Source organism: Azonexus hydrophilus (assembly GCF_038368255.1).
In the GTDB taxonomy this organism is placed as follows: domain Bacteria; phylum Pseudomonadota; class Gammaproteobacteria; order Burkholderiales; family Rhodocyclaceae; genus Azonexus; species Azonexus hydrophilus.
On the sequence record NZ_CP151406.1, the window covers coordinates 2,540,610 to 2,653,334 of the forward strand.

The 112,725-nt window shown below is 62.6% G+C and carries 105 protein-coding genes and 9 tRNA genes (1 of these 114 cut by a window edge); 55 read left to right on the top strand and 59 right to left on the bottom strand.

Annotation, left to right across the window (positions count from 1 at the left end):
- Both AADV58_RS12215 and AADV58_RS12220 read right to left on the bottom strand, forming a co-directional pair.
- A protein-coding gene (locus tag AADV58_RS12215) for an alpha/beta fold hydrolase (RefSeq protein ID WP_028995431.1) crosses the window boundary here: on the bottom strand, nt 1-141 show its start. It extends 714 nt beyond the left edge of the window; the window shows 141 of its 855 coding nt (coding positions 1-141); it begins with the start codon at nt 139-141; its stop codon lies off the left edge, out of view.
- Between the two features lie 24 nt (nt 142-165).
- A complete protein-coding gene (locus tag AADV58_RS12220; protein WP_341743321.1) occupies nt 166-2,469 on the bottom strand; it encodes a DNA internalization-related competence protein ComEC/Rec2 in 2,304 nt (767 codons plus the stop codon).
- Between the two features lie 61 nt (nt 2,470-2,530).
- Between AADV58_RS12220 and AADV58_RS12225 the strand changes: the two genes are divergently transcribed.
- On the top strand, nt 2,531-3,067 hold the full coding sequence (locus AADV58_RS12225) for a DUF2062 domain-containing protein (protein ID WP_281981462.1): 537 nt from the start codon (nt 2,531-2,533) through the stop codon (nt 3,065-3,067).
- Here AADV58_RS12225 and AADV58_RS12230 read toward each other — a convergent pair.
- From AADV58_RS12230 to AADV58_RS12245, 4 genes are all read right to left on the bottom strand, one after another.
- On the bottom strand, nt 3,059-4,366 hold the full coding sequence (locus AADV58_RS12230) for a phenylacetate--CoA ligase family protein (protein WP_281981464.1): 1,308 nt from the start codon (nt 4,364-4,366) through the stop codon (nt 3,059-3,061). The genes AADV58_RS12225 and AADV58_RS12230 overlap by 9 nt on opposite strands.
- Before the next feature lie 84 nt (nt 4,367-4,450).
- Nucleotides 4,451-6,466, bottom strand: a complete 2,016-nt coding sequence (locus AADV58_RS12235) for a methyl-accepting chemotaxis protein (protein WP_341743322.1) — start codon at nt 6,464-6,466, stop codon at nt 4,451-4,453.
- A 66-nt stretch (nt 6,467-6,532) separates the two neighbouring features.
- Nucleotides 6,533-7,213, bottom strand: a complete 681-nt coding sequence (gene lolD, locus AADV58_RS12240) for a lipoprotein-releasing ABC transporter ATP-binding protein LolD (RefSeq protein WP_341743323.1) — start codon at nt 7,211-7,213, stop codon at nt 6,533-6,535.
- Nucleotides 7,206-8,447, bottom strand: a complete 1,242-nt coding sequence (locus tag AADV58_RS12245; RefSeq protein ID WP_245580552.1) for a lipoprotein-releasing ABC transporter permease subunit — start codon at nt 8,445-8,447, stop codon at nt 7,206-7,208. Before AADV58_RS12245 ends, lolD begins: the two co-directional genes overlap by 8 nt.
- A gap of 89 nt (nt 8,448-8,536) precedes the next feature.
- Here AADV58_RS12245 and AADV58_RS12250 point away from each other — a divergent pair, with 89 nt between their 5' ends.
- The 3 genes from AADV58_RS12250 to AADV58_RS12260 are packed head-to-tail and all read left to right on the top strand — an operon-like array spanning nt 8,537 to nt 10,187.
- The gene (locus AADV58_RS12250) at nt 8,537-8,851 is read left to right on the top strand and encodes a YbjQ family protein (protein WP_028995424.1); all 315 of its coding nucleotides are present in this window, start codon (nt 8,537-8,539) and stop codon (nt 8,849-8,851) included.
- A 4-nt stretch (nt 8,852-8,855) separates the two neighbouring features.
- Nucleotides 8,856-9,302, top strand: coding sequence for a YbjQ family protein (locus tag AADV58_RS12255; RefSeq protein ID WP_341743324.1), 447 nt, complete (start codon nt 8,856-8,858; stop codon nt 9,300-9,302).
- A gap of 3 nt (nt 9,303-9,305) precedes the next feature.
- Nucleotides 9,306-10,187, top strand: a complete 882-nt coding sequence (locus tag AADV58_RS12260) for a M48 family metallopeptidase (protein ID WP_028995422.1) — start codon at nt 9,306-9,308, stop codon at nt 10,185-10,187.
- A 42-nt stretch (nt 10,188-10,229) separates the two neighbouring features.
- Here AADV58_RS12260 and AADV58_RS12265 read toward each other — a convergent pair whose 3' ends face one another.
- Entirely contained in the window at nt 10,230-10,439 is a 210-nt protein-coding gene (locus AADV58_RS12265) for a DUF3460 family protein (protein ID WP_028995421.1), read from the bottom strand.
- A 219-nt stretch (nt 10,440-10,658) separates the two neighbouring features.
- On the opposite strand from AADV58_RS12265, the gene AADV58_RS12270 reads away from it, so the two are divergent.
- The gene (locus AADV58_RS12270) at nt 10,659-12,305 is read left to right on the top strand and encodes a tetrathionate reductase family octaheme c-type cytochrome (RefSeq protein WP_043421535.1); all 1,647 of its coding nucleotides are present in this window, start codon (nt 10,659-10,661) and stop codon (nt 12,303-12,305) included.
- Nucleotides 12,302-12,922, top strand: a complete 621-nt coding sequence (locus AADV58_RS12275; RefSeq protein WP_028995420.1) for a cytochrome b/b6 domain-containing protein — start codon at nt 12,302-12,304, stop codon at nt 12,920-12,922. The genes AADV58_RS12270 and AADV58_RS12275 overlap by 4 nt, the downstream gene beginning before the upstream one ends.
- Nucleotides 12,923-12,971: 49 nt before the next feature.
- On the opposite strand, the gene AADV58_RS12280 is transcribed toward AADV58_RS12275, so the two are convergent.
- The 3 genes from AADV58_RS12280 to AADV58_RS12290 all read right to left on the bottom strand — a co-directional run bounded on the left by AADV58_RS12280 (nt 12,972) and on the right by AADV58_RS12290 (nt 16,517).
- A complete protein-coding gene (locus AADV58_RS12280) occupies nt 12,972-13,445 on the bottom strand; it encodes a hypothetical protein (protein ID WP_028995419.1) in 474 nt (157 codons plus the stop codon).
- Between the two features lie 88 nt (nt 13,446-13,533).
- The gene (gene ahpF, locus AADV58_RS12285; protein ID WP_028995418.1) at nt 13,534-15,084 is read right to left on the bottom strand and encodes an alkyl hydroperoxide reductase subunit F; all 1,551 of its coding nucleotides are present in this window, start codon (nt 15,082-15,084) and stop codon (nt 13,534-13,536) included.
- A gap of 107 nt (nt 15,085-15,191) precedes the next feature.
- Complete coding sequence (locus tag AADV58_RS12290; RefSeq protein ID WP_341743325.1) at nt 15,192-16,517, bottom strand: sigma-54-dependent Fis family transcriptional regulator; 1,326 nt, start codon at nt 16,515-16,517, stop codon at nt 15,192-15,194.
- 189 nt (nt 16,518-16,706) lie between these two features.
- On the opposite strand from AADV58_RS12290, the gene cydP reads away from it, so the two are divergent.
- The 8 genes from cydP (at nt 16,707) to AADV58_RS12330 (ending at nt 21,521) form a co-directional block, all read left to right on the top strand.
- Nucleotides 16,707-16,883 carry a cytochrome oxidase putative small subunit CydP gene (cydP, locus tag AADV58_RS12295; RefSeq protein ID WP_169720498.1) on the top strand — a complete coding sequence of 59 codons (177 nt, stop codon included), beginning with the start codon at nt 16,707-16,709 and terminating at the stop codon, nt 16,881-16,883.
- A complete protein-coding gene (locus tag AADV58_RS12300; RefSeq protein WP_028995416.1) occupies nt 16,873-18,429 on the top strand; it encodes a cytochrome ubiquinol oxidase subunit I in 1,557 nt (518 codons plus the stop codon). The genes cydP and AADV58_RS12300 overlap by 11 nt, the downstream gene beginning before the upstream one ends.
- A 9-nt stretch (nt 18,430-18,438) precedes the next feature.
- Nucleotides 18,439-19,581 carry a cytochrome d ubiquinol oxidase subunit II gene (gene cydB, locus AADV58_RS12305; RefSeq protein WP_341743326.1) on the top strand — a complete coding sequence of 381 codons (1,143 nt, stop codon included), beginning with the start codon at nt 18,439-18,441 and terminating at the stop codon, nt 19,579-19,581.
- Nucleotides 19,582-19,592: 11 nt separating this feature from the next.
- Entirely contained in the window at nt 19,593-20,216 is a 624-nt protein-coding gene (petA, locus tag AADV58_RS12310) for a ubiquinol-cytochrome c reductase iron-sulfur subunit (RefSeq protein ID WP_341743327.1), read from the top strand.
- A 12-nt stretch (nt 20,217-20,228) separates the two neighbouring features.
- Nucleotides 20,229-20,330: a cytochrome bd-I oxidase subunit CydX gene (cydX, locus tag AADV58_RS12315; protein WP_028995413.1), complete on the top strand. Its 102-nt coding sequence runs from the start codon at nt 20,229-20,231 to the stop codon at nt 20,328-20,330.
- Complete coding sequence (locus AADV58_RS12320; RefSeq protein WP_341743328.1) at nt 20,320-20,631, top strand: cyd operon YbgE family protein; 312 nt, start codon at nt 20,320-20,322, stop codon at nt 20,629-20,631. Before cydX ends, AADV58_RS12320 begins: the two co-directional genes overlap by 11 nt.
- A gap of 8 nt (nt 20,632-20,639) precedes the next feature.
- The gene (locus AADV58_RS12325; protein WP_341743329.1) at nt 20,640-21,011 is read left to right on the top strand and encodes a NifB/NifX family molybdenum-iron cluster-binding protein; all 372 of its coding nucleotides are present in this window, start codon (nt 20,640-20,642) and stop codon (nt 21,009-21,011) included.
- Between the two features lie 120 nt (nt 21,012-21,131).
- Nucleotides 21,132-21,521 (top strand): DUF6858 family protein, encoded by a 390-nt coding sequence (locus AADV58_RS12330; RefSeq protein ID WP_028995411.1) that lies wholly within the window; start codon nt 21,132-21,134, stop codon nt 21,519-21,521.
- A 59-nt stretch (nt 21,522-21,580) separates the two neighbouring features.
- Here AADV58_RS12330 and AADV58_RS12335 read toward each other — a convergent pair whose 3' ends face one another.
- Nucleotides 21,581-22,549, bottom strand: coding sequence for an arsenic resistance protein (locus tag AADV58_RS12335; RefSeq protein ID WP_028995410.1), 969 nt, complete (start codon nt 22,547-22,549; stop codon nt 21,581-21,583).
- 165 nt (nt 22,550-22,714) lie between these two features.
- Here AADV58_RS12335 and AADV58_RS12340 point away from each other — a divergent pair, with 165 nt between their 5' ends.
- Together AADV58_RS12340 and AADV58_RS12345 are read left to right on the top strand one after the other, a co-directional pair.
- Nucleotides 22,715-22,885, top strand: coding sequence for a hypothetical protein (locus AADV58_RS12340; protein ID WP_169720497.1), 171 nt, complete (start codon nt 22,715-22,717; stop codon nt 22,883-22,885).
- A gap of 107 nt (nt 22,886-22,992) precedes the next feature.
- Nucleotides 22,993-23,322: a CZB domain-containing protein gene (locus AADV58_RS12345; RefSeq protein ID WP_028995409.1), complete on the top strand. Its 330-nt coding sequence runs from the start codon at nt 22,993-22,995 to the stop codon at nt 23,320-23,322.
- A gap of 1 nt (nt 23,323) precedes the next feature.
- Here AADV58_RS12345 and AADV58_RS12350 read toward each other — a convergent pair whose 3' ends face one another.
- The 11 genes from AADV58_RS12350 to acs all read right to left on the bottom strand — a co-directional run bounded on the left by AADV58_RS12350 (nt 23,324) and on the right by acs (nt 37,316).
- Nucleotides 23,324-23,596: a hypothetical protein gene (locus AADV58_RS12350; RefSeq protein WP_028995408.1), complete on the bottom strand. Its 273-nt coding sequence runs from the start codon at nt 23,594-23,596 to the stop codon at nt 23,324-23,326.
- A 3-nt stretch (nt 23,597-23,599) separates the two neighbouring features.
- Nucleotides 23,600-23,854, bottom strand: a complete 255-nt coding sequence (locus tag AADV58_RS12355; protein WP_028995407.1) for a DUF4212 domain-containing protein — start codon at nt 23,852-23,854, stop codon at nt 23,600-23,602.
- On the bottom strand, nt 23,851-25,893 hold the full coding sequence (locus tag AADV58_RS12360; protein WP_341743330.1) for a sodium:solute symporter family protein: 2,043 nt from the start codon (nt 25,891-25,893) through the stop codon (nt 23,851-23,853). The genes AADV58_RS12355 and AADV58_RS12360 overlap by 4 nt, the downstream gene beginning before the upstream one ends.
- A 5-nt stretch (nt 25,894-25,898) precedes the next feature.
- On the bottom strand, nt 25,899-26,558 hold the full coding sequence (locus tag AADV58_RS12365; protein WP_341743331.1) for a hypothetical protein: 660 nt from the start codon (nt 26,556-26,558) through the stop codon (nt 25,899-25,901).
- Nucleotides 26,559-26,560: 2 nt separating this feature from the next.
- Nucleotides 26,561-28,480: a DUF294 nucleotidyltransferase-like domain-containing protein gene (locus AADV58_RS12370; protein ID WP_341744552.1), complete on the bottom strand. Its 1,920-nt coding sequence runs from the start codon at nt 28,478-28,480 to the stop codon at nt 26,561-26,563.
- A gap of 83 nt (nt 28,481-28,563) precedes the next feature.
- Complete coding sequence (locus tag AADV58_RS12375) at nt 28,564-29,610, bottom strand: DUF294 nucleotidyltransferase-like domain-containing protein (protein WP_341743332.1); 1,047 nt, start codon at nt 29,608-29,610, stop codon at nt 28,564-28,566.
- Between the two features lies 1 nt (nt 29,611).
- Entirely contained in the window at nt 29,612-31,771 is a 2,160-nt protein-coding gene (locus AADV58_RS12380) for a 3'-5' exonuclease (protein WP_281983655.1), read from the bottom strand.
- 69 nt (nt 31,772-31,840) lie between these two features.
- Nucleotides 31,841-32,212: a response regulator transcription factor gene (locus AADV58_RS12385; RefSeq protein ID WP_341743333.1), complete on the bottom strand. Its 372-nt coding sequence runs from the start codon at nt 32,210-32,212 to the stop codon at nt 31,841-31,843.
- A gap of 19 nt (nt 32,213-32,231) precedes the next feature.
- Entirely contained in the window at nt 32,232-34,949 is a 2,718-nt protein-coding gene (locus AADV58_RS12390; protein WP_341744553.1) for a sensor histidine kinase, read from the bottom strand.
- Entirely contained in the window at nt 34,949-35,143 is a 195-nt protein-coding gene (locus AADV58_RS12395) for a hypothetical protein (protein WP_028995400.1), read from the bottom strand. The genes AADV58_RS12390 and AADV58_RS12395 overlap by 1 nt, the downstream gene beginning before the upstream one ends.
- Before the next feature lie 208 nt (nt 35,144-35,351).
- Nucleotides 35,352-37,316: an acetate--CoA ligase gene (gene acs, locus AADV58_RS12400; protein ID WP_341743334.1), complete on the bottom strand. Its 1,965-nt coding sequence runs from the start codon at nt 37,314-37,316 to the stop codon at nt 35,352-35,354.
- Between the two features lie 310 nt (nt 37,317-37,626).
- On the opposite strand from acs, the gene AADV58_RS12405 reads away from it, so the two are divergent.
- Together AADV58_RS12405 and AADV58_RS12410 are read left to right on the top strand one after the other, a co-directional pair.
- Nucleotides 37,627-39,159 (top strand): fumarate hydratase, encoded by a 1,533-nt coding sequence (locus AADV58_RS12405; RefSeq protein ID WP_341743335.1) that lies wholly within the window; start codon nt 37,627-37,629, stop codon nt 39,157-39,159.
- Nucleotides 39,160-39,313: 154 nt separating this feature from the next.
- Nucleotides 39,314-40,759 (top strand): Do family serine endopeptidase, encoded by a 1,446-nt coding sequence (locus tag AADV58_RS12410; RefSeq protein ID WP_341743336.1) that lies wholly within the window; start codon nt 39,314-39,316, stop codon nt 40,757-40,759.
- Nucleotides 40,760-40,810: 51 nt separating this feature from the next.
- Here the strand turns inward: AADV58_RS12410 and AADV58_RS12415 are convergent, their stop codons facing one another.
- From AADV58_RS12415 to AADV58_RS12430, 4 genes are all read right to left on the bottom strand, one after another.
- Nucleotides 40,811-41,506, bottom strand: coding sequence for a YecA family protein (locus AADV58_RS12415; RefSeq protein ID WP_043421531.1), 696 nt, complete (start codon nt 41,504-41,506; stop codon nt 40,811-40,813).
- Nucleotides 41,507-41,572: 66 nt separating this feature from the next.
- Complete coding sequence (locus AADV58_RS12420) at nt 41,573-43,234, bottom strand: ShlB/FhaC/HecB family hemolysin secretion/activation protein (RefSeq protein ID WP_028995395.1); 1,662 nt, start codon at nt 43,232-43,234, stop codon at nt 41,573-41,575.
- A 25-nt stretch (nt 43,235-43,259) separates the two neighbouring features.
- Nucleotides 43,260-46,028 carry a filamentous hemagglutinin N-terminal domain-containing protein gene (locus AADV58_RS12425; RefSeq protein WP_341743337.1) on the bottom strand — a complete coding sequence of 923 codons (2,769 nt, stop codon included), beginning with the start codon at nt 46,026-46,028 and terminating at the stop codon, nt 43,260-43,262.
- A gap of 124 nt (nt 46,029-46,152) precedes the next feature.
- Complete coding sequence (locus AADV58_RS12430; protein WP_341743338.1) at nt 46,153-48,147, bottom strand: sensor histidine kinase; 1,995 nt, start codon at nt 48,145-48,147, stop codon at nt 46,153-46,155.
- A 64-nt stretch (nt 48,148-48,211) separates the two neighbouring features.
- Here AADV58_RS12430 and AADV58_RS12435 point away from each other — a divergent pair, with 64 nt between their 5' ends.
- Nucleotides 48,212-48,946 carry a response regulator transcription factor gene (locus tag AADV58_RS12435; protein WP_051295448.1) on the top strand — a complete coding sequence of 245 codons (735 nt, stop codon included), beginning with the start codon at nt 48,212-48,214 and terminating at the stop codon, nt 48,944-48,946.
- Here the strand turns inward: AADV58_RS12435 and AADV58_RS12440 are convergent.
- Genes AADV58_RS12440 through AADV58_RS12450 form a run of 3 tightly spaced genes read right to left on the bottom strand, consistent with a single transcriptional unit; the run spans nt 48,943 to nt 52,183 of the window.
- Nucleotides 48,943-49,827: a radical SAM protein gene (locus AADV58_RS12440; RefSeq protein ID WP_341743339.1), complete on the bottom strand. Its 885-nt coding sequence runs from the start codon at nt 49,825-49,827 to the stop codon at nt 48,943-48,945. The two genes, AADV58_RS12435 and AADV58_RS12440, sit on opposite strands and share 4 nt — an antisense overlap.
- The gene (locus tag AADV58_RS12445) at nt 49,824-50,249 is read right to left on the bottom strand and encodes an acyl-CoA thioesterase (RefSeq protein WP_028995392.1); all 426 of its coding nucleotides are present in this window, start codon (nt 50,247-50,249) and stop codon (nt 49,824-49,826) included. Before AADV58_RS12445 ends, AADV58_RS12440 begins: the two co-directional genes overlap by 4 nt.
- A 44-nt stretch (nt 50,250-50,293) precedes the next feature.
- Nucleotides 50,294-52,183: an AsmA family protein gene (locus AADV58_RS12450; RefSeq protein ID WP_341743340.1), complete on the bottom strand. Its 1,890-nt coding sequence runs from the start codon at nt 52,181-52,183 to the stop codon at nt 50,294-50,296.
- A 115-nt stretch (nt 52,184-52,298) separates the two neighbouring features.
- On the opposite strand from AADV58_RS12450, the gene chrA reads away from it, so the two are divergent.
- Nucleotides 52,299-53,483 carry a chromate efflux transporter gene (gene chrA, locus AADV58_RS12455; protein WP_341743341.1) on the top strand — a complete coding sequence of 395 codons (1,185 nt, stop codon included), beginning with the start codon at nt 52,299-52,301 and terminating at the stop codon, nt 53,481-53,483.
- On the opposite strand, the gene AADV58_RS12460 is transcribed toward chrA, so the two are convergent.
- Nucleotides 53,480-54,517 carry a serine endopeptidase gene (locus AADV58_RS12460; protein ID WP_341743342.1) on the bottom strand — a complete coding sequence of 346 codons (1,038 nt, stop codon included), beginning with the start codon at nt 54,515-54,517 and terminating at the stop codon, nt 53,480-53,482. The genes chrA and AADV58_RS12460 overlap by 4 nt on opposite strands.
- An 88-nt stretch (nt 54,518-54,605) precedes the next feature.
- Between AADV58_RS12460 and AADV58_RS12465 the strand changes: the two genes are divergently transcribed.
- A complete protein-coding gene (locus AADV58_RS12465) occupies nt 54,606-55,118 on the top strand; it encodes a GNAT family N-acetyltransferase (protein ID WP_341743343.1) in 513 nt (170 codons plus the stop codon).
- 4 nt (nt 55,119-55,122) lie between these two features.
- On the opposite strand, the gene nfsB is transcribed toward AADV58_RS12465, so the two are convergent.
- Together nfsB and AADV58_RS12475 are read right to left on the bottom strand one after the other, a co-directional pair.
- Complete coding sequence (gene nfsB / locus AADV58_RS12470) at nt 55,123-55,776, bottom strand: oxygen-insensitive NAD(P)H nitroreductase (protein ID WP_281983091.1); 654 nt, start codon at nt 55,774-55,776, stop codon at nt 55,123-55,125.
- 69 nt (nt 55,777-55,845) lie between these two features.
- Nucleotides 55,846-57,474 (bottom strand): FapA family protein, encoded by a 1,629-nt coding sequence (locus AADV58_RS12475; protein WP_341743344.1) that lies wholly within the window; start codon nt 57,472-57,474, stop codon nt 55,846-55,848.
- Nucleotides 57,475-57,653: 179 nt separating this feature from the next.
- Here AADV58_RS12475 and parE point away from each other — a divergent pair, with 179 nt between their 5' ends.
- The 3 genes from parE (at nt 57,654) to AADV58_RS12490 (ending at nt 61,692) form a co-directional block, all read left to right on the top strand.
- Entirely contained in the window at nt 57,654-59,603 is a 1,950-nt protein-coding gene (gene parE / locus AADV58_RS12480) for a DNA topoisomerase IV subunit B (RefSeq protein WP_341743345.1), read from the top strand.
- An 83-nt stretch (nt 59,604-59,686) separates the two neighbouring features.
- Entirely contained in the window at nt 59,687-60,604 is a 918-nt protein-coding gene (locus tag AADV58_RS12485; protein WP_341743346.1) for a patatin-like phospholipase family protein, read from the top strand.
- Between the two features lie 50 nt (nt 60,605-60,654).
- Nucleotides 60,655-61,692: a patatin-like phospholipase family protein gene (locus tag AADV58_RS12490; RefSeq protein WP_341743347.1), complete on the top strand. Its 1,038-nt coding sequence runs from the start codon at nt 60,655-60,657 to the stop codon at nt 61,690-61,692.
- A 6-nt stretch (nt 61,693-61,698) separates the two neighbouring features.
- Here the strand turns inward: AADV58_RS12490 and AADV58_RS12495 are convergent, their stop codons facing one another.
- Together AADV58_RS12495 and dinB are read right to left on the bottom strand one after the other, a co-directional pair.
- Nucleotides 61,699-62,565 (bottom strand): EamA family transporter, encoded by an 867-nt coding sequence (locus AADV58_RS12495; protein WP_341743348.1) that lies wholly within the window; start codon nt 62,563-62,565, stop codon nt 61,699-61,701.
- Nucleotides 62,566-62,617: 52 nt separating this feature from the next.
- Nucleotides 62,618-63,766 carry a DNA polymerase IV gene (gene dinB, locus AADV58_RS12500; protein ID WP_341743349.1) on the bottom strand — a complete coding sequence of 383 codons (1,149 nt, stop codon included), beginning with the start codon at nt 63,764-63,766 and terminating at the stop codon, nt 62,618-62,620.
- Nucleotides 63,767-63,995: 229 nt separating this feature from the next.
- On the opposite strand from dinB, the gene AADV58_RS12505 reads away from it, so the two are divergent.
- The 3 genes from AADV58_RS12505 to AADV58_RS12515 all read left to right on the top strand — a co-directional run bounded on the left by AADV58_RS12505 (nt 63,996) and on the right by AADV58_RS12515 (nt 68,292).
- On the top strand, nt 63,996-64,652 hold the full coding sequence (locus AADV58_RS12505) for a hypothetical protein (protein WP_341743350.1): 657 nt from the start codon (nt 63,996-63,998) through the stop codon (nt 64,650-64,652).
- An 89-nt stretch (nt 64,653-64,741) separates the two neighbouring features.
- Entirely contained in the window at nt 64,742-66,658 is a 1,917-nt protein-coding gene (locus AADV58_RS12510; RefSeq protein WP_341743351.1) for a B12-binding domain-containing radical SAM protein, read from the top strand.
- A gap of 35 nt (nt 66,659-66,693) precedes the next feature.
- Nucleotides 66,694-68,292, top strand: a complete 1,599-nt coding sequence (locus tag AADV58_RS12515; protein ID WP_341743352.1) for a GGDEF domain-containing protein — start codon at nt 66,694-66,696, stop codon at nt 68,290-68,292.
- Here the strand turns inward: AADV58_RS12515 and AADV58_RS12520 are convergent.
- Nucleotides 68,289-69,644: a sodium-dependent transporter gene (locus tag AADV58_RS12520; protein ID WP_028995379.1), complete on the bottom strand. Its 1,356-nt coding sequence runs from the start codon at nt 69,642-69,644 to the stop codon at nt 68,289-68,291. The two genes, AADV58_RS12515 and AADV58_RS12520, sit on opposite strands and share 4 nt — an antisense overlap.
- A 116-nt stretch (nt 69,645-69,760) precedes the next feature.
- On the opposite strand from AADV58_RS12520, the gene AADV58_RS12525 reads away from it, so the two are divergent.
- Both AADV58_RS12525 and AADV58_RS12530 read left to right on the top strand, forming a co-directional pair.
- Nucleotides 69,761-71,515, top strand: a complete 1,755-nt coding sequence (locus AADV58_RS12525; protein ID WP_028995378.1) for a sensor histidine kinase — start codon at nt 69,761-69,763, stop codon at nt 71,513-71,515.
- Nucleotides 71,512-72,147: a response regulator transcription factor gene (locus AADV58_RS12530; RefSeq protein ID WP_028995377.1), complete on the top strand. Its 636-nt coding sequence runs from the start codon at nt 71,512-71,514 to the stop codon at nt 72,145-72,147. Before AADV58_RS12525 ends, AADV58_RS12530 begins: the two co-directional genes overlap by 4 nt.
- A 58-nt stretch (nt 72,148-72,205) precedes the next feature.
- Here AADV58_RS12530 and AADV58_RS12535 read toward each other — a convergent pair whose 3' ends face one another.
- The gene (locus tag AADV58_RS12535; RefSeq protein WP_043421525.1) at nt 72,206-73,195 is read right to left on the bottom strand and encodes a c-type cytochrome; all 990 of its coding nucleotides are present in this window, start codon (nt 73,193-73,195) and stop codon (nt 72,206-72,208) included.
- Between the two features lie 191 nt (nt 73,196-73,386).
- On the opposite strand from AADV58_RS12535, the gene parC reads away from it, so the two are divergent.
- Nucleotides 73,387-75,714: a DNA topoisomerase IV subunit A gene (gene parC / locus AADV58_RS12540; RefSeq protein ID WP_341743353.1), complete on the top strand. Its 2,328-nt coding sequence runs from the start codon at nt 73,387-73,389 to the stop codon at nt 75,712-75,714.
- 16 nt (nt 75,715-75,730) lie between these two features.
- Here the strand turns inward: parC and AADV58_RS12545 are convergent, their stop codons facing one another.
- The 3 genes from AADV58_RS12545 to AADV58_RS12555 form a co-directional block, all read right to left on the bottom strand.
- Nucleotides 75,731-76,855, bottom strand: a complete 1,125-nt coding sequence (locus AADV58_RS12545) for an AI-2E family transporter (protein ID WP_341743354.1) — start codon at nt 76,853-76,855, stop codon at nt 75,731-75,733.
- On the bottom strand, nt 76,852-77,328 hold the full coding sequence (locus AADV58_RS12550; RefSeq protein WP_081700233.1) for a cyclic nucleotide-binding domain-containing protein: 477 nt from the start codon (nt 77,326-77,328) through the stop codon (nt 76,852-76,854). The genes AADV58_RS12545 and AADV58_RS12550 overlap by 4 nt, the downstream gene beginning before the upstream one ends.
- Before the next feature lie 106 nt (nt 77,329-77,434).
- Nucleotides 77,435-77,989, bottom strand: a complete 555-nt coding sequence (locus AADV58_RS12555; RefSeq protein WP_028995373.1) for a phasin family protein — start codon at nt 77,987-77,989, stop codon at nt 77,435-77,437.
- A gap of 230 nt (nt 77,990-78,219) precedes the next feature.
- Between AADV58_RS12555 and AADV58_RS12560 the strand changes: the two genes are divergently transcribed.
- Nucleotides 78,220-79,128, top strand: coding sequence for a GIY-YIG nuclease family protein (locus AADV58_RS12560; RefSeq protein WP_341743355.1), 909 nt, complete (start codon nt 78,220-78,222; stop codon nt 79,126-79,128).
- A gap of 21 nt (nt 79,129-79,149) precedes the next feature.
- On the opposite strand, the gene AADV58_RS12565 is transcribed toward AADV58_RS12560, so the two are convergent.
- Together AADV58_RS12565 and AADV58_RS12570 are read right to left on the bottom strand one after the other, a co-directional pair.
- Nucleotides 79,150-79,365 (bottom strand): hypothetical protein, encoded by a 216-nt coding sequence (locus AADV58_RS12565; protein WP_341743356.1) that lies wholly within the window; start codon nt 79,363-79,365, stop codon nt 79,150-79,152.
- A gap of 141 nt (nt 79,366-79,506) precedes the next feature.
- Nucleotides 79,507-79,581 (bottom strand) — tRNA-Val (locus tag AADV58_RS12570).
- Nucleotides 79,582-79,667: 86 nt separating this feature from the next.
- On the opposite strand from AADV58_RS12570, the gene AADV58_RS12575 reads away from it, so the two are divergent.
- On the top strand, nt 79,668-80,648 hold the full coding sequence (locus AADV58_RS12575; RefSeq protein ID WP_341743357.1) for a site-specific integrase: 981 nt from the start codon (nt 79,668-79,670) through the stop codon (nt 80,646-80,648).
- A gap of 694 nt (nt 80,649-81,342) precedes the next feature.
- Here the strand turns inward: AADV58_RS12575 and AADV58_RS12580 are convergent.
- Both AADV58_RS12580 and AADV58_RS12585 read right to left on the bottom strand, forming a co-directional pair.
- Entirely contained in the window at nt 81,343-82,302 is a 960-nt protein-coding gene (locus AADV58_RS12580; RefSeq protein WP_341743358.1) for a putative phage abortive infection protein, read from the bottom strand.
- Between the two features lie 401 nt (nt 82,303-82,703).
- Complete coding sequence (locus tag AADV58_RS12585; RefSeq protein ID WP_341743359.1) at nt 82,704-83,732, bottom strand: IS110 family transposase; 1,029 nt, start codon at nt 83,730-83,732, stop codon at nt 82,704-82,706.
- A 57-nt stretch (nt 83,733-83,789) separates the two neighbouring features.
- Between AADV58_RS12585 and AADV58_RS12590 the strand changes: the two genes are divergently transcribed.
- The 6 genes from AADV58_RS12590 to AADV58_RS12615 all read left to right on the top strand — a co-directional run bounded on the left by AADV58_RS12590 (nt 83,790) and on the right by AADV58_RS12615 (nt 87,931).
- Nucleotides 83,790-84,197 (top strand): transposase, encoded by a 408-nt coding sequence (locus AADV58_RS12590; RefSeq protein ID WP_341743360.1) that lies wholly within the window; start codon nt 83,790-83,792, stop codon nt 84,195-84,197.
- A complete protein-coding gene (tnpB, locus tag AADV58_RS12595) occupies nt 84,194-84,523 on the top strand; it encodes an IS66 family insertion sequence element accessory protein TnpB (protein ID WP_341743361.1) in 330 nt (109 codons plus the stop codon). Before AADV58_RS12590 ends, tnpB begins: the two co-directional genes overlap by 4 nt.
- Before the next feature lie 62 nt (nt 84,524-84,585).
- Nucleotides 84,586-86,109, top strand: coding sequence for an IS66 family transposase (gene tnpC / locus AADV58_RS12600; RefSeq protein WP_341743362.1), 1,524 nt, complete (start codon nt 84,586-84,588; stop codon nt 86,107-86,109).
- A gap of 151 nt (nt 86,110-86,260) precedes the next feature.
- Nucleotides 86,261-86,638, top strand: a complete 378-nt coding sequence (locus AADV58_RS12605) for a KilA-N domain-containing protein (RefSeq protein ID WP_424243812.1) — start codon at nt 86,261-86,263, stop codon at nt 86,636-86,638.
- A gap of 367 nt (nt 86,639-87,005) precedes the next feature.
- Nucleotides 87,006-87,551: a BRO-N domain-containing protein gene (locus tag AADV58_RS12610; RefSeq protein WP_341743364.1), complete on the top strand. Its 546-nt coding sequence runs from the start codon at nt 87,006-87,008 to the stop codon at nt 87,549-87,551.
- Entirely contained in the window at nt 87,548-87,931 is a 384-nt protein-coding gene (locus AADV58_RS12615; RefSeq protein WP_028993571.1) for a hypothetical protein, read from the top strand. Before AADV58_RS12610 ends, AADV58_RS12615 begins: the two co-directional genes overlap by 4 nt.
- Before the next feature lie 738 nt (nt 87,932-88,669).
- Here AADV58_RS12615 and AADV58_RS12620 read toward each other — a convergent pair.
- Nucleotides 88,670-88,744, bottom strand: a tRNA-Val gene (locus AADV58_RS12620).
- Nucleotides 88,745-88,842: 98 nt separating this feature from the next.
- Here AADV58_RS12620 and gltX point away from each other — a divergent pair.
- The 7 genes from gltX to AADV58_RS12655 all read left to right on the top strand — a co-directional run bounded on the left by gltX (nt 88,843) and on the right by AADV58_RS12655 (nt 90,921).
- Entirely contained in the window at nt 88,843-90,237 is a 1,395-nt protein-coding gene (gene gltX / locus AADV58_RS12625) for a glutamate--tRNA ligase (RefSeq protein WP_341743365.1), read from the top strand.
- Between the two features lie 62 nt (nt 90,238-90,299).
- Nucleotides 90,300-90,375, top strand: a tRNA-Ala gene (locus AADV58_RS12630).
- Between the two features lie 23 nt (nt 90,376-90,398).
- Nucleotides 90,399-90,474, top strand: a tRNA-Glu gene (locus tag AADV58_RS12635).
- A gap of 13 nt (nt 90,475-90,487) precedes the next feature.
- Nucleotides 90,488-90,564: transfer RNA gene (locus AADV58_RS12640), tRNA-Asp, on the top strand.
- 86 nt (nt 90,565-90,650) lie between these two features.
- Nucleotides 90,651-90,726: transfer RNA gene (locus AADV58_RS12645), tRNA-Ala, on the top strand.
- A 31-nt stretch (nt 90,727-90,757) separates the two neighbouring features.
- Nucleotides 90,758-90,833, top strand: a tRNA-Glu gene (locus AADV58_RS12650).
- An 11-nt stretch (nt 90,834-90,844) separates the two neighbouring features.
- Nucleotides 90,845-90,921: transfer RNA gene (locus AADV58_RS12655), tRNA-Asp, on the top strand.
- Nucleotides 90,922-90,996: 75 nt separating this feature from the next.
- Here the strand turns inward: AADV58_RS12655 and AADV58_RS12660 are convergent.
- The gene (locus AADV58_RS12660; protein ID WP_341743366.1) at nt 90,997-91,920 is read right to left on the bottom strand and encodes a LysR substrate-binding domain-containing protein; all 924 of its coding nucleotides are present in this window, start codon (nt 91,918-91,920) and stop codon (nt 90,997-90,999) included.
- Between the two features lie 95 nt (nt 91,921-92,015).
- On the opposite strand from AADV58_RS12660, the gene AADV58_RS12665 reads away from it, so the two are divergent.
- Both AADV58_RS12665 and AADV58_RS12670 read left to right on the top strand, forming a co-directional pair.
- Nucleotides 92,016-92,792 (top strand): ferredoxin--NADP reductase, encoded by a 777-nt coding sequence (locus AADV58_RS12665; protein WP_028995271.1) that lies wholly within the window; start codon nt 92,016-92,018, stop codon nt 92,790-92,792.
- 122 nt (nt 92,793-92,914) lie between these two features.
- Nucleotides 92,915-93,226, top strand: a complete 312-nt coding sequence (locus AADV58_RS12670) for a hypothetical protein (protein ID WP_341743367.1) — start codon at nt 92,915-92,917, stop codon at nt 93,224-93,226.
- A gap of 40 nt (nt 93,227-93,266) precedes the next feature.
- Here AADV58_RS12670 and AADV58_RS12675 read toward each other — a convergent pair whose 3' ends face one another.
- Complete coding sequence (locus AADV58_RS12675; RefSeq protein WP_341743368.1) at nt 93,267-93,890, bottom strand: CBS domain-containing protein; 624 nt, start codon at nt 93,888-93,890, stop codon at nt 93,267-93,269.
- Between the two features lie 146 nt (nt 93,891-94,036).
- Here AADV58_RS12675 and AADV58_RS12680 point away from each other — a divergent pair, with 146 nt between their 5' ends.
- Together AADV58_RS12680 and AADV58_RS12685 are read left to right on the top strand one after the other, a co-directional pair.
- Nucleotides 94,037-94,870 carry a mechanosensitive ion channel family protein gene (locus AADV58_RS12680; protein ID WP_043421487.1) on the top strand — a complete coding sequence of 278 codons (834 nt, stop codon included), beginning with the start codon at nt 94,037-94,039 and terminating at the stop codon, nt 94,868-94,870.
- Nucleotides 94,871-94,976: 106 nt separating this feature from the next.
- Nucleotides 94,977-96,347, top strand: a complete 1,371-nt coding sequence (locus tag AADV58_RS12685) for a transglycosylase SLT domain-containing protein (protein WP_051295436.1) — start codon at nt 94,977-94,979, stop codon at nt 96,345-96,347.
- A 10-nt stretch (nt 96,348-96,357) separates the two neighbouring features.
- Here AADV58_RS12685 and AADV58_RS12690 read toward each other — a convergent pair whose 3' ends face one another.
- The 7 genes from AADV58_RS12690 to AADV58_RS12720 form a co-directional block, all read right to left on the bottom strand.
- Nucleotides 96,358-98,322 (bottom strand): ABC transporter ATP-binding protein, encoded by a 1,965-nt coding sequence (locus tag AADV58_RS12690; protein ID WP_341743369.1) that lies wholly within the window; start codon nt 98,320-98,322, stop codon nt 96,358-96,360.
- Entirely contained in the window at nt 98,322-99,698 is a 1,377-nt protein-coding gene (locus AADV58_RS12695) for an ABC transporter permease (protein ID WP_341743370.1), read from the bottom strand. The genes AADV58_RS12690 and AADV58_RS12695 overlap by 1 nt, the downstream gene beginning before the upstream one ends.
- The gene (locus AADV58_RS12700) at nt 99,695-100,672 is read right to left on the bottom strand and encodes an ABC transporter permease (RefSeq protein ID WP_028995275.1); all 978 of its coding nucleotides are present in this window, start codon (nt 100,670-100,672) and stop codon (nt 99,695-99,697) included. The genes AADV58_RS12695 and AADV58_RS12700 overlap by 4 nt, the downstream gene beginning before the upstream one ends.
- Before the next feature lie 39 nt (nt 100,673-100,711).
- A complete protein-coding gene (locus AADV58_RS12705) occupies nt 100,712-101,596 on the bottom strand; it encodes a bile acid:sodium symporter family protein (RefSeq protein ID WP_341743371.1) in 885 nt (294 codons plus the stop codon).
- Nucleotides 101,597-101,632: 36 nt separating this feature from the next.
- A complete protein-coding gene (locus AADV58_RS12710; RefSeq protein ID WP_341743372.1) occupies nt 101,633-102,100 on the bottom strand; it encodes a hypothetical protein in 468 nt (155 codons plus the stop codon).
- Nucleotides 102,097-102,402, bottom strand: a complete 306-nt coding sequence (locus AADV58_RS12715; protein ID WP_028995278.1) for a hypothetical protein — start codon at nt 102,400-102,402, stop codon at nt 102,097-102,099. The genes AADV58_RS12710 and AADV58_RS12715 overlap by 4 nt, the downstream gene beginning before the upstream one ends.
- 169 nt (nt 102,403-102,571) lie before the next feature.
- Nucleotides 102,572-102,659 (bottom strand) — tRNA-Ser (locus tag AADV58_RS12720).
- A gap of 69 nt (nt 102,660-102,728) precedes the next feature.
- Here AADV58_RS12720 and mltF point away from each other — a divergent pair.
- Nucleotides 102,729-104,066 (top strand): membrane-bound lytic murein transglycosylase MltF, encoded by a 1,338-nt coding sequence (gene mltF / locus AADV58_RS12725; RefSeq protein WP_341743373.1) that lies wholly within the window; start codon nt 102,729-102,731, stop codon nt 104,064-104,066.
- Here mltF and serS read toward each other — a convergent pair.
- Entirely contained in the window at nt 104,033-105,313 is a 1,281-nt protein-coding gene (gene serS, locus AADV58_RS12730; protein ID WP_028995280.1) for a serine--tRNA ligase, read from the bottom strand. The genes mltF and serS overlap by 34 nt on opposite strands.
- Nucleotides 105,314-105,433: 120 nt before the next feature.
- On the opposite strand from serS, the gene AADV58_RS12735 reads away from it, so the two are divergent.
- Entirely contained in the window at nt 105,434-106,375 is a 942-nt protein-coding gene (locus AADV58_RS12735; protein ID WP_081700217.1) for a M14 family zinc carboxypeptidase, read from the top strand.
- A 3-nt stretch (nt 106,376-106,378) separates the two neighbouring features.
- Here AADV58_RS12735 and AADV58_RS12740 read toward each other — a convergent pair whose 3' ends face one another.
- From AADV58_RS12740 to AADV58_RS12755, 4 genes are read right to left on the bottom strand one after another with little or no spacing between them, the layout of a single operon-like run.
- Nucleotides 106,379-107,692 carry a replication-associated recombination protein A gene (locus tag AADV58_RS12740; RefSeq protein ID WP_341743374.1) on the bottom strand — a complete coding sequence of 438 codons (1,314 nt, stop codon included), beginning with the start codon at nt 107,690-107,692 and terminating at the stop codon, nt 106,379-106,381.
- 4 nt (nt 107,693-107,696) lie between these two features.
- A complete protein-coding gene (locus tag AADV58_RS12745; protein ID WP_028995282.1) occupies nt 107,697-108,026 on the bottom strand; it encodes a CcdB family protein in 330 nt (109 codons plus the stop codon).
- Nucleotides 108,023-108,274 carry a type II toxin-antitoxin system CcdA family antitoxin gene (locus AADV58_RS12750; RefSeq protein ID WP_028995283.1) on the bottom strand — a complete coding sequence of 84 codons (252 nt, stop codon included), beginning with the start codon at nt 108,272-108,274 and terminating at the stop codon, nt 108,023-108,025. Before AADV58_RS12750 ends, AADV58_RS12745 begins: the two co-directional genes overlap by 4 nt.
- A gap of 49 nt (nt 108,275-108,323) precedes the next feature.
- Nucleotides 108,324-108,962, bottom strand: coding sequence for a phage integrase N-terminal SAM-like domain-containing protein (locus tag AADV58_RS12755; RefSeq protein WP_028995284.1), 639 nt, complete (start codon nt 108,960-108,962; stop codon nt 108,324-108,326).
- Between the two features lie 304 nt (nt 108,963-109,266).
- On the opposite strand from AADV58_RS12755, the gene AADV58_RS12760 reads away from it, so the two are divergent.
- From AADV58_RS12760 to AADV58_RS12770, 3 genes are all read left to right on the top strand, one after another.
- The gene (locus tag AADV58_RS12760; protein ID WP_157272505.1) at nt 109,267-109,545 is read left to right on the top strand and encodes a hypothetical protein; all 279 of its coding nucleotides are present in this window, start codon (nt 109,267-109,269) and stop codon (nt 109,543-109,545) included.
- 92 nt (nt 109,546-109,637) lie between these two features.
- A complete protein-coding gene (locus tag AADV58_RS12765; RefSeq protein WP_341743375.1) occupies nt 109,638-110,189 on the top strand; it encodes a hypothetical protein in 552 nt (183 codons plus the stop codon).
- A gap of 356 nt (nt 110,190-110,545) precedes the next feature.
- Complete coding sequence (locus AADV58_RS12770) at nt 110,546-110,941, top strand: hypothetical protein (protein ID WP_341743376.1); 396 nt, start codon at nt 110,546-110,548, stop codon at nt 110,939-110,941.
- A 45-nt stretch (nt 110,942-110,986) separates the two neighbouring features.
- Here the strand turns inward: AADV58_RS12770 and AADV58_RS12775 are convergent, their stop codons facing one another.
- A complete protein-coding gene (locus AADV58_RS12775; protein WP_341743058.1) occupies nt 110,987-112,183 on the bottom strand; it encodes an IS256 family transposase in 1,197 nt (398 codons plus the stop codon).
- A gap of 21 nt (nt 112,184-112,204) precedes the next feature.
- On the opposite strand from AADV58_RS12775, the gene AADV58_RS12780 reads away from it, so the two are divergent.
- On the top strand, nt 112,205-112,693 hold the full coding sequence (locus AADV58_RS12780; protein ID WP_341743377.1) for a hypothetical protein: 489 nt from the start codon (nt 112,205-112,207) through the stop codon (nt 112,691-112,693).
- The last annotated feature ends 32 nt before the right edge of the window (nt 112,694-112,725 follow it).

The following is a 112,725-nucleotide window of genomic DNA, read 5'->3' on the forward strand; positions in this document are numbered from 1 at the left end:
ATCGAAATCGCGCCCGTTGCGGGTCAGGCCATGCACGCAGACCAATACCCGCGGATTATCGCGGGCGCCCCATTCGTAATACGACATCCGGTGCAGGCCCGATGGGCTGAGACATTGGACGGTCTGTTGTTTTGCTGTCATCGCGCTCCTCCTGACTGAAATGTATCACCGACCGTGCCAGTAGCGGGCAGCTTGCCGGCGCGTCGCATCGATCGTCATGCCGGCCGGCGCCATCCGGATGCGCAGCGCGCCGTCGCGGTCGGTACGCCATTGCCGTGCCTGCGTCGCCGCGTAGCGGTCGACGACGTCGGCACGCGGGTGACCGAAGCGGTTGCGGTAACCGACCGAATAGATCACCTCGCCCGCCCCCACCGCTGCCACGAAAGCCGGCGTAGACGAACCACGGGCGCCGTGATGCGGCACCAGCAGCAGATCGGCGCGCAGCGCGGCGGCATCGCGCTCGACCATGGCGACCTCGTCGACCGCCTCGATATCGCCGGTCAACAACATGCGGCGCCCGCCCGCATCCACCGCCAGCACGCAGGACAGCGAATTGCGCCGGGTCGTCTGCAGGTAGGCCTGCGGCGCCGGATGCAGGATGCGGAAATCGACACCGTCCCAGCGCCAGCCCTGCCCGGCCGCGCACAGATCGCCTTCCAGTTCCGCCATCGACGACAACAGGCGCTCCGCCGGCACCGCCGCCAGCAGGGAAGCCAGCCCGCCGGCATGATCGGCGTCACCGTGGGTGACCAGCACTTTGTCGAGGCGACGCACGCCCAGCCAGCGCAGATAGGGAACGAGCACCCGCTGGCCGGCATCGGCATCGGCGTTGTAGCGCGGCCCGGGATCGTAGACCATGGCGTGCGCCTGGGTCCGGATCACCACCGCCTGCCCCTGGCCGACGTCGAGCACGTCGATCCACGCCTCGCCCGGCGGCGGCAGTTGTGCCGGCCAGAACACCGCCGGCACCATCAGCACCAGCCCCAGCCATTTGCCCGGCACCGCGCGCGGCAGCAGGCACAGCGCCACGCCGGCAGCAGCACCGACCGCCACCCAGGGCGGCGCCGCCGGCGCCTGCCACACCGGCCAGGCCGCACACCAGAACAGAAAGGCCATCAAAGCGTCGAGTATCCCGTGCGCCAGCAGCATCAACGGCGCCCAGGGCAGAAGCGCCGCCAGCAGCGCCAGCGGCGTGACGATGAAGCTGATCACCGGCACCGCCAGGGCATTGGCCAGCGGCGAAACCAGCGGAAACTGCTGGAACACCAGCATCAGTACCGGCAGCGATGCCATTGTCGCCGCCCATTGCACCACCCCCCAGCCGCGCAAGCGCTGGCGCCAACCGTCGCCGGTGCCGAGTACGGCGCTGCCGATATAGAGCAAAGCCGCCACCGCGCCAAAAGACAACCAGAACCCCGGTGCCAGGGGGCTCCAGGGATCGACGATCAGCACCAGCAGCAAGGCCAGCGCCAGTATCCGGCTGGGCGCGACGACGCGCCCGGACCCTAGCGCTGCCGCGGCGACCAGCAGCATGTACAGGGTGCGCTGCGCCGGCACCCCGAAGCCGGCCAGCAAGGCATAGGCAAAAGCCGCCAGCACTGCCCCGGCCAGGGCTGCGCGCTGCGCCGGACAACGCAGAGCCAGCGCCGGCACGCGGCGCCAGCCGAAGCCGACCAAACCGCCGACCAGCCCGGCCACCAGGGTGACATGGAGTCCGCTGATCGACATCAGATGGATGGTCCCGGTACGGTTGAAAACCACCCACAGATCGCTATCGACGGCTTTCTGGTCGCCCACTGCCAGCGCCGTCAGGATGCCCTGCCAGGGATAGTGCTCGGCTGGCAGCAGGCGCGCGAAATTCTGCCGGACGGTGGCGCGCAAGGCTTGCACGACGGTGGCCGGACGCCAGACGAAATCATCCACCTTGGTCGCCGCACCGGGACGGACGTAACCGGTCGCCCGGATGCCGCGTTCGAGCAGCCAGGCTTCGTAGTCGAAACCGCCCGGATTGGCGCCACCATGCGGACGTTTCAGGCGAACGGTGAACTGCCAGCGCTGTCCCGGCGCCACCGCCGGTGCCGCCTGCTTGCCGTGATACCAGGCCAGTTGTACCCGCGACGGCACGACGGCGCCGGGTGTCAGGCGCTGTTCGATGACGAATTCGAAACGCACGCCCCGGTCGAAGTCCTGCGGCAGACCGCTGACCACGCCGACCACTTCGACATCCTGGCCTTCCCAGGTGCTACCCAGTTCGTCGGCCAGTCGCCATTCGGCACGCCAGCCAGCCCAGGCAACGCCGATCAGGAAACAGCCGAGCAGCAACGCCAGACGGACCACCGGCCCGCGCCAGCGCAAGGCCGGCAGCATCAGCGCCGCTGCCGGCAGCAGCAGCAATGCGCCGGAAGGCAGTACGGCACGGGTCTGCAGGAACAGGACACCAAGCGCAAAGGAGATCACGGCCAGATTCATGCCAATATCATGACACGAACCGTCACAAACGGCGACCGGCGCATTTTGCGATAATCCGCCCATGCGCCGCTTCCTGAAGAATCTCCTGCCGGATCACGAAACGATACGCCGCAACCCCTGGTTGCGCCCGTTCGAGAACTCGCTGCTGCACCCCCGGCTATGGCATCTCAATCGCCGCTCGGCCGCCGGCGCCGTGGCCGTCGGCCTGTTCTGCGGCCTGATCCCGGGGCCGTTCCAGATGCCTGGCGCGGCGCTGTGCGCCATCCTGTTCCGCGTCAACCTGCCGCTGGCGCTGTTCGTGACGCTCTACACCAACCCCTTCACCATCGTTCCGCTCTACCTGCTGGCCTACCAGATCGGCCGGCTGTTGATCGGCGATACGGCCGGCTTCCTGGCGCCACCGGCCTTCGATTTCGATAGTTTTACGGCGTGGACTCAGGCCATGCAGGCGTGGATGCTGGCCGTCGCCCGACCACTCGCCGTCGGCCTGATCGTACTTGCCGACGGCCTGGCGCTGGCCGGCTACCTGCTGACGCGCGGCGCCTGGCGGCTCTACCTCGTCCGCCACTGGCACCGGCGCCGCCGGCGTTCAGCCTGACTTCTTGCGATGGTCGATGACGCGCACCGCCTTGCCCATCGAGCGCTCGATGGCGCCGGTCGGTTTGACATTGACCTGGCACGACACGCCGATGAAGTCCTTGATGTCCTTCTGCACCTTGGCGGCAATGCGCTCCATCGCTTCCTGCCCCTTGGCGAACAGCGGCGGGCTGGCTTCGACATTGACCGCCATCGAATCCATGAAGCCCTCGCGGAACACCTCGATCTGGTAGAACGGCGACAGCGTTTCGGTACGCATCAGCACCGCCTCGACCTGAGTCGGGAAGACATTCACCCCGCGGATGATCAGCATGTCGTCGGAACGCCCGGAGATGCGGCGGATGCGCGCATGGGTACGGCCGCACTTGCACGGTGAGCGGTCGATCACCGAAATGTCGCGGGTGCGGTAGCGCAGGATGGGGAAAGCTTCCTTGGTCAGCGAGGTGAACACGATCTCGCCCTCCTCGCCGTCCGCCACCGGTTGCCCGGTATTGACGTCGACGCATTCGACCAGGAAATGGTCTTCCCAGATGTGCAGGCCCTTCTTGGCCTCGATGCACTCGACGCCGACGCCCGGCCCCATGACTTCGGACAGGCCGTAGATGTCGATGGCTTCCAGACCCAGGCGCGCCTCGATCTCGTAGCGCATTTCCTCGGTCCACGGCTCGGCGCCGAAAATGCCGACGCGCAGCGGCAGCTTGCGCATGTCGACGCCGATGCTCTCGGCTTCCTCGGCGATGTTCAGGGAGTACGACGGCGTGCAGCACAGCGCGGTCGCCTGGAAATCCGACAGCAGCATGACCTGCTTCTGGGTCTGGCCGCCGGACATCGGCACGGTCAGCACGCCCAGTTCTTCGGCGCCGTAATGCAGCCCGAGGCCGCCGGTGAACAGGCCGTAACCGTAAGCATTGTGCAGGCGGTCACCGGGGCGCAGGCCGGCGGAAGCCAGGCTGCGGGCGACCAGTTGCGCCCAGTTGGCGATGTCGCGACGGGTGTAGCCGACCACGGTCGGCTTGCCGGTGGTGCCGGACGAAGCATGCACCCGGACGACCTGCTCGGTCGGCACGGCGAACATGCCGAAGGGATAGTTGTCGCGCAACTGCTCCTTCTTGGTGAAGGGCAGCAGACGGGCATCGGCCAGCGACTGGATGTGATGCGGCTTGACCTCCAGTTCGTCCATCGCCTCGCGATAGAACTTGACCGTTGCATAACAACGCTCGACGGTGCTGCGCAGGCGACGCAACTGTAAAGCCTCGAGATCCTCGCGCGGCAAGGTCTCGTTCTCGATATCGAAAATCATTTTGTCATCTCCCTGATGCTGTTTTTGTTCGAGGGAGAAATCATACGCCCGCCGAAGCGGGCGTGGGCACGGCAACCGTCAGATTCAGGTACGGAAGCGTCCGACTTCCTGATTCAGGGTTTCGGCCAACTGGCGCAGGCCGTCCGCCGTGTGTGCATTGCTGCCGGCCGCCGCGTTGTTCTCTTCGGCCATCTGGGCAATGCGCTCGACATTCTGAGCAATTTCCGTGCTCGCCGCCGCCTGCTCGCGCAAGGCCACGGTGATTTCGGAAACGGCGTCCATGACCCGGCGGGCATGCTGCTGGACTTCGCCGATGGTTTCGCCGGCGCGCTGTGCTTCGACGACGCCGACTGCCACCCGGTCGACACCCCGTTTCATGCTATCGACGGCGACTGCGGTTCCCGACTGGATGGCCGCAATCATGCCGGCGATTTCCTGCGTGGACTTGGCGGTCCGCTCAGCCAGCTTGCGTACCTCGTCGGCCACCACGGCGAAACCGCGGCCGGTCTCGCCGGCGCGCGCCGCTTCGATGGCGGCGTTCAGCGCCAGCAGATTGGTCTGGTCGGCGATGTCCTTGATCGTGCCGACAATCGCCGAAATCTCGTCGGACTGACGACCCAGCGCCTCGACCGTGCTCGCCGAATGATTGACCGTATCGGCAATGCCCTGGATCTCGATCACGACCTTGCCGACGATATCGCTGCCCTCGCCCGCGATGCGGTCCGATTCGCGCGAATAGGCCTCGGCATCCTGAGCGTTCTTGGCAATGTGATCGACGCCGACGGTCATTTCCTCGACCGACGCCGCCATGCTCGATGCGGCATCGCTCTGCGAACCGGCACTACCCGAAATCTGGTGGCTGGACGTCGACAGGTCGCCGGCTGCCACGCGCAGCTGGCCGACGTCGGCCTGGATGCGGGCGAGCAGTTCGCGGATCGAGGCGGCCATGTTGTTCAGATCGGAACCCGCCTCATGCAACTCGTCGGCCCCTTCGGAAGCAAAATGCACGGTCATGTCACCGTCCGCCATGCGCTTGGCACCCGCCGAGAAAACCCGAACCGTATCGGTCACCGAGTAATAGGCACCGATACCGAAGTAGCCCACCGCCAGCATCACCAGCGTCGCCAGCGCGGCCTGGAACAGGAGCACGCCCTCGGCTGCTGCCTTGCGCGCTTCAAGTTGCTGCTCGAACTGCGGCATCAGCGTTTCGAACATGATCTTGTAACCCAGGTCGATGGCCTGCGTGGTCAGCGCGAAATAATCCGCCGGCTTGGTTTCGAAACGCTCGCTCAGGATGTCCTGCTGGACCAGAGTGACGATGTCCTGAACCGCCTTGGTGAACGCCTGCGTCGGCTCGGCAAGCGTCGTGCGCAAAGCCGGCGAATAGCGCATTGCCTTCTCCAGATTGGAGTTCTGCGTGCGCAGGGTGCCGTTCATGCGCTCGATCAGTGCGGCGATCTCGCGACGGTTATCCAGCGTCAGTTCCTGGGCGCTGAGCACGCCGGTACCGCGCCCGCGCGTGATCGCCAGCGGCTCCAGCATCGCCGGCATCTTGCCGACAACGGTATCCATGAAATAGTAGGTATCGATCTGCGGGTCCAGCGTCAGCTCGGTTTCATCGGCCAGATCGACCATGAAGACCAGGACCTTGTTCACCATCTGGGTGTGGCGCTTGAAATTGTCCGGCGCCTGCCAGCTCAGGCCCTGCTTGCTGATTTCCGCCCAGTCGGCGCGGATTTCCTTCCAGGCGGTGCTGTCGCGCAGCACCGGCAGCAGGCTGGCATCAGTCTCGCCGATGGCCTTCTCGACTTCACGTTCGGCTGCCGCGCGCCGTTCCTTCATCGCCTCGTTGCCGTTGAGCACCCCGGATGACAGACCCCGGTGCTGCTGCATGAACTGCACCGCACGGTTCATCGGCTTGAGCATCTGCAAACCGTCGAGTTCGTGCTGGGCGGTACGGATATCCTTGCTCAGATTGATGAACAACGTGTACAGCAGGACCAGCAGCACGACGACCAGGGCGCTACCGAGAAAAACGAACTTGGCCCGGAAACGCATGCGATTCATCAGGGCAACTGCGGGTGCGAACAAGGTGCGCATATTCAACCTCCAAGGCCACGATCCGGCCATAAAATCATCAAAAGCGTCCGGATTCTATCGGATACATCAAGAAACGACTAATTTGCCATCGTCCAATTCGATTGTTCTATCGGTACGTTCTGCCAGACGACGGTCATGCGTGACCATGACCAGACTTCCCCCTTGAAGCTTTACCTGCGCCACCAGCAGGTCGAAGACGGCGCCAGCAGTGTGACTGTCGAGGTTGCCGGTTGGTTCATCGGCCAGGATGCAAGATGGCCGGCTGACCAGCGCCCGGGCGATGGCGGCGCGTTGGCGCTCGCCGCCCGACAGTTCGCCGGGCCGATGTTCCAGGCGATGACCGAGACCGACGGCACCGAGCATGTCGGCCGCTGCGGCCAGCGCCTGCTGACGCGGTTCGCGCCGGATCAGCAGGGGCATGGCGACGTTTTCCAGCGCCGAGAACTCGGGCAGCAAATGATGAAACTGGTACACAAAACCAAGATGACGGTTGCGCCAGTCGCCCCGGTCGACCTCGTTCATCGCCGAGAAATCGCGCCCCATCAATGCCACCGAACCGCTGCTCGGCGCATCGAGGCCGCCCAGCAGATGCAGCAAGGTGCTCTTGCCGGAACCGGAAGCACCGACGATGGCCAGCGTCTGGCCAGCCGCCAGATCGAGGTCGATGCCGTTGAGCACGGCCACCTCCAGGCCACCGCCACGAAATACTTTGCCCAGACTCCGGGCCTGCAGGATCAAATCACTCATAGCGCAGCGCCTCCGCCGGATTGACCCGCGCCGCCCGCCAACTCGGATACAGCGTCGCCAGCAGCGACAGCACGAAGGCGATGCCGGTCACACCCCAGACATCGCTCCACAGCAATTCGGACGGCAGGTCGGAAATGTAATAGACGTCCTTGGCCAGGAACTGGATGCCCAGCACACGTTCGATTGCCGGCACCACCACGTCGATGTTGAGCGCCAGCGCGACACCGCCGGCCACGCCGAGTCCCAGTCCGATGAAGCCGACCAGCGCGCCCTGGATCATGAACACCGCCATGATCGAACGCGGCCGGGCGCCGAGGGTGCGCAGGATGGCGATGTCGGCCTGCTTGTCGGTAACCGCCATGACCAGCGTGGACACCAGATTGAAGGCGGCAACCGCGACGATCAGCGAGAGGATGATGAACATCATCGTCTTCTCGATCTGCACCGCGCGGAAGAAATTGGCATGGCTCTTGGTCCAGTCGTGCAACCAGGCATCGGCGTTGATGTAGGCGACCAGTTCGCGGGCGATGCGCGGCGCCTTGAACAGGTCGTCGACCTTCAGGCGCACGCCAGTGACCGCGTCACCCATCTGGTACAGGCGCTGCGCATCCTGCAGGTGGATCAGCGCCAGTCCCGAGTCGTACTCGTACATGCCGACCTCGAAGATGCCGACCACGGTGAACGAGCGCACCCGTGGCACCACGCCGGCCGGCGTCACCGTGCCCTGCGGCGCGATCAGCGTCAGCTTGTCGCCGGTAAATACGCGCAGCGAACGCGCCAGATCGGCGCCGAGGACGACCCCGAACTCGCCCGGCTTGAGCGCATCCAGGCTGCCGCTCCGGATCGTCTGGCGGAAGTCGGCAACGCCGTCTTCCAGGTCGGGCAGGATGCCGCGCACGAGGACGCCCTTGACCTCGCCATCGACCGAGAACATGCCCTGCGATTGCACGAAGGGCGCCGTTTCGCGGACTTCCGGATGCTTTTTGGCCTGGGCCGAAATCGACGCCCAGTCGCGCAGCGCGCCGTCGATCGCGGTGATCTGGATATGCGAGGCGACGCCGAGGATGCGCGTGCGCAATTCCTTCTGGAAACCGTTCATGACCGACAGCACCACGATCAGTGCGGCAACACCGAGGCCGATGCCGGCCATCGAGATCAGCGAAATGAAGGAGATGAAATGGTTGCGCCGCTTGGCACGCGTGTAGCGCAAGCCGATCAGCAACTCGTAGGGCAATGACATCCGTATTCCCGCAATGCAACAAAAGCGCTATGGTACACCCACCCGGAAAAGCCGGCCCAATCAACCGTTCAGGAAATACCGCAATGATCGTCACCAATATCGAAACCGTCCCCGGCAAGCAGATCGTCAAGCATCTCGGGCTGGTCAGCGGCAACACCGTCCGTTCCAAACACGCCGGCCGCGACATCATGGCAGGCCTGAAAAACATCTTCGGCGGCGAACTCAAGGGCTATACCGAACTGCTCACCGAATCGCGCGAGGAAGCCACCGAGCGGATGATCGAGCAGGCCCGGGCCATCGGCGCCAACGCCGTGGTCAATGTCCGTTTCTCGACCTCGTCGGTTGCCGCCGGCGCTGCCGAACTGTTCGCCTACGGCACCGCTGTCGTCGTGGAATGACGCCATGTACGATCTGATCCTATTCCTGGTCTTGTTGCTGCTCGGCTATGTCTTCGGACAGCGCGCCGAAAAGCGGCATTTCAAATCCATCATCGAACGCGAGCAGACCCTGCGCGACATCCTGGTCTTCTCCGAACGCCGCATCCCCGACGAGGACCAGCTCGAAGGCATCCTGGTCAGCGGCAATGTCGTCATCTCGGTCGACTTCTTCAAGCGCTTCGTCGCCGGCCTACGCAACCTCGTCGGCGGCCGCGTCAGTTCCTACGAATCGCTGCTCGAACGCGCCCGCCGCGAAGCCATCCTGCGCATGAAGGACGCCGCCCGGCGCAAAGGTGCCACTGCCGTCTGGAACCTGCGCCTGGAAACCGCATCGATCTACAAGGGGGCGCAAAACGCTGTCGGCGCCGTTGAAGTCGTCGCCTACAGCACTGCCGTCCGCCAGCGCCGCTGAGTCATGGCCGAGTACGAAAACCCGCAGATTCCGGAAGGCATCAACGTCAGCACGACGCATCCGCTCAAGGATTTCGCGCTGCTGGTCGGCGGCATCAGCGCGCTGATCCTGGTGGCCGTACTGGCCCTGTCACTGCTCGCCGGGCAACTGGCCCGCCACGTTCCGTTTGAGCAAGAGCGCGCCCTGGCCGGCAGCCTAGGCCGCTGGCTACCGGAAACCCCGGCGCAGCCGGTGCACCGCGAGCGCCAGCAATACCTCCAGCAACTGGCCGACCGCCTGGGCGCGGCCATGGACCTGCCGCCGGAAATGACGCTGACCGTGCATTACTCGGCGTCGAACACGGTCAATGCCCTGGCCACGCTGGGCGGCCACATCGTCGTTTTCCAGGGGCTGATCGACACCCTGCCCAGCGAGAATGCGCTGGCCATGGTCATGGCCCACGAAATCGCCCATATCCGCCACCGCCACCCAATCGTCGCCATGGGCCGGGGTTTTGCCGTGATCTTCGCGCTCTCCAGCCTGGCTGGCATCGGCGACGGCGCCATGCAGCAATGGCTGACCGGCGTCGGCATGCTGCCCATCCTGTCGTTCAGCCGCAGCCAGGAAGAACAGGCCGACGCCGACGCATTGCAGGCCATGCTGCGCACCTACGGCCACGTCGGCGACGCGGCCGCCTTCTTCGAGCACATCGCCCGCCAGCAGACCAGCGGCGAACCGCTGGCCATCTTCAGCACCCATCCCGGCCATGAGGAACGCATCGAGCGCATCCGGCAATTCGCCCAAAGCCACGATAAACAGGAGGCAACGGCAACGACGCCATTGCCCGGCTTCATGAAGGAAAACGCTGAAAAAACAAAAGGAACCCCGAAGGATTCCTTGTCATGAGTCCTGATCTGGACTCTCGGCTCGGGCAAAAACCCGGCGGGTTTATTCGCCGAAGAAATTGACGTCGTAGGGATAAGGCTTCTGCGCGACCTTCGACTCGGCATTGCGCGCGGTCGACTCGGTTTCCTGCTTCTTGTCCCACCACAGCGCCCGACCGGCCTTCTGGTCTTCGACCCACTGCGGATTCTTTTCCAGCATTTCGTTCATCCAGCGCGTGTGATCAGACACATAGCCGGTATCGACAACACCCATTGTTCTACCCTCGGATGGAATTGGCACGGGCGGGATTCTAGCACGTTGGCGCGCCCCGGTTCGTCGGCGCGTCTTGCAACAATTACGCAAGAATTTGATCCTGATCACTTGCGCAACATCAGAATCTTCTTATAATCGCGCCCTTGTAAGCCTGCGATGGCGGGAAGTTCCGACTTGGGGAGGTCGGACTCTCGCGAAAATCAGAAACTTGGAGACCACATGAAGCCTCATGTGTCCTTGATCGCGGGTATCTTGCTGTCGCTTTGCGCAAGCTTTGCGCAAGCCGCCGACATCCCCGTATCGCCAGCCCAGGCCGCTGCCGCCAAAGCACCATCCGGATCGACCACCGACCACAGCCAGCTCGAAGCCCTCAAAGGCCCGTTCAAGACCGGCCCGGAAGTCACCAAGGCCTGCCTCAGTTGCCATAATCTGGCCTCTCATCAGGTCATGAAGAGCATTCACTGGACCTGGGAAGCCACCAGCAAGACCACCGGCAAGACGCTCGGCAAGAAATGGGCGGCCAACAATTTCTGTGGCTCGCCGCTTTCCAACGAAGCACGGTGCACCAGTTGCCATGCCGGCTACGGCTGGACCGACAAGAATTACGACTTCACGCAACAGGAAAATGTCGACTGCCTGGCCTGCCACGACACCACCGGCGGCTATCGCAAATTCAGCACCGATGCTGGCCACCCGCTGTACGAAGACCGTGAATTCGAGCCGATGGAAGGGCCGCCGGGCAAGAAACAGTTCAAGGCTCCCGACCTGACCAAGATCGCGCAACATGTCGGCAAGCCCGGTCGCAGCAACTGCGGCAACTGCCATTTCAATGGCGGCGGCGGTGATGCAGTCAAGCACGGCGACCTCGACACCTCGTTGAAGAATCCGTCGCGCGAACTCGACGTGCATATGGCCAAGGACGGCGCCAACATGGTCTGTTCCGACTGCCACACCTTCAACGCGCACCAGCCATCGGGCAGCCGTTACGCAGTCAACCCCAAGGACCAGCACGGCTTCGACCTGCCCAAGGACGATCACAACCGTGCCACCTGCGAATCCTGTCACAGCCAGGCACCGCACAAGCAGGCCAAGATCAACAACCACGCCAACAAGGTCGCCTGCCAGACCTGCCACATCCCGGAATTCGCCCGTGGCGGCGTCGCCACCAAGATGCTCTGGGACTGGTCCACGGCCGGCAAGATGGGGGCTGACGGCAAGCCGCTGTTCATCAAGGACGATCACGGTCACCTGAAGTACTCGGCCGCCAAGGGAGACTTCGAATATGGCGAGAATGTCCGGCCCGAGTACAAGTGGTACAACGGCACCGTCGAACAGGTTTCCATTGTCGACAAGCTGGACAAGTACATCGACGCCGACGGCGTCCTCGAACTGAACCGCATCCAGGGTTCGGCCAGCGACGAAAACGCCCGTATCTGGCCGTTCAAGGTCATGCGCGGCAAGCAGGCCTACGACCCGGTCAACAACACGCTGGTGGTCAACCACGTGTACGGCGACGACGATACGGCGTTCTGGAAAAACTACGACTACGCCAAGGCGATCCAGTCGGGCATGGAAACCGCCGGGCTGCCCTACAGCGGCAAGTTCGATTTCATCGAAACGCGGATGAACTGGTTCACCACCCACATGGTCGCGCCCAAGGAAAAAGCCGTGCCCTGCGCCGAATGCCATACCCGTGGCGAAACCGGCCGGCTGGCGGCGATCACCGACATCTACCTGCCCGGTCGTGACCGCAACCCCTGGGTCGACCTGCTCGGTGGTCTGGCCATCGTCGGCGCCATCGGCGGTGGCCTGATCCACGGCCTGGTCCGCATCATCACCCGTCGTCGCAAGGAGAATGAACAATGAGCGCCGAACGCATCTACATCTACAAGCGCTATGAGCGCTTCTGGCATTGGTCGCAAGCCCTGCTCATCATCACCATGATGATCACCGGTTTCGAAGTCCACGGCAGCTACGCGCTGCTCGGCTTCGAGCAGGCCGTGCATTTCCACACCCTGGCCGCCTGGAGCCTGCTGACCTTGTGGGCCTTCACCATCTTCTGGCAATTCACCACCGGCGAATGGAAGCAGTATCTTCCGTCACTGAAGAACGTGCTGGCGATGGTCAATTACTACCTGATCGGCATCTTCCGCGACGCACCGCACCCCTTCCGCAAGACCGTGGTGCAAAAGCACAATCCCCTGCAGCGCCTGGCCTACCTCGCCCTGCTCGCCTTCATCTCGCCGCTGATCTGGGTTTCCGGCCTGCTTTACCTGTTCTACGGCAACTGGCAGGAACTGGGCATCGCCCAATACCTGAACCTGGAATGGGTCGCCGTCGCCCATACGCTGGGCGCCTTCATGATCACCGCCTTCTTCTTCATCCACGTCTACCTGACCACCACCGGCCACACCGTCTTCGCCCACATCAAGGCGATGATCACCGGCTGGGAAGAGGTCGACGAGCACCACAAGAAGCACTAAGCGAATCGATTTACCTTGCGTGTTTGGGCGGGGAATTCCCCGCCTTTTTTTATTTGAGCGCTGCCTGCAGGGCCGACGCATCGCAAACGAATGCAGCCTCCCCGATCTTGCCGGCGTTAACCGGCAACAGGGTCACGCAATCCTTCTTGCGCGGCAGCATGGTCAGGTCGGCTTCCTCACGGCCGAGAACGATCTGGTAAGGCTTCTCGCGCAATTTCGGCAAGGCGAACATGCGCGTGATCAGGCCCGGCATTTTGTGGATATCGGCCAGGTAGATCCGCTTCGTCTGCTGCAACCAGTCTTTCGGCTGCGCATCCAGCCAGCCGGTGACCAGCCCCGCCCCGCCATTGTCGGCGGCAAAGATGACCTGGCGCAGATCGGCGGGAACGATCGCCGGTTTGTCATGCTGATCCTTCAGCACCAGCGTCGGCAGAGTATCGCCGGCACGCAGACTGTTTGCCTGAGCGTGAACCGTCAGCGCACAGGCAAACAACAACAGGGGAAGCAGGGATTTGGTTTTCATCAATGATCCTTCAGCAAGTAGAAATCGAAAAACCCCGACATCGCCGAAGCAATGACGGGGTAAGAATGGTTTGGAGCGGTGTAATCGATCAACTGCGGATCAAGTGATCAAACGCGCTGAGCGAAGCCGTTGCGCCGGCACCCATGGCGATGATGATCTGCTTGTACGGCACCGTCGTGCAGTCGCCGGCAGCAAACACGCCGGGGACCGAGGTGTGACCCTTGGCGTCGATGACGATCTCGCCGAACTTCGACAACTCGACCGTTTCCTTCAGCCAGTCAGTATTCGGCAACAGGCCGATCTGGACGAAGATGCCTTCGAGTTCGACGCGTTTTTCCTCACCGCTGACGCGATCCTTGTACACCAGCCCGTTGACCTTCTGGCCGTCGCCGGTGACTTCGGTGGTCTGCGCCGACTTGATCACGGTGACGTTGGCCAGGCTGTACAGCTTCTTCTGCAATACGGCGTCGGCGCGCAGCGCGTCGCCGAATTCGAGCAGGGTCACATGACCGACGATGCCGGCCAGGTCAATCGCCGCTTCAACGCCGGAATTGCCGCCGCCGATCACCGCTACACGCTTGCCCTTGAACAGCGGGCCGTCGCAGTGCGGGCAGAAGCAGACGCCCTTGGCTTTGTATTCCTTCTCGCCGGGCACGTTCATCTCGCGCCAGCGGGCGCCGGTGGCCAGGATCACCGACTTCGACTTGAGCGACGCGCCATTCTCCAGTTGCACTTCGACCAGACCGCCTTCTTCGGCCGCCGGGATCAGCTTGGCGGCGCGCTGCAGGTTCATCACGTCGACCTCGTAGGCCTTGACGTGCTGCTCCAGCGCGGCGACCAGCTTCGGTCCTTCGGTTTCCTTGACCGAGATGAAGTTTTCGATGCCCAGCGTATCCATCACCTGGCCGCCGAAACGCTCGGCCAGCACGCCGGTGCGGATGCCCTTGCGGGCGGCGTAGATGGCCGCGGCCGAACCAGCCGGACCACCACCGACGACGAGCACGTCGAAGGCTGCCTTGGCGGCCAGTTCTTCGGCGGCGCGGGCGGCGGCGCCGGTATCGACCTTGGCCAGGATTTCCTCGATCAGCATGCGCCCGGCACCGAATTCCTCGCCGTTCAGGTAGGTCGTCGGCACGGCCATGATCTGGCGGGCCTCGACTTCGCCCTGGAACAGCGCGCCGTCGATCATCGTGCTGCTGATGTTCGGGTTGAGCGCAGCCATCAGGTTGATCGCCTGAACGACGTCCGGGCAGTTGTGGCAGGACAGGGAAATGTAGGTCTCGAAATCGAGCCGGTCGCTCAGGTTCTTGACCTGATCGATGACCGCCTGCTCGACCTTGGGCGGATAGCCGCTGACCTGCAGGAGAGCCAGGACCAGCGAGGTGAATTCGTGGCCCATCGGCAGACCGGCAAAGCGGATGCGCGGCGTCTGCCCCGGCACGGTGACGCCGAACGAGGGAATGCGGGCGTGCGCTTCCTCGCGCAGGCTGACCTGCGGCGAGCAATCGAGGATGTCGTTGAGCAGCGCGCGCATTTCCTGCGACTTGTCGTCTTCGCCCAGCGCGGCGACCAGTTCGATCGGGCCTTGCAGGCGCTGCAGGTAAGCCTTGAGTTGTTCCTTGATGGTGCTGTCGAGCATGGTGTTCTCCCTGAATCAGTTGGTCTGGCAAATCGGTCAGGGGCCATATTAGGGAGGCCGCCTCTATTTATCCAATTGATTGAAACAATCCACTGGATACCTATTGGCTATTTCAGGCCAAGTGCCTTCAGGCGCCGGTACAGGGTGCGCTCCGACCAACCCAGATGCGCCGCCAGCGCCTTGCGGCTGCCCCGGAAACTGCGCAGCACCGCCGGCAGATCGACCTCGGCCGGTAACGCAGGCCGGGAGGCCGTCGCGCCGGCAAGATGGCTCGGGACAAGGTCCGGCCTACCCGCCTGCATGCCCACAGGCAGATGCTCGGGACGGATTTCGTCACCGTCGCACAGCAGGCAGGCGCGTTCGAGCAGGTTGCGCAATTCGCGCACATTGCCGGGATAGGCATAAGCCGACAGCCATGCCCTGGCGTCGGCAGAAATGCCCAGCGGCCGGCCGGCGGCAACCCGGGCGAGCAGCGCCTCGGCCAGCAGCAGCACGTCGTCGCCGCGCTCGCGCAGGGGCGGCAGGAAGATCGGGAAGATGTTCAGGCGGTAGAACAGATCCTGGCGAAAGCTGCCGGTCTCGACCATCTCGGCCAGCGGCCGGTGCGTCGCCGAAACGATGCGGACCTCGGCCTTGCGCAGTTCCGGCGAGCCGACCCGACGGTAAGTGCCGGTTTCGAGCAGGCGCAGCAGCTTGACCTGGATCGACAGCGGAATATCGCCGACCTCGTCGAGGAACAGCGTGCCGCCGGCCGCCGCCTCGACCAGCCCGGTCTTGCGTACGGTGGCGCCGGTGAAGGCGCCGCGCTCGTGGCCGAACAACTCGCTTTCGAACAGTGTTTCCGGCAAGCCCGAGCAGTCGACCGCAACAAAGGGCTGGTCGGCGCGCTTGCTGATCCGGTGGATGGCGCCGGCGACCAGTTCCTTGCCGGTGCCCGATTCACCCTGCAGGAGCACGGCGGCGTCGGAGGGCGCGACGCGGGCAACCATTTCCATCATCCGCACGAAGGCCGGCGAACGGCCGATCAAGCCCTGCGCATGGGCCTGGCTGCGAGCGCCGGGCAGCGGTTCAAGCTTCTCGATGTAATAGACGATCTCGCCGCTGGCATCGCGGATCGGCGACAGCTCGATGTTCTCGAAGCTCTCGCCCTGCGGCGTGTGGTGCAGGTGCAGCACGCGCTCGCGCTGGCCGGATCGCAAGCTGCGCTGCAGCGGACAGAACTCGCCGGCCTGGTCGCAAGGCACATCGTAGCGGTGCGAAACCTCGTAGCACTTGCGCCCGACGACTTCCTGCTGATCCAGCCAGTTGGCGCGATAAGCGTCGTTGGCAGCAATGATCCGGTAGTTGCGGTCGCACAGGATGTGCGGCTCGGGCAAGGTCTGCAGGAAGGAAACCAGTTCGCTGAGCTGGGGGCTACCGTTGTTATCTGCCATTTCTCCGCCAATCACTGCCATTGATCACTGCCACACTCTGCCATAACTGGCAGAAAAAGCCCAGAAAATCCCCCTGCGACGAAACGCCGCAGGTTTTCAAATCAATGACTTGCGGCGAATTTTCAGCCCCGCTCGGGCTGGCACGGCTCTTGATAAGCAAAGACTGTTATTCAACCACCGGAGCCCGCCATGGACCGACGCGACCGCCGACTCAGACGCGAACTGATCCTTCTCGTCATCGCCAAGCTGATCGTCCTGACGGCGATCTGGTGGCTGTTCATCCGCGACGTCCGGGTCGCCGTCGACGACACGACGGCCGCCCGTCATTTCACCACCGCCCCGCAAGGAGAAACCCATGCTCAGTGAAGAGCTTGTCGACCTGTCCCGGCTACAGTTCGCGATCACCGCGATGTACCACTTCCTGTTCGTGCCATTGACCATCGGCATGACCTGGATCCTGGTGATCATGGAATCCGCCTACGTGATGACCGGCAAGACCATCTACAAGGACATGACCCGCTTCTGGGGCAAGCTGTTCGGCATCAATTTCGCGCTCGGCGTGACCACCGGCATCACCATGGAGTTCCAGTTCGGCACCAACTGGGCCTACTACTCGCACTACGTCGGCGACATCTTCGGCGCGCCGCTGGCCATCGAAGGCCTGATGGCCTTCTTCCTCGAATCGACCTTCATCGGCCTGTTCTTCTTCGGCTGGGACCGTCTGTCGCGCAAGCAGCATCTGCTGGTGACCATCCTCATGGCGGTCGGCACCAACCTGTCGGCGCTGTGGATCCTGATTGCCAATGGCTGGATGCAGAATCCGGTCGGCGCCGAATTCAGCTACGTGACCATGCGCATGGAGATGGTCGATTTCTGGGCCGTGTTGTTCAACCCGGACGCCCAGGCCAAGTTCGTCCATACCGTCTCGGCCGGCTACGTCACCGGCGCCATGTTCGTCCTCTCTATCTCGGCCTTCTACCTGCTGCGCGGGCGCGACGTCGAGTTCGCCAAGAAGAGCTTCCGCATCGCCGCCGCCTTCGGCTTCGCCTCGATCTGCTCGGTCATCGTGCTCGGCGACGAATCCGGCTACACCGTCGGCGAAGCGCAGCAGACCAAGCTCGCCGCGATGGAAGCGATGTGGGAGACCGAACCGGCACCGGCCGGCTTCAACCTGATCGCGATTCCCAACGAAGCCGAAATGAAGAACGACTTTGCCATCGAGATTCCCTGGGTCATGGGCATCATCGGCACCCGCTCGCTCGACCAGCAGATTCCCGGCATCAAGGAAATCCGCGAGAAGAACCGCGAACGCATCCTGTCCGGCATGGAGGCCGTCGTCACCCTTGAAGCCTTGCGCAAGACCCCGAACGACGCCGCGCTCAGGGAAGAATTCGAGCAGCACAAGGCTGATCTCGGCTTCGGCCTGCTACTGAAGAAATACGTTGTCGACATGCGCGACGTCACCCCGGAAATCATCGACAAAGCCGTAGCCGACACCATCCCGCGCGTTGCCCCGCTGTTCTGGACCTTCCGCCTGATGGTTGCCTTCGGCTTCCTGATGCTGGCGCTGTTCGGCGCCGCCCTGTGGTACTCGATCAAGGGCAATTTCGCCGACAAGCCGTGGCTGCTGCGCGCCTCGCTGTGGATGCTGCCGGTGCCCTGGCTGTCCTGCGAGCTCGGCTGGTTCGTCGCCGAATACGGCCGCCAGCCCTGGACCATCTACGGCGTGCTGCCGACTCACATGTCGGTGTCGACGCTGTCGGTCGGCAGCCTGTATGGCTCGCTCGCCGGCTTCATCGGCTTCTACACACTGCTGCTGGCGGTCGAAATGTACCTGATGGTGCGCTTCGCCAAGCAGGGTCCGGGCAGCCTGGGTACCGGCCGCTACGACAATGAATACGCTCACGCCTGAGGAACAACCATGCTTTTCGATTACCCCACGCTGAAACTCATCTGGTGGCTACTGGTCGGCGTCCTGCTGGTCGGTTTCGCCATCATGGACGGCCACGACATGGGCGTCGGTACGCTGCTGCCCTTCGTCGGCAAGGACGACGTCGAACGGCGCATCGTCATCAACACCGTCGGCCCGCACTGGGACGGCAACCAGGTCTGGTTCATCACCGGCGGCGGCGCCATCTTCGCCGCCTGGCCGCTGGTCTACGCCACCGCCTTCTCCGGCTTCTACTGGGCGATGCTGGCCGTGCTCTGGGCGCTGTTCTTCCGCCCGGTCGGCTTCGACTACCGGAGCAAGATCAACAACCCGACCTGGCGCCAGACCTGGGACTGGGGCCTGTTCGTCGGCGGCGCCGTGCCGCCGCTGATCTTCGGCGTCGCTTTCGGCAACCTGTTCCAGGGCGTGCCCTTCCATTTCGCCGACAACCTGATGCCCTACTACACCGGCAGCTTCTGGGGTCTGCTCAACCCCTTCGCCCTGCTCTGCGGCGTGGTGTCGACGGCAATGATCACCTTCCACGGCGCGATCTACCTGATGCACCGCACCGAAGGCGCCGTCCAGCGGCGCACGCAGACGGCCATGCTGGTCTTCGGCAGCCTGCTGCTGCTCGGCTTCTCGGCTGCCGGTGTCTGGCTGTGGCAGGGCATCGACGGCTACGCCATCGTTTCGGCGGTCGATGCCGGCGCCTTACCCAATCCGCTCGACAAGGAAGTCATCCGCCAACCCGGCGCGTGGCTGGCCAATTACGATAAAGCCCCGCTGACCATGGTGCTGCCGGCTCTGGCTTACGCCGGCACGCTGGCGGCCATGCTGCTGGCGGTCAACCGCGCCACGCTGGCTGCCTTCGTCGCCTCGTCGCTGGCCATCGTCGGCGTCATCGGCACCGCCGGCGCCTCGCTGTTCCCCTTCGTGATGCCCTCGTCGACCGATCTGCGCTCCGGCCTCACCGTCTACGACAGCGTCTCCAGCCACCTGACGCTGAACATCATGCTCTGGGCGACGCTGATCTTCATGCCAATCATCATTGCCTACACCGGCTGGGCCTACAAGGTGATGGCCGGCAAGGTCACCGCCGCCTACATCCGTGAGAACGACCACGCCGCCTACTAAGGGAGAACGCCATGTCCGAATGCCTGTGTTCCGGTGAGTCCTTCACCGTCTGCGACAGCCCGGCCCGCCGCCAGTGGATCATGGCCACGGCCGGTGCCGGCGGCGCGCTGGCGCTGACTGCCATCGTGCCCTTCGTCAGCAGCCTGATGCCGTCCGAACGCGCGCTCGCCGCCGGTGCGCCGGTCGAGGTCGACATCGGCAAGCTGGCGCCGGGCGAGATGATGGTCGTCGAATGGCGCGGCAAGCCGGTGTGGATCCTCAACCGCACGCCGGAAATGCTCTCCGCGCTGAAAAAGGCCGAACCGATGCTGGCCGACCCGGCTTCGGCCGTCACCTCGCAGCAGCCCGCCTACGCGGCCAACGAAACCCGCTCGCCGGTGCCGGAAATGCTGGTCGCCGTCGGCATCTGCACCCACCTCGGCTGCTCGCCGTCGAACGCCTTCACCCCCGGCGACCCGGCGCTCGGCGCCGACTGGCCAGGCGGCTTTCTCTGCCCGTGCCACGGCTCGACCTTCGACTTCGCCGGCCGCGTGTTCAAGAACAAACCGGCCCCAACCAACCTGGAAATCCCGCCGCACCAGTATCTGACGGATACCCGCCTGATCATCGGCAGCGACGAATTCGACAAGACCTGAAAGGAAAACATCATGTGGTATTTCGCCTGGGTACTCGGCATCGGCTTCGCCGTGCTGCTCGCCATCCTCAACACGCTCTGGGGCGACTTCGAGGAAGAACGCAATGGCCGCTGACGCGCTGCCCGAGCCGCCGGCCAAAGCCGGCATCGCCGCGCTGCCGCTGGGCATCGCCCTGCTCATCCTAGTTGTCATGACCGTGCTGCCCGGCATCGCCACCGACGCCGCCGGCCATGCCGACCATCCGGCGGCGATGCTGCTGTTCTGGTCAATGAGCGCCGGCTTCGTCCGCGGCGTCGGCTTCGTCCCGCTGCACTGGCTGCCGCGCTGGCTGTTCTCGGCCGGCGCCAGCGTCGCCGCCCTGCTCCTGGCGCTGGTCCGCCTCGACGCCATCGGCCGCCCGCTGATCAATTTCTGAGGAACATCATGCAAATCGCCATCACCAGCCAGAACCGCCGGACGATCACCGAACACGCTGGCAAATGCCGCAACTTCTGGCTCTACGACATCGAAGACAAGCAGATCGCCGGCAAGCGGCTGGTCGAACTACCGATGGAACAGAGTTTTCACGCCAGCCACAGCGGCCTGCCCGGCGCACTATCCGGAATCAACGTGCTGATCACGGCCGGCATGGGCGGCAAGCTGTTCCGCCGACTGCTTGACCTCGGCGTACAACCGCTGCTCGCTTGCGAAGAAGACCCGGACCGGGCAATCGCCGACTTCCTCGCCGGCTGCCTGCTGACACGCAGTCTCGTCTTTGCCTGCCACGACCATGAGGGACATTCGCATGCGCACTGACACGTCTCCGCTGCCGCGCTTAAGCCTGCACCGGCCCATCCCGCGCCTGCCTATCGCAAACTTGCTGCGACGTTGTATCGATGCCGCCAGAAATCCTTTGATCAACCGGGAGAAAGCCCGATGAAACACAGCCTGTTCAACGACAAGTACCCGGTCTTCGTCGCCGAGATCGGCAAGCACGAAACCAGCTTCCAGTCCGTCCCGGCGCTGGTCGATTACTTCAAGGCCAAGATCGCCGAAAACCCGAAAGTGCAATTCATCGCCGTCTTCGACCACCTCGCCCACACCACCAAGATCGGCGGCGAGATCATGCCCGGCCTGATCGCCGCCGTGGACATCGTCTTCTGCTTCGGCTTCGCCATCCCCAACCCGCAGGTCCTCGCCGTCCGCCCGCGCTCAATCGGCATCGCCGACGTCGGCGACAAATTCGTCATCAGCTTCATGGAAGCCCCGATGCAACCCGCCAACCAGGCCATGGAAGCCTGGACGCTGGCCCTGAGAAACGTCTAGGCACCCCACCTCCGCCTTCACGCCTTCGCCCGGCTCCGTGCCGGGCATTTTTTTGCCGATCACCCCACCCGCTTCCCGAACAAGCGATCCGTCAGCTTCACATACCAGGCCGCCGACTGTACCTGGATGATGTAGGCCAGCGTGATCACCAGCGCGGCGTCGGAGCCGGCGGGGCCGAAGGCGTTCATGGCGAGGGCCAGGGCGATCGACAGGTTGCGCATGACCGTGCCGTACACCAGGGCGATGGCGTCGCCGCGCGGCAAAAGACTGCGAGCGACGATGCTGCTGAGCAGGTAGTTGATCGCGTAGAGCGCGAGCAGCGGCGGCAGCAACTGCAGCAGTTCGCCGGGACGGGCGACCAGTTGTTCGGCCTTGAGGGCCATGGCGACGAAGACGATGCCGAGCACACCGAGCGTCGAAAACGGCGGGAAGCGCGGCGCCCAGTCGCTCTGGAAGGCTTTCTGGCCGTGCTTGGCGATCAGTCGCGACTGGGTGACGTGGCCGGCGAGCATCGGCAGGAAGACGATGAAGACGATCTGCAGGAAGACAGCGACGAGGTCGACCGGTACCGTTGCGCCCATCAGCCACTGCACGTAGAAGGGCGTCGCCAGCGAACCGAGGATCAGGCCGAGCACGGTCATCTTGACGGCGGCGCCGAGGTTGCCGCCGGCAAAGCCGGTCCAGGAAATGGTCATGCCCGAGGTCGGCAGCAGCGCCGCCAGCAGCAGGCCGATGGCGTAGTACGGTTGCTCGGGGAAGAAAACGCGGCCAATGGCGTAGGCGATGAAGGGAATGATTGCGAAGTTGATTGCCTGAGCCAGCCATTGCGCCTTGCCGTCGCCGCCTTCCAGCACCTTGGCGAGTTTCAGGCTGACCATCATCGGGTAGACCATCAGGAAGGTCAGCGGGACGATCAGCGATTTCATCCAGGCGCTCGGTGCCAGCAGGCCGGCGGCAAAACCGAGCAGCATCGCGGCCGGGATCGCCAGGATCAGGTTTTTCGAAAGTTTGGCCAGCAGATCGAGCATGATGCTCTCCAGGCAATAATATAAGTGTTTAATTATACTCCTGCGCCATGTGCCGGCAAAACGGAACGTGACGAGCCCAGAATAAATCACTGTACAAAACACCAGTCATTGGATAATCTTGCAACCACTGATTATTCATACAGTAGAAGTTCAAGGAGATTCGTCATGAAACAACTGCAGAAATGGTTCGACCTGATCGCCGGCATTTCCGAAGAAGAACAAAGAAAGCTGGCAATTGCCCATGCCATTTTCGGCCAGCGCGGTCCCGACCTGTCCGGACTGAGCCGGCCGGCGTGCTGGCGGCGCAGCAGCCATGTCCAGCTGAATCGCCGCTAAAGGCTTTTTCCCCGGAGTCGTGGCGTCGGGCGGCGCCTGCGGCATAATGGCGGCTTGGCAGAACAGAACCGCCGACAGCGGCCATTTCACACCGGGGATAAGCACTCATGAAGCGCATCGACATCGATGAAGCCATTCGCCTGCACAACACGTGGCGTCGCCAGTTTCTCAATGCCTTTGCTGGCGGCAACTATGCCGACATGCCGCTATCGGAGCATCGCGGCTGCATGCTGGACAAGCTGCTCGCCAACCAGCCCGGCGTTTCGACGACATTGACCGAAACTCACGTGCGCTTCCACGATCTGGCCAATGAAATTGTCGAGTTGAGCCAGAACGGACTCGGCGACTCGGCCGACCTGCTGTTACCCGAACTCAATGAAACCGCCCATCAACTGGTCGCTGCGCTGGATCAGTTGCGCCAGCAACTGCCGGCCTGACTCAGGCCAGGGTCAGGCGCCACAAGGCCAGGCCCATCCAGATCACGAACAGCACGACGAAGCACAGCACGCCGCTGACTACGGGCGGTGTCGACGCGGGCAGGCAGGTGGCGACCAGTCGGCGCGGCGCCCGGGTCACCAGCTCGAACAGGCGGTAGATCACATTGTCGTGGCGCCGGCTGCCGGCCAGCACGCTCATGGCAGCCAGACCAAGCAAGGCCAGGCCGAGCATTTCAACGATGGCCCTCAGGGCGCCGATCAGGAACAGCAGCATGCCCTATTCCGGGTCGATTTCGGAGGCGTGCTCGGCATCGAGATCGCGCATGCGCCGGCTGTAATGGACGATGATCCCGAGATAGCAAAGCAGGATGCCCTGGGCGGCAAAATAGAAGCCAAAGGGAAAACCGAAAAACGAATACTCGTTCAATTCCCGGGCAAACCAGGTGACGCCGAAAGTCAGCACCACCCAGATCAGCAGCAACCAGGCGGTCAACCGGCTGGTCTTGCGCCAGTACGAGGAAGGCGCGCTCATGGACTCTCCTCACGCCCTCCCGGGCGCCGGATGCGTTCAAGGAACTCGGCGGCCTGTGGCGATGGCCGGGTCATCAGGCTGACCGCAATATTGGTCACGAATCCAGCGAGAATGCCGAAAACGCCGGCCGAGGTCGATTGCAGATGGAACCAGGGATTGAGCGGGCCATCTGAAAAGCCCAGCCAGGAATAGCCACCGAACTCCAGGCGCAGGATGTAATAGACAGTCAGCGACAGGCCGACCAGCATGCCGGCGATGGCGCCGGCGCGCGTTGCCCGTGCCCAGAAAATACCGAGCACCAGCGCCGGGAAAAAAGCCGAACCGGCAATCGAGAAAGCCCAGGCCACCATCGACAGGATGGTCCCCGGTTTTTGCGCCGCCACTGTAGCTGCCAGCACGGCTACGACCAGCAGCAGCGACTTGGCGATGACCAGACGGAATTGGGTCGACGATTGCGGCCGGAAGACCCGGTAATAGACATCGTGCGACAGCGCGCTGGTGATCGTCAGCAACAGACCGTCGGCCGTCGACAGCGCGGCGGCCAGCGCCCCTGCCGCGACCAGACCAGAAACGACATAGGGCATGCCGGCGATTTCCGGCGTCGCCAGCACGATCACGTCCGGGTTCAGCGACAATTCGGCAAACTGCATGATGCCGTCGCCGTTGATATCCTCGATCGATACCAGCCCGACCTTGGCCCAGGCCGCCACCCACCCCGGTAGTTTGGCAATCGGGATACCGGCCAGGTTGGACAACACTTCGAACTTGGCAAAAACCGCGTAGGCCGGCGCAGTGACGTACAGGATGATGATGAACAACAGCGACCAGAATACTGACTGGCGCGCCTGGGCCACGGTCGGCGTCGTGTAGTAGCGCATCAGGACATGCGGCAAGGCCGCCGTACCGATGGTCAGGCAAAAAATAAGCGCCAGGAAGTTGATCCGCTGAGCGTTGCGTTCCGCCTCGGAATCCCCGGGAAAGGGCTCGGCATGGCGCAGGGGCGGCTTGCTTCGCGCCAGTGCCTCGTACATTTCCTTTTCCCAACGCTCACGGGCCTGCGCCGGATCCTGCGGCAATTCGCGCCGCTGACGCTCGAGCAGGACAATCTCGCGCATCTGCACATCGGACGACTTGAGTTCGTTGATCTGGATCGACAGGCGTTCCCGCTCCTGAGTCAGCGAATGCGGCAATTGCATGATCTTCTGGGCGTACTGGTCGGCGCGCTCGCGATAACGATCGCGGACCTCCAGTTCGGTCGGCGAATCGAACAGTTTTTCCTCGAGCTTGCTGACTTCCGACAGCACCTGACCATAGACCATCTGCGGCACGGGAACGCCGGTCACGTTGTAGGACAGGATGGCAACTGGCGTGATGTAGGCGACGATCAGGATCAAATATTGCGCCACTTGCGTCCAGGTGACCGCCCGCATGCCGCCGAGAAACGAGCAGACCAGAATGCCGGCGAGGCCGACAAAAACACCGACCTCGAACTGCAGGCTGACGAAACGACTGGTGATGACGCCGACCCCGTAGATCTGCGCAACGACATAGACGAAGGACGCGAGGATCGCCGCGAACACGGCGATCAGGCGGATGGTGTTGCCACCGTAGCGGGCGCTGAGGAAATCGGGAATCGTGTATTGCCCGAAACGGCGCAGGTAAGGTGCCAGCAACAGGGCGACCAGTACAAAACCACCGGTCCAGCCGATCACGTAGGCCAGCCCCTGAAAACCCTGCAGGTAAAGCGTACCGGCCAGCCCCATGAAGGAAGCCGCACTCATCCAGTCGGCACCGGTCGCCATGCCGTTGAAGAATGCCGGAACCCGCCGGCCGGCGACGTAGTACTCGGACACGTCGGTGGTCCGACTGAAGACACCGATGGTCGCGTACATCGACACGGTGAACACCAGGAAAGCATAGCCGACCCAGCGTGCCGGCATGCCGGCACGCTCGAGCGCCGCCAGCAGAACCACGAACAGCAGGAAAATACCCGTGTAGTACAGGTAGTAACGCTGCAGGCGGGTCAGGGAAGAAAGCATGCCGGTCAGCGGGTACGCCGCAGGTGGCTGCTGGCCTTCGATTCCTCGATCAGGGCTTCGACGCTGTCGACACCCTTGGCGTGCGCCCGGACCACCAGCATCTGCAGCAGGCGGGCCAGTATCATGTTGTTCTCGCTCGGACTGCGTCGCCCCTCGCCGACATCGAGGCCGAAGGCGACCAACCAGTCGTCGAGCGGCATCGGCTTGTGGCTTTTCTCGCCGAACATCGCCGGCAGCAACCAGGCCAGGTCCACCCAGCGGGCGGCAAAGGCAATGCCGAGGCGCTTCTTGAGCAGGTTCTCGAGAAAGGCGCTGACAAACGCGACATGGTAGGAAACCAGCGGCGACTTGCCGATGAAGTTGAGGAAGGCCGCCAGCTGTCGGGCCTGCCCCGTTTCGTCAGCCGTCGTCAGATCAACGTAGATACTCTGCTCAGGAGAAACAATGCCCTGGTGCACCACCGTTGCCGCGATGCCGGTCAGGCGGTCGCTATCCGGATTCATGCCGTCGCTGGCGATGTCGACGACGACATAGCGGGTCAGGAAATGCGACGACTCCAGCCCGGCGGCTTCCTGCACCAGCCAGGCCGATACGGCAGATTTCACATCGGGCGGGAGGTTTTCGTTCAGCCCGTCGCCGAACAGGAATTTCTTGATGCCGAACATGATCAGTGGTTCACCTGGTAGTCGAGCTTCAGACGGGACTGGATCTTGCGCGCCTGGCGGAAGGATTCCTTGAGGATGCGGCGATCCAGTTCATTGAGTTTTTCCGGATCGATCAGGTTGTCACCCTGACGCCCCGGCTCGCCTTCGAGATACTGATGCTGCAGGCGCAGCAACTGGATGAAGTTGAGGCCGTCGAGCACGGCGTTGATTTCCTCGCCCTTGATGTTCATCTTCTGCGCCGACAACTTGAGTCGCTGGATGGTGTTGGTGCCATGCACACCGGCCGCCAGGGCGTAGATACGTGCAACGTCGACGAAGATGCGCGAGCCGTATTTCTTGAGGTCGATCTTGCCCGGATGATCGGGTTCGAGATCGGTCGCGAAATCGCGGATCTTGCCCAGCGGCGGGCCAACTTCGAGCGCGTTGCGCGCCATCGCCTGCAGGAAGATCGGCGTTGCCGACGCTTGCGACAAGAGGTGGCGACGCATGCTGTCGGACAATTCGCTCTTGCCGTACAGCGGCCGGAAATCGAAGAAGATGGTCGCATTGAGCAGGGCCACCGGCTCCGGCGTGCGGATCCACTTGCTGAACTGGGCGCGCCATTCGTCCAGCGTCAGGCACCACTGCGGATTGCTGGCCATGATGTTGCCCTTGCACAGCGGGAAACCGACCTTGTCCAGGTCCTTGTTGGTATCCAGCGCGAAGGCCAGGAAACGCTGTTTGAGCGCCTCCTTGTCCTCACCCTCGGGCACGGAATAGACAACGCCGTTATCCTGGTCGGTGCTGAAGGTCTGCTCGTCGCGGCCTTCCGAACCGAAGGCCAGCCAGCACCAGTCGATGCCGGAGAAATCGTGGTTTTCCAGGTTGAGCTGGATGACGCGCCGGGTCAGCGCGTCGTTGAGCGCCGAAATGAACTGCGTCAGTTGCTCGGCGCCGATGCCCTGGGCCAGCATGTTGAACGACAACTGACGCACATCGGCGGCCGAGGCCTTGAGCGCCTCGACATCGGGTGCCGACTCGATGGCCTGGCGGATCTGGCGCAGGCCGACGCGCTGCAGCGCGAACAGGTCGCGCTCGGAAACGACGCCACTCAGGCAACCGGCATGGTCAGTGACCAGGACGTGGCGGATGCCGTGCGTGGCCATCGCCAGCATTGCATCGTAGGCGGTCGCGTGTTCGTTCAGGGTGAAGGGCGACGCCGACATCGCCTGGCTGATCGGCGAGTTCAGCGGCAGATCCGCAAGCACGACCCGGTCGAGCAGGTCGCTGCGGGTGAAGATGCCGACCGGCTTCTTCTCCGCATCGGCCACCACCATCGAGCCGATGCCCAGCTGCGACATCGATTCCAGCGCCGCGCGCAGCGGCGTTTCCGGCAGGACCGAGGTCGGATTGCGGGCGCCGATGCCGGACAGCGGCGAATTCAGCGTCTGCTGCTCGCTGGCCTTCTGGGCGAACTGCGCCTGCAACTGCCGGCGCGACTGGTCGAGCAGGCTGGCGATGTACTGGGTGCAGAACAGGTTGAATTCCGGGCTGGTCGACATCAGCGTCAGGTAGTCTTCCGCCGGCAGGTGGTAGCAGAAGGTGTCCTCGACCGCTGTGTAGATGTTGGTCGACGGCCGGCCGGCGGTGACCGCGCCGATCGGAAAGGATTCACCGGCCCCGAGACTGAGGATGGAATACTCGGTCACGGTGACTTCGCCGGCCTGGCGCGCCTGCACCTTGCCCGACTCGATCAGGTAGAAGAAACGGACATTGCCCGAATCCGGACCGACGATCAGGCTCCCTGCCGGATAGAAGGCGATGTGCGCCTTTTCCGCGAACAACTGCAGCGCCGCCGGCGCCATCTTGTTGAACGGTGCGTGCCGGGCCAGAAAAGCCTGCGTGTTGCCGGCGGCCCGCCGTTGCCCCTCCTGCCGCAACATCGCCTCCACCTGGCCGACATCCACAGCACTGCTCCCGGTATTTTCTTTTTCTGTGCTCACGACAAACCTTTCCTGATTGACGTTTAGAGTGAATAGTTTAGCTTGAGTCGCTGCTGCAGGCGCCGTGCCTGGTGCAGGGATTCCTTGAGGATGACGCGGTCGATTTCGTGCAGTTCGGCCGGACGAAAAACCGGCGTCTCGGCACCCGCGGCTGCCTGCTGTTCGAGACGCAGACGCAACAGATGCGAGAGCGCAGCCTGGGCGGCGGCGACTTCACCCGGCTGCATGCCGGCAGCCGCCCCCGCCTCGCGCAGACGGGCAAAGCTGTTGACCGACGGCGTAGCCGCGGCCAGCGCCAGGATGCGGGCGACATCGACAAAGATGCGGCTACCGAACTTCTTCAGATCGACGGCTTCCGCATCGTCGACCGCCACATCGCCGAGGAACCCCAGCGGCGGATGCACCTGCAGGGCATTGATCGACATCAGGTGAAGAAAGGCCGGGGTGTCGCTGGTCAGATGACCGATCAGCGTGCGCAGCCCTTGCCCCAGTTCGAGCTTGCCGTGCAGCGGGCGCAGGTCGAAAAAGATCGTTGCGTTGAGCAGCGCCACCGGGTCGGGGCAACGCACCCACTCGATGAAGCGTTCGCGCCACTCATCGACCGACAGGCACCACTGCGGATTGCCGGCCATGATGTTGCCGGGGCACAGGCTGAAACCGCAGGCCGCCAGTTGTTCGTTGGCCTCGCGGGCAAAAGGCAGGAACAGTTCGCGCAAGGCCTGGGCCTCGCCGGCGTCGCAGGCGGAAAAAACCAGGCCGTTGTCCTGATCGCTGACCAGCGTCTGTTCGTCACGGCCTTCGGACCCCATCGCCAGCCAGCACCAGTCCACCGGTGGCAGCCGATGGCGGCGGGCAACCAGGGTCAGCACCCGCCGGGTCAGGCGGTCGTTGAGTCCCGAAATCAGCGTGCACGCCGCCTCGCCTGACCAGCCCAGCGCCACCGTCTGCGCCAGCAAGGCACGCTGCCGGGCGGCCAGCCCGGCCAGGCTGCCGAGATCGTCGACCGTCGCCAGCTCGCTGCCCAGGGCGGCGAGTTCGGCGGTCGGCAATCCCGGCAGCAGTTCTTCCATATCAGTACTTGATGCGCGCGAAATAGGTTTTCTCGGACGCTTCCAGCGCCTGCCTGACGGTGACGATGCCCTTCTCTTCAAGCAGCGGCAGCAGTTTCAGGAAAACCTCGCCGGTCGCCACCGCATCGTCGAGCGCGTTGTGCCGGGTATCGATGTCGATGCCGAGACGCTCGAGCACGGCATCCAGCCGGTGCGACTCCTGGTTGGGATGAGCCACCGCCGACAGCAGCAGCGTATCGAGCACCGGCTGGGTGAAGCGCAGGCCGGTGCGCTCTTCCTTGAGTTGCAGGAAGCGCATGTCAAAGGCGGCGTTGTGCGCGATCAGCACGGTTTCCTCGCAGAAGGCATGGAAACCCGGCAGGACGATGTCGATGTTCGGCTGGCCGCGCACCATGTCCTCGGTGATGCCGTGAATCGGAATCGACTCCGGCTTCAGCGGTCGTTCGGGATCGACGATCTGATTGAAGATTTCCTGCTTGAGCAGGCGGTTGTTGACGATGCGCGCGGCGCCGATCTGGATGATTTCATCGCCCTTGGACGGTTCCAGGCCGGTGGTCTCGGTGTCGAAGACGGTATAGGTCAGTTCCGACAGTTTGCGATCGAGGTCGATCGACTTGTCCTCGAACTTGAACAGGTCGAAGTCGTAATACTCCGGACGCCCGGTGCTGCGCCGATGCTCATCAAGCATCTCTTGTTCGGGGGTCGCCATCGGCAACACAAATCGGAAGAAGGCACGGTGTGCCGCCTTCTCGCGCTGGTACCAGATTTCGCCGCCGTGCCGGTCGACCACGTCGCGCAAGGACAGCGACGAGGTTTCGCCGAGCGCGTGCATGGTTTCCATTTCCCAGGTGTAGAAAGTCTCTGAGGAAATCGCCTGGCCGACCCAGATGATGTCCAGATAAGCCAGCTTGCCTTCGCTCGAGGTACGGAAGCGCAGGTCGCGGATCTGGTAGTGATCGAGCAGGCGCTCGGCGACGAAGAGCAGCGCGAAGACCAGCGAGAAGCTGTCGGCCTTGATCCACAGCGTCCCGTCGACATCCTCGACCTTGGTCGGCAGCTTGAGCTTGTCCTCGATGCGGCGCTGGGCCGCGCTGATCACATCCATGGCCAGCACATCTTCCAGCGGCCAGCGCGTCTTCATCGAATCGGAGAATTCGTGCATGGTTTCGTCGAGACGCTGGCTCATCCGCGACGCCTCGTCGTCGACCACCTTGACGAAGCGCTCGCGCAACTCGGGGTCCATTTCCGGGTAGTCGATCAGGTTGGCCACCGCCGCCCGGATGCTGCCCAGTGCCGCCCGGCTGCCCTCGGTCAGCGCATGCAGCGCATGGTCGCGGCGCGCCTCTTCCTCGAGCGTCCGGGTGATGTTGTCCACGGTCAGCACGTAGCCGGTCATCTGCGGCTCGCCCTCGCCCGGCGCACCCGCAAGGACGGGGACCATCTGCACGCGCAGCAACTGGCCACCGCGCGTGGTGGTGACGAAATTGGCCAGCGCCGATTTGCCGTTGGCCAGTCGCTGCCGGATGATTTCCTGCGAATGCTCGACCTGGTTCTTTTCCAGGATGGAGAAAATCGACCGACCGAGACCGATCAGGGCACCGCCGGCCACCGTCGTCGGTCCTTGCGACAAGGCCTTGAACTGCAGGCGGGCGCGGTTGTTGTAGAGCAGGATGCGACCGTCGAGGTTGCACACGACCACGGCCTGAGCCAGTTCCGACATGAGGGCGGCCAGCCGGTTCTTCTCTTCCTCGACCGAGGCGTTGGCCTGGGCGATGCGCGCATCGACATCGTCCATCAGCATGTCGCGCTGCGCCGCCAGATCGTTGGCGGCCTGGGCCAGTTGCTGGACTTCCGGCGGCCCGTTGAGCTTGACCCGGAAATTGCGGTTAGCACCGAGCATCAAGCGCAACTGTTCGGCCATGCCGAGCAGGCCTTCGACGTATTGCTTGAACAGTTTGTGCAGCACGGCGACGCCGATGCCGAAACCGAAGATGGTCATCATCGTGCCGATCGGCAGGCGCGACATCAGCAGTTCGAGCAGCATGTTGCGCTCGCTCTCCTCCATGCCGGCCCAGACCAGGATGGAAGTCACGACGAAAGGCCCGGTCATCAGCAGACCGAGCACGACGATGGCAAGCAGAAAGCGGACTTTGGCCTTCATGGCAGCTACCCCAGGTAGTTTGGATTGACGCCGCAACGGCGCCGAGGGTGTCTTTCCCGAGCCGTAGACTCAGGCGATGCCGAGCATCTCCTTGACCCGGGCCAGCAGTTCCTTGGTCGAGAACGGCTTGGTCACGTAGGCATCGGCACCGATTGCCAAACCCTTGGCCACTTCGGTATCGCGTCCCTTGGCGGTCAGCATGACGATCTGCAGGCCGGCCCTCGACGGGTCGGCACGCAAGGCCTCGCAGACTTCGAAACCGGATTTCTTCGGCATCATCACGTCGAGCAGGACCAGATCGGGATTGAAACCGGCAACCTGGGCCAGCGCTTCCTCGCCGTCGCCGGCGACGGCGACTTCGAATCCTTCTTTCTTCATCAGGAATTCGAGTGAAATGACGATGTTGGGTTCGTCATCGACAATCAATATTCTTTTCGACATCCGTTTTAGTCTCCCATCTTTATGCGTCCGGCGCCGCCTGCGTTAACGGCACCGTGAAAATGAAGGTAGCACCGTTACCCGGCGTACTTTCTACCCAAAGCTTACCACCAAAATACTCGACGATTTGCCGGCTGATCGGCAGTCCCAGACCGGTTCCCTGGGGCTTGTCGGTCATCGTGTTGCCCCCCTGGCGGAATTTCTCGAAGATCACGCCACACTCCTCGGCGGTCAGGCCAGGACCGTTGTCGGCGACCGAGACGCGCAGCATGTTTTCTGCCCGGGCAACCACCACCGCGACGGTGCCGGTAAGCGGCGCGACGAACTTGACGGCGTTCGACAACAGATTGACCACCACCTGCATCAGGCGGTCGCGGTCGGCCAGCACCGCCGGCAGATCCGTAGCAATATCGAGGCTCAGACGCACGCCCTTTTCCCGGTAAAGCGCACCCAGCGCTTCGCTGGCTTCGCGCACCACATCCCCGACCTGCACTTCGCCGGTGGTCCACTCGGCGTTGCCGGACTCCAGCTTGGCCAGGTCGAGGATCTGGTTGATCAGGCGCGTCAGGCGCTCGGCCTCGCTGACGATGATGCCGAGGAAACGACGGCGCTGGTCCAGCTCGACCTTGGGGTCGTCGTAGAGCATCTCCGACAGTGCCCGGATCGAGGTCAGCGGCGTACGCAACTCGTGCGTCACCGTCGAGATGAAATCGTCCTTCATCCGGTCCAGTTCGCGCAGGCGTTCGTTGGCTTCGCGCAGTTCGGCGGTGGCCGCTTCGAGTTCCTGCTGCTTGGCTTCCAGTTCCCGGCTGTGGGCCCGGACCTGGGTCGCCTCGTCGAGGATGTCGAGCACTTCCTCAAGGCCGAGATCTTCTTCCCGCGTCACACTCGACACCATCGCCCGCGCACTGGCCGAACCGATGGCACCGGCCAGTTCGATTTCAGCGAAATGCACGAACTCGGCATCGGCCGGCAGGCTGCGCCAGTCGCTCACGCGCCGGCTGCGGGCATAGCTTTCAAGTTGTTGCCGGGCGCGCACGGGCCCGAGAAAGCGCTCCAGCAGCGCCGCCACTTCGGTCTGCGAAGCGTTACCGCGCCACAACCGGGTATCCGGCGCCTGCTGGGCATGCCGGAAGACATCGACGAAACGCTCGGCCTGACCGGCTTCCAGCGCGTCCGGCTCGGTGAGCAGCGACACCGCGATGTAGGCGCCGATGTTGGCCAGCATGCTCCACCACAGGCAGTGCGAAATTTCGTCAAGACCGCTCAGGCCGAACAGCGCCTGGGCACGCAGCCAGTCGACACCGAACAGTCCGTGCTCGACAAAACCGTTGCCGATCCAGCCGGACTTGGCGAAAGACGGCAAGAGCAGGGTGTACAACCACACGGCAAACCCGGCCAGCAAACCGGCCAGGGCGCCGGCACGCGTGCCCTGCTTCCAGTACATGCCACCGAACAATGCCGGTGCGAACTGGGCAACGGCAGCGAAGGAAATCAGGCCGATGCCGACCAGCGCGTAAGCTTCACCGGCCGCCTTGAAATAGATGTAGCCGAGCAACAGGATGAGCACGATGGCCACCCGGCGGATGCCGATCAGCAACCCCGACAGGTCGCCCTGCTTCTGCCGCTGCAACCACGGCGAGCGCAGCAAGGCCGGCATCGCCAGATCGTTGCAGATCATCGTGGACAAGGCGATGGTCTCGACGATGACCATGCCGGTCGCCGCCGACAGACCACCGATGAAGACCAGCAGCGCCAGCGATTCAGCCCCTTGCGACAAGGGCAGCGTCAGCACGAAGGTATCGGGATTGACGCCCTGGCCGCCGAAATGCAGCAGACCGCCGAGCGCCACCGGCAGCACAAAGATGTTGATCAGCAACAGGTACAGCGGGAACAGCCAGACCGCGCGCTTGAGGTGCGATTCGTCCACATTCTCGACGACCATCACCTGGAACTGCCGGGGCAGGAAGACGATGGCCAGCGCCGACAGCAGGATCATCGCCGCCCAGGTACCGGCGCGCGCGCCATCCAGTCTGAGCAGACCGGCCAGATCCGGATGGGCCGTTGCCTTCTGGAAGAGGTCGGTAAAACCCCCATACATGCCGTAGGTCACGAAAACGCCGACCGCGATGAAAGCGAGCAGCTTGACCACCGATTCGAGGGCCACCGCAGCAACCATGCCTTCGTGGCGCTCGGTCGCATCGAGATGACGGGTCCCGAAGAGGATGGTGAACAGCGCCAGCACACCGGCCACCAGCAGGGTCGAATCGATTCCCCACAAGCGGATGGTGTGCCCCGGCTGATCGAACAGCACATCGAGACTGGCCGCCACCGCCTTCAGTTGCAGGGCGATGTAGGGGACGATGCCGATCACCGCGATGATGGTCACCAGCCCGGCCAGCAACTGGCTCTTGCCGTAACGCGAGGCGATGAAGTCGGCGATCGAGGTGATGCGCTGGGCCTTGGCGATGCGGATCATCTTGATGATGACGCCGACGCAGAGCAGCATCAAGGTCGGCCCGAGGTAGATGGTCAGGAAGGACAGGCCACCCGAAGTGGCTCGCCCGACGCTGCCGAAAAAGGTCCAGGAAGTGCAATAGACCGCCAGCGACAGCGCATAGACGTTGGCCGTGATGATAGAACGACCGGCATCGGCGCGGGCGTCGCCGAAACGGGCGACAGCGAACAGCAGGCCGACATAGGCGGCCGACAGGAGCGCGATGAACCAGCCCGAGAGCATCATTTCTTCTGCCGCTCGGCAATGCGTGCGGCGAGCAGGATCAACCCCGCCCAGACGCCGAACAGATAGAGAACGGTGGCCGGCACACCGGCCAGTTCACCTTGCGGCAAACCGAGCACGGGAAACGTCAGCAAGGGAATGCCGAGCAGGGCCAGCGCGGCCAGACGCTGCCGGGTTGGACTGCCTCTCTTCACCGATCCGCCCTCCGGAAAATGAAAACGGCCGGCACGCCAAGCGTGCCAGCCGTCGTTGGCATGCAGTCTGATGCGACTACACGGGAGGCCACCTTATGGGCGACCATTGTCTCCTCCTTGCCCTTTTTGTCTGTGGGTCCGGCGTGGCAAGCGCGCCGGACCGTCGGTACTGCTGCACCCGACCTCGCGGTCGAGTGCCTGTGCCACCTTAGCCGCGAAGCTGTTCCAGGATGGCCGGATTCTCGAGCGTCGAGGTATCCTGCGTCAGTTCCTCGCCCTTGGCCAGGCCACGCAGCAGACGACGCATGATCTTGCCGGAACGGGTCTTGGGCAGGTTGTCGCCGAAACGGATGTCCTTCGGCTTGGCGATCGGCCCGATTTCCTTGCCGACCCAGTCAGACAGTTCCTTGACCATCTTCTTGGTGGCTTCCGGATCGGTCGGACGCTGACCCTTGAGCACAACGAAGGCAACGATGGCTTCACCGGTCAGGTCGTCCGGACGGCCAACGACGGCAGCTTCGGCAACCAGCGGGTTGGCAACCAGCGCCGATTCGATTTCCATGGTACCCATGCGGTGACCGGAAACGTTCAGCACGTCGTCGATACGGCCGGTGATGGTGAAGTAGCCGGTTTCGGCATCGCGGATCGCGCCGTCGCCTGCCAGGTAGAGCTTGCCCTGGAAGTCGGCCGGGAAGTAGGACTTGACAAAGCGCTCGTCGTCACCCCAGATGGTACGGATCATCGACGGCCACGGCTTCTTGCAGACGAGGATGCCACCCTGGCCCCACGGCAGTTCGGCACCGGTCTCGTCGACCACGGCGAACTGGATGCCCGGGAAGGGCAGCGTGCAGGAACCGGGGATCAGCGGCGTCGCGCCCGGCATCGGGGTGATCATGTGACCACCGGTTTCGGTTTGCCAGAAGGTATCGACGATCGGGCAGCGACCGCCGCCGACATTCTCGTGGTACCACGTCCAGGCAGCCGGGTTGATCGGCTCGCCGACCGAACCGAGGATGCGCAGCGAAGACAGGTTGTAGCTCTTCGGATGGACAGCGGCGTTGGTGTCGGAAGCCTTGATCAGCGAACGGATGGCGGTCGGGGCGGTGTAGAAGATCGAGACCTTGTGATCCTGGATCATCTTCCAGAAACGACCGGCGTCCGGATAGGTCGGCACGCCTTCGAAGACCACTTCGGTGGCGCCACAAGCGAGCGGGCCGTAGGTGATGTAGGTGTGGCCGGTGACCCAGCCGATGTCGGCGGTACACCAGAAGACATCGTTATCCTTGATGTCGAAGGTGTACTTCATGGTCAGGATGGCATGCAGCAGGTAGCCGCCGGTGGAGTGCTGAACGCCCTTCGGCTTGCCGGTGGAGCCGGAGGTGTAGAGGATGAACAGCGGGTGCTCGGCACCGACCCATTCCGGTTCGCAGGTTTCCGGCTGGCTGGCCATGCCTTCGTGCAGCCATTCGTCACGGCCGGCAACCATGGTCACGTCCATGCCGGTGCGCTTGAACACGATGACACCCTTGAGCGTGTCGCAACCGCCCATGGCCAGAGCTTCGTCGGCGATGGCCTTGAGCGGCAGCGCCTTGCCGCCACGGAACTGGCCGTCGGAAGTAATCAGCATGGTGGCGCCGGCGTCGATGATGCGATCGCGCAGAGCCTGGGCGGAGAAGCCGCCGAAAACGATGGAGTGGGTGGCGCCGATACGTGCACAGGCCTGCATGGCAACAACGCCTTCAACGGTCATCGGCATGTAGATGACGACGCGGTCGCCCTTCTGCACGCCCTTGGCCTTGAGCAGGTTGGCCATCTTGCAGACCTTGACCAGCAATTCCTTGTAGGTGACCTTGGTCACATCGCCGTTGTCGGCTTCGAAGATCAGCGCGACCTTGTCGCCCTTGCCGGCTTCGATCTGGCGGTCCAGACAGTTGTAGGAAACGTTCAGCTTGCCGTCGGCAAACCACTTGTAGAACGGAGCATTGGACTCATCCAGCACCTGGGTGAAGGGTTCCTTCCAGGTGATCAGGTCACGGGCACGCTTGGCCCAGAAACCCTCGTAGTCGGCTTCAGCTTCCGCGCACAGCGCCTTGTAGGCGTCCATCCCGGAAACCGCTGCGTTCTTAACGGTCTCTTCGGACGGATAGTAAAACTGCACGGACTCATTCGACATATTTATTCTCCTCTGCGGTACTTCGCGATTATGTTGAAACAACCGATCGGATCGCGGGCAGACACCCACGATGTAACAAAGCCGTACGCGCCTGGGCAAAGCTGCCACCCGTTCAAGCGTCAAGCCCACATTACACGATGATAATCTTACAAAGGCCTTACGAAATCACGCTGCGGCGCAGCATTCCGGCAATCAGGATCAGGCGCTTGCCAGCGTGTTAAACTTTTGCCCCGTCGCGCCGGACCCATCCACTCGATCGGCTGCCCGGCCCCCGACCTACCGATAACAAACCATTGATCCGGAGTTGCGCATGACCGCCATCAAGCAGGAAGACCTGATCCAGTCGATCGCCGATGCCTTCCAGTACATCAGCTACTACCACCCGCTCGATTACATCAAGGCACTGGGTGAAGCCTACGAGCGCGAGGAAAGCCCCGCCGCCAAGGACGCCATCGCCCAGATCCTGACCAACTCGCGGATGTCGGCCGAAGGCCACCGCCCGATCTGCCAGGACACTGGTATCGGCATGGTATTCATCAAGGTCGGCATGCAGGTCACTTGGCCAGATGCAACGATGAGCATCCAGGAAATGATCAACGAGGGCGTACGTCGCGCCTACGGCAACCCGGACAATCCGCTGCGCGCCTCGGTGCTGGCCGACCCGGCCGGTGCCCGCAAGAACACCAAGGACAACACCCCGGCCGTGGTCCACTTCGAGATTGTCGAAGGCCACCACGTCGAAGTCATCTGCGCGGCCAAGGGCGGCGGCTCGGAAGCCAAAGCCAAGTTCGCCATGCTCAACCCCTCCGACGACCTGGTCGACTGGGTCCTGAAGAAGATTCCGGAAATGGGCGCCGGCTGGTGTCCGCCCGGCATCATCGGCATCGGCATCGGCGGCACGCCGGAAAAGGCCATGCTGCTGGCCAAGGAATCGATCATGGCGCCGGTCGACATCCATGAACTGAAGGCCAAGGCGGCAACCGGCGCGACACTGACCCGTCCGGAACAACTGCGCCTCGAACTGATGGAAAAGATCAACGCCCTCGGCGTCGGCGCCCAGGGCCTCGGCGGCCTGACCACCGTGCTCGACGTCAAGGTGCTCGATTACCCCTGCCACGCCGCCAACCTGCCGGTCGCGCTGGTGCCGAACTGCGCCGCGACCCGTCACTGCCATTTCCACCTCGACGGATCCGGCCCGGCCAAACTCGACCCGCCCAAGCTTGAAGACTGGCCGGCCGTGACCTGGACGCCGGACCTCAAGTCGGCGACCCGTGTCGACCTGAACACCCTGACCAAGGAAGAAGTCGCGTCCTGGAAGCCGGGTCAGAAGCTGCTCCTCAACGGCAAAATGCTGACTGGCCGCGACGCAGCGCACAAGCGCATCGCCGACATGCTGGCCAAGGGCGAGAAGCTGCCGGTCGATTTCACCAACCGCGTCATCTACTACGTCGGCCCGGTCGATCCGGTGCGTGACGAAGTCGTCGGCCCGGCCGGCCCGACCACCGGCACGCGCATGGACAAGTTCACGCGGATGATGCTCGAACAGACCGGCCTGATCTCGATGATCGGCAAGTCCGAGCGCGGCCCGGTGGCCATCGAGGCGATCAAGGACAACAAGTCGGCCTACCTGATGGCCGTCGGCGGCGCCGCCTATCTGGTGGCAAAAGCCATCAAGTCGGCCAAGGTCGTCGGCTTTGCCGATCTGGGCATGGAAGCCATCTACGAGTTCGATGTCGAGAACATGCCGGTGACGGTGGCCGTCGATTCGTCCGGCACCAGCGTGCACAACACCGGCCCGAAGGAATGGCAGATCAAGATCGGCAAGATTCCGGTCAAGGCCTGATTCCACGCCCCTTCCGCCAAGCCGCCCACCCGGGCGGCTTTTTCGTTGACCGGCAGCGGCAAAGTTCTGTCACAAATCGTCGCAAAAAGGCGGTTTGAAATTGCACGCCAGCCCCCAGATACTTCCGGTGTCGAATATGAAGGAGAAAATCCCCATGCCCAGCACCCGACTGAAACTCAGCCTTGCTGCCATCGCCGTTTCCGCCGCCATCGGCGGTGCCTGGGCACTCGGCCCTGGACAGGCGCCGGTCGCCCAGATTCCGCCGGTCGCGGTCGCCACCCCGGTCGCCATGCCGGCGCCGATCGGCTATCCGGACATGCGCAGCATCGTCGCCGCCAACGGCCCGGCCGTGGTCAACATCAGCGTCACCGGCAAGCGCAGCGAGAGTGCCGCCGGCTTCCCGCAACTCGACCCGAACGACCCCTTCTACCATTTCTTCCGTCAGTTCCGCGGCATGGTCCCGCGCGAAAGCACGCCGACCCGCGGCCTCGGTTCCGGCTTCATCATCTCGGCCGACGGCCTGATCATGACCAACGCCCACGTTGTCGCCGATGCCGACGAAGTCGTCGTCAAGCTCAACGACAAGCGCGAGTTCAAGGCCAAAATCCTCGGCCAGGACAAGGCCAGCGACGTCGCCGTACTACGCATCGAAGGTCGCAACCTGCCGACCGTACGCATCGGCAACAGCCGCCAGGCCCAGGTTGGCGACTGGGTACTGGCCATCGGCTCGCCCTTCGGTTTTGAATCGAGCGCCAGCGCCGGCATCATTTCGGCCAAATCGCGCAGCCTGCCCGACGGCAGCTACGTCCCCTTCCTGCAGACCGACGTGGCGGTCAACCCAGGCAACTCGGGCGGCCCACTGTTCAACATGCAGGGCGAAGTGATCGGCATCAATTCACAGATCTACTCACGCAGCGGCGGCTTCCAGGGCCTGTCCTTCGCCATCCCGATCGAACTGGCGATGAACGTGCAGCAGCAAATCGTCAAGCACGGCAAGGTCGAGCGCGGGCGGATCGGCATCAGCATCCAGGAAATCGATCAGTCACTGGCCGACAGCTTCGGCCTCAGCCGGCCGGCCGGCGCCCTGGTCACCTCGGTGGACAAGGACGGCCCGGCCGGCAAGGCCGGCCTCGAAGCCGGCGATGTGATCCTCGGCATCGATGGCGAAAGGGTTGAACTGTCGGGCGAACTGCCCGCCATCGTCGCCGCCAAGCGCCCCGGCGAGAACGTCCGCCTGCAGGTCTGGCGCAACCGCGCTGCCCGCGACATCGTCGTTCAGGTCGGTGCTTTCGAGGAAGAACGCAGCGCCAGCGCCGAGGCCCCCACCGCCGGCCAGAACCGCCTTGGCGTCGCCGTACGCCCGCTGACCGCCGAAGAAAAACGCCGCACCGGCAGCAGCGGCAACCTGGTCGTCGAGCGGACCGGCGGCCCAGCCGCGCGGGCCGGCATCCGCGCCGGCGACATCATCGTCTCGGTCAATGGCCAGGTCGTCGGCGATGCCGACAAACTGAACGCCGCCCTGGCCCAGTCCGGCAAGCGTGCGGCCATCCTGATCGAGCGCGGCAACAGCCGCCTGTTCGTACCGGTCGAACTGGGCTGATCGCCACCGGGTGCAAGAAAAATGGCCGGGATGTCCCGGCCATTTTTGTTTTCAGTTCAGTTTTTCCGGACTACCGCAACACTGCTTGAACTTCTTGCCGCTGCCACAAGGACAGGGATCGTTGCGGCCGGTCTTCGGCTCGTCGCGCTGCACCGTCGCCCCGCCGCGCTTGGCGCGCCAGAAGTTGTACAGCGTCTGCACGATCACCGGCAGGTTATCCTGAAGGTCGGCCAGCAGGCGCGCTTCCTCGGCCGGATTGAACCAGCGCTCGCCGTTCTTCTCGGCATCTTCCTTGAGCATGCCGTTGAGCATGAACATCGGTTCAAGCAACTCGGACAGATCATCGGCATGCTTGCCGGCCAGTTCGTACCAGTCACCGCCAAGACCGGCGCCGTAGACATAGGCATCGGCCCAGGCGGCGAAATCGTATTCCTCGGAATTCTCGTCGACTGGATAGAGCATCGGCGACATCGTCTCGTCATCGAACAGCGACTGGGCAATATCGTTGTTCAGGCGCATCAGTAGTTCGACCGTTTCGGCCACCACCGGATCGTCACCCTTGTCGGCCCCGGGGCCAAGCACTTCCGGCAACCAGACTGCCGGCTGGATCGGTTCCGGGCTGCTGACCACGGCACAGATCAGCGCCTGCGCCTCGTCGAGACGCATCGCGTCCTCGCCGAACACCTCGGCTTCAAGCAATTCTTCAAGCCGGTCGAAATCGGCCTCGGTCAGGGGATTTGGGTTCATGGGCTGTTCCTTGGCAATGGGCGAATGATAGCCCAGTTTGCCAGCAATCGGACCAGCCCACCCCAGTCAGAAGCGGTATCCGGCACTCATCCAGAATTGCGGCGTCCGGTCGCGCGTGTCGGACTGCGGCTTGCCACCATGACTGCGCCAGGCGACGTTGGCATCCAGGCTCCAGTTGTCACGGGTATACCGCAAACCGATGCCTTCGCCGCTGATCGAGCGATGATTCGGACTAGCCGGCGTCGTCAGGCTGCCATTCCTGGCGTTGAGCCGGACACTGCCGCTGTCATGGAAGATGTACGGGCTGTAGGCCCCCATGGTGTAGCGCACTTCAAGTTGCACCAGCCAGCCTTCATCGCCGTTGCCTTCGCCAGAAGGATAAGCACGCACGCCGTTGGCGCCGCCAAGACTGAAACCTTCCGAGCTATCGAGATTCTTGCCAGCCCATTGCGACGAAACCCGGCCAAACAGCACGAGATTGCTCACCGGCGTTGCCTGGACCCGGGCAATATCAAGGTTCAGCTTCTCAAAGCTGCCACGAGTATTCTGGCCACTGGTGCGATCGGTATTTTCCAGCGTACCCCCCAGTTTCAGATGCCCCACCGTATAGCTGAGACTACCGTAGGTGATGCCGCCGCCCCACAAGCCATCGCGACGATCGAAGTTGAGTGCGATGGGCAGGCTGTCGCTGGATTTGCTGTCGTCCGTCCCGGCCACCGCCTGGCGGTCGTTGAGCCGCTTGTGCTGGTAGGTGGCTGCGAGCGTCAGGTTGGCCTTTTGCGAACGGATGATCGGATAGGTCAGGCCCAGCGAGCTGACTTTGGCCGTGCCGGTGGCACCCAGATTGGAAAAATCCTTGGCCAACTCATAATAGGTATGGGCGTAACCGATATTGGCACGCAGGCCGCTGGTTCCCAGCGGCAGACTGTAGCCGAGGCTACCCAACCACATGGATTCGCTCGAATAGAGCAAGCGGGCCGTCATCTGGTCGCCAAACAGGAAAGGACTGTCCCATTGCAGGTTGGCCCGGCCACGGTATTCACCGGTGTAGCGATTGCCATGGTTGTCGAGCCCGACATCACCGCTGAAGCCCGGCGTGCGCTCAACCCGCACGTCGAGATCGCCGGTACCCACCTCCTGCCCCGGGCGGATGATCGGCGCCGCCTTGATGCCCGGCTGATCGTCGAGAATCAGGGTAATCCGCTCGAGCGGTACCGACGCAATCACTTCACCCGGACGCAACGGCGCCAGGAACCCCTGAGCGGCATCCGCCCGCTCACCAGCCGCACTCACCTTGCCATAGCGCCCCTCGACGATCTCGATGCGCAACTTGCCGTCCGCCATGGACTGCTGGGGAATGAATGCCCGGGCAAACGGATAACCGTTGCCCCGGTAATGCGCCGAAACACGCTCGGCCAGACCGCGCAGACCGGCCAGATCGTAGGATTTGCCGGAATAGTCGCCAAGCGTGGCGAGCAGTTCCGTTTCACTGAAAACGCTGGCGCCGGAGAAATTGACGCTGGACAGCGTCACCTCGGCGCCACCCGGCACGGCCTGAGCAGCCGCCGGCGCCTGCACGTCGATGGCGGGGCCGGTGCGCGGCAGTTGTGGTGCTTGTTGCTGCTGTTGCAGAATCTGACCGGCATCCGGTTGCTGCTGGGCAAGTGCGATTCCAGGAAAAGCCACCGCCAGCGAGGCAGCCAGAAGGGAAAAGCGGAAAGACGTCATGACGATGAATTCCTGTTGTTATCTGTTATTGGTTGGCATCGTTCTGGCGATTCTGTCCAGTGGCACCCAGTGCGACATCCGGTAGATTCAGCCCTCCATTAACTACGAAAACGCGCATGAAGCCAAACGGATCTCGCCCACCGGAATCTCCTGTCCCGGGTAGACCGTTGCCCTGACCGCTAACGTCATTGCCACCGCTCCCTTGGACATTACCCGAACCTGAGTCAGTTGCCCCCACGGCTTGCCCGGTCGCCAAAGTTGTGCCGTTACCTGCCGCTGGCCCAGATACCTGAACAAATGCCAAACCGCCATTAACATCAAACACGGGCAACGCACCCTGGTTGGAAAGAACCACCGTCGGTGGTGGCGCAACCGGAGAAATCAAGTTTGACGGCATCGTTGTATTCGCAACAGGCGGCACAACGGTACTTTGCACGTTTGAAATAGCTGTAGTTTGAGGAATCGTATTTGTAGTTGTAGTCGTTGGAGTTGAGACACCGGCCGACGCTGCCACGCTGTTCACCGTCGCGTTAATCTCCGAAACCGGTGCAGCGGCGTAGTACCAAGTCAGGCTCTTGCTGCTGCCGTTGCCAACATCGCCAAGATTCATGAATATCGCATACGACCCATCATGATATGCGCTGATCGCAGAGGTAACGGGATCCTTCTGAACAATTCGCGTATTGAAGTTTCCATAATTGTTGAACAACGTATTGGTACCTGTCGTTGTTGAATAGAACAGAATCGCTGCACCCTCGGCGGATGAGTTTGTCGGATCCTGCTCTGATACGAGAATCGCATTTCCCAGTTCGGATTGGGCCTGGATTCGCTCGAACCCGCTGGCGCCGATATTTCCCTTGGTTTTGTAGTTCGAATCATTCGCCACGATCCAGTCATCGCGAGTTCCCAGCCACACACGTATGTTCGCCTGATCCGAACCGCTGATGTTCTCGACTGTTGTGACTGTCTTGATGAACTTGTCACTCTGCCCCAGCGAATATTCATGAGACAGCTTGATTTGAGCACCGCCGAAGTCAAACGTATTCGAAGCGACGATAGCGCCACGACCTTCGATATATTTGGCAATATTGACACTTTGGCCCAACGAGGTAAAGCTGACGTTCCCCCCCGCATCGGTATACGAAACCGTCCCCGTTGTATTCCATCCACCGTTATTGGTGCCACCCACGCCCATGGCGACGTCCAATGGATTGCTGCTATAAGTCAGCGGGTACCAATCATTCCGGCCTGAGGTCACGTTATCGAAATAGAACGGCTGCAGCAGCAAACCGAGGGAATTGATTGAAGCTTCGGTGCCATTACCAAAGCGCAGAAAGTCGTTGGAAAACACCAGATTATTCACGGCCCCGGCAGATCCTTTCTTCCAGGTAAATGCCGTGGGATTGGGAATCAGCACATCGACACCATTGGTAACGGTATAACTACTTCCCGCACCGTTTGCACTTGCTTGACCATACTCAAACGCCAGGCTGCCCGTTCCGCTTGCCGTCAGGTTGGCATTGATATTGATATCGCCACCTGAGGTCAGCGTCAGCTTGTTCGCTGACCAGCTGACAGCGTCATCGATCGTGATCGTGTTATCGGCTTGCAACTGGATATTCGTGCTCGCCAGTCGGCCGGCCAGTGCGGCCCCGGTCTCATCACCTCCGCTTGCCGCGACGGTGTAGGTCAGCGGATCAATCAACCATGTTCCGGTTTGACCGTAGGGTGCCAGTGTCGTCACATACAGGTCGGAACCGTTGACCACTTTGCTGCCGCTGGTCTCGATGAAGCCACCATCTCCGCCATGAGGAGCGGATGCATCCAGTCTGCCGCCGACATTGGCCTGACCGCCGTGCGCAAACAGGATGATCTCGCCCTTCTCACCCGTTGCCAGCGTCTGCGCCTCGATCAGGCCGGTGTTGTTGATGACGCTGCTGGCCAGGTTGTTGGCCGCCTGTGAGGTGAGCCAGACCACACCGCCATCGGCCTTGATGGCGCCACCGTTCTGAATCAGGGTTTCGAGTGCGTCGTTTTCGATCTGCAATTTGACCGGTCCGCCCATATCCAGCGTGACCTTGCTGCCGGCCCCCAGCAGGACATTGCCGCCATTCGCGGTGAGCGCGCCATCGTTGCTGACCTTTGCCGCGATCAGGGCAATGGTGCCTCCCGGGGCGGCGGTGATGTTGCCCTGGTTGAGAATGGCGTTGCTGCTCGTGCCTTCAAATCTGTAATTGCCGGCCATGAAGTCGGCGTTGCCGATGTTCAACGTCGAAGCGACAAGACCACCGACATCGACCTGGGCACCGGGCGCAAAAAAGACACCGTTCGGGTTGACCAGAAAAACCTGACCGCTTGCCGTAAGCCTGCCGTAGATTTGGCTGGCGTTGGTATCGAGGACACGGTTCAGCGCAACGCCGCCGGCAGGTTGTTCGAAGTGCACGTGGGCTGCGCTGCCGATGTTGAAGGTCTGCCAGTCGATGGCTGCTCGCTGCGTGGCCTGGTTGATATCCATGCGGCTGCCGCTGCTACTGATGGTAGCGGCACCTTCGGTCACCACGCCCCCCGTCGGCAGCGCATCGGCGGCCGGCGCAGCCTGGACAGGCAGGGCCAGGACCAGCACGGTTCCTGCGGCAAAGGAGGACAGCGTCAAACCACGCCGGGCCAGACGGGCCGACTTGCCCGAAGTGCCTTTACCCTGTCCGCTGGCAACTTCAGAGACTGCCTGCCAGGAAGCCTTCGCGGCATTCCAGACCACCCGGAAAATACGATTCATCGACCCGTTGCTTTTCATACTCCGCTCCTCGATCCTGTTTGTTGGCCTTTGCATGAAAAACTGCAGGCCTCTAGTTAAAGAGGGTATGAAAATCAAGCACGAGAAGGCTCTCAAAAACTCTCGGCGATGAGAGCTATAGATTTCAAGCTATCGGCAACACCACGATAACCCGTGTCCCCACACCGGGTTGGCTTTCGATCTCGATACTACCTTCATGCAGTTCGGCGATGCGCTTGGCCAGCGGTAGCCCCAGGCCCAGGCCGGTATTCGGGGCCGAATTGCTGCCACGCATGAATTTGTCGAAAACATGCGCCAACTCGGTTGCCGGGACGCCACAGCCCCGGTCGCTGACAATCACGCGCAGCACATTGCTCTCATGAAGGAAATCGACACTGACCACACTCTCCTCCGGCGAATATTTCAGGGCATTGGAAAGCAGGTTGCCGAACAGTATCTGGAGCAGCACCGGATCACCAAGCACGACCGTTTCCGGCGCCGGACAGTGGAACAACACCTCGCGCTCGACCCCCTCCAGCAACAATTGCCCTCTGAGGCTGGCGACCAGATCAGTGACCGCAACCGGCTCCCGTTCAAGCGGCAGATCGGTATCTAGCCGGCTGTCGGCCACGCATTTCTCCAGCATTTCGCCAAGACGGCGCGTCGCCTGGCTGATATTACCGCAGCGACTCGCTACCTCGTCCGACAGGGTCGGCAACATGGATATCGAGCGCGCCGAGGCGTCAATGACGGCCAGCGGGGTACGGAATTCGTGCGAGATCAGGCGCACGAACAGTCGCTGCTGTTCGGCCACGCGATGCTCGCTGGCAAGGGCGGTTTCAAGTGCCTGGGTACGCTGAGCAACCTCGCGGTTCAGCCCTTCGGTCGCTCGCCTTTCCGCAGCCAGCGCCTGCTCACGTGCCAGATCGTAGGCCCGCTTGGCGGCGAGTACCCGGTCGTTCACGGTCATCTGCATCAGGACCATGTGTAGCAGACTGCCGATCAGCGGCATGACGGGACCGAGTGCCGGATCGGGCAACCAACCAAGATTACCGAGAATGGAGAAGACGCCGCCCAGCAGTAGCACACCGAAAGCCAGCAAATAGAAACGGGCACCGCGATTGCCGCGAATGGACAACCAGGCGGCAAGGCCGAGGTTGATCGCCATTTCGACGAGAAAGAGCTTCCACAGCCAGGGTTTCAGGCTGTCGGAAAAGCCCAGCGGTACAGCCAGCAAGCCCAGGCCACAGATCAGCAACACTGACGGCAGGTAGACGCGATCAATCCTCGGCACGCTTTCCCAAAGGGCGACAATCTCGCGAAACAGGAAAGCTATCGTCAGCATGACCAGCGGATGAAAAACCGAAACCCATGCTTCGACCCGCAACGGCTCGGCCGGCATCATGACGAAATGCAGCAGGCCTTCAACCAGGAACATCATCCCCGCAAAAACAAGCAGGTTGAGGCTGTAGATCAGGTAGAGACGCTCGCGCAGATACGCAGCCATCAACAGGTTGATCAGGATGATGACCACGATGGCCGTGGCAAAGCCGCTGACCAGCACCATATCGAGTGCTGCATAGCTGGCGAAAGCCGAAGGCTGCCAGAGAGTCAGGCGGGCGGCGCTGCTCGAGGTCGTGTGAACGCGTACGAAATATTCGCTGACGCCTGGCGCCAGGTCGAGAACGAAAACGCTGTTCCGGTTCCGGACCTCACGCCCGGCCCATGGACGGTTGTCCCCCTGCTCGATCCGCTGCCAGCCATCAGCTCCGTGCCGGAAAAGATCGACTTCATCCAGTGCCGGCCGCCTGACCTCCAGCCACCATGAAGAAGGCACATCGGGCGCCCGCTCAACGCTGAAGCGCAGCCAGATCGTTCCCGGGACATAACCCAGGCCGTCGTTGCGATCGATGCTGGAAAATTTTCCATCACGCGCCAATTGCACGATCTCGTCGAACGAACGCTCGTTGCTGGCGTCGTAATAGCGTTGCAGCTTTCCCACCAGGGGCTGCCGCCCCTGTTCGGCGACCAGTTCGACCGAGAGTTCGACTGCAAAAACCGGCCGGACCAGCCAGGTGAGCAATAGCAAGCATGGCCAGAGCAGGAAAAAACGTCGGATATGAGGAAGAATGTTCGTCATCGGATGGATGATAGCCGAGCCATTGCTATACTGTGCCGTCGCTTGAAAACACGCTTGGCAGCCCATGCAGGAACATACCCGGCTTTTCAACATTGCCATTGTCGAGGACGAACCGGTCCTGCGCGACGAACTCGCTTTTCAGCTAGGCCAGTTCGGCCACACTGTCGAAACCTTCGCCTCGGCCGGGCAGTTTTATCGGCACCTAGCAGTCAACCGCGTTGCCGTCGCCATACTCGACATCGGTCTGCCCGACGAGGACGGCCTGTCGATCTGTCGTCATCTGCGCACCCACGACAAGCAGATGGGCATCATCTTCGTCACCGCACGTAGTCAGCGCCAGGATCGTCTGCAGGGGCTGGAGGATGGTGCCGACGCCTATCTGGTCAAACCGGTCGACCTGGATGAGTTGATCCTGACGCTGAATCGCCTGCGTGACCGTTTTGATGGTGCCGGCAGTATGCAAACGACCAACGGCAATTCAACGCTGGCCAACTGGCAACTCAATCTCGACACTGCCAGCCTGATTGCCCCCAACGGCAGCCGCACCGCCTTGACGCTCAACGAACTGCAGTTGATGCGCCAGCTCCACGCCCGCGCCCCGCAACCGTGCACACCAATGGAGCTGGGCCTGGCCATGGGCATGCTGCCCGACGAATTCGACAAACACCGCATCGAGGTCGTGATCAGCCGCCTGCGTAGCAAGATCACTCGCACGACCGGCACGAGTATTCCGATTCGCGCGCATCGCGGCCAGGGCTACAGCCTGAGCGACGACAGCCGGGCCGAAGAGCGGACCTAAAGCCCCCGCGCCCAGGCCGGACGCAGCTTTGCCTCGCCGGCGATGGCCTGGCGCACCTGGGCAAGCAGGCGTTCCTTGTCGGCGCCGAGCGTGCCCTTGAGGATCAGCCAGTTCGACGCGTGATCGGAACGGAAGACGGTGCGCTTCAGTTCCAGCCCATCGAGGAAGATTTCCATCTCGGCGAACAGCTCCGGCTGGGTCAGCGGCTCCCAGCCGGGAAAGCCGGCGCGCAAGCGCTGTTCGCCCTTGGGAAAGCTGACCACCAGCGTCGCCAGGTATTCCGGCTGGGTGGCGTTGGCCAGACGCGCCGAGTTCTCCGCATGCTGGCGCGACAACTCGCGCCCGCCGAGACCGTTGAGGATCATCACCGAGCGGCTGATACCGGCAGCGCCGAGCTTGTTCAACGCGTCGACGGTGCTATCGAAGGTCTCACCCTTGCTGACGGCCGCCAGCACCGCGTCGTCGCCCGATTCAGCGCCGACATAGACCATGGAGAGGCCGGCGGCGGCCAGCTCGTCGATTTCCTGCTGGCTTTTCTTGCGCAGGTTACGCGGCAGGCAGTAGCTGGAAATGCGGCGCACCGCCGGCAGCTGGGTGCGGATCGCTTCGAGCACGGTGAGCAACCGGCGGGTCGGCAAAACCAGCGCATCGCCGTCGGCCAGAAAAACGCGGCGGATGTCGCTACCGTAACGCTCGCCGGTGGCGCGGATGCTGTCCAGTACCTCGGCCTCGTTGCGGGCGCGAAATTTCTTCTGCGGCGCGGTGTACATCTCACAGAAGGTGCACTGGTTCCACGAGCAGCCGTCGGTCACCGGCAGGATCAGCGATTCGGCTTCCGACGGCGGCCGGAACACCGGCTCGACGTAACGTATCGGGATCATGCGCCGACCTTGGCGATGAAGCTGGCCGGCACCCTGGCCTTGCTGCGCGTTGCGTAATCGAAGAAGACGATGCCGTGCTTGCCACGGGCGACTTCGCGGCCGCTGGCCTGGTCATTCAGTTGCCAGAGCAGATCGCAACCGTGTTCGTGGAAGTCGGCGGTGGCAAAGCCGATCACCAGCGTCTCGCCGTGGAAGGCTTCGGACCGGTACTGGGCGGCGACATCGGCGACAATGATGCCCGGTCCGTCCACATCCATTTCACTCCAGCCGAAATGCTTGAAGAAACGCACCCGCGCCTCGGCGACCAGCATCAGCAGCGCGGCGTTGTCGAGATGATGACCGTAATTGATATGCTGGATGTAGATCGGAACCTCGGTCGAAAAGACAAAGGTTTCCGGCAGTTCGATGCGGATGCGGGCCATGGCTGAAAACTTTCCGGCAAAGCCCGCATTCTAGGTCGGAAGACTCATTTCCCGAACAAGCCCTGCAATTTGCCGCCCAGCTTTTCCTGGAGTTTTTCGTTGGCCTTTTGCTTGAGTTCCTGCTTCTTTTCCTCGACCTTGGCCTTGGCCGCATCCTTCAATAGATCACCGACTTCGAGCGAGTACGAGAGCTTGTCGAAGGGACCGCGCAGGCGGATCGGGATGGTGATGCCGCGCAGTTCGGCGAGCTCCTTGCCCTCCTGACCTTGCGCAGTATTAACAACGCTGACCTTGGCCAGGTAGTCGATACGGCTGTTGCCGATGTCGATATCGCCGGCGCCGCCCAGACGCAGCAGCGGCGACTTCATGGCCAGATCATCGTTGCGCGCCACCCCGCCGGCGATCCGGAAAGAAGCGGTCAGTTCGGCGAAGTCGGTCTTTTCCGTGGTGCTGGCTGTGGCGCTTCCGGCTTGACCGGATTTGAGCACGGCCTTGGCGTCGCGCAACATCTTGCCGACATTGACGCCGCGCACCGCGCCATCGCGTAGTTCGAGCGCCGCCTGACCGGCCAGCGCGCGCTTCAGGGCATCGGCGTTGCCCCCGCGCGTACTCACATCGAGTGACAAGCTACCGCGCCCTTCCAGCGGTTCCTTGTCGATCGCGTCCTTCATCAGCTCCCGGATATCGATGTCGGCCAATTTCTGGCGCACCGTGAACACATTGCCGCGCGCATTCACGCCGAGTGCACCGTCGAGGCTGCCGCCGTAGAGTCTGGCGGTCATCGGTGAGATATCCAGTCGGCCGTTGGCTGCCGCGATCCGTGCATCGAGCGCCGACACTTTCAGGCCCTGCGCCTGTAGCTGTCCGATCGCCACCCGGCCACGGAAATTCAACTCGTTGAGCGCCGACAGGTCGATGGCGTCGTCAGCCTTGCCCTTGGCGACGGGGGCCTCGCCACCGGTTGGCGTCGCCTGACCGGCACTGGCGCTGGCTTTTGGCGGCAGATAGCGGTCGACATTGAGTTGATCGACCTTCAGGTCAAAATTGAAAAATAGCGGCGAAAAACCCTCAACCGCCAGTTGCAGCCCGATTTTCGATTCATCGAGCCGGGTGTCGAGCCCCAGGCTGGCGCTCGACTTGGCCAGATCGACAGCCAGTTTGCCGGACAAGGGCAATTTCAGGCTGCGCATCGGCAGCTTGCTGCTGACCAGGCCGAGGTTGCCGGAAAACGGGGTTTCCAGACGCTGCCCGGCCAGGCGGATGGCCGGCATGTCGATGGCAAATTCGAAACTGTCATCGCCGCTGCTGCCGCGCGTTGCCAGCTTGAGCGCGTCAATCGCCAGGGTGGCGGCGGCGCTGTCGGCCTGCAGGCGACCGGTCGAAAAATCAATCGAGGAAAGCTGTGTCGTCTTGCCGGTCGTCTGGTCGCGCCAGGTGAAGCGGGCGTTGCGCAAGGCCAGACCGGCGATGTCCACTTGCAGAGGCTGGCTGCTCTCAGGGGCGGCGGGCTTGGCCTCGCCAGCCGGCTTTTCTTTCTGACCGGCCAGCAGATCGTCGATATTGAGCGATCCGTCGCGTCGCTTGATCAGCGTCAGCGCCAGACCGTCGATCTCGATTTCCCTGGCTTCCAGCCGCCCGGACAACAGCGGCATCACCGCCACGGCGACGCGCAGCGAATCGATGGCGGCAAAATCGGTCTTGCCGTCGGCTTCCGACAGACTGACGCGACCGGCGCGCACCGCCAGTTCCGGCCAGATCGACAGGCCGACCTCGCCACCGATGGTCAGTACCCGGCCAGTCTTGGTGGCTACCTGTTCGGCAATCTGGCGCTTGATCGCCTCGGCGTCGAACAGCGCATAGACAACACCGGCCGCGACGGCCAGCAAAGCGAACAACACGGCGAAAACCACAGCAATCTTGCGCATGACGGACATCGATTCAAACTCCGGATGATCTAGCAGGAACGAGCCTAACAAATCACGCGCCGGCTTGTGTTCGAAAATGTAAACCATCCTGTTTTCTGCAACATTACGTCGCTAAACTGCGCGCATGACGCCTCTCTCTCCTGTCCGCGAAACCTTCCTGATCTTCCTCCGCCTCGGCCTGACTGCCTTCGGTGGCCCGATTGCCCACCTTGGCTATTTCCGCGAGGAATTTGTTCATCGTCGCCGCTGGTTGAGTGATGCCGCCTACGCCGATCTGGTCGCGCTCTGTCAGTTCCTGCCCGGCCCGGCGAGCAGCCAGGTCGGTCTGGCACTCGGCCTGCAACGCGCCGGTTATCGTGGCGCGCTGGCCGCCTGGTGCGGCTTCACGCTGCCGTCGGCGATCCTGCTGATCCTGTTTGCCATCGGTCTGGTCGAATTCGGCGACCGCCTGCCCGGCGGCCTGATCGCCGGCCTCAAGATCGTCGCCGTCGCCGTCGTCGCACAGGCGGTCTGGGGCATGGCCAAGAGCCTCTGCCCGGACTGGCCCCGGCGCGTACTGGCACTAGCGGCCGCCGCCTTTCTGCTCGCCCTGCCGTCGGCCTGGAGCCAGATCGGCGTGATTGTCGTCGGCGGACTGATCGGCTTGAGCCTCAAGCAGTCAGGCGTCGCCGCCCCCGGCGAAGCGCTCGCCGCCGGCATCGGCCGGCGTGCCGCCAGCCTCTGGCTGCTGTTCTTCTTCCTGGGTCTGGCCGGACTGCCGCTGCTGGCGCAGGCCTTCCCCGGACAGGCGCTGGCCATGGTCGATGCCTTCTACCGGGCCGGCGCCCTGGTTTTCGGTGGCGGGCATGTGGTGCTGCCGCTGCTGCAGGCTGAAACCGTCGCTCCGGGCTGGATCGGCAGCGAGACTTTCCTCGCCGGTTACGGCGCGGCGCAGGCGGTGCCCGGCCCGCTGTTCACCTTCGCCGCCTTCCTCGGCGCCGCCGGCAACCTCGCCCCCAACGGCTGGGTCGGTGGCCTGCTGGCGCTGCTGGCCATCTTCCTGCCGGCCTTTCTGCTGGTGGCCGGGGCGCTGCCCTTCTGGGACGCGCTGCACACCAACCAGCGCGCCCGTGCCGCCCTGGGCGGCGTCAATGCTGTGGTCGTCGGCATCCTGCTGGCGGCGCTCTACGACCCGGTGTGGACCAGCGCCATCCACGGGCCGCTGGAACTGCTGCTCGCCGCCCTCGCCTTCGCCGCGCTGATGTTCGGCAAGCAGGCGCCGTGGCGCGTCGTCGCCGGCTGCGCGCTGGCCGGCGCCCTCCTCCTCTAGCTGCGCGCTGCCGCGCCGCAGGCGTGGCAGAAACGGGCGAAGGCGCTCTTGCGTTCGTTACAGGCGGTGCAGTGGTCGAACAGGCAGATGCCGCAGTGCGGGCAGTAATCGATGGCGGTATTGGTCAGATCGACGGCGCGCTCGCAACCGGGACAGACCTTCTTGCCCAGTCGCGCGAGCGCCACGTCGTAGGACAGTTCCTTGCGCCGCTCGACGTCGGGCAGAGCCTCGGCCTGTTTCTGGCGCTCCAGATAACGATTCAGGGCAATGATTGCGTAACGCCCGACCAGAACGGTGAGCACGATGCCGACCACGTAGCGCACCCAGCCGCCGTAGCTCGGGATGTAGGGCACCAGCTCGACGAAGAAGGCAAACAGCGCGAAGTAGATGAAACCCCAGACGAACGGCCACCAGGTACTCTTGCGCTGCTTGGCGAACAGCCAGCCGGCGACCGCCAGCAGCGGCAGGGTCAGCGCCAGGCGGTAGCCGAAGACGCGCAATTCCTGGCCGCGCAACTCGTCGTGATAGCGTTCGCCGGCCGCCTCGCGCATGTCGCTCAGCGCTTGCCGGGCGCGGCTTTCCGCCTGTTGCTGGTCGAGCAGGGCCTGCTGCTGGGTTTGCACCGCTGCCAGCGCCTGGCGCTCGGCAGCTTTCAGGGCATCGAGCTCGCCGGTGCGGGCGATCAGCTCCTGATCCTGCTCGGCGCGTTGCGTGGCCCGCCGGGTCGCCAGCCAGTTGTTGAAGGTGTCGCGGGCCGTGCTCGCGTCCGAACGGGCGATGTTCAGTTTCAGTTGCGCCTGGTCATGCGCATCCTGTGCCGTCTGGCGGGCCTGCTGCGCCGCTTCGATCTCGCTACGCAGACGCTCGGCGGCCGCCTGGTCGAGGAAGCTGTCCAAGGTCAATCGCTGCTCGACGCGCGGCAGGTTTTCAACGATATTGCCGCCCAGCCCGATCAGGAAACTGGCGAAGACCACGGCAACGATCCACAATCCGAAGCGGAACCAGCGTTCCGACCAACGCAGTGCCTTGCTCATCGACGGCGCCTCACGGTGATGAAAAGCGCATGTTACCTGTCGGCGGGCAAATTGACTTCGCCGATTGCCGGCCTAGAATCGCATCCCCATGCAGACCGACCCAATCCACCTTCGCCCCAGCCATCCCGCCGACCTGCCGTCGATACTGGCCGTACAGCGCCTGTGCTACCCGCCGTCGATGAACGAGGATGCGGCAACCTGGCAGCAGCGTCTGGACACGGCAGGAGAATTTGCCTGGGTGGCGGAAAAACACGGGGAAATCTGCGCCTATCTGGCGACCTACCCGTCGCGACTGGGCAAGGTGACGCCGCTGGGCGGCGTTTTCGAGCTGGCCGGATCGGCCGACTGCCTCTATTTCCACGATCTGGCGGTATCGCCCTCAGCTGCCGGCTGCGGCCTGGGCGCGGCACTGGTCGGCCACGCCCTGCAGGCCGCCCGCCAACGCGGGCTGGCACATGCGGCCCTGGTCTGCGTGCAGGCGGCATTCAGCTTCTGGCAGCGCCAGGGCTTCGTCGACCACGACAAGCTTTCGCCAGCGGGCGCAACGGCCCTGGCGACCTACCCCGGGCCGGCACGCTACATGTCGCGGCCGGCCGGCTGAGAACTCAGATTTCGCTGATCACCGAAGCAACCGGCAGACGCGACTTCGGCAACGTGGCGTTGAAATCCTGCGCGCTGCCGTAGCCGAGCGCAGTCAGCAGCACGCAGCGCAGACCCTGGGCTTCGAGACCGAGCGCCGCATCGACGGCGGCGGCATCGATCCCTTCCATCGGGCAGGCGTCGATGCCGAGCGCGGCGGCGCCGAAGAGCAGCGAGCCGAGGGCGATGTAGATCTGCTTCTCGGTCCACCGCGGCAGGTCGTTCAACTGGTCGCGATGCAGCGTGGTGTAGAAGACGCGGGCGTTGTGCTGCATCTCCTTCGCTTCCGGCGTGGCGAAGCGGCCGTCGCGCGTTTCCTGCTCGATCAGGGCCTGCAGGTGGGCATCGTCGAGGTCGCGACGGACACAGAGGACAACCACGTGCGAGGCATTGCGCACCTTGGGCGCGTTGTATTCGAAACGACCGGCCAGCGTTGCCGCAATCTTCTCCTTGCCTTCCTCGGTGCTGGCAATGATGTAGTGCCAGGGCTGCGAGTTGACCGACGACGGCGCGAAGCGCAGCAGCGTCTTCAATTGTTCGATGGCCGCGGGATCGATCTTGCGGGTCGGATCGAAGGCCTTGCAGGTACGGCGGGTGGTGGCGATGTCGGCGATGTTCATGGGTGCTCCTGGTAAATGATCGACAGCTAGGTGTGCGAGATTAGCAGGAAGTTCCCGCAGCGTGACCGATCAGCCTTCCTTGTCGTCAATCGCCATCAATTCGAGGCCGTTGCCGCCCATTCCAACCGCGCAGGCGCCGTGCTCGCCGACCACCTTGTAGCACTGGTTGCCGAGATGCACCTCGACCCCTTCGCACAGCAGCTCTTTGGCCACCACACGGGATTGCTGCGACAGCTCGATCTTGTGGGTCAGCGCATCCTGTTCCTCGCGCATTTCGGCGATCTGCGCCGACAACTGCGCGGCGGTGGCACGCGCCTTGGCGATCATGTCGGGGCGCAGGCGGCCGGGGTTCTTGCCGGCGAAATCGAGCAGCTTGGCGACCTCGAGCAGTTGCGTTTCACGCTCGTCGCGGACCTTGTTCATCTGCAGCAGTTGCTTGTGCAGCAGCGGATTGACGCCGATTGCACAATGCGTCAGCACGCGGTTGGGCGAACCGACAACCTTGCCGGTGATCGACAGCGTCGCCTGCAGGTGACCGCCGATGATGTGGCCGCGCCGCTTGCCGCCGACATTGATGTGGTTGATCGCGGTGAGTTCGCACTGCATCGCCGTATCGTCGATGAAGATGCTGTCGCCCGCCTCGATCCTGGCCTGCTGGGCATAGGCCGAGTGAAAGCTGCCGCCACTGCGGATATGGCATTCCTCGCTGGTCTTGCGCCCGAGCGAACCCATGGCGCCGCCCTTGACGACGATGCTGCCGCCCGCTTCCAGCGTACCCATGTCGACCACGCCGCCGACCTCGATGTCGCCGGAAGCGCGCACCGTCATGCCGGTGCACACATCGCCGGCGACCACGACGCTGCCGTCGAAATCGACGTTGCCGGTGGCGGTCGATACTGTGGCCACGCGATAGACCGGTTCGACCATCATGCCGCCGGCGACGACCACTGGCTGGCCGTTGATTGCCGCCACCAGCAGGTCGGGATTGGCCGGATCGAAGGCGGTACCGGGTAATGAACTGGCGTACATCACCGTCTTGCCCGGCGTCGCCGGGATCGTTTCACCAAGCAGACTGCGCCCGGGCGTGCCGTCGGTCGGCGGATGGCGCAGCATCAGCCAGTCGCCGCTGTGCACGACGAAGATGTCGCCGAGATCGCGGTAATCGGTATGGCCGCTGGCATCAACCTGGGGGCGCCGATCACGGACTTCCGGCAACAGCGATTCGAGCCGTCCATCGGCACCATTCACCGGCGGCACACCACGGGCAATGACGACATGGCTGGCGCTGCCCGCAGCAACGGCGGCTGCGATTGCCGCCATGTCGATGCCTTCGCCGATTCCGTTGTCGGCCAGCAGCGCGAGCACGGCGTCAGCGGTGGCCGCTGCACCGCCCTCGGACGGCACAATGTTCAGCCAGGCTTCGACGCCATCCGGGGATAGCTCGATGCCGATCACGGCATCGATGGCCTCGGCAATCGGCAGCGTACAGGCAACGCCGGCGTTGTGGCTGGCCAGTAGCCCGATGGCCATGTTCGGCAGGTAACGCAGCGCACTCCAGCCTTGCGCAGCCAGAAATTCTCGCAGGCCGGGCTCATCCAGCGGCGGCGCCTCGCGGTCGGTAATGACGGTCGCCAGCAGCTTCTTCGACGCTTCGTCGAAGTGCAGTTGCAGGGCTGGCCCAGTGTTTTCTTGATCCACGGCTTGTCTCCCTCGCTCCCAGGGTAATCGGCAAGTTGTTATTTTTATCTACCATACGCCAATTTTGCGAAATGTGGGAATGTGCAAAAAACCGCGCACAAGTTGGTGTAGCGGCTAAAATCCTGCAGCTTTCCTGGCTGGCACCGCTGGCCTCCGTTTACAGAATCCTTTTCCGCCCGATGACCGACTATTCCGCTGCTTCGATCCGCGTCCTCAAGGACCTTGAACCCGTCAAGGAACGCCCGGGGATGTACACCAGGACGACCTGCCCGACGCACATCGTCCAGGAAGTCATCGACAACGCCGCCGACGAGGCGCTGGCCGGCTTCGCCAAAAAGATCGCGGTGCGCATCGGCGCCGACGGCGTCATCGAGGTGTCCGACAACGGCCGCGGCATCCCGGTCGAAATTCATCCGGAGGAAGGCAAGCCGGCGGTCGAGCTGGTGTTCTGCAAGCTGCACGCCGGCGGCAAGTTCAACAAGAAGGAATCGGGCAACGCCTACCGTTTCTCCGGCGGTCTGCACGGCGTCGGCGTTTCGGTGACCAACGCGCTGTCCACCCGCCTGGAAGTCGAGATCAAGCGCGCTGGCGGCGTGCACAAGATCGTCTTCGCCGACGGTTTCGTTGTCGAGCCGCTGGCGAAAATCGGCGAGGTCGGCCCGCGTACGACCGGCACGACGATACGCATCTCGCCCGACCCCAAGTATTTCGATTCACCGAAGGTCAACCTCGGCCAGCTTGAACACCTGCTGCGCTCGAAGGCCGTGCTGATGCCCAACGTTACCGTCGAACTGGAAATCGACGGCCAGGACAAGAAGGTCTGGTGCTACCAGAACGGCATGGCCGACTACCTGGCCGAAATGATGGCCGGCACGCCAGTGGCGCCGATCTTCGTCGGCGAGAAATATGTCGCCGTGGACAACGGTTTCGCCGTCGGCGAAGGCGCGACCTGGGCGCTGGCCTGGTTCGAGGAAGGCGGCGGCAAGCCGGAAAGTTACGTCAACCTGATTCCGACGCTCGACGGCGGCACCCACGAGGCCGGGCTGAAATCCGGCGTGTTCGAGGCGGTCAAGGCCTTTGCCGAACACCACGCGATCCTGCCGGCGAAAGTGAAGCTGGCTCAGGAAGACGTCTGCGGCAAGATGACCTACCTGCTCTCGGCCAAGGTGCTCGACCCGCAGTTCCAGGGCCAGACCAAGGAAAAGCTGACCAGCCGCGACGCCTACAAGCTGGTCGCCCAGATGGTCCGCGACCCGTTCGAGTTGTGGTTGAACAACCACGCCGACTTCGGCAGGAAGATTGCCGAACTGGCGGTCAAGGCCGCACAGAACCGGCTGAAATCGACGCAGAAGGTCGAGAAGAAGAAATCCTCCGGCATCGCCACCCTGCCCGGCAAACTGACCGACTGCGAATCCGACGACATCAGCCGCAACGAACTCTTCCTGGTCGAGGGCGACTCGGCCGGCGGCTCGGCCAAGCAGGGCCGCGACAAGGAAACGCAAGCCGTGCTGCCGCTGCGCGGCAAGGTCCTCAACACCTGGGAAGTCGAACGCGACCAGTTGTTCAAGAACAACGAAGTGCACGACATCTCGGTGGCGGTCGGCGTCGACCCCCACGGCATCGACCAGCTCGACAGCATTGACCTCTCCGGCCTGCGTTACGGCCGCATCATCGTCATGTCCGACGCCGACGTCGATGGCTCGCACATCCAGGTCCTGCTGTTCACGCTCTTCCTCAAGCACTTCCCGGCGCTGGTCGAGAAAGGCCACATCCACGTCGCCCAGCCGCCGCTGTTCCGCGTCGACGTCGAAGCCCGCGGCCATACGCGCAAGATCTACTGCCTCGACGAAGCCGAGAAGGAACAGACCCTGCACAAGCTGCGCGAGGAAGGCATCAACGAGAACAAGATCACCGTCTCGCGCTTCAAGGGCCTCGGTGAAATGAACCCCGACCAGCTCTGGGAAACCACGCTCTGCCCGGATACCCGCCGGCTGGTGCCGTTCCAGGCAGCGCGCGAGACCCTGGTCGAAATGGCCCGGACCTTCACGCTGCTGATGGGTAAAGGCGAAGCCGCCGGCCGCCGGGCCTGGATGGAGAAGGACGGTGGGCTGGTCGAGACGGATGTCTGAGAGCGCACCGTTACAAAAATCCCCTAAAAAGCGGGTGTGCCGTCAACAGCCGCCGGGCGCCGGGCGGCTATGATCGCGGCACCATGATTTCCGCGCGTTTTTCCGCCTCGTCCGCCAGCCGCCGTGCCTTGCTCCTTGTTGGCGCCTTGCTGCTCTCCGGCTGCATGACCCTGCCCGGCAGCAAGCCCGAACCGGCGCCCGCCCCCATCGTCGTCAGCCCGCCGCCAGTAGCAGCCAAACCGAAAATCGGCCTGGCCTTGGGCGGTGGCGCCGCGCGCGGCTTCGCCCATATCGGCGTGATCAAGATGCTCGAATCGCATGGCATCGTGCCCGATTACGTCGTCGGCACCAGTGCCGGTGCCGTCGTCGGTTCGCTCTACGCGGGCGGTTTCGACGCCTTCGCCATGCAGAAGCTGGCGATCCAGCTCGACGAAACGCTGTTCGCCGACTGGACGCTGCGCGGCCCCGGCCTGCTCAAGGGCGAAGCGCTGCAGTCCTTCGTCAACCAGCACCTCAAACGCCGGCCGCTGGAAAAGCTGAACATCGCTTTCGGCACCGTCGTCACCGATCTCAACAGCGGCGAACGCGTCGTTTTCCGCAGCGGCGACAGCGGCATGGCAGTGCGTGCGTCGGCGGCCGTCCCCGGCGTTTTCCAGCCGGTGGCAATCAACGGCCGGCAATACGTCGACGGCGGCCTGACCAGCCCGGTGCCGGTGCGCGCGGTGCGCGAGATGGGTGCCGATTTCGTCATTGCCGTCGATATTTCCGCGACCGCCGAAGGCCAGCCAGTCGACAGCATGAGCGCGATTCTCTGGCAGACGACGACGATCATGGGCAACGTCATCGGCAAGACCGAACTGGCCGAAGCCGACATCGTCATCCGGCCGCGCCTGCCCTACGTCAAATCCTGGAATTTCGCCGCCCGCCACGAGGCGATGATCGAGGGCGAACGGGCCGCGCAAGCGGCGCTGCCGGCGATCCGCAGCAAACTGCTGCGGTGAACGCCGGGCACGGCTATCATCGGGGCGTCGCCCCAGCGGAGTCCGCACCGATGACCAGCAGTCCCCTGCCCTCCCGGATCAACCTCGCCCTGCAAGGCGGTGGCGCCCACGGCGCTTTCACCTGGGGCGTGCTCGACGCGCTGCTCGAGGATGAATCGATCGATTTCGAAGGCGTCAGCGGCACCAGTGCCGGCGCCATGAACGCCGCTTGCCTCGCCCACGGCCTGCTGCATGGCGGCCGCGAGGGCGCGCGCCGGGCGCTGGCTGATTTCTGGCTGGCGATGGCCGAGACCATGCCGGCGCAGTTCGGCAGCGCCCAGAGCAGCAGCATGGCGCCGGCGCTGAAGATGATGCTGCAATGGACCGATCACCTCAGCCCGGAGCAGTTGAACCCCTTCGACCTCAACCCGCTGCGCGACGTCATCGAGCGCCAGATCGACTTCGCCGGCCTGCGCGCCGCCAGCCCGGTCAAGCTGTTCATCGCCGCGACCCACGCCAATTCCGGCAAGCTGCGGCTGTTCCAGAACCACGAACTGTCGGCCGACACGCTGCTCGCTTCGGCCTGCCTGCCGACCATCCACCGGACCATCGAGATCGACGGCGAACCCTACTGGGATGGCGGCTACAGCGCCAATCCGGCGGTCTTCCCGCTGGTCTATCACTGCCAGTCGGCCGACATCCTGCTGGTCCTGCTGTCGCCGCTGCGTTTCAACGAAACCCCGGCCAGTGCCAAGGAAATCCGCGAGCGCCTGCGCGAACTGGCATTCAACGCCACCTTCCTGCGCGAGATGCGGATGTTCGCCCACCTGCGCGAGCAGATCGCCAGCGAGCAACCGCTGCCCGACTGGCTGCTCGACCGCCTGCCGGTGGCCCGCCTGGAACGCCGCTTCGCCCGCCTGCGCTTCCACGCAATCAGCGCCGACAGCGTGCTCGGCGAACTGCCGGCCGACAGCAAGCTGGCGGTCAACCGGGTTTTCTTCGAAAAATTGCGCGACCAGGGCCGCGCCCACGCCGGCCGCTGGCTGGCCGACCAGCGCGAGGCGCTCGGCCGACGGCCGACGCTCGATCTCGGCGCGCTGTTCTACTGAACCGGGTCAGGCGGCGGCCGGCACCGGCCGCCGGCCAAGCCGGCTGATTCCCAGCGACAGCAGGATGACGCTGCCGCCGAGCGCGATCTTGGCGAGGTCGGCGTCGCGGTTCCAGATCAGCAGGTTGACCAGCAGGCCGAGCGGTACGTGCAGCTCGTTCATCACCGCCAGCGTGCCGGCATCGACGCGGACACTGCCCTTGACCCACCAGAACAAGCCGAGTGCCGTGGCGAACAGCCCCATCCACAGCAGCACGCCCCACTGGATCGCCGTGACCGGCAGCTTGTCCGGGTTGCCGAAGATCAGGAAGGACGGCAGCACGAGGACCAGCGCGCCGAGGAAGAAATGGCCGAAAAAGCGGTACAGCGGCAGCTCGACCGGGTGGCGCAGCAACAGGTGGCGGCACAGCACCTGGCCGGCGGCGAAGGTCGCGTTGGCGATCTGCAGCAGCACGAAACCCCACAGGAAATCGCCGGCCAGCGGCTGCCAGCGGATCATGATACCGCCGCCGACAGCGACCGCGGCGGCGAACAGCGCCCAGCGGTTGAAGCGGCGTTCGAGCGCGTCCTCGATCAGGGTCACGTAGATCGGCGTCAGCACCGTGAACAGCAGCACTTCCGGCACCGTCAGCACGCTGAAGCTGCGGTACAGACAAAGGTAAGTGATGCCGAACTGGAGCGCCCCGGCCAGCCAGAAACCCGCCGCCAGCCGCGCCGGCAGCCCGCGCCAGACGGTGAACGGCAAGAAGATCAGGGCGGCGACGGCAACCCGGGCGAGCACCGCAAAGTCGCTGTCGACCTGGCCGGCGAGATACTGGCCGATCAGGCTGAAGGAAAACGACCAGATCAGGTTGACGATGAGCAGGTAGGACATGGCGGCGGCCGGCGGCAAAAGCGCGAATGATAAAGGCAGGCGGGGCCGGCCGCTAAAAGAGTTGCAACTCGGCCTGCACCGCCACCGGGACCGGCGTCGTCGCCGGCGGCTGCAGCCCGGCGGCGCGCACGCCGAGCAGGCGGATGCGTTTGCCGAGCGCGATGCGCTTCAGGCACTGCCCGGCCGCCTGGCGGATCGCCTGGGCATCGGCCAGTGGTTCAGGCAGCGTCAGGTCGCGGGTGACTGTGCTGAAATCGGCAAAGCGCAGCTTGATGCCGATCGTCCGCGCCACCAGCCCCTTGCGCGCGAGGTCGTCGGCGACCCGGGCGCACAGCCCGGTGAAGGCCTCGGACAGCGCCGCCCGGTCGAGGCCGACGTCGAGGTCGCGCTCGAAGGTGCTCTCGCGGCTGACCGACTTGGGGTCGCGCTCTGTCACCAGCGGCCGCTCGTCGATGCCGCGGGCGGCCCGCCACAGCCAGCTGCCGGTGCTGGCGCCGAAGCGGCGCACCAGTTCGCTCTCGGCCACCGCCGCCAGCTGGCCGACCGTGTCGACGCCCATGGCGCGCAGCCGCTCGGCCGCCTTCGGGCCGATGCCGTTGATCTTGCGCGCCGCCAGCGGCCAGATCCGCGTCGGCACGTCGTCGTGGCCGAGGATGGTGATGCCGTCGGGCTTGTCGAGGTCGGAAGCGATCTTGGCCAGCAGCTTGTTCGGGGTGATGCCGATCGAACAGCTCAGCCCGGTCGCCGCGAATACCGCCTGCTTGATCCGCCGGGCCAGCGGCAGGCTGTCCTCGGCGATGCCGCTCAGGTCGATGTAGATCTCGTCGATGCCGCGGTCCTCGATCACCGGCGCGACGCTCGCCACCGCCGCCTTGAAACGCCGCGAGTAGTCGCGGTAGGCGTCGAAGTTGGCCGGCAGCAGGATGGCGTCGGGCGCCAGTTGCGCCGCCTTCATCAGCCCCATCCCGGAAAACACGCCGAGCGCCCGCGCCTCGTAGGTCGAGGTGGTGATCACGCCGCGCCCGACGTAATCGCGCAGCCGGGCAAAACGCAGGCTGCCGTCGGCCTGCTCGACCGGACGGTCGACGCGGCGACCGCCGACGACCACCGGCTGGCCGCGCAGCATCGGGTAATGCTGGAGCTCGACCGACGCGAAGAAGGCGTCCATGTCGAGATGGGCGATGCGGCGATAACTGTTCATATTCACAGTATAAAGCCCGAAAGGCCGCTCGCGCCAGCCTCCGGGTTATCCACGAAATCTGTGGATAAGTCTGTGGAAGCGTACTGGGTGTTGCTGCTAGCCAACTGACGGATAAGCACTTTTGTTGCATTGCTCATTTTCTTTGCACAAGCCGCCCTCGCTTGGCGTACAGTATTGACCTAGTCGTCTCAATGACCCGCAACACCGCATCCTGACCCAGGAGGCCATCATGTCCAGCCCCATCAGTTCCAGCACCGCCGCGCAAGACGCCTATCGCAACCAGGCGGTCAATAGCCGTAATGAGCGGTCGATGAACGCCCTGAGCAACAGCCTGAAGGCTGCCGAGAAAATGGCCAGCGCCATCGGTGCCGACACCACCGGGCTGAAAAATGCCCAGCAACAGGTTTCGCGTGCCACCTCGACGACCGGTGACAACAGTTCGACCAAAGTCACGCTGAGCGCCGACGGCGTCGCCAAACAACAGGCAGAAAGCACGCGCAGCACATCGGCCACGGCACGGCCGGAACGTCGCCAGTTTGCTTCGGTCGACGAAGCCATCGCCTACGGCACCGCCCGTGCGGCCGAGCAGCGCGGTGTTCAACAGAACAGCGCCAACAACGAAGAAAACACCCGGACCCAGGCCAGCAACGGCACGTCCCGCCGTCAATTCGCCTCGGTCGACGAAGCCATTGCCTACGGCACGGCCCGTGCTGCCGAGCAGACTGCCGCTCGCCAGACCAGCGCCACCAACGAGGAAAGCAGCAAGGCTCAGTCCAGCAACAACAACTCGTCGCGCCGTCAGTTCGCTTCCGTTGAAGACGCCATTTCCTACGGTACGCAGCGGGCACTGGAGCAGTACAACAAGCAGAGAACCGTACTCGGCTGAGTCGGCAGCGAACCAGAAACACATCGATCCGGGGCGGCCTGCGGGCCGCCCCATGTCGTTTACCGACGGCAGCGGGTAAACTGCCGGCGATGACCGCCCTACCCGCCCGCCCCCGCCTCCTGTCGGTGATTCCGCCGCTGACGCAGCTGAACACGCCTTACCCGGCGACAGCCTACCTGACGGGCTTCCTGCGTTCGCGCGGCTTCGACGCGGCGCAGGCCGACCTGGCACTGCTCACCGTCCTCGAACTGCTGTCGCCGGCTGGCCTCGAGCAGTTGCGGGCGGCAGCGGAAGCACTGCCGCGCAAGCAGCGCTCGCCGACGATCAAGACCTTCCTCAACCAGTTCGAGCGCTACCGCGTCGCCACCGGGCCGGCACTGGCGCTGCTGCAGGGGCGCGACGGCTCGCTGGCGCACCGCATCTGCACGCGCGCCTTCCTGCCCGAAGGGCCGCGCTTTTCGGCGCTCGACCACTATGTCGACGACGGCAGCGGCGATCCGCTCGGCTGGGCCTTCGGCGCGCTCGGCATCCAGGACCGCGCCCGCCATCTGGCGACGCTCTTCCTCAACGACCTCGCCGACGTCATCCGCGAGGCCGCCGACCCGCGCTTCGAGTTCGTCCGCTACGCCGAATCGCTGGCCCAGAGCCAGCCCAGCTTCGAGCCGCTGGCGCAGGCGCTGGCGGCGCCGCCGACGCCGGTCGATGCGACGCTGGAAAAACTGGCGCTGGCCACGGTCGACCGGGAACAACCGGATATGCTGCTGCTCTCGGTGCCCTTCCCCGGCTCGGTCTATGCCGCCTTTCGCATTGCCCAGGCGGTGAAAGCGAAGTATCCGCAGATCGTCATCGTCCTCGGCGGCGGCTGGGTCAATACCGAGTTGCGCGAACTGGCTGAGCCGCGTGTCTTCGATTACGTCGACTACGTCACGCTTGATGACGGCGAAGCACCGCTGCTGGCGCTGATCGAGCACCTCGCCGGGCAGCGGCCGCGCCTCAACCTGCTGCGCACCTTCACCCGCGTCGACGGCGCCGTGCGCTGGTTCACCAGCGGCGAGCCGGACGTGCCGTTCGAGGACGTCGGCACGCCGACCTGGGACGGCCTGCCGCTCGACCGTTACCTGTCGCTGCTCGACATGCTCAATCCGATGCACCGTCTGTGGTCGGACGGGCACTGGAACAAGCTGACCGTCGCGCACGGCTGCTATTGGAAGAAGTGCAGCTTCTGCGACGTCAGCCTCGACTACATCTCGCGCTTCGAAGCCGCCAACGCCAGCACGCTGGTCGACCGCATCGAGCGCATCGTCGACGAGACCGGCCACAGCGGCTTCCATTTCGTCGACGAAGCAGCACCGCCGAAGGCCCTGCGCGCGCTGGCCGAGGAACTGCAGCGGCGCAATCTGGCGATTTCCTGGTGGGGCAACGTCCGCTTCGAGAAGTCGTTCACGCCCGAACTCTGCCTGCAGCTCGCCGACAGCGGCTGCATCGCCATTTCCGGCGGCCTGGAGGTTGCCTCCGATCGCCTGCTGGCGCTGATGAAAAAAGGCGTCTCGGTCGACCAGGTGGCGCGCGTCACCCGCGCCTTCACGGACGCCGGCATCCTGGTCCACGCCTACCTGATGTACGGCTTCCCGACGCAGACCGTGCAGGACACGGTCGATGCGCTGGAATACGTGCGCCAGCTATTCGCCGAAGGCTGCATCCAGTCCGGCTTCTTTCACCGCTTCGCGTGCACCGTGCATTCGCCGGTCGGGCGCGATCCGGCGGCATACGGCATCACGCTCAAACCGGAAGCGTTCAAGGGCTTCGCCAAAAACGACGTGGCCTTCATCGACCCGACCGGCACCGACCACGCCAGCCTCGGTAAGGGATTGAACAAGGCGCTGTACAACTACATGCACGGCATCTGCCTCGACGACGACGTCCGCCGCTGGTTCGACGAACGCATGCCCAAACCCCGGGTCAAACGCGACTTCATCGGCCGGGCGCTCAGCAGCAATCTCGCGTAAGCTTGCAGCCGCCCCAACCGAAACCTCATGCCAAGATGAGATTGTGCCTCCGCGCCGACAGCCTGACCACCCGACTGATCCTGCTCGGTTCGGCGCTGCTGCTCGTCGGCGCCCTGGGTCGTATGATCTTTCTCAGCAGCTATCTGCGCAACGACCTGACCCAGCTGACCTCGGCCCAACTGACGTCGATCGCCCACTATGCTGCGCAGGACGTCGATCGCGACATCGTCGCCCGCCGCGACCTGCTCACTCACCTGGCCAGCAAACTGCCGCCTGCGCTGCTCGGTAGACCGGCTCAACTGCGCGCCTGGCTACAGGAGCGCCAGGAAACAAATCCGCTGTTCTCGCGCGGCCTGTTCGTACTCGACACCGCAGGACAGATCATCGCCGACTTCCCGGCGGTGCCCGGCCGTGCCGGCAGTTCGGCCGCTGATCGTGACTACTTCCGCCAAGCCAGCCAGGGCCACTTGGCGGTTGGACAGCCTACGACCGGTCGTATTGCTCCATTTCCCATCCTGCCGATGGCGGCGCCACTGCTCGATGACGGTGGATCGGTACGCGGAATTCTCGTCGGTGTTTCGGAATTGCAGTCGGGAAACTTCCTGGCCACGTTGTACACCACCCGAATCGGAAAAACCGGCGGTCTACTGCTGATCTCGCCACGCGACAAGCTGTTCGTCGGCGCCTCCGACCCGACGATGATCCTCGCCCCGACGCCTGCCCCCGGCATCAACCCGCTGCACGACCTGGCCATGAACGGCTTTCGCGGCACAGGCATCACCGTCAACGCCAAGGGCGTCGAGGAAATCGTGGCTACCGCCTCGGTGCCAAGCCTTGATTGGTTCGTCGTTGCCCGTCTGCCAACCAGCGAAGCGCATGGCTCGGTCAGCCGATTGATCCACTACATCCTGCGCAATACGGTGATCATCCTGCCGCTGTTCATCCTGGCAATGATCCTGATCATGCGCCGGATGATGCGTCCGCTGATGGAAACGGCCAAGCGGGCCGACCGCATGACCCAGGGCGAACTGCCGCTGGAGCCGCTACCGGTCGCACGCAACGACGAGGTCGGCCACCTGACCGCAGCCTTCAACCGGGTGCTGTCGAAGCTCCTGGAAAGCCAGGCCGAACTCAGCCACATGGCGCATCACGACCAGTTGACCGGCCTGCCCAACCGCAAGCTGCTGGCCGACCGGATGAAACTGGCGCTGGCCCGCGCGCACCGCAACGACGGCTGGGTTGCCGTGCTGTTTCTCGATCTCGACGGTTTCAAGCCGATCAACGACCGCCACGGCCACGAAACCGGCGACCTGGCCCTGCGCGAAGTGGCCAACCGGCTATTGGCGGTGATCCGCCGCGAAGACACGCTGGCTCGCGTCGGCGGCGATGAATTCGTCGTCCTGCTCTCCGACCTTGACGCATCGGCGGGCGAAACCGCCGAACGGGTGGCCGACAAATGCCTGGCCGTCTTCGCCACGCCGTTCGACCTCCCTGCTGGTTCATGCGTACTCGGCACCTCGATCGGCATCGCCATCGGCGACGGCAACTGCGACCAGGACCGCCTGCTGATCGCCGCCGACCAGGCCATGTACCGCGCCAAGGAAGCCGGGCGCGGTCGCTATTGCCTGGCTTAGCCGAGCACTCCGATCACGTTCAGGAAGATGACCACGATCGCCACCGGCGAAACGAAGCGCACCACGTTGTACCACATGGCAAACGCACGACCGCTGAGGCCGATTTCGTCGGCCACATGCGAGCGCTTCATCACCCAGGCGGCAAACAGGGCAATCAGCAGGCCGGCCAGCGGCATCATGATCTTGCTGGTCAGCGTGTCGAGCAGATCGAACAGGCCCAGCCCGAAGACGGTGAAACCGCTCCAGTCGTTGAACGACAAGGCAACCGCGATGCCGAGCAACCACACGCCGGCACACAGCAACAACACCGCCGCCGGCCGGCTCATGTCGAAACGCTCGACCAGCAGGGTCACGCCCGGCTCCAGCAGCGAGATGGCCGAACTCCAGGCGGCAAAGACCACCAGCACGAAGAACAGCACGCCGATGAAATGCCCGCCCGGCATCTGCGAGAAAGCCAGCGGCAAGGTCTGCAGGATCAGGCCGGGACCGGCCGCCGGCTCCAGCCCCTGGGCGAAGACGATGGCAAAGATCGACAGCCCGGAAAGAATCGCCACCAGCGTGTCGGCACCGGCAATATAGAGGCAGGTGCGCGGAATCGACACATTGCGTTCGAGATACGAACCGTAGGTGATGATCGCCCCCATGCCCAGGCTGAGCGTGAAGAAGGCGTGCCCCATGGCGGCAAACAGCACGCTGCGGTTGATTGCCTCCGGCTCGAAGTGGAACAGGAAGCGGAAAGCTGCTGGCAGATCGGCGGCAACCGCACCGTAGCCGAGCAGGAAAACGAGGATGGCGAACAGCGCCGGCATCATGATCTTGTTGGCCCGTTCGATGCCGCGCGTCACGCCGCCGAGCACCACCAGCCCGCACATGCCCATGAAGGCGGTATGCCACAGGATCATCCGCTTCGGATCGGCCAGCAGCGCCCCGAAGGCCTCGCCGAAAGCCTCTTTGGGCAAGGCTTCAAAACCCTCGACCGCACGTACCGTGTATTCGAGCACCCAGCCGGCAACCACACTGTAGAACGACAGGATCAGGAAGGCACCGACGATCCCGATGTAGCCGATCACCTGCCACAAGCGGCTGGCGCCGGCCTCATCGGCGAGCAGGCGCATGCTGCCCACCGGACTGCTCTGGCCGCGCCGGCCGAGCAGGGTTTCCGCCATCAGCAGCGGCACGCCGATACCGACGATGCAGGCAAGATAGACCAACACAAAGGCGCTGCCGCCATTGACGCCGGTCATGTACGGAAACTTCCAGATATTGCCCAGACCAACCGCCGAACCGATGGTCACCAGAATGAAGGCCCAGCGGCTGGACCAGTGGGCGCGTGGCGCGTGCGAAGTTGTCATGAGCAGACCGAATTTGGCAAACCCATGATTTTATTAATTTCACCGACTACTGAAACCTAGGGATTTCACCAATGGCTCGCTGCACGCACAGGCAAATCGGTTAACATCGGCACACGATGCGACTCCTGATTTTCCTGCTGCTCGCGCTGCCAACCCTGGCCCTAGCCGGTGATATCCGCATTGGTATCCTGGCCTGGCTAGGGGAAGACACCGCCCAAACGCAATGGCAACCGTTAGGTGAGGCGCTATCAAAATCGCTTCCCGATCATCCCATCAAACTGCGCTACCTAGACCTCCATCAACTCGAGGCTGCAATCGCCGCTGGCGAGATCGATTTCGTCGTCACAAACCCCGGGCATTATGTTGTTCTCGAAGCGCGGCACGGTGTCACACGCATTGCCACCCAATTAATCGAGCCGGGTCAGGACTCTGCCCATGCAGTAGGTTCGGCGGTCATCGTGCGCGCCCAACGCAAAGATCTGGAGACCCTCGACAACTTGCGTGGGCAGCGGCTTGCTGCAGTATCGCCAGAAGCATTCGGCGGCTATCAGGTAATCTGGGCCGAACTCAAGCGTCGCAACATTGACCCGGAAAATCACGATTTCCTTCCTCTATACACCGATTACCCGATGTCACGTGTCATCGACGCCGTCCGCAACGGTCAAGCCGATGCGGGTGCGATCCGGAGCTGCCTGCTTGAACAGCTGATCCGCGAAGGAAGCGTCAACAACGACGAGTTTCGAGTCCTTTCGCCACAGGGATCGGACAGCCCCTGCCAGAGTTCATCACCCGCATATCCTGGCTGGGCCTTCGCCGCCGCCAAGAAAACGCCAGAAGCCCTGTCACGCGAGGTAATGATCGCACTGCTCTCGCTTCAACGCACCGACAGCGTCCTCCATTGGGGCGTCCCAGCTGACTACCACCCGGTGCACGAAATGCTGCGCGGGCTTCAGATCGCCCCATACGATTTCCTGCGCGAACATCGCCTGGCCTCACAAATTCACCGCTACTGGCCACTTGGGGCGGCGATACTGGTATTCATGCTGCTCTGGCTGGCTTACACCTTGCGCGTTGAGGTTCTGGTCCAGCGACGCACCCGCGAACTGTCCGCTGCGCTGAGTGCACGCGACGAACTGGAAGAGAACATTCGCACCCAGCAACAGCAGATGGAGCACTTGTCACGCCTATCCATACTCGGCGAATTATCAGGAACCCTGGCCCACGAACTCAACCAGCCGCTCGCAACCATCGGCAACTACGCCCACAGCCTGACCCGACGACTGAATGCCGGACGCCTGTCGAATGAAGCGGTCGCTCAGGCAGCGGGGGAAATCGCCAACGAATCCGAACGAGCTGCACAGATACTTGAAAGTATCCGCGACTTCGCCCGCAAGCGCGTCCAACCCAGGGAAAGGCGCAACGTTGTTGCATTGACCGAGGAGTCAAGCCGTTTATTTCGCGGCATGCTGGCCCGCGCACCGGACATTCTCCTCAACAACCAGCTGGGGGACACACCCAGCGATGTCGAAGTCGATCCATTGCAGATTCAGCAGGTCCTGCTCAATCTGCTGAAAAATGCGGTCGACGCGCATCGCACCGCAGGCGATGCCGGCTTGCCGATCAGAATCAGCCTTGACAGACAAGGGGAACAAATCCGGGTCAGCGTCCGCGATCACGGGATCGGTCTGAACGAAGATGCGCGAAAACACCTGTTCGAGCCTTTCTTCACAACCAAACCGGATGGCATGGGCCTCGGGCTGTCAATCTGCAAGCGAATCATCGAAGCGCATGCCGGCCAACTGGCGGCCGAACAGCCGTCGGATGGCCCCGGACTATCCGTTTCCTTTACTTTACCCGCAGCTTGCCCATGAACCGCACGGAATCCCACGCCATCATTCACGTCATCGATGATGAAGCCCCCTTTCGCCGTTCACTGATTTTTCTGCTCGAGTCGGCTGGCTGGCTAGCCAAGGGCCACGAATCCGGCGAAGCATTTCTCGACCACTTGCCAGATTTTCCAGTCGGCGGTGGCTGTCTGGTACTCGACATCCGCATGCCCAGGATTAGCGGACTTGAATTGCAGCGCCGTCTCCTGGCGACCGCTTCCCCTTGGCCAATCATTTTCATGACCGGGCACGGCGACGTTGATCTGGCAGTTCAGGCAATGAAAGACGGTGCCATCGATTTCCTTCAGAAACCCTTCAAGGACCAGGTTTTTCTCGATACGGTAGAACGCGCCGTAGGCATCAGCCAGGAACGCCAGCAGGCAAGTCAACGCTGTCAGGATGCCCGCCACCTGCTTGCCCGGCTATCGCCACGTGAGAGCGAGGTCGGGCGCCTCCTGGCGCGTGGACTGTCAAACAAGGAAATTGCCCGCGAACTATCGATCAGCGACAACACCGTACATGTCCACCGCCAGCATGTGATGGAAAAAACCGGCACTGGCAGTGCGGCCGAACTGGCCCGCTTGATCCTGCGCGCTGACCCTAACGGCCTCGATTGAGTGAAAAAAGGGCCAGCCCCATCAATGGGCTGACCCGACTGTCAGAACATCTAGTTACCTACTTCACGGCCTGCTTCGCCTTGTACTCTGCCTCCAGTTGCTTGGCCTTTTCGAGGAGCGGCGGGAACGGACCATACTTGTGCTGATCCGGCGTTGCACCATGCACATACGGGGGAAAAGACGCATCAATCGGCTTGTTCCAGCGAGCCGGAAAATCCCGGTCAAGATGTTTCTTGTGCGGACGCGGCTTGGACACCATGTAAGCAGCAACGTCATAGGCTTCATCAACGCTGAGTGTCGGATTGAGATGGCTGGTGCCCTGCGGCATATTGTGCAGGATATAGCGATAGGCCATCAGCAGGCGATTCATGCCAGCACCATCATTGAAGGAGTCAGCTCCCCACAATGGCGGAAAAACATACCCCTGAGCATCACCCTTGACGCCAACCCGTACCCCCTCGCCATTGGCCCCATGACAGGCGGCGCACTGGGCGACATACACCGCCTCCCCTGCAGCCAGATCGGCACGCCGATTCGGCGCTCTGGCGCGCTTGGTGGCCGCCCCTTCAATCTCGGCACCGACCGGAATGCCGCGTGACAGGAAATGGATATAGGTCACATAGGCTTTCATTTCCCGGGACTCGAACGGCAGTGCCTTACCACTCATACTGCGCTGCATGCAGCCATTGACCCGGTCTTCGACCGTACTCAGGTCATCCTCGCGACCCCGGTACTGGGGAAAGGCAGCCGTGACTCCTGTCCAAGGCATGGCAAACGGCTTGGTTGCATTATCCTGGTGGCAGGATGCGCAAGCCAGGTTATTGCCGGCAAAGCGCATTTTCTTGTCTTTCACTTCAGGGCCGATGTGAGCGAAGGTGCGCGTGGTCAATTCATGGCCGTAGCGGACCAGACGGCCGTAATGGTCATCCGGCAGATCCTCGATTTTCTGTACCGGACGATCGAACAGGCTGACCTTGGTCTCGCTTGCCAGGACCGGAACTGCCACAGCGGTGGCCAGCAGACCGAACACCCATTGACGTGCATTCATGATTCACTCCTTGAGTTATTTTTCAACGCACCCAGTCTAGAAAGAGCTGGTCTGCGCCTCAATTACCCCCTTCAGGGATAGGGATAATCGAAACCGGTTATGGACAAGCCCAGCAAATGCATGGCTTCGCATGGGATGCCAGGTGCCAAATCGGTTAACATCGCGCTCGCCCGATGCAACTGCAGAACGCCATGAACGACCAATTCGATCTCTTCTCCGCCCCGCCCGCCGACCCCGAAGCTGCGCTGCCGCCCGGCGAGCCGCCCCTGCCGCCCGCCGCGCAAGGCCCGGCCGAAGACATCCCGACGCCGGCCGACTACGCCGCCCGCCGCTATCTCGAATACGCGATGAGCGTGGTCACCGGCCGCGCCCTGCCGGCCAACGCCGACGGCCAGAAGCCGGTGCAGCGGCGCATCCTCTACGCGATGCACCGGATGGGCCTGTACAAGAGCCCGAAGCACGTCAAATCGGCGCGCGTCGTCGGCGACGTGATCGGTAAATACCACCCGCACGGCGACTCGTCGGTGTACGACGCGATGGTGCGCATGGCCCAGGACTGGAGCCTGCGCTACCCGGTGGTCGACGGCCAGGGCAACTTCGGCTCGCGCGACGGCGACAACGCCGCCGCCATGCGCTACACCGAAACCCGGCTGACGCCGATTGCCGAACTGCTGCTCGCCGAACTCGACGAAGGCACGGTGGACTGGAAGCCGAATTACGACGGGGTCAATGACGAACCCTGCCTGCTGCCGGCGCGCCTGCCCTTCTGCCTGCTGAACGGCGCCTCCGGCATCGCCGTCGGCATGGCCACCGAAATCCCCTCGCACAACCTGCGCGAGATCGCCAGCGCCGCCGTCGCGCTGATCCGCGACCCGGCCACCAGCGAGGACGAAATCCTGCGCCTGGTGCCCGGCCCGGATTACCCGGGCGGCGCCCAGATCATCTCGACGCCCGAGGAAATCGCCGCCACCTACAAGAGCGGTCGCGGCAGCCTGCGCGTGCGCGCCAAATGGAAGATCGAGCCGCTGGCGCGCGGCCAGTGGCGCCTGGTCGTCACCGAACTGCCGCCGGGCGTGTCCACGGCCACCGTGATGTCCGAGATTGAAGCCTGCTCCAACCCGGTGGCCAAGGAAAAGGCCGGCAAGAAGGTGTTCACGCCGGAACAGCTCAACCTCAAGGCGGCCTTCCTCTCGGCCATTGGCGAAAGCGGCGTGCGCGACGAATCGGGCAAGGAACACGACGTCCGCCTGGTCATCGAACCGGCCAGCTCGCGCCAGGGCCAGGACGATCTGGTCCGCCTGCTGCTCGCTCACACCAGCCTGGAGACCAACGCCTCGATCAACCTGACGCTGCTCGGCCTGACCGGCTCGCCGCGCCAAGGCACGCTCTACGACATGATCGCCGAATGGTGCCGCTTCCGGCTGGCGACTGTGGAAAAGCGCACCCGCCACCGGCTGTCTGCCGCCGAACGGCGCATCCACATCCTCGAAGGCCGGCAGGCGATCCTGCTCGACATCGACCGCGTGATCAAGGTCATCCGCGAATCGGACGACCCCAAGGCCGACCTGATCGCCCATTTCAAGCTCTCGGAAATCCAGGCCGAGGACATCCTGGAAATCCGCCTGCGCCAGCTGGCCCGCCTCGAAGGCATCAAGATCGGCGAGGAACTGGCCAAGCTGCGCGAAGAAGCCGCCGGCCTCAACAAGCTGCTCGATTCGGAAACCGCATTGCGCGCCTGCGTCGCCGCCGAAATCGAAGCCGACGCCAAGAAATACGGCGACGACCGCCGCACCCTGATCGAAACCGCCGAACGCGTCACCCTGTCGGACGCCAAGAACGTCTCGATCCCCGACGAGCCGACCACGCTGATCGTCTCCAAGCACGGCTGGCTGCGCTCGCGCACCGGTCACAACGTCGATCCGGCGCAACTGACTTTCCGCTCCGGCGACAGCCTGCTCGCCTGCATTCCCTGCCGCACGGTCAACCACCTGATCCTGCTCGACACCAAGGGCCGCGCCTACTCCATCCCCGCCGCCGACCTGCCCGGCGGCAAGGGCGACGGCGTCCCCGCCACCTCGCTGGTCGATTTCCAGGACGGCGGCAAATTGCTGCTCGCCCAGGCCGTCGCCGCCGACAAGCTGTATCTGGTCGCCGGGGAAAGCGGCTACGGCTTCCGCGTCAAGGGCGAGGACCTGCTCTCGCGCGGCAAGGCCGGCAAGGCCTTCCTCAGCCTCGACGACGGCGAAGCCCCGGCCATCTTCCAGCCGGCCCCGGCCGACGGCGACATTGCGGCGTTCACCAAGGACGGTCGCGCCCTGGTCTTCCCGCTCGAAGAAATCCGCCTGCTCGGCAAAGGCCGCGGCCTCAAACTGATCGACGCCGCCCCCGGCAAGACCGCACTGGAAACCATCGAACCCGTCATCGACGGCGTCGCCGGCAAACTCAAGGGCGAACGCCTGGAAACCTGCCGCGGCAACCGTGGCGGCAAGGGCAAGCCGGTGAAGGCGCCGCGCAAGTAAGGCGCGGCGGGTTCGCTCAATCGATCCGCAGATCGCGCGTTACCCGCCGCAGCTCAAGCGCTTTGGCATGGGCGTGTCGCGCGTGCAGGCGCGGGTCGGTGAGTAGCTGGCCAGCGGATTCGCCGAGCACCATGACCACGCCGAGGACCGGCAGCACCAGCATCAGGCCGGGGACGCCGGCGACGGCGCCGCCGATGAAGATCATCAGCACGGTGACCAGCGGGTGCATGTTCAGGCTTTTACCCACCGTCACCGGCATGAAGACGAAGTCGTCGAGCAGGCGCACGGCGACGAACAGGCCGATGGCGGCGTAAGCGACGCCCGGCTGGCCGGGGAAATCGGTGGCGACGACCAGCACCACCAGCAGGCAGCCGATGACCGAGCCGACGAAGGGAATCCAGGCCAGCACGGCGGCCACCAAGCCGAGCATCAGCGCACCGTCGATGCCGATCACCCACAAGCCGGCGGCCAGACACAGGGTATCGAGCAGGGTCAGTTGCAGCAGGCCGACGAAATACTGCCGCGCCGTGCGATCCACCGCGTCGATCAGCGCCAGGCTGCGCTCGAAATAGGCATTGGGCACGGCACGCAGTAGCAGGCGGCGAAAACGCCAGCCGTCGCGCAGCATGAAAAAGGCGATGAATGGGACCAACAGCAGCGAAGGCGACCAGACCATCAGCCCCATGACAATGCCCGGCAGGTACTTTTCGGTGAAATGTTCGAAGAAACCGCCCAGCTGGGTTTCCAGCATGGCCCGCGCACCGCTTTCGGCGAGGAAGGCGGAACGCGCTTCAAGATCGCTGAGGACGTCGGTCAGCAGGCGGATGCCGCCACCGATGTAGCGCAACAGGGTTTCGTGCAGACCGGCCACGTCGCCGAGCAAGCGCGGAAAACCATAGACGACCGGGAGCGCGAACACGAGAAACGCCGCCACGCTGACCATGGCCGCGGCGGCGTCGTGCGACACCCCCCGCAGCAGCAGGCGCAGCTTCAGCGGCGCCAGCAGGTAATGCAGAACCAGCGCCAGGATGAAGGGCACGACCAGCCACAGGATTTTCTGGAAGAAGAACAGCAGCAGACAGGTGGCCAGGATGTTTCCCGTCCACACCAGCGGCCCGGCCCGGTAACGCAGCAGGCTCACGATGCTTCCCTGGCTGGCGCAAGTTCGAGCATGGCGCGCAGGCGGCGACCGAGATGGCGCGCCAGTTGCAGCGAAATGCAGGAAGCGATGCGGGCGTGCGAGACCATCAGGCGGTCGAATTCGGTACGCGGCAGGACGACCAGCGTCGTCGGCTCCAGCGCCCGGATCTGCGCCGAACGCGGCGCACCGTCGAGCAGGCCCATTTCGCCGAAGAACTCACCGGCGACGAGTTCGGCCAGCGGTTTATCACCCGCCCCCTCGGCGATGACGGCAACACGGCCGCTGACGACGACATACAGCGCCTGACCGTCTTCCCCGGCATCGAAAACGACTTCGTCGGGCAGAAACTGGCGCTCATGGGCAAATGCCTCGACCACGCGCAATTCGCGTACGCCGAGATCGCTGAACAATGCCGTACCGCTGAGCCGGTGCCCAGCCCGGCTTTTTCCCCGCTCAAGCCAATGCCACTTCATGACGCCCCCCGTTCATTCCTGCGGCATTCTAGCGCAGCTACGAACGCACAAAAGAAAACCGGGGCCGCAGCCCCGGTTTGTCGTGCATCGTCAGGCGACGATCAGATCAAGCAGCCTTCTTGGCGGCAGCCTTCGGGGCAGCAGCGGTGGTGGCCTTGATCGTGGCTTCGGTCGCAGCGGAAACGCTGGCTTCGGCAACTTCGGCAGCCTGCTTGGCAACCTTGTTCAGGCCGTCCATGGCTTCGTTGGCGGACTTGATCGCGGTCTTGACAGCGGCAACGGCAACTTCGGAACCAGCCGGGGCGGAAGCCAGGGCCTTTTCAACCAGATTGGTGACCTTGGCGTTGGTATCGGCGACGTGCGATTCAACTTCCTTGGTGATCTTTTCCTTGGCATCGGTCGCGATGGCGATCACGTTGCGCGAGTACTCGACACCCTTTTCGATCGACGGGGCAGCAATGCCCTTCTGCAGTTCAACCAGGGACTGGATGTCCTTGACGCCGAGCAGGGCGTTCATGTTGGACACATAGGCCTCGAAAACCGAACGCGAAGCGGACAGGTTCAGGACAGCCAGACGCTCGATGCCATCGAAAGCGGTGTTGGCAAAGAACAGGGCAAAGTTGAAGCCGGACTTGGCGAACTCTTCAGGTTTGATGGTCATTTTGATTCTCCGTGGGGGTTGGGTGATTCCTGATCTGCATATGTTGCAATGCAGCATGGACGTATTCTATCTACTGACGAAATCATGTCAAGACAATTTTGTGCATCGCACCATTTTTGCTTTTTGACGACGATGCAGCGATCCTGACAGCGACACAGGCTAACAAATCGGCATTTCAAAATGGCGGCAATATCGTGACAATTCGGGGATCAGCCACCTGCGCTCCCCCAATGCCGGAAAAAAACGCCAAGCCCTGGTTCCTCTACCTCATCGAATGCATCGACGGCAGCATCTACACCGGCATCACAACCGACGTGAAGGCGCGCTATGCCGTGCACTGCGCCGGCAAAGGCGCGCGTTACACGCGTGCCCGGCCGCCGGTAGAATTGCTGGCCTGGCAGATGCAGCCTGATCGCGCCGCCGCCGCCCGCGCCGAATACCGGGTCAAGCAACTGTCACCCCAGCAAAAACGCCAACTCGCCCGGAACCTCGCCATGCAGATCCAGCTTTCCCCGGCCATTCAACTGCTCCACGAAACGCGCCACGCCGTCCTCAGCACGCACTCGACCCAGTTGCCCGGTTTTCCCTTTGGCACAGCCGTACCGCTGGTGCTCGACGAGCGGCAACAACCACTGCTGCTGATCAGCGCACTGGCCGAGCACACCAAGAACCTGCTCGCCGACAGCCGGGCCAGCCTGGCCGTCGTCGAGGCCGGCAAGGACAACGTGCAGGACGCCGCGCGCATCACGCTGGTCGGCCGCTGCGAGCCTTGTGAAGCTTCAACGGCCCTGGTCGAGCGCTACCTCCGCTACCAGCCCGAGGCGGCGCAGTATCTCCAGCTTGATTTCATGTTCTTCCGACTGGTCCCGGAACGCGCCCGTTTCATCGGCGGCATCGGCCGCATGGGCTGGATCGACGGCGCGGACTGGCAAGCGCTGCCCGGATTCACCTTGGCAGAGGAACAACAACTGATGACGGAAATCGAACCACTATTGCCTACCCAGGTACGCATGCTCGGCATCGACGCGTTCGGTATCGATATTGACGACGCGGGTCAGCGCTGCCGTCGGCAATTTGCCCAGGCAAACAGCTTTGATGAAGCCAGAAAGACACTGACCGGGTTATTCTCGGCGAACTGACCGGGGATCGTCACCAGACAGTTAACAATCTTCGTCCAGATGGACAGAACACGGCCCGACCGGCGACAGGCCCGCCACCTTGCCGAAGTTCGCGGTCTTGCGCGCAATCGACATCGCGTCCTTGGCCACAATCGGGGCGCCGCGATGAATGTGGATCAGCACATTGCTTCCGGAACGCGAGCGAACCTGCGCCACCCAGTGATTGCAGGCAATTTCCGTCTGATTCTGCAAACTCATGAAAGCCTCCGAACAGAAGTCGCGATTGTCGGACAGAAACGCATGACAGACTGTACGGGAACGTAACCGCAGCTTACTTGCCGATGGAAGCGCTGCAGGAACGAAAAAGCCCGATCCGGGATCGGGCCTTCAGGTGCTCGATGGTGGGCGGTACTGGGTTCGAACCAGTGACCCCTGCCGTGTGAAGGCAGTGCTCTACCACTGAGCTAACCGCCCATCGTCCTGGTTCCTCAAGGGTTTCCCCTCTGTGGGCTTTACCGTAGCCCCTCTCCGGTCACCCAGTTGTCACCCTGGAGCACCAGATGGCAACGATTAGACAGAGGAATGACCGCTGGCAGGTCATCATCAAGCGCAAGGGCTACCCGACCCAATCCAAGACCTTCGACCTCCGAAAGGATGCCGAAAAGTGGGCACGCCAGCAGGAGCGGTCTATGGATGCAGGCCAGTGGCAAGACCGCACGGAGGCAGAGCAGACCACCCTTAAGGACCTCCTGGAGCGCTACAGCAGAGAGGTAAGCAGCACCAAGCGAGGGGCCGAGATTGAGGCGTACCGGATTGAACTGTTCAAGCGCTCCTCCCTGGCTCAGTACGCACTGTCGGCGATAACTGGCCGGCTCGTCGCTGGCTGGAGGGATGAGCGCCTAAAGGAGGTCTCTTCGGGGACCGTTCAGCGGGAGCTAACCCTGCTGGGCCATGTCTTCGCTGTAGCTATCCGGGAATGGTGCATCGCCCTGCACAGTAACCCGGTAAGTCTCGTCCGCAAGCCCGCCCCCGGCAAAGCCCGCGATAGAGTCCTGACCGCCCCCGAACGGGAAGCCCTACTGGGTGCCTGTGCAGAGTGCCGTAGCCCCTGGATTAAGCCCATCGTGGTCTTTGCCCTGGAGACGGCTACCCGGCGGGGGGAAATCCTCTCCCTGACCTGGGCCAATGTGTCCATGGAGAGCGCCACAGCGCTTGTCAGTGGCAAGACGGGTTCCCGGAAGGTGCCCCTATCACCGGCCTGCCTGGACGCCCTCAGAGGCCTCCCCCGTAGCATTGATGGGCGTGTCTTCCCGGTCACGATAGAGACCCTGAAGCAGGCCTATGCAAGGGCTGTAAGCCGCGCTGGCATCAAGGATTTCACCTTCCACGACCTCCGCCATGATGCCCTGACCAGACTGGCCCGGAAGGGGTTCAACATCCTGGAGCTACGCGCTATCTCAGGCCATGCCACCGCCAACATGCTGCAACGCTACGTGTCCATTGATGCAGGCGACCTAGCCAAGAAGCTAGCCAGTGCTTAAAACGCTCGCGTCTCTCTCATCCCCTGTTTTTTCGTAGTCCCCCTCAATACACCTTTAGGAGCCTCTACCATGGCCTTCAGCTTCAACCTTACCGCCCCCTTCCGTTTCTCCTTCAACGCCTCAAAGGGGCATCTGTCGATGTTCTGGGGGCGCTCTGAAAGGGGCTTTGTCCTGGAGGCTGGGCACGGGTCCAATCCCGGCCTGCTGCGCGTGGAGACCTGGAGAAACCCCCTCTGTGGGAGCTTCAATGCTGCTGCCTTGGGCCTGCATCTGGTAGTGGCTAGCCCCGCTGCTACACGCTAAGCAGGGGCATCTGGAGGGGCTTCTGTGGGAGGCCCCTTCCTCGTTCAGTCCCAAGGGTCTTGGAAATTACCCGCTTTCCTTATCTTTTCCGATATGGAGTAGCAGGCAAACAGCGATGTCCCGATGACCCACACCACGCCGATGGGGTTCAAGCCGGCCAAGTCTAGGGCGTTAGCCACAGTCAGCCATGCAGCAATCCACGCAAGAGCCCAGGAGATGCGTACAAGGACCTTGGGGAGTCGCCCCTTAAGACCCGTTGCCCACATCGACAGAGAGAAGAGCAGCGCAGCACATAGGGCGGCAAGGTTGAATGAAATCATAGTGGGCTAGTGGGGATAATGTCCGGAATCTCGGAGGTTACCAAGGGTGGTTCCTCGCTCAATGAACTCTACTAGCAACGCCTGGCGGCATCTGAACTGTAAGCTGTGATTGCGTACCCAGTTGCATCCATGGGGCACGCCTTAAGAATCCCGAGCAGTTTGTCGGATTCAATCGTTAAATTATCAAACAGGGCATACCGCTCGATCAGAGGCTTGAAGTTTTTTCCTTTGGCGGTCATTCCGTTATAGAAAAGAAAAACCATTTCAATCCAGGATAGCTGACTCCTAACGATACCCACGTATAGCCATTTATCTTTTTCTTGCAAGAGGTCAGCCGGTTGTTCGTCTATCCACTTTAGCAACCGATAAAGCACTCTGTAGAAGCTATCAAGTTTGTTTTCGTGCTGGTCATAAAGCGCAATCCATGCAGTATTGGCAGCCTTTGAAATGACAGGGTAATGCTCCACGCCTGCTTTGTTCAGGGAATCTAGTTGAAAAGTCAGCAAGGCATCTGAAAGGGCGTTGCCTGTGTTGGGTGCTACAGCAAAATATGCATCCCAGCCGGCTATGTCTTTCGAGCATAGAGTGGGCTGCCAAATAGCCCTAAGGGCTTCTCTTCCGTACTTCTCGCCATGAGTAATCTCACCGAGTATTTGGCGATAGGTCCCCAGCCATGCAAAGAAGGTTTGTTCGAAGCTCTGACGGCGGATCGCTTCGTTCTGCGACTTGAGAGCATCTGCAGAGTTCCTCAGTTCCTCCGTCGAAAGCCGCATTTCTCGGCTCTGATAGAGGATCGTTAGGAACAGTCCGACAACTGAGATGAAGCCAAAGATGGGGTTTAGGGTGCCGCCGAAGTAGTCACCTAATTGCCCCCATTCGGCACGGGCTTCGGCCTCTGCGCTGGTGTCTTTCGGGGCGTTCTTGTCTGCTTCTGCTGTTCTCTCTTTTACTGCTCTAGGCTGAATGGATTGATCGAAGGAGGACCTATAGGAGGTATAGACCTCCCATCCGTAAGCGCCCGGCAAACCCATCTGTAAATTGACGCGTTAGACCTTGAAGATCGTGTCCCTTTAAAAACGATGGTGGACATAGATGGTCGCCCCCTGTTTGCCAAGCTTTCAATCAATAATGGTAGATAGGTGGAGATTGCAGCCATAGATCCGGACTTTTTTCGGGCTTTGGCCCTGTCCCTGATGGAATATGCTGGCAGCTTCCCTCATCACTTTCACGAGTTGTGACACTCCGTGTCCACCGCAGGGTTTTGCTGCCACGGTCTTACCTGTCTCGCCATCACGTCATGATTGCCTGTGCAATCGGTGGTTCTCCTTGAAGTGTGCTGCCGTTGTCTTGCTAGGTTGCAGGGTTATCCACGGAGCCATGGGCCGAAGGTACCTATAGACCGTAGGCCTGTGGCTCGGTGGATAACCCGTGTTCATGCCACCAGTCCGTAATCCGCCTTGTAGTCCCGATCCTGGGCCAGGAGCGCCCAGACAATCCGGGCGTTCTTGTTGGCCAGTGCCACGGCGGCCACATTCTTGTTGCGTCGTCCCATGACGCCGGCTAGCCAGCTCCTGGCGTGTTCTGCCTTGCGTTCGGCCACCCGAATGACGGCGCGCGCCCCGTGGATCAACAGTGTCCGCAGATAGGTGTCGCCCCGTTTGCTGATTCCCAGCAGAGTCTGCTTGCCGCCACTGGAGTTCTGCCGCGGCACTAAGCCGAGCCAGGCCGCCAGTTGTCGGCCATTCTCGAAATTTCGGGCGTTACCAATGGACGCCACCAGCGCACTGGCTGTAATCGGGCCAATTCCGGGTATCTGTGCCAGCTTTTTGCTGGCGGCATTCTCGCGATGCCAGGCTTGAATTTGGACTTCCAACTCCTGGGCTTGCCGATCCAGTTCCTTGATGTGGTCTCCCAGACGGGCAATCAGGTGACGAAAGATGCCGGGCAAGCCATTCTCGCCGTCTTCGAGGATTTCTGGCAGGCGCTTGCTGATGTGCGCAATGCCTTGGGGAATGATGATGCCGTACTCGGCCAGCAGGCCACGAATCTGATTGGCCTGGGCTGTCCTTGCCTTGACGAAGCCTTGGCGTGCCCGATGCAGCGCCAGTACGGCCTGCTGCTCGCCATGCTTGATCGGCACAAAACGCATATTGGGTCGGCTCACCGCCTCACAGATTGCCTCGGCATCGGCCGCGTCATTTTTGTTCGTCTTGACGTAGGGCTTCACAAATTGCGGTGCCATCAATTTGACCGTATGCCCCATCGCTTGCAGCTTGTTCGCCCAAAAATGCGCACTGCCGCAGGCCTCCATGCCGATTAGGCAAGGCGTCAGGTTGGCGAAGAAGGCGGCCATCTGGTCACGCTTCAATGGCTTCTTCAGTACGGCTTTGCCCCGTTCATCCACGCCATGAACCTGGAACACGTTCTTTGCCAGATCAATACCAATCGTCGTAAGCTTCATTTCGGTCGCCTCTCTTGCTGGGTGGGAATTTCCATTCGCCACACTTTGGCACTACTGATGCCGTTTCAAGTAGGGGCGACCATCCCATTACTTTCGATGGAAATCCAGAAGCCAAGTCGGCGCAGGCGGCATCACCCGGAGGAATTCAAGCTGGCGGTGATTGAGGCGTGCTGCGAACCAGGTGCCTCGGTCGCCGGCATTGCGATGGCGAATGGCGTTAATGCCAATCAGGTCCGGCGCTGGATGCGTGAGCGCGGTATTGAACCGCCGACGCGACGCGTAGCGATGCCTGTGCTCGAAGCGACGCCGGCACCGGCCTTCGTGCAATTGCCGATGGCCCCGGCCATGCCGACATTGGGCGATATCCGGATCGAAGTCCGCCGGGGCAACACCGCGATCAAGGTCGAATGGCCGGTCCAAGCGTCCGGCGATTGCGCTGCCTGGTTGCGCGACTGGCTGCGATGATCCGGGTTGATGCCTTGTGGCTGTCGACCCGGCCGCTGGACATGCGGGCAGGAACGGAAACAATCCTGGCTCAGGTGGTGCGGATATTTGGCGAGGCGCAGCCGCACCATGCCTACCTCTTTGCCAACCGACGCGGCACCCGGTTGAAGGTGCTGGTGCATGATGGCTACGGCGTTTGGCTGGCCAACCGGCGACTGAACCAGGGGCGATTTCAGCTTCGCCCCGGCGATGGCCGTACCGGACTCACCCGGGGGCAGTTTGATGCGCTGATTCTTGGCCTGCCCTGGGAACGTCTGGCCGATGGCGGGGTGATTCGAGTTCTTTGATCGTCCACTATTGGGGAAGTCCACGATAGCCAGTTCGCCTTGCTGGCGGCATGATGTCGGCCATGACCTTGCCCGCCAACCTCGATCAACTCAGCGCCGACGAACTGCGCGAACTGGTTCGTCAGCAAGCCGAGGTCATTACCCGCAATGATCGGGAACTGAACTGGCGCAAGATCAAGATCGACAAGCTGACGCATGAGGTGGCGTACTACAAGCGTCACTACTTCGGCATCAAGGCAGAGCGCTTGCCGGTTGAACAAGGGCAACTGTTTGAAGAAACCCTCGCTGCCGACATGGCGGCGATCACCGAAGAACTGGCACAGCTTTCCGAATCGAAACCGAAGGGCCAAGCCAAGCGCAAACCCCTGCCGCCGGAACTGCCGCGTACCGAGATTCACCACGAACCGGAGTCGACCACCTGCACCTGCGGCTGCCAAATGCAACGCATCGGCGAAGATGTCGCCGAGAAGCTGGATTACACGCCCGGCACCTTTACAGTCGAACGCCACATCCGTGGCAAATGGGCCTGCGCTCACTGCGAAACACTGGTCCAGGCCCCAGTGCCCGCCCATGTCATCGACAAGGGCATCCCGACCACCGGCCTGCTGGCGCATGTGTTGATCGCCAAGTATCTCGATCACCTGCCGCTGTATCGTCAGGAAGGCATCTTTGGCCGGGCTGGTCTGCCGATTCCGCAATCGACCCTGGCCGAGTGGGTCGGTCAGATGGGCGTCACCCTGCAACCGCTGGTGGATGCGCTGAAGACCGAAATGCTGAGCTATCCGGTACTGCATGCCGATGAAACACCGGTGGCGATGCTCGACCCCGGCAAAGGAAAGACGCATCGGGCCTACCTGTGGTCCTACAGCATCGGCGCTTTCGAACCGATCAAGGCCGTCATCTACGATTTCGCCGACAGCCGGGCCGGCAAGCATGCCCAGGAGTTCCTCGACACCTGGCGCGGCACACTCGTCTGCGACGATTATGCAGGCTACAAGGCGCTGATTGCCGACGGCGTGACCGAAGCGGGTTGCATGGCCCATGCACGCCGCAAGTTCTTCGATCTGCACGCCAACAACCAGAGCCAGATTGCCCAGCAGGCGCTGGTCTATATTCAGAAGCTCTACCAGGTGGAGCGGGAAGTTGCCGAACTGAGCCCTGACGAACGGCAACGAATACGCCAGGCGCAGGCCAAACCGATTCTGGATGAATTCCACGGCTGGCTGACCCGCCACCGATTGCAGGTGCCCAGTGGATCATCGACGGCCAAGGCGATTGATTACAGCCTCAAACGCTGGACGGCACTCGTCCATTACATCGACGACGGTCAGGTGCCGATCGACAACAACTGGATCGAGAACCGCATCCGCCCGATTGCTACGGGCCGGAAGAACTGGCTATTCGCCGGCAGCCTGCGCGCCGGCAAACGGGCGGCTGCCATCATGAGCCTGATCCAGTCCGCCAAGCTCAACGACCATGATCCCTTCCTCTATCTGAAGGACGTCCTGTCTCGCCTGCCAACCCAGCCCAACAGCCGGATCGGCGAGTTGCTCCCGCATCGCTGGAAGCCAGAATCCGCCACCTGAATCAGAAATCAACCTGGGTTTGCCGGGCGCTTACTCCCATCCCACATATCCGCCGACTAAGACGAGTAACAGCATCACATAGGGGATGAGGTCAAGGGGACTGCTTGTTTTCTTTTTGGTCTCTGTGTTCGCCATTGTCTAGGCTCGATGGGTGATTACGTCAGCATGTTACACCAACACCCTCCGCACCGAATCCTTTAACGGCCTCCCCATCGTCTTCCGGGAGGATGGCTATATCAACATGACCAAGGCAGCGAAGCACTACGGCAAGCGCCTGGATGAATTCATGTCCAACAAATCCACGCAGGAATACATCGCTGCCATACAAGACGTAATACCGGGAATTACCGGGATTACTCAGGGCAAGCGGGGTTTTGGTGGGGGCACCTTCTGTCACCCCAAGCTGGCCGTCTTCTTCGCCCGCTGGCTGGATGTCCGCTTCGCTGTGTGGTGTGACCTGATGATTGACAACATCCTTAAGGGGCACATCCAGACAACCGTGGTAGTGCCCACTGAAGAGGCCCTGTAGATTGGCTTTAAGTTATTGATTTATCGTTGTTTTTAAGGGGTTTTTAGGGGTAAAACCCACCTATCGCATTTAGGGGGTGCGGGGGTGTGGGGGAGAGGGGGATTCCTTTCCGCCATTCTGCTGCCCACCTGATGCGTTCCTTTAACCCTTGTAAGAAAGCATCTATGAATCATGTACGAAACGAGGCGGTAGTGTTCCGCCAGGTCGCCTTCCCGGTCTCCGCATTCGACCACCTGAAGGATTACCTCCGCAGCTATGAGCATAAGCACGGGGTCAAGATCACGAATAGCCAGGCGCTAGCCCTGATCCTGGCAGAGCATAAGCAGGCGGCTACCGCTGGCCTTATGGTGGCTACTGGAGGTGCAGCATGAACGCCCCCAGCACTTCCCTCCAGGTCTTCCAGTTCGACAACGTAGCTACGGGGGCCAGTCTGTCCCTGAATGCCTTTGAGAAGGATGGGCAAGTCTGGTTTGTGGCTAACGATGTCTGCGCAGCACTGGGGTTGAGAAACAGTCGGCAGGCTCTGGCTACGTTGGACGATGATGAAAAGGGTGTATGTATTACTGACACCCTTGGGGGTCGCCAGCAGGTTGCCATCGTCAATGAGTCCGGGCTGTACTCCCTCATCTTCCGTAGCCGCAAGGAAGAAGCCCAGCGCTTCAAGAAGTGGGCCACCTCCCAGGTCATCCCCTCCATCCGCAAGCATGGGGGCTACATCAACGGCCAGGAGGCCCTTGGGGCTGAGGACCAGCAGGCTACCCTTCAGGTCATCCAGCAGGAGGCCGAGAGGGCTAGGGCCAAGCATTACGAGGACAAGGAGGCGCGTAGCGATGCGCTGAGGTTCATGGGCAGGACTCCCAGCTATGGCCCTGGAGGGAACCCCAGGAGGAAGCTGAAGGGGGCTGCACGATGAAGCGGGCTAGCACTCTGCCTTTCTTCCAGGTCGATAGCGGCCAGGTCCTGGCATCCTCCATGGGGCGGACTCATGAGGAAATGGGGCTGTTCCTGATGCTGATGGTGATGTACTGGGAGAACGATTGCAGGCTTCCCCCTAGAGAGCGCTTGGCGGAGGCTCTTCAGGTGCGCGGCAAGAAGCTGGCAACCCTGGACAAAGTCATTGCTATCTTCTTCCCTGATGGGGTCAATGAGCAGTTGGACCTGTGCAAGGCCAATGCCCTGAAGACCAGTCAGAGGCAGTCAGCAAATGCCAAGAAAAGGTACGCCGATTCCGGGAAATCTCAGGAAATCTCAGGAAACCTTCAGGGGCGTGATTTGGGGGCTGCTGATTTCTAGGAAATTTCCCTTATAAATCAGTCCATGTCATCTGCCACGGCACTGCAACGGCTCTGCCATGGCCTGCCACAAGAGAATAGAAGATAGACAATACAAGAGAAGACAACCTATACAAGACAATCCAGAAGATGCCTCTTCCAAGATAGACCACCTATTCAGGGAATATCCTTGATTGATGGCTATGTACTGGCTTGTCTGTGTAGGTTGTCCCTCAAGTAAGGGAGTCCTTGTAAGGGGTGGCCTAGTACGTGGTCTCATCCCTACTAGGCATCTTAAGAGGCCTCTAAAGAGTAGCCTCCAGATTGCTGCCTACTCATGGCCATAAATTCTGGGGAATATTTCTGAGAGGTCCATCCTTCTACCGCTGCTGCTGTCTTCCCCCGTGGGGGCGGTCTGAAGCATAGGCCCCGGAAAGATGCCTTGCGGGCTCGAAGGAGGTCTATCTCCAGGGGGAATCCCTAGAGGCACCCTCCGGGACGCACAGGAAGGGGCCTAGAAGGCGCTGTAATGCCTTTGCCTACACGCACCTATGCCTGGAGAGGGTGGGCTCTTGTAGGGGCTTCCTGTGCTGTCAAGACTGGTGGGGTAGGTGCTGCTGTGGTAGCCTGGATATAGGCAGTCGGTCACCCGGCTGTCACCCTGAGTCACCCGAAACCCAAAACTGGGGACCGGCGAAAGGGGCAACGCTTGAGGACTAGAAAAGAAAAGGCCTGATTTCTCGGGCCTTCAGGTGCTCGATGGTGGGCGGTACTGGGTTCGAACCAGTGACCCCTGCCGTGTGAAGGCAGTGCTCTACCACTGAGCTAACCGCCCATCGAGGAAGGCGCGCATTTAACCATAACTCGCGCGACGGGTCAAACCTTGGTCGGCTAGAATACCGGACTTTGATCCAGACCGACGATTCGATTCCAATGAAGCCTGTCCGCACCCGTTTTGCCCCCAGCCCCACCGGTTACCTGCACATCGGCGGCGCCCGCACTGCCCTGTTCTCCTGGGCCTATGCGCGCCGCCACGGGGGCCAGTTCATCCTGCGCATCGAAGACACCGATGTCGCGCGCTCTACCCCGGAAGCCGTCCAGGCCATTCTCGACGGCATGGCCTGGCTGGAACTGACCCACGATGAAGGCCCCTTCTACCAGATGCAGCGCATGGACCGCTATCGCGAAGTGATCCAGCAGATGCTGGCGGCCGGCACCGCCTACTATTGCTACACCAGCCGCGAGGAACTGGACGCCCTGCGCGCCGAGCAGGATGCGCGCAAGGAAAAGCCGCGCTACGACGGCCGCTGGCGCCCCGAGGTGGGCAAGACCCTGCCGACGCCACCGGCCGGCGTACCGCCGGTGATCCGCTTCCGCAATCCCACGGACGGCGTGGTCGCCTGGGACGATGCGGTCAAGGGACGTATCGAAATCGCCAATGCCGAACTCGACGACCTGATCATCGCCCGCGCCGACGGCACACCGACCTACAACTTCTGCGTCTGCGTCGACGACTGGGACATGGGCATCACCCACGTCATCCGCGGTGACGACCACGTCAACAACACCCCGCGCCAGATCAACATCCTGCAGGCGCTCGGCGCCGAAGTGCCGATCTACGGCCACCTGTCAATGATCCTCGGCGACGACGGCGCCAAGCTGTCCAAGCGCCACGGTGCCGTCTCAGTCATGCAGTACGACGAAGACGGCTTCCTCAAGGAAGCCGTGATCAACTACCTGGCGCGCCTGGGCTGGTCGCACGGCGACGACGAAATCTTCACCCGCGAGCAGTTCGTTGAATGGTTCGACCTCGACCACATCACCGCCTCCGCCGCCCAGTTCAACACCGAAAAGCTGCTGTGGCTGAACCAGCACTACATGAAGCAGCTGCCGGCCGTCGAACTGGCCGCGCACATCAAGCGCCGGCTGAGCGCCCGCAACGTAGACAGCGATACCGGCCCCAGCCTGGAGAAGGCCGTCGCCCTCTACGTCGACCGCTGCAACACGCTCAACGTGCTGGCTGACGCAGTCGAGGTTTTCTACACCACGGTCACCCCGAGCGCGGAACTGCTCGCCCAGCACCTGACCGAGGAAACCCGGCCGGCGCTGGCCGATTTCGCTGCCGGGATCGCCGAAGTCACCTGGGAAATTCCGGCGATTGCCGCCCTGATCAAGGAAACCATCGCCCGCCACGGCCTCAAGATGCCGAAACTGGCGATGCCGCTGCGTGCCATCCTGGTCGGACAGACGCAAACGCCGTCGGTCGATGCGGTGATCGAGCTGATCGGCCGCGACCGTGTACTGGCGGCCCTGAAAAAATATCTCTGAAAATCGTGAAAGGCCCTTTACAAGGGGAAAGACGCTCCCTATAATGCGGCCTTCTTTCGAGCGGGGGTATAGCTCAGCTGGGAGAGCGCTTGCATGGCATGCAAGAGGTCAGCGGTTCGATCCCGCTTACCTCCACCATAAAAGCTCGAAGGAAAGTCCGGGTCCCCATCGTCTAGAGGCCTAGGACACCGCCCTTTCACGGCGGTAACTGGGGTTCGAATCCCCATGGGGATGCCAAAGGTTTTGGTGCGGAGTGGTAGTTCAGTTGGTTAGAATACCGGCCTGTCACGCCGGGGGTCGCGGGTTCGAGCCCCGTCCACTCCGCCAATTTACAAATCCGGTTGATCCGGTTTGTTTTCTGCCAGTCGCGACGGCGACGGCATGAAGCAAAGATTCGGCTGTCTCTCTGAACTGGGGGTATAGCTCAGCTGGGAGAGCGCTTGCATGGCATGCAAGAGGTCAGCGGTTCGATCCCGCTTACCTCCACCAGGCACCGAATCGACAAGTTTGCGTAGTCCGGGTCCCCATCGTCTAGAGGCCTAGGACACTACCCTTTCACGGTAGGTACCGGGGTTCGAATCCCCGTGGGGACGCCAAGCTTTAGCGCGGAGTGGTAGTTCAGTTGGTTAGAATACCGGCCTGTCACGCCGGGGGTCGCGGGTTCGAGCCCCGTCCACTCCGCCAACATACATTAACGCCTTGTAGCATCGTGGCTTCCACGACACTACAAGGCGTTTTGTTTTGAATGACCCCTACCCCTCAGCGGATGAAGGGCAAAGCAAGATCGCCTGTACTGCTGGCGCCTGCGCTGGCGGCAAGGCAGGCCTGCCTGAACAGACGGCCCGCCGCCCCCGTATTGCGGCGCCGGTGACTGGCAAAATAGAAATGCCGGCGCAGGTCAAATTGCGGCGTCGGCAGTTCGATCAGACTGCCACGCCGGAATGCCTCGCGCAGGGACAAGCGCGACAGGCAACCCAGCCCCAGGCCAGACTCGACAGCGCGCTTGATCGCCTCGGTATGCTCCAGTTCCAGGCCCAAGCGGAACTTGCTCATCCGGCTGCCAATACAGCGGTCGAACTGGCTACGCGTTCCCGATCCCGGTTCGCGCAATATCCAGGCGTGCGCCGACAAGGCGGCATTATCGACCTTGGCGCTACCAGCGAGCACGTGTCCGGGCGCGCAGAAAACCACCAATTCGTCGGCCAGCCAGGGTTCGACCACCAGATCAGGGTGAACCACCTCGCCTTCGATCAAGCCGAGATCGCATTCGAAACGCAGCAGGCGCTCGACCACGGTTTCGGAATTGGCGACCTGCAGTTGCACCGGTGATTGCGGATACTGTTTCATGTAGTCGACCACAATCAGCGTTGCCAGGTAGTTGCCGATCGTCAGCGTCGCGCCAACATTCAGCGGCCCCGGCCGCCCGCCAGACAGGTAATCCTCAAGTTCCCGGGCCTGCCCGATCAAGCTCTCGGCCAGCGGCAACAGCCCGCGCCCGGCACTGTTCAGGTGCAGGCTCTTGCCAATCCGGTCGAACAACGGACAGTCGTACAAACGCTCCAGTTCGACCAATGCGCTGCTAGCCGCCGATTGCGACATGGCAAGACGCCCGGCTGCCTGCGAAACATTCTCGCTGCGAGCCACCGCGGCAAAGATCTCCAGTTGACGCAGTGTCAGTCTCATATCGACTCAGTAGATAAGCAATAGCCAAATTATCCGCTTTTTGATTTAACGCACAACACCTATGCTGAAACCATTGCCTCCCACCGGACCTCACCATGAGCAACTTCAATCACGAAACGGTCATTTCCGTTCACCACTGGAACGACAGCCTATTCAGCTTCCGCACCACGCGTGATCCCGGCCTGCGTTTCACCAACGGACAATTCGTGACCATCGGTCTGGAAGTCAACGGCCGGCCGGTGATGCGTGCCTACAGTGTCGCCAGCGCCAATTACGAAGAACATCTGGAGTTTTTCAGCATCAAGGTACCGGACGGTCGGCTCACCTCACGCCTGCAACACCTGCAACCGGGTGACAAGCTCCTAGTCAGCCGCAAGCCAACCGGCACGCTTGTCCTGCGCGACCTGAAGCCGGGAAAGCGGCTGTTCCTGTTCGCCACCGGCACCGGCCTGGCACCCTTCATGAGCCTGATCCACGATCCGGAAACCTATGAGCGTTTTGACAAGGTGATCCTGATCCACGGCGTCCGCCGGACCAACGAGCTGGCCTATCACGACTACATCGAAGAAGATCTCAGGAATCACGAATACCTGGGTGATGAAATCCGCGAAAAACTGATTTACTACCCGACCGTCACCCGCGAGCCGTTCCGCAACGAAGGCCGGCAAACCGAGTTGATCCTTTCCGGCAAGCTGTTTGCAGACATCGGCGAAACCCCGCTCGACCCAGCCACGGACCGCGGCATGATCTGTGGCAGCCCGGCCATGCTCAAGGAAGTTTCCGCCATGCTCGACGGCTTCGGCTTCAAAATCTCACCGCACATCGGTGAGATGGGTGACTATGTCATCGAACGGGCCTTCGTCGAACAATAGGTAGAAAGAATCGCGCCGTCATCCGCTATTGAGTGCACAACGATTCCCCTCAACTTTCCTGAAAATCACGCGTTAACTCACACAGGGTAATCGTTTCAGACCCTCATCCAAGGAGAGTCACCATGCGTCACTTCACTCCGGACAATATCGACGTCCTTGCCGTATCGGCGATCAGCGCTGCGGCTTACCTTGATGCGTGTGACCAGGGAGACCAGACAACCCAGCTCGACCCACGTTGTTACCAGGCCTGCGGCAAAGTGCTCAGGGAAATATTCTCGATGCTCGATCCAGCCATTCATTTTCCGGTCCTGATCGAACAATCTGCTGCTGCCCGCGAAGTTGCCGAATCACTGCGCATCGGCAAGCTCATCAGCATCAGCCGCCTCGCTTACTACCCTGAACTGAGCATATTGCTGAATCGCGCGTCGGTCTGAATCCACGACGCTCAGCGCATCATTTTCGGCGCACGAAACTTCAACGCCACAAACTCAACGGTGGGTCCGTCATCACGGCACGAAGGATATCCGTCCGCGAAACGATGCCGACGATCCGTTCCCCCTCATTGAGGATCGGCACGGCACTCAGCCCGCTCTGGATCATCACGTCCGCGATGCGCCTGATGTCGGTGACCGGCGCGGCAGCGACAACCGGGGAAGTCATCACGTCGCTGACGCGTCGCTTGAGGTTTTCCAGTACGCGTTCTCCCTCGAGGTCAATCACGGTCAGCAAATCGCGTTCGGTCACCAGGCCGATCAGCCGCCGTGCTTCATCGAGGACCGGCGCCTGATGGATCTGCCGTTCCTGCAGCAGATGCCAGGCATCCACGACTGAACTCATGTGCTCGACGACGGCGACAGGCCGGCTCATGATCTGCGCGGCATGGAACAGCGGCCCCCGCTCAAGATCAGCGGGCAGCATTTTCCGATAAGCCGAAACGGCTTCCTGCGCCAATGGTGTCGCCACACTCTCTGCCCCGATCTCGTCACCATCGCGACTGACCCCGCGTGCCCGACGTGCCTGAAGCAGCGGGTGAACACGGTTCATCGCCTCCAGGCTGCCACTGAACACCTGACCGGTCATGCCGTAAATGGAAAACATCCGGGCCTCCTCGGTTGATGGTCATTTCCAGGCCGCTGCCAATCCGCCGCCATTCGTTCGATACAGGGTAGGCAAGGAAGTTCTTTTGATAAATACTGCCGCCGATGATCGACACTTCGAAATTAACAGCAAATCCGGATTGAACCATGTCGACACTGACCGACCTCTTCAACGCCATTCCCGGCCAATGGGAAAAGGTGATCGCCACTGTCGCGCTGATCGCCATCGGCATGCTGTTCTCTCATCTGTGGGCCCGCTACCTCTCCCGGGGAGAGATTTCGGCAGAAAAACGGCGACTGCATCTGGTCTGGGCCAGAAACGTCATCTGGTTCATGATCTTCACCATCGTCGTTTCCGTCTGGGCATCGACCATCGCCGGCTTCGCCCTGTCCCTGGCCGCGGTCGCCGGCGCCATGCTGATCGTCAGCAAGGAATTGCTGATGTGCGTGCTCGGCTATCTCTACATCACCCTGGTTCGTCCGTTCAAGGTCGGCGACCTGATCGAGATCAACCAGCTCAACGGCCGGGTCATCGACATCGACATGTTTGCCACCACCCTGGCCGAACTCGGATACGCGGGGCAACTGACAGGAAAGGTGGCCGAATTTCCCAACGGAATGCTGCTGACGACCCCGCTGAAGAACACGTCGCCGACGGGAGAATACGTCCTCCATCTGTTCCGGATGCCGCTCCCTGAAGGGGCGGCACACGACCTCGATCAGGTCGAGGTTGCCGCCCTGGCCGCCGCCGACGAAGCCACCCGGACCTGGCAGACCGAGGCGGAAGCGCATTTCCGGAAAATTTCCGATGAGAGTTTCATCGCCTTCCCGTCGGCACGCAGCAAGGTGCTGTGGGATTTTTCCGACCCCAAGCAACTGATGCTGGTGGTACGGATCGCTTGCCCGGCGCAGCAGCGGCTGAAGGTTGAGCAGTTCATCTTCCGCGAGACCTGGCGCGCCCTGAGCCGGGACAAGGCGTGAACGACAAGGGCGGCGGTAGCCGGTGTTACATTTCCACACCGAGTCGACGCTTTCTCCTCCGTTATAATCCTGCGTTTGCCCCACTTCGCGCCCGGAGCCTCGGTCAATGCCGTTTTCCCAAGTTCAGCCGTCATCCCGTCGCCTTGCCGGCCTGATTCTCGGGCTTCTGTTCAGCACTACCAGCCTGTCGGCGCTTGCCGAAACCGACTTCAACCCGCGTTTGAAGACAGCGATCCCCGAGAGCCTGCAGATGCTTTCGCTGGACGGGTTCAAGGTTCAGGAAATCCAGCCGCAGCCGGAATTGCCGCTGACCATCGATCTGACGCTGCGTACCCACGATCTCTGGGACCGGCTGCGCCAGGGCTTTGCCATGATCGACCTGAACGACGACCTCGTTCTCCATTACCAGCAGTGGTACCAGAATCGTCCCGGCGCATTGCGCCAGATGATCGAGCGCAGCCGGCCTTACCTGCATCACATCGTCGAGGAACTCGAAGCCCGTGGCATGCCGACCGAACTGGCGCTGCTGCCGATGGTCGAGAGCTCGTTCAACCCGATGGCCCATTCGCCGGCTGCCGCTTCCGGCCTGTGGCAATTCATCCCGGCCACCGGCAAGCGCTTCAACCTGCAGCAGAACTGGTGGCGCGACGAACGTCGCGACGTCATGGCCTCGACCAATGCCGCGCTCGACTACCTGCAAACCATCTACGAGATGCACGGCGACTGGCACCTGGCGCTGGCGTCGTACAACTGGGGTGAAGGCGCGGTCAAGCGAGCCATCGAAAAGAACGAGGCACGCGGCCTGCCGACCGATTACCCCAACCTGACGATGCCCAAGGAAACCCGGCACTACGTTCCCAAGCTGCAGGCGCTGAAGAACATCCTCGGCAACCCGGAAACCTTCGCCCGGCTCGGCCTGCCGTTCATTCCGAACCAGACCTACCTGGCCACCGCCGCCTCGCCCCGACCGATGGACGTCAAGACGGCAGCGCGCCTGGCCAACATGACGCTTGAGGAATTCCGCCACCTCAACCCCTCGCACAACCGCCCGGTGATCAATGCAGACACGCCGGTCGTCTTGCCAGCCGATCGCGTCGACACCTTCATCGAAAACCTCGCCAACCACCCCGCCCCGCTCACCCAATGGCAGGGCTATGCCGTCCGCTCGGCCGAACGCGTCGGCGAAATTGCGGCCCGCCTCGGCGTCAGCACCAACGAGTTGATCCAGGCCAACGGCCTGCCCGGCAACGTCCGCCTGGCTGCCGGCTCCAAGATACTGATCCCGGGCAACGGCAATCAGGAAGGCCTGCAGCGGATGCTGGGCATGGAGTCGTCGCCGGCCATCATCCAGCCGGAACCCAAGGCAAAGAAGCTGACCAAAAAGACCAGCAGCAAACCGGGCACCGCCAAGAACAGCCGGGCAGCACCGAAAAAAGTCGTCAAGGCGACGCCCACCAAGAAAAACACCAAGAAGTAGGCAGCGCCCCTCAGTTCACCCAGTGGCAAACCGCGACATGCGTGTCGCTCAGGGTCTTGCCATCGGGATAGCGCTCCCGGCAGACCTCGGTCGCCTGCGGGCAACGCGGATGGAAATGACAGCCTGACGGTGGCTTGGCTGGCGACGGCGTTTCACCCGGCAGGCGGATGCGCTCGCCGGCACCGTCGAGCCGGGGAACCGGCACCGCCGACAGCAGGGCCTGGGTATAGGGGTGACGCGGATTGCCCAGCACTTCGTCGGCGCTACCGCGCTCGACGATACGGCCGAGATACATGACCGCCACGTCGTGCGCCAGGTATTCGACCACGGCGAAGTTGTGGGTGATGAACAGGTAGGCCACGCCCAGTTCGCCCTGCAGGGTTTTGAGCAGGTTGAGGATCTGCGCCTGCACCGACACGTCGAGTGCCGAGGTCGGCTCGTCGCAGACCAGCAAGGCCGGCTGCACCGCCAATGCGCGGGCGATGGCGATACGCTGGCGCTGACCGCCGGAGAACTCATGCGGGAAGCGCTCGGCCGCGTCGTCCGGCAAACCGACCTGCTGCAACAGCGCGCGCACCGCCGCCGCTGCGTCGCCCCCGACGCCCAGCGCCGTCATGCCTTCGGCGATGATTTCGCCGATGCGCAAACGCGGGTTGAGCGAAGCAAACGGGTCCTGGAAAATCATCTGCAACTGCCGCCGCGCGGCGCGCAGATCGCGCCCGGACAAGCCGGTCAGTTCCTCGCCGGCCAGCCGCACGCTGCCCGCCGTCGGCCGGATCAACTGCAGCAGGGCCTTGCCCACCGTCGTCTTGCCGCAACCGGATTCGCCGACCAGGGCCAGGGTGCGACCGGGCGAAATGGCCAGCGACACGCCATCGACCGCATGCACGTGGCCGACCGTACGCTGCAGGATGCCCTTGCGGATGGGGAAATGCACCTTCAGGTCGGCAACGTCGAGCAGCGGGGCCTGCCCGCTGGGCAGCGCATCGGCGACGGACGACACCGGGGCAGACGCTTCCTGTGCCCCCTGCCAGTGGCAGCGCACCGCGTGCCCGGGCTGCGCCTCGCGCCAGGCCGGCGACTGCTCGCGGCAGACCGGCATGACCTGCGGGCAGCGGTCGGCGAACCTACAACCGGCCGGCATCGCCGCCAGCGACGGCACCTGGCCGGGAATCGTGGTCAGCGTCATGCCGCGCCGCGACACGTCGGGCAAGGCGGCGAACAAGGCCTGGGTATAGGGATGGCATGGGGCCGAGAAGAATTCCTCGCGACTGGCCACCTCGACCAGTTCGCCGGCGTACATGACGCCGATGCGATGGGCCATGCGCGCGACGACGCCGAGGTCGTGGGTGATCAGCAGCATGCCCATGCCGCGTTCGGCCTGCAGTTGCGCCAGCAGGTCGAGGATCTGCGCCTGCACGGTGACGTCGAGCGCGGTTGTCGGCTCGTCGGCGATCAGCAATTCGGGTTCGCCAGCCAGGGCGATGGCGATCATCACCCGCTGCTTCATGCCGCCGGACAACTGGAAGGGATATTCGTCAAGCCGGCGCTCGGGGTCGGCGATGCCGACCTGGCGCAGCAGGTCGAGCATGCGCGCGCGCGCCGCCTCGCCGCGCAGGCAGCGATGGCGTTCGAGCACCTCGCCGATCTGGCGGCCGACGGTGAGCACCGGGTTCAGGCTGGTCGCCGGCTCCTGGAAGATCATCGCCATGCGTCCACCGCGATAGGCACGCATTTCGGCTTCGGAGCGCGCCAGCAATTCCTCGCCGTCGAGCTGCACGGAACCGCCGACGATGCGCCCGGCCGTCGGCAGCAGGCGCATCAACCCCTGCGCGGTGGCCGACTTGCCGCAGCCCGATTCGCCCAGCAGGGCAAAGGTTTCGCCCCGTTCGATGGCGAAGGAAATGCCGTCGACGGCGAGCAGGGTTCGCTCGCCGCTGGCGAAGCCGAGACGGAGATCCTTGACTTGCAGCATCAGGCGGCCCTCGGGTCGAATGCGTCGCGGACCGCGTCGGCGAACAGGTTGGCGGCGAGCACCAGGATGAACATGGCGCTGAAGGCCGCCGCCAGCGACCACCAGACGACCGGCTCGCGACCGAGTTCCATGCGCGCGTTGTTGATCATCGTACCGAAGCTGGTCATCGTCGGATCGACGCCGATGCCGACGTAGGAGAGTACTGCCTCAGCCAGCACCAGCCCGGAAAAGTCCATGACCAGCGCGATGATGACGATGTGCATGAGGTTGGGCAGGATGTGGCGCAGGATGATCCGCCAGTTGGACACGCCGAAGGCCTGCGCCGCCTGGATGTATTCGAGTTCCCTGAGCTTCAGCGTCTCGCCGCGCAGCAGCCGGCACAGGCCGGTCCAGCTGGTGATGCCGAGAATGAAACAGAGCGCCAGCAGGCGCAGGTCGGCGCGCTCGGCGGCGGTGGCGAACCATTCGGGGTGCGTGTCGATGACCACCTGCATCATCAGCACGGCGGCGGCGATCAAGAGCACGCCGGGAATCGAGTTGAGCACGGTGTACAGATACTGGATCAGGTCATCAACCCAGCCCCGGAAATATCCGGCAACGATGCCCAGCACCACCGCCAGCGGCAGCATCACCAGCGTCGTCACCAGGCCGATGATCAGCGCCGTGCGCACGCTCTTGAGAATCTGGTAAAGCACGTCCTGGCCGACCTTGTCGGTGCCGAAGACGTGGTAATCGCCGGCCAGTAGGAAGACCGGCAACAGCACCAGCAGCATCGCGCCGAGCGTCGCCAGCACGGCATTCCAGGCAAAGCGCGTGCGCCCGCGCCAGACCGCCACCCAGCCACCGCAACGCGCCGCTACCAGCGCGGCCAGGGCCAGCCAGACGAGCGCCGCCAGGCCGACCGCACGCAAGGCGGTCATGGCGACATCGCCACCTCGTTGCGCCGGATCGTCGAGATGCACGCCGCCGAACTTCAGGCGCGGGAATTCGCGCACCGTGCCGACACCGGGCACCTCGGTCGTTTCCTTGGCATGCAGGTGGGTGGCCAGCGGCGACGAATAGGTCTTTTCGTTTTCGGTGCGCAAGGGGCCGACCAGCGCATCGAGCACCGACAGCACCTCGATCGCGTATTGCGTCTGCTCGCCCGGCTGGCTTTCCAGCGCCGGCCGGTAATGCAGCGAATCGAGCAGGCCGACCAGCACGAAGGCCAGCAGCACGGTCGCCGACGCCATCCCCGGGCGGCTGGCGCCGACCCGCCGCCAGGCGGCGAGCAAGGGCGGGCTGCGGGAAATCAGCAGACCCAGCCCGATACCGGCTGCCAGCAGCAGCCAGACCAGGATATCGGACCACAGGACGACGATCTGGAAGTCGCTCATGAGAACCGTATCCGCGGGTCAACCAGGGTGTAGGAAATGTCGGTCAGGATCAGGCCGACGATGTACAGCACCGAGCCGATGAAGACCATCGAGCGGACCACGGCAAAGTCCTGGGCGTTGATCGCGTCGATGGTGTAGCTGCCCAGCCCGGGAATGCCGAAGAAGGATTCGGTCAGCAGCGAGCCCATGAACAGCAGCGGAATGACCACGACGACGCCGGTCAGGATCGGGATCATCGCGTTGCGCAGGATGTGGCGGAAGAACACCACGGTCTCGGCCAGCCCCTTGGCGCGGGCCGTGCGCACGTAGTCCTTCGACACTTCCTCAAGGAAGATGGTCCGGTACCAGCGCGTCGACGAGCCGATCCCGGAAACGACGCCGATGAACACCGGCAGGATCAGGAAGCGCCAGGCGTCGAGCCCGTCGCCGAAACCGGAAATGGGCACCAGTTTCCACACCTTGGCGATCAGGTACTGGCCGCCGATGATGTAGAACAGCCCGGAAATCGACATCAGCGCGACGCACAGCACGACGCCCCAGAAATCCAGCGCCGTCGCCCGGAAGAAAGCCAGCAGCAAGGCCAGGCTGACGGTCACGAACAGGCCGAGGATGAAGGTCGGTAAAGCAATTGCCAGCGACGGCCACATCCGCGCCTTGATTTCGCGGGCAATGTCGCGACCGTCGTCGGCCCGGCCGAAATCGCCGACGAACATGCGCACCGACTTCTCGAAGAAGATGGTGTCGGTCAGCGTACCGACACCACCGGCCGCCGCATTGACGAACAAGGGCTTGTCGTAGCCGCGATCAAGCTTCCACTTCTCGATCGCCTCCGGCGTCACCCGTTTGACGCCAAGCTGCATGCGCGCCATGTCGTCCGGCGTGTTCACGATGAAGAACAGCGCGAAGGTAATGAGGTTGACGCCGATCAGGATCGGCAAGGCGTACAACAGGCGGCGGAAGATATAGGCAAGCATCGCCGGCGATTATCGCAGAAGTCCCGCCGCCGTCATCACTCAGGGAAGCGCCAGGCCGCCGGCACGCTGGCGGCGGACGAAGTACAGGAAAGCCAGGGCGCCGAGGTTCATGGTCAGCGCATAGACCACGCTGGGCACGGCCAGCTCGGCCTGGCGGAACAGCGAAATGGCGACGAAGATGCCCATCCCGGCATTCTGCAGGCCGCACTCCAGCGAGATGGCGATGGTTTCCCGGCGCGCCAGCCCGGCCGCCCAGGCCAGCAGCGCGCCACCGAGCATGGCCACGACGTTGAGCAGCACGGTCGCCGCCCCGACCTCGGGCAGGCCGGCAACGATGGTCTGGCGATGGCTGATGAAGGTGACAACGACGATGGCGATGAAGAAACCGGTCGCCAGCCGGCTGACCCAGGCCTCGCCGCGTTCGCCGATCAGACCGGCGCGCAGGCGCAGTAGCATGCCGACGACCACCGGCAGGGTCGTCACCAGCAGCACACCGGCCAGCAACTTGCCCAGCGGCATGTCGCCCGGCCGGAACAGGGCGCCCGCCGGCAAGTCCCCCGCCTGCCACAGCATCAGGAGGTTGATCACCAACGGCAGGGTCAGCGCCGCAAGCAGGCTGCTGATCGTCGTCATGACCAGCGACAGGGCGGTGTTGCCGCGTGCCAGATGGGTCAGAAAAGCCGAACTGACGCCCCCCGGACAGGCGGCGAGGATGACCAGACCGAGCAGCATCGTCGGCGACAGCCCGAGGCCCAGACCAATCGCCAGGGCCACCAGCGGCAGCAGGAAAACCTGGGCCACCAGGCCGACACCGAGCGCCCGCCAGTCGCCGAGCACCGCCCGGAAATCGGCCACGCGCAAGGACAAGCCGAGCGAAAACATGATGAAGGCCAAGGCCAGCGGCAGGAAAAGGGTATCGATCATGGGTTTGCGTTTATGGTCCGGCGCAGTACCGGCAGATCACGCCTCAAACCCTGGCACTGCAGCCGCCACGCGTTTCAGCAAGGATTCAAGCAAGGGGACAGCGGCAGCAGCCTGATTCAGAAAAGCCGCCTTCACCGCATCATCTTCAGGGTAATCATGGGCAAAATGGTTCCTGATGACCCGAAGCGTATTCCAGTCGTCGATGCTACCCAGAAAGCCCAATTGCTCAAGACGATTCAGCTTATCCAGCATCGGCCGGTTGCCATAGGGCTCTTGGAGATAATCCAGCAAGGCCGGATAGAGGCGCCCGCCCATTGCATCTTGCAACTTGGTGAATCTGAGGATGAATTGATCCCAATCCTGAACAGTTTCGTCATCCATTCCAGCGAGTGCCTCGGCCTTGACCGGAAAATTGGCAGCCAACGCCCCCATTGCATGTCGAAGATGATGGAGATGTTTCTGGCACTGGCGCCAGGCTTCGTCAAGCACCAGCGCCCCGTTCATAGCCGAACCCCCTGGGCTCGAGCAACATCGTAAATGGGTAAATGCTGGCGACGGCCGGGGTAATCAATCAGAAGATCGATTTTTTGCTCTCCCATTTCACGATAGAGCCGGGATACGAAACGAATGTGCGCGGCAGCAATCAAGGCCGGGTCATTGAGTGAGGTTTCGATCAGCAGATCGATATCGCCGCCTTTTTTATTGTCATCAACGCGCGAGCCAAAAAGACGCACCGTCGCCGACGGCTCAAAACACTCGGCTGTCGCCACCTTGACCACTCGCCGTTGCTCTTCACTCAGCCTCATGCCTGCCTCCAGGAATCACCCATTGGCGAAAATTACCTGAAAAAACGGGGAAAAACCACGGCATAATCCTCCCGGATATCTTACTTCTCGCCTGACACAAGCCCCAGGAGGGTAGCCACCTTGATGACCAAAACAAAAAAGCGCCCAGGTGGGCGCTTGATGATGTTGCTGGCGGAGAGGGAGGGATTCGAACCCTCGGTACCTTTCAGTACGCCTGATTTCGAGTCAGGTACAATCGACCACTCTGCCACCTCTCCGCAGCGGCCGAGATAATAGCACAGCTTATGCGAGGATTTAACAGGCTCGTCACGATTTTGGTCATCTCATTGACCTTGAACGCCTGCGGCGACACCCTGCCCTTCCCCACACCCGGCGGCCAGGATCTGGTCGTCGTCACCCAGACCGGGCCGTTGACCTACAGTGCCGACGAAGCCGGCGCGGCAACCGGGCTGGAACACGACCTGACCCGACTGCTGGCCGAAGAACTCGGTGTCGCGGTGCGCCACGAGGTCATCGAACCGGGCGAGATCGGCGACCGACTCAACGGCCGCGGCTACCATCTCGCTGCCGCCTGGCTGTCGCCGGCGGCCGATACCAGCATCGAATCAACGCCGCCGCTGTTCAGCACGCACGACATCCTGGCCCAGCACGAGGCCTCGCTACCGCTGCAATCCCTCGATCAGCTCAGCGGCAAGACGGTCCATGTCCTGGCCGGCACCCGGCAGGCGGCAACGATGCAGCGTCTGGCCCAGGAAATTCCCGAGCTGACCGTCGAGGTGGTCGACCAGGGCAACATCATCGACCTGCTCGAAGCCCTCGGTGAGCAGAAGGTCAGCTACGTCGCCATGGACGGGCACCTGGAAGAACTCGCCAACCAGTACGTACCCTCGCTACGCAGCACGCTGAAACTCAGTGAAGCCGCGCCCATTGTCTGGTGGCTGGGCAAATCGCCGAACCCGGAATTACGCGCGCGGGTTACCGCCTTCATCGAGAAAGTGCGTCAGGACGGCACGCTGAACCGGCTGAAGGAACGCTACTTCGGTCATGTCCGGCGCCTCAAGCAGGCGGATGTGGAGAAATTCCTCGGCCAGATCAGGACCACCCTGCCGGCGCTACGCAAGCATTTCCAGGAGGCCGAACGGCAGACCGGCATCGACTGGCGGCTGATCGCCGCGCTGGCCTACCAGGAATCGCACTGGGACCCGTTCGCCACCAGCTACACCAACGTCCGCGGCATGATGATGCTGACCGAGGAGACCGCCGACCGGCTCGGCGTCGGCAACCGGCTCGATGCGCGCGAAAGCATCATCGGCGGCGCCCGTTACCTGAACATCCTGCGCGACGGGCTGGCCGACGTTCCCGAACCCGACCGCACCTGGCTGGCGCTGGCCGGCTACAACATCGGCCCCGGCCACCTGAACGCGGCGCGGACCATCGCCCGCCAGCTCAAGGCCGATGCCGATGCCTGGTACGACATGAAACGCGTCCTGCCCCTGCTAGCGCGGCCGCAATATTACAGCCGGCTGAAGTCTGGCCGGGCGCGCGGCGGCGAAGCGGTGATCATGACCGAGAACATTCGCAGTTACTACGACATCCTGTCGCGCAACGAGCCGCCGCTGAGTGTCGCCGATCAGGCGCCCAGGCTTTCCAGACCGCCCATGTAGGGGCGCAGCACGGCCGGGATGGTGACACTGCCGTCGGCCTGCTGGTTGTTCTCGAGAATCGCCACCAGCGTACGACCGACAGCCAGGCCGGAACCGTTCAGCGTGTGGCAGATTTCCGGCTTGTTCTTGTCGTTGCGGAAGCGCGCCTGCATGCGGCGCGCCTGGAAGGCGCCGAAATTGGAGCACGACGAGATTTCGCGGTAGGTATTCTGCGCCGGCAGCCAGACTTCCAGGTCGTAGGTCTTGGCGGCGGAGAAGCCCATGTCGCCCGAACACAACACCATGCGGCGGTAAGGCAGTTCCAGCTTTTCCAGGATGACTTCGGCGTGACGGGTCAGTTCCTCATGCGCCGCCGCCGACATGTCCGGATGGACGACCTGCACCAACTCAACCTTGTCGAACTGGTGCTGGCGGATCATGCCGCGCACATCGCGACCGCCCGAACCGGCTTCCGAACGGAAACACGGTGTGTGGCAGACGAACTTCAGCGGCAGCGCTTCGGCCGCCAGGATTTCGTCGCGGACGATGTTGGTCACCGGCACTTCGGCGGTCGGAATCAGGTAGAGCGGATCCTGGTCGCCGCGCAGAACCTTGAACAGGTCTTCCTCGAACTTGGGCAACTGGCCGGTGCCGTACAGGCTGGCGGCGTTGACCAGATACGGGGCGTAGAGCTCGGTGTAGCCGTGCTCGGCGGTATGCGTGTCGAGCATGAACTGGGCGAGCGCGCGGTGCAGGCGGGCCAGACCGCCCTTCAACAGCGAGAAGCGGGCGCCGGAAATCTTGGCGGCGGTGGCAAAATCGAGCTGGCCGATGGTCTCGCCGACGTCGGTGTGATCCTTGACCGGGAAATCAAAAACGCGCGGCGTGCCCCAGCGCTTGATCTCGACGTTGGCGGTTTCGTCGGCGCCGACCGGCACCGACGCGTCGGGAATGTTCGGCAGCGCCGCGAGGATGGCGTTGAACTCGCCGAGCAGTTCGGTCAGCCGCGCTTCGGAAGCCTTCAACTCGTCGCCCAACGCGCCGACCTGGGCCATGACTTCGGACGCATCCTTGCCCTGCCCCTTCAACATGCCGATCTGCTTGGACAGGCTGTTGCGCTGCGCCTGCAGGTCCTGGGTACGGGTCTGCAGCGTCTTGCGTTCGGCTTCGAGCGCCGAGAAGGCGGAGAAGTCGATCGGCTTGCCACGCTTGGCAAGGCCTTCGGCGACGGCGTCAAGGTTGGAGCGGAGTTGTTGGATGTCGAGCATGGTGGTTCCCGGAAAACAGCGGCATTCTTGAAGCGGCGAATTATACGCGAGGCCGGAAACGCCGGAACCGGACAGCTCAGCGGTTATCATTCGGTTTTTCACGACCTCGTCATTTCGCCCATGTTTTCGCTGCTGCCCCGCGCCACGACCGGCCTGCTCGCCGCCCTGCTACTCGCCCTCCCCGCCCACGCCGCCGACCGCAGCGTCACCAATGCCTGGTGCGACGACCTCGGCCGACGGCTGCGCAGCGTCTCCGCAGAAAACTGCCGCAGCCAGGATTTCGTCGCCGTCAGCGAGCGCACCAGCGGCGGCCGGGCGCTCGTCCTGCGCGACATCCCCGCTGCCCGCAAGGCCGTCAATCCGCCGCGCGTGCTGATCATCGGCGGCATCCACGGCGACGAGCTGACCTCGGTCTCGATCGTCTTCCGCTGGCTGGAATGGGTCGGCGAGCCCAAGGCCAGCAAATACGTCTGGCGCGTGATCCCGGCGTCCAACCCGGATGGCCTGTTCAGCCGGCCATCGACCCGCGCCAACGCCCACGGCGTCGACCTCAACCGCAATTTCCCGACGCCGGACTGGGACCAGGACGCGCACAAGTACTGGATCGAGCGCACCCGGCGCGATCCACGCCGCTATCCCGGCGATGCCGCCGGCTCGGAAATCGAGACGCGCTGGCTGGAGCAGCAGATCGAGGCGTTCAAGCCGGACGTCATCATCAGCGTGCACGCTCCTTACAACCTGCTCGACTACGACGGCCCGGCACCGCAGCCGCTGCGCTTCGGCCGGCTGGCGCTCAACCGGCTGGGCGTCTACCCCGGCTCGCTGGGCAACTACGGCGGCCATTACAAGAGCGTGCCGGTGGTCACCATTGAACTGCCGCACGCCACGACGATGCCGCCGCTACGCGACCAGCGCACGATGTGGGACGACATGCTCGGCTGGATGGACCGCAACATCAAGGCCGGCAACGGCCAAGCAGCCTTCGGTCAGCCCGGCGGGCGCCCGGAACAGTACGGACCGCATCGCGGCCCGGGCGCCGTCGATCACCGCAAGATCGACTGAGCCCTACTTCTTGCCCGCCTTGCGATCCAGATCGCGCAGGTGGGCCAGTTTCTCGCCGATCTTGCCCTCCAGCCCGCGCGGCGTCGGTGCGTACCAGCCGGGCTCAGCCATGCCGTCCGGCAGGTAGCTTTCGCCGGCGGCGTAGGCCTCCGGCTCGTCGTGCGCGTAGCGGTAGGCCTTGCCGTAGCCGAGTTCCTTCATCAGCTTGGTCGGCGCGTTGCGCAGATGCACCGGCACCGGCCGCGAGCCATCCTTGGCGACGAAGGCGCGCGCCGCGTTGTAGGCGTTGTAGCCGGCGTTCGACTTGGCCGCCACCGCCAGGTAAGTCACTGCCTGCGCCAACGCCAGCTCGCCTTCCGGCGAACCCAGGCGCTCGTAGGTTTCGGCTGCGTCGTTGGCAATCTGCATGGCACGCGGATCGGCCAGGCCGATGTCTTCCCAGGCCATGCGGATGATCCGCCGCGCCAGGTAACGCGGGTCGGCACCGCCATCGAGCATGCGGCAGAACCAGTAGAGCGCGCCGTCCGGGCTGGAGCCGCGCACCGACTTGTGCAGCGCCGAAATCTGGTCGTAGAAGGCGTCGCCGCCCTTGTCGAAACGGCGCAGGTTCTGCGCCATGGTGGCTTCGATGAAGGCGCCGTCGACCGCCGAAACACCCGCCGCCCGCGCCGCCGTGCGCACCTGTTCCAGCAGGTTGAGCAGGCGCCGCGCGTCGCCGTCGGCCAGCCCGATCAGGCGCGTCTTTGCTTCCTCGTCAAACGCCAGATCGGCCAGCGCCCGCGCCTGGGCACGGTCGAACAATTGCCCCATCTCGGCCTCGTCGAGCGACTTCAGCACATAGACCGAAGCCCGCGACAACAGCGCCGAATTGACCTCGAACGAGGGGTTTTCAGTCGTCGCACCGATGAAGGTGAACAGCCCGCTTTCGACAAAAGGCAGAAAGCCGTCCTGCTGCGACTTGTTGAAACGGTGAATTTCATCGACGAAGAGGATGGTCCGCTTGCCCTGCGCCTTCCACAACTCGGCCTGCGCCACCGCCTCGCGCACTTCCTTGATCCCGGAGAACACCGCCGACAGGGCAATGAACTCGCACTGGAACTGCGTCGCCATCATCCGCGCCAGCGTGGTTTTGCCCACACCCGGCGGCCCCCACAGGATCATCGAATGCGGCTGCCCGGACGCAAACGCCAGACGCAGCGGCTTGCCCGGCCCGAGCAGATGCTGCTGGCCGATCACTTCGTCCGGCGTCTGCGGGCGTAGCTGTTCGGCCAATGGCGCGGAACGGTCGACTTCGTTGGTGGAAAACAAATCGCTCATAACCTCAGCCCCAGGCACGCGAAAACACTTCGTCCAGCGCGGCGACGATGACCTCGCCTTCGGCAGCCAGCGAAGCGACGCATGGCCCCAGCGCATCGAGCGGCACGGAAACGATTTCCAGCGGATTCAGGATCACCTTGCGCCCCTCGACGAAAAACTCCGGCGTCACCCGCGACGCCGGCAAACTCACCTGCTGCTGCGCCAGATCGCTGGCCACCAGCGGTACCACGACCCGGCGTCGACGCTCATCGAAGACCGCCGACTGCACGACCACGACAAAGGGAATCAGCGCCGCGTGCCGCCCGGCGTTGCGATGCACATCGAACTGGCTCACAGCGTCGAATGCTCGTCGGCAAACGAACCGTTCAGCGCCTCCAGGCGGTTCCACGCCTCGGCCACCGCCGCGTAATGCTGACGCTGCTCGTCGCGGCGCAGGCGCTCGCGCTCAACGAACTCGGCCAGCAAAGCATCGACCGTGGCCGACAGATTGGCGGTGTACTGCCGCGCCCGCTCGACGTTGCCCTCATTGAGCAACAAATTGACCGGGCGCTTGGCCGGCGAGGTTTGGGGCATCGATTTCATCAGGCAATCTCCTCTGCGCATGGTATGCGCAGCAAACAAATAAATCCACTCAGCGCACCGCATCCAGCGGCGACACCACACCCCGCCCGCCCCGGTTGAGCACATGCGTGTAGATCATTGTCGTCGACACATCCGAGTGGCCCAGCAGTTCCTGCACGGTACGGATGTCGTAGCCCGACTCCAGCAAGTGGGTGGCGAAGGAATGACGCACCGTCAACTCGCTACGCTCGAAATCGACATCCTTGACCCGCAACCGCACGCATTCCATCAAGCGCATGCCCGTCCCGTAGAGAAGACGGGCCATCAACGCGTGCGTTCCTTCCATCACCGCCAGCAAACGCTCGACCTCACCACGCGACAGCACGACGGGCGTCCGCTTCGGTTTTTTCGGCCGATCCAGATCGGTCAGCCAGGGCAGATCGACGCCGAGCACTTCACGATACAGAAAGAGCAGCGCCGACAAAGCTTGCTGGTGCGTTGACGCCGCCACCTGCAAGTCTGCCGCCAGATGCCCGAGAAACGCCCGAACCTCGTCAGCCCCCATCTCCCTGGGATGGCGGCGCCCATGAAAAGCCACGAACCGCCTCACCCACTCGACATAACAGCGTTCTGTCCTTATGCTGTAGTGCTTATAACGAATGACTTCCCGAACCCGCCCCAGCAAGGTCGATGATTGATTCAGTTCCATGCCGTACCTGCCAATCGATATTAACTGTTCATAAACACAGTATTCCATCTTCGCCGATATGACAAGAGACTTTGAGAGCGCCGTGTTCGCCAGCGTATACGGCACGGAGCCAGCATATGAGGCGACCGCGCCTGATATCCAGGCACGGCGCCATGTTCAAGTGCCGTCCATCCTTGGAGATATGCAGATTAATTCCGCAAAAGGCAAGGCTGGCCGGGCTTCTTCGGCTGACATGCCAGCGAGAATAGACGGCGGCAATCCAGAATACACGGCGAATATGCCGTCCACTTCACGTTAGGGGCATATGTCGCGCCTGAAATTCCGCTTTTGCTCATTTCTCAAATTGTTCGCCAGTGTACTAGCACTTGGAGTTTTCTTCTTTGTCATTCATGAACAATTTGGCATGTCATTTCAAACGATTAAAGTAGCAGTTGTTATTCTATTTGCTTTTATTTTTGTTGCCGAACTAATAAAAATTCGCTCACGGCGACCTCGCCAAATTATTACAAATAAAACCGAAATAATTGAGATTCAACAGCAATTGGAGATCATGCTAAAAAATGAATCAAGCAAAAACCCATAATTTTTATCATAACTCCACTCGTATAAATCCTAACACTATATTTAACCCGACCGCCCTTACGGGCTTCGGGTTAATGTCACGTTAGGGAATCCATGCTTTCTCAACTGCTAACAATTGCCAAGACTAGCTACCGTGACTATGGGGCGCCGTTTCTTCTTCCCGGCCTTGCCCTAGGCCTAATCTATCCCGTCGGCAACCCCAATTGGCAAATCACCTTAATGTCAGTGGTGCAAGATCACCTCGCTTTTTCGACAATTGCATTTTTATGCAGTATGTCTTGGTTTACCTTGTCACTCATTGTGGCCATTCGTGGTCCACTCCCATCGCCTTTGCCCGGATCGGTAAAATTTTTCGTAGTTCGGCCATCCATGGTGGCGTTTGATTTTGCATCAGTCAGCGCATGCGTGATCGCCGGATTGGCTGTGGCTTCTGCAATCTGGAAGGATACAAATAGCGCTTTCGGCCTAGCGTGGATTGTGATTCAGCTTCTTATCCTCCAGGGTTTGATAGCTCTTGTACCCGCTATTGGAAAGGATGATTTTGTCCTCGACTCAAGCAAGACTTGGTTTCGAATTTACTGTGGCGCTGTCGCTCTTGGGTTAGCCGTATGGTTTTACATCAAGTTTATTCAACCGATTCCCTAACTCATCATTCCACCGGACCTGCGCAAAAAGCCGCGCAGGCCGGTGAATTCAAACGTTAGAAGGCAATTCGTGTTCATGTCCACACGCTCGGCACTTTCCGGTTTTTGGCGTGTTTGCACGCCGCCAAGCGTCCATCATCATTCCGGCCTCGTTCCAGTTGTCGGCATATCTGTCTATCAGGTGCCACGATATTGCGCCATTCATCCCGGCCCATTCATGCATCTTGTCTGCTTCTTCTGGCGTCACTTCCATCTCCTTATCAACCAGACTTCTAACTCCACGGTCAAGGCGCGACTGGCCTAACGGCCAGCGGCCTTACCTCCGGCGTTGGGCATCTTCAAGCTAATGGAGCCTCAGTGACTAACCTAGACGATATCGACGCAATCCTTGGTCTTGGCCGAGGTGCCTTCGATCACATCCCGAAATACTGTCGTGAAGCCGCGATTGAAGCCATTGCTCACGTCCGAAGAATGGAGGAGCAACAGCTTTTCAGACCGGGCGTTTACTACGTCGCATTAACTGATTTGAGTGGTGCGACTGCTTCATCACTAACGCTTGGAGCCGAGCTTAACAAGCGTAGAGTCGAAGCATTCATCACCGCCTGCGTAGAGAGTCTTGGAATATCTGAACCGACGAGCTATGCGCACTTTCTGAAGGTCGTTGGCGATGCCGGGCTATTTTTGTTCTCGTCCTTTACCGACCTTTATCAATGGTGGGAAGCTACTCAGATCGTGTCCCCGTTCGTGGTGTAAGAGGCAATCAGGAAGTCATGGATTCCGGTGAGGTTGGATTGCCAGTCAGAGGGTCACGGCGGACAAGCTGACGGCGGGATTGTCGCCGACCTCGGCCAAGGTTTCCAGGGTCATGTAACGTCGCTGCATGGCCCACTCGTCGTTCTGTTCAAGCAATAGGGCGCCGACCAGGCGGTAGATGGCCGCTTCGTTGGGAAAGATGCCGACGACGTCGGTACGGCGCTTGATTTCGGCATTGAGCCGCTCAATCGGATTGGTGCTGTGGATCTTGCTCCGGTGCTCGCGAGGAAAGCCCATGTGTGCGAGCACATCGTCCTCGGCATCATCCATCAGCCGGGCGATCTTTGGCAGGCGCTCACGGAGTTGGTCAGCGACGGTTCGCCACTGGTCCCGTGCCGCAGCTTCTGTCTCATGGGCAAAGATGGTGGCGATCAGGGCAGACACCATGCGACGCTGGTTGGTCGGCGCATGAACCAGGACATTGCGCATGAAATGTACCCGGCAACGCTGCCAGGTTGCAGAGATCACCTTGCGTACAGCAGCTTTCAGGCCCTCGTGGGCGTCCGAGATCACCAGCTTGACGCCGCGCAGGCCGCGACGCGACAGGCTGCGCAGGAATTCAGTCCAGAAGGGTTCGGCTTCAGAGGCGCCGACCTGCAGCCCAAGCACTTCGCGTCGGCCATCGCTGTTAGCGCCGATGGCGATTATGGCGGCGACGGAAACGATTCTTCCGGCCTGACGTACCTTGAGGTAGGTGGCGTCAATCCACAGATAGGGCCAGTCGCCTTCGATGGGACGGGCAAGGAAGGTCTGCACCCGCTCGTCGATCTCGGCGCAGAGGCGAGAGACCTGGCTCTTGGAGATGCCGCTCATGCCCATAGCCTGGACCAGATCATCGACCGAACGCGTCGAGATGCCCTGCACGTAGGCCTCCTGGATAACGGCCGCCAGCGCCTTTTCGGCGGTCCGCCGTGGTTCCAGGAAGGGCGGGAAGTAGCTGCCGGAGCGCAGCTTAGGGATGCGCAGCGCCACCGTGCCGGCGCGGGTATCCCACGCGCGATCCCGAAAGCCGTTTCGGGAATTGGTTCGCGCCTCGGAACGCTCGCCATGGCTGGCGCCGCAGCGGTTCTCGACATCCAGCTCCATCAGGCGCTGGGCCACAAAGCCGATCATCTCGCGCACGATATCGTCGGCGCCGGCCTTTTCAAGCAGCTCGGAAAGTTGCATTCTGTCTTGGGTCATCGGTTTACTCCTCAGTAGAGATTGAGATTCGCAAACCCAACCTTACCGGAGTTCTCCGATGACCTCCTGATTGCGCCCGCCGTGGTGGCCCTGCAGGGCCACCACGGCAAACTCAACACCTTCCGCTCTTACACCACTCCGCGGGACACCGCCGCTACTCAGAGCCGTATGCAGTTCTATTCGTATGAGTGGAACCGAACACTCGACCCTGACAAAAGAAGCGCGTTTCAGCTACGGTCAAAAACAGTGTTTCATGTTGGCGAGTTGCTCTACTCCGAGGGTAACGATCCAGTGTCAGCCGCTGTAAATCAGGTATTCAAAATCGAAAAGTTGTTTGCGGCTGGTGAACTCGGATGTACCGATATTGCTAAGGCGGTCGCGTCACCATTCTTGCCTGACCTGAAGCTCACTCCAGAAAAGCGTGACGAAATCATTCTTCCCGGAATGGAGTCCGCCACTGGCACCTGGCTGATCGCAAAGAGCGAGATAGCACAATTCGATGTTGCATAGCCCCACAAGATGCCCAACCCATCATTCCACCG

Bases quoted from the DNA above. Each gene is read 5' to 3' on its own strand.
- AADV58_RS12220 (WP_341743321.1), bottom strand. From the start codon at position 2,469: ATGAATCTGGCCGTGATCTCCTTTGCGCTTGGTGTCCTGTTCCTGCAG.
- AADV58_RS12225 (WP_281981462.1), top strand. From the start codon at position 2,531: ATGCGCCGCTTCCTGAAGAATCTCCTGCCGGATCACGAAACGATACGC.
- AADV58_RS12230 (WP_281981464.1), bottom strand. From the start codon at position 4,366: ATGATTTTCGATATCGAGAACGAGACCTTGCCGCGCGAGGATCTCGAG.
- AADV58_RS12235 (WP_341743322.1), bottom strand. From the start codon at position 6,466: ATGCGCACCTTGTTCGCACCCGCAGTTGCCCTGATGAATCGCATGCGT.
- lolD (WP_341743323.1), bottom strand. From the start codon at position 7,213: ATGAGTGATTTGATCCTGCAGGCCCGGAGTCTGGGCAAAGTATTTCGT.
- AADV58_RS12250 (WP_028995424.1), top strand. From the start codon at position 8,537: ATGATCGTCACCAATATCGAAACCGTCCCCGGCAAGCAGATCGTCAAG.
- AADV58_RS12255 (WP_341743324.1), top strand. From the start codon at position 8,856: ATGTACGATCTGATCCTATTCCTGGTCTTGTTGCTGCTCGGCTATGTC.
- AADV58_RS12260 (WP_028995422.1), top strand. From the start codon at position 9,306: ATGGCCGAGTACGAAAACCCGCAGATTCCGGAAGGCATCAACGTCAGC.
- AADV58_RS12265 (WP_028995421.1), bottom strand. From the start codon at position 10,439: ATGGGTGTTGTCGATACCGGCTATGTGTCTGATCACACGCGCTGGATG.
- AADV58_RS12270 (WP_043421535.1), top strand. From the start codon at position 10,659: ATGAAGCCTCATGTGTCCTTGATCGCGGGTATCTTGCTGTCGCTTTGC.
- AADV58_RS12275 (WP_028995420.1), top strand. From the start codon at position 12,302: ATGAGCGCCGAACGCATCTACATCTACAAGCGCTATGAGCGCTTCTGG.
- AADV58_RS12280 (WP_028995419.1), bottom strand. From the start codon at position 13,445: ATGAAAACCAAATCCCTGCTTCCCCTGTTGTTGTTTGCCTGTGCGCTG.
- ahpF (WP_028995418.1), bottom strand. From the start codon at position 15,084: ATGCTCGACAGCACCATCAAGGAACAACTCAAGGCTTACCTGCAGCGC.
- AADV58_RS12290 (WP_341743325.1), bottom strand. From the start codon at position 16,517: ATGGCAGATAACAACGGTAGCCCCCAGCTCAGCGAACTGGTTTCCTTC.
- cydP (WP_169720498.1), top strand. From the start codon at position 16,707: ATGGACCGACGCGACCGCCGACTCAGACGCGAACTGATCCTTCTCGTC.
- AADV58_RS12300 (WP_028995416.1), top strand. From the start codon at position 16,873: ATGCTCAGTGAAGAGCTTGTCGACCTGTCCCGGCTACAGTTCGCGATC.
- cydB (WP_341743326.1), top strand. From the start codon at position 18,439: ATGCTTTTCGATTACCCCACGCTGAAACTCATCTGGTGGCTACTGGTC.
- petA (WP_341743327.1), top strand. From the start codon at position 19,593: ATGTCCGAATGCCTGTGTTCCGGTGAGTCCTTCACCGTCTGCGACAGC.
- cydX (WP_028995413.1), top strand. From the start codon at position 20,229: ATGTGGTATTTCGCCTGGGTACTCGGCATCGGCTTCGCCGTGCTGCTC.
- AADV58_RS12320 (WP_341743328.1), top strand. From the start codon at position 20,320: ATGGCCGCTGACGCGCTGCCCGAGCCGCCGGCCAAAGCCGGCATCGCC.
- AADV58_RS12325 (WP_341743329.1), top strand. From the start codon at position 20,640: ATGCAAATCGCCATCACCAGCCAGAACCGCCGGACGATCACCGAACAC.
- AADV58_RS12330 (WP_028995411.1), top strand. From the start codon at position 21,132: ATGAAACACAGCCTGTTCAACGACAAGTACCCGGTCTTCGTCGCCGAG.
- AADV58_RS12335 (WP_028995410.1), bottom strand. From the start codon at position 22,549: ATGCTCGATCTGCTGGCCAAACTTTCGAAAAACCTGATCCTGGCGATC.
- AADV58_RS12340 (WP_169720497.1), top strand. From the start codon at position 22,715: ATGAAACAACTGCAGAAATGGTTCGACCTGATCGCCGGCATTTCCGAA.
- AADV58_RS12345 (WP_028995409.1), top strand. From the start codon at position 22,993: ATGAAGCGCATCGACATCGATGAAGCCATTCGCCTGCACAACACGTGG.
- AADV58_RS12350 (WP_028995408.1), bottom strand. From the start codon at position 23,596: ATGCTGCTGTTCCTGATCGGCGCCCTGAGGGCCATCGTTGAAATGCTC.
- AADV58_RS12355 (WP_028995407.1), bottom strand. From the start codon at position 23,854: ATGAGCGCGCCTTCCTCGTACTGGCGCAAGACCAGCCGGTTGACCGCC.
- AADV58_RS12360 (WP_341743330.1), bottom strand. From the start codon at position 25,893: ATGCTTTCTTCCCTGACCCGCCTGCAGCGTTACTACCTGTACTACACG.
- AADV58_RS12365 (WP_341743331.1), bottom strand. From the start codon at position 26,558: ATGTTCGGCATCAAGAAATTCCTGTTCGGCGACGGGCTGAACGAAAAC.
- AADV58_RS12370 (WP_341744552.1), bottom strand. From the start codon at position 28,480: ATGTTGCGGCAGGAGGGGCAACGGCGGGCCGCCGGCAACACGCAGGCT.
- AADV58_RS12375 (WP_341743332.1), bottom strand. From the start codon at position 29,610: ATGGAAGAACTGCTGCCGGGATTGCCGACCGCCGAACTCGCCGCCCTG.
- AADV58_RS12380 (WP_281983655.1), bottom strand. From the start codon at position 31,771: ATGAAGGCCAAAGTCCGCTTTCTGCTTGCCATCGTCGTGCTCGGTCTG.
- AADV58_RS12385 (WP_341743333.1), bottom strand. From the start codon at position 32,212: ATGTCGAAAAGAATATTGATTGTCGATGACGAACCCAACATCGTCATT.
- AADV58_RS12390 (WP_341744553.1), bottom strand. From the start codon at position 34,949: ATGCTCTCGGGCTGGTTCATCGCGCTCCTGTCGGCCGCCTATGTCGGC.
- acs (WP_341743334.1), bottom strand. From the start codon at position 37,316: ATGTCGAATGAGTCCGTGCAGTTTTACTATCCGTCCGAAGAGACCGTT.
- AADV58_RS12405 (WP_341743335.1), top strand. From the start codon at position 37,627: ATGACCGCCATCAAGCAGGAAGACCTGATCCAGTCGATCGCCGATGCC.
- AADV58_RS12410 (WP_341743336.1), top strand. From the start codon at position 39,314: ATGCCCAGCACCCGACTGAAACTCAGCCTTGCTGCCATCGCCGTTTCC.
- AADV58_RS12415 (WP_043421531.1), bottom strand. From the start codon at position 41,506: ATGAACCCAAATCCCCTGACCGAGGCCGATTTCGACCGGCTTGAAGAA.
- AADV58_RS12420 (WP_028995395.1), bottom strand. From the start codon at position 43,234: ATGACGTCTTTCCGCTTTTCCCTTCTGGCTGCCTCGCTGGCGGTGGCT.
- AADV58_RS12425 (WP_341743337.1), bottom strand. From the start codon at position 46,028: ATGAAAAGCAACGGGTCGATGAATCGTATTTTCCGGGTGGTCTGGAAT.
- AADV58_RS12430 (WP_341743338.1), bottom strand. From the start codon at position 48,147: ATGACGAACATTCTTCCTCATATCCGACGTTTTTTCCTGCTCTGGCCA.
- AADV58_RS12435 (WP_051295448.1), top strand. From the start codon at position 48,212: ATGCAGGAACATACCCGGCTTTTCAACATTGCCATTGTCGAGGACGAA.
- AADV58_RS12440 (WP_341743339.1), bottom strand. From the start codon at position 49,827: ATGATCCCGATACGTTACGTCGAGCCGGTGTTCCGGCCGCCGTCGGAA.
- AADV58_RS12445 (WP_028995392.1), bottom strand. From the start codon at position 50,249: ATGGCCCGCATCCGCATCGAACTGCCGGAAACCTTTGTCTTTTCGACC.
- AADV58_RS12450 (WP_341743340.1), bottom strand. From the start codon at position 52,183: ATGTCCGTCATGCGCAAGATTGCTGTGGTTTTCGCCGTGTTGTTCGCT.
- chrA (WP_341743341.1), top strand. From the start codon at position 52,299: ATGACGCCTCTCTCTCCTGTCCGCGAAACCTTCCTGATCTTCCTCCGC.
- AADV58_RS12460 (WP_341743342.1), bottom strand. From the start codon at position 54,517: ATGAGCAAGGCACTGCGTTGGTCGGAACGCTGGTTCCGCTTCGGATTG.
- AADV58_RS12465 (WP_341743343.1), top strand. From the start codon at position 54,606: ATGCAGACCGACCCAATCCACCTTCGCCCCAGCCATCCCGCCGACCTG.
- nfsB (WP_281983091.1), bottom strand. From the start codon at position 55,776: ATGAACATCGCCGACATCGCCACCACCCGCCGTACCTGCAAGGCCTTC.
- parE (WP_341743345.1), top strand. From the start codon at position 57,654: ATGACCGACTATTCCGCTGCTTCGATCCGCGTCCTCAAGGACCTTGAA.
- AADV58_RS12485 (WP_341743346.1), top strand. From the start codon at position 59,687: ATGATTTCCGCGCGTTTTTCCGCCTCGTCCGCCAGCCGCCGTGCCTTG.
- AADV58_RS12490 (WP_341743347.1), top strand. From the start codon at position 60,655: ATGACCAGCAGTCCCCTGCCCTCCCGGATCAACCTCGCCCTGCAAGGC.
- AADV58_RS12495 (WP_341743348.1), bottom strand. From the start codon at position 62,565: ATGTCCTACCTGCTCATCGTCAACCTGATCTGGTCGTTTTCCTTCAGC.
- dinB (WP_341743349.1), bottom strand. From the start codon at position 63,766: ATGAACAGTTATCGCCGCATCGCCCATCTCGACATGGACGCCTTCTTC.
- AADV58_RS12505 (WP_341743350.1), top strand. From the start codon at position 63,996: ATGTCCAGCCCCATCAGTTCCAGCACCGCCGCGCAAGACGCCTATCGC.
- AADV58_RS12510 (WP_341743351.1), top strand. From the start codon at position 64,742: ATGACCGCCCTACCCGCCCGCCCCCGCCTCCTGTCGGTGATTCCGCCG.
- AADV58_RS12515 (WP_341743352.1), top strand. From the start codon at position 66,694: ATGAGATTGTGCCTCCGCGCCGACAGCCTGACCACCCGACTGATCCTG.
- AADV58_RS12520 (WP_028995379.1), bottom strand. From the start codon at position 69,644: ATGACAACTTCGCACGCGCCACGCGCCCACTGGTCCAGCCGCTGGGCC.
- AADV58_RS12525 (WP_028995378.1), top strand. From the start codon at position 69,761: ATGCGACTCCTGATTTTCCTGCTGCTCGCGCTGCCAACCCTGGCCCTA.
- AADV58_RS12530 (WP_028995377.1), top strand. From the start codon at position 71,512: ATGAACCGCACGGAATCCCACGCCATCATTCACGTCATCGATGATGAA.
- AADV58_RS12535 (WP_043421525.1), bottom strand. From the start codon at position 73,195: ATGAATGCACGTCAATGGGTGTTCGGTCTGCTGGCCACCGCTGTGGCA.
- parC (WP_341743353.1), top strand. From the start codon at position 73,387: ATGAACGACCAATTCGATCTCTTCTCCGCCCCGCCCGCCGACCCCGAA.
- AADV58_RS12550 (WP_081700233.1), bottom strand. From the start codon at position 77,328: ATGAAGTGGCATTGGCTTGAGCGGGGAAAAAGCCGGGCTGGGCACCGG.
- AADV58_RS12555 (WP_028995373.1), bottom strand. From the start codon at position 77,989: ATGACCATCAAACCTGAAGAGTTCGCCAAGTCCGGCTTCAACTTTGCC.
- AADV58_RS12560 (WP_341743355.1), top strand. From the start codon at position 78,220: ATGCCGGAAAAAAACGCCAAGCCCTGGTTCCTCTACCTCATCGAATGC.
- AADV58_RS12565 (WP_341743356.1), bottom strand. From the start codon at position 79,365: ATGAGTTTGCAGAATCAGACGGAAATTGCCTGCAATCACTGGGTGGCG.
- AADV58_RS12575 (WP_341743357.1), top strand. From the start codon at position 79,668: ATGGCAACGATTAGACAGAGGAATGACCGCTGGCAGGTCATCATCAAG.
- AADV58_RS12580 (WP_341743358.1), bottom strand. From the start codon at position 82,302: ATGGGTTTGCCGGGCGCTTACGGATGGGAGGTCTATACCTCCTATAGG.
- AADV58_RS12585 (WP_341743359.1), bottom strand. From the start codon at position 83,732: ATGAAGCTTACGACGATTGGTATTGATCTGGCAAAGAACGTGTTCCAG.
- AADV58_RS12590 (WP_341743360.1), top strand. From the start codon at position 83,790: ATGCCGTTTCAAGTAGGGGCGACCATCCCATTACTTTCGATGGAAATC.
- tnpB (WP_341743361.1), top strand. From the start codon at position 84,194: ATGATCCGGGTTGATGCCTTGTGGCTGTCGACCCGGCCGCTGGACATG.
- tnpC (WP_341743362.1), top strand. From the start codon at position 84,586: ATGACCTTGCCCGCCAACCTCGATCAACTCAGCGCCGACGAACTGCGC.
- AADV58_RS12610 (WP_341743364.1), top strand. From the start codon at position 87,006: ATGAACGCCCCCAGCACTTCCCTCCAGGTCTTCCAGTTCGACAACGTA.
- AADV58_RS12615 (WP_028993571.1), top strand. From the start codon at position 87,548: ATGAAGCGGGCTAGCACTCTGCCTTTCTTCCAGGTCGATAGCGGCCAG.
- gltX (WP_341743365.1), top strand. From the start codon at position 88,843: ATGAAGCCTGTCCGCACCCGTTTTGCCCCCAGCCCCACCGGTTACCTG.
- AADV58_RS12660 (WP_341743366.1), bottom strand. From the start codon at position 91,920: ATGAGACTGACACTGCGTCAACTGGAGATCTTTGCCGCGGTGGCTCGC.
- AADV58_RS12665 (WP_028995271.1), top strand. From the start codon at position 92,016: ATGAGCAACTTCAATCACGAAACGGTCATTTCCGTTCACCACTGGAAC.
- AADV58_RS12670 (WP_341743367.1), top strand. From the start codon at position 92,915: ATGCGTCACTTCACTCCGGACAATATCGACGTCCTTGCCGTATCGGCG.
- AADV58_RS12675 (WP_341743368.1), bottom strand. From the start codon at position 93,890: ATGTTTTCCATTTACGGCATGACCGGTCAGGTGTTCAGTGGCAGCCTG.
- AADV58_RS12680 (WP_043421487.1), top strand. From the start codon at position 94,037: ATGTCGACACTGACCGACCTCTTCAACGCCATTCCCGGCCAATGGGAA.
- AADV58_RS12685 (WP_051295436.1), top strand. From the start codon at position 94,977: ATGCCGTTTTCCCAAGTTCAGCCGTCATCCCGTCGCCTTGCCGGCCTG.
- AADV58_RS12690 (WP_341743369.1), bottom strand. From the start codon at position 98,322: ATGCTGCAAGTCAAGGATCTCCGTCTCGGCTTCGCCAGCGGCGAGCGA.
- AADV58_RS12695 (WP_341743370.1), bottom strand. From the start codon at position 99,698: ATGAGCGACTTCCAGATCGTCGTCCTGTGGTCCGATATCCTGGTCTGG.
- AADV58_RS12700 (WP_028995275.1), bottom strand. From the start codon at position 100,672: ATGCTTGCCTATATCTTCCGCCGCCTGTTGTACGCCTTGCCGATCCTG.
- AADV58_RS12705 (WP_341743371.1), bottom strand. From the start codon at position 101,596: ATGATCGATACCCTTTTCCTGCCGCTGGCCTTGGCCTTCATCATGTTT.
- AADV58_RS12710 (WP_341743372.1), bottom strand. From the start codon at position 102,100: ATGAACGGGGCGCTGGTGCTTGACGAAGCCTGGCGCCAGTGCCAGAAA.
- AADV58_RS12715 (WP_028995278.1), bottom strand. From the start codon at position 102,402: ATGAGGCTGAGTGAAGAGCAACGGCGAGTGGTCAAGGTGGCGACAGCC.
- serS (WP_028995280.1), bottom strand. From the start codon at position 105,313: ATGCTCGACATCCAACAACTCCGCTCCAACCTTGACGCCGTCGCCGAA.
- AADV58_RS12735 (WP_081700217.1), top strand. From the start codon at position 105,434: ATGTTTTCGCTGCTGCCCCGCGCCACGACCGGCCTGCTCGCCGCCCTG.
- AADV58_RS12740 (WP_341743374.1), bottom strand. From the start codon at position 107,692: ATGAGCGATTTGTTTTCCACCAACGAAGTCGACCGTTCCGCGCCATTG.
- AADV58_RS12750 (WP_028995283.1), bottom strand. From the start codon at position 108,274: ATGAAATCGATGCCCCAAACCTCGCCGGCCAAGCGCCCGGTCAATTTG.
- AADV58_RS12755 (WP_028995284.1), bottom strand. From the start codon at position 108,962: ATGGAACTGAATCAATCATCGACCTTGCTGGGGCGGGTTCGGGAAGTC.
- AADV58_RS12760 (WP_157272505.1), top strand. From the start codon at position 109,267: ATGTCGCGCCTGAAATTCCGCTTTTGCTCATTTCTCAAATTGTTCGCC.
- AADV58_RS12765 (WP_341743375.1), top strand. From the start codon at position 109,638: ATGCTTTCTCAACTGCTAACAATTGCCAAGACTAGCTACCGTGACTAT.
- AADV58_RS12775 (WP_341743058.1), bottom strand. From the start codon at position 112,183: ATGACCCAAGACAGAATGCAACTTTCCGAGCTGCTTGAAAAGGCCGGC.